Source organism: Pseudoalteromonas sp. SG44-17 (assembly GCF_014164235.1).
Taxonomy (GTDB): domain Bacteria; phylum Pseudomonadota; class Gammaproteobacteria; order Enterobacterales; family Alteromonadaceae; genus Pseudoalteromonas; species Pseudoalteromonas rhizosphaerae.
Genome location: NZ_JACJEV010000004.1, coordinates 1 through 115,343 on the forward strand (window position 1 = coordinate 1; position 115,343 = coordinate 115,343).

Genomic DNA, 115,343 nt, shown 5'->3' on the forward strand with positions numbered 1-115,343 from the left:
CTCGCTAAGCGTTGCTGTCTGCCGTCTCAGTGGGGTCGCATTATAGGGCGCGGCGAATTTTACGCAAGCGTTTTTTAAAGAAAACTTGAAATAAAGTGCTGTTCGTTCAATTTACGCGCTAAACACACTAAAACCCCTAGTCAACTGTACAAAATAACAACGACTTTTCCCTGAAAGGATCTTCAGTATTATCTATTATCGATATTTCGCAAGTTTTTGGCATAAAAAAAGCGCCATTAACTTCGGCGCTTTCCATAAAACAAAATAAAAACTTGTTAATAGAGGATACTGTAAAGCTTTCTTCTATATTTAGCCGCTAAACTATCACCATCCGGTAAAGAGGCAATAATAGCTAAATAACTTACCTTGGCATCGGCAAAATTCAAATCTTTTTTCAACACTGTAAATAGTAACTCTAACGCTTGCTCTTTTTTGCCTGCTTGGTCGTATGCTGCACTTAGTTCAACTTTTAATTCAAGATCGTTAGGATACTTTTCAACTTTCGCTTGTAATGCTTTTAGCTCTGGCGATTCTTGTGCTTGAAGTGCTTGTGCGCACTTTGCTTGAATATTTGTAAAGTATGCATCTTGCTCATTTTCATTTACTGAAGCTAACAAAGCTTGCGCGTCATCCAGTTTATGAATTTGAATGCATATATCTGCCAATACTAATTTTATACGCGCATTTGTATTGTCTAATTCGTAAGCCTGCTTGGCAAAATTAAACGCTTGATTTAAATCCTGAGCGATCAGTGCTTGCTTGGCTTGTTCTAACAACATTTCATGAGGCTGCGGTAAATGTTTACTTAACGCTTCTCTGATTTGAGTTTCAGCTTGTGCACCGGCTAATACATCAACAGGTGCTGAATCTTTTAATAGCACTAAGGTTGGTAATGTTTGTAGTCCAACTTGCTGTGCTAGTTGTGCTGCGAGTGCTTGCTCTAAATCACAATCTAATGTGGCAACTAATATATAGTCACCATAATCTTTGGCTATTGTCTGTAAAATAGCTGCTTGGGATTGACACTCTGGACTTTGTGCTGAAAAGAAACTTAACAGGACTAGTTTTTGTTGTGATGTTTCACCCAGCACTTGTTGAAGATTTTGCGGATTAACATTTACCATATTATTCATTGCTATTGATTGCCATATCAGACTATTTAGGGTTTTATATGGAGGCAAACATAATAATTACAAGCCCAGAATCACAAGCCATAAATCAAAAAGGTCTTTTATGAAATTTCATAGTCTATACGCTGCACTTATACTGCTTAGTCCATTAGCAAGCTCAACAACCTTGGAGCTGAAGTTAGATAAAACGATGCCTGCCATTGAAAAGTTTTACTTAGATTTACACCAGTCCCCAGAACTTTCATACCATGAGCAAGAAACGGGAGAAAAGCTTGCCACCAAATTACGTGCGCTTGGCTATGAGGTGACCGACAATGTGGGTGGCTTTGGTGTAGTAGGCTTATATAAAAATGGTGATGGCCCGACAATAATGATCCGTACTGATACAGACGGCTTACCAATCATAGAACAAACTGGTAAATCATATGCTTCAACAGTCACTGTTATGAATGATGAAGGAGCAAACGTTGGTGTGATGCACGGATGTGGTCATGATATTCATATGAGTTCATTTATTGGTACTGCGCAACAATTAATGCTACATAAAGATGCATGGCAAGGAACCTTAATGATGGTGGCACAACCTGCAGAAGAGGTGGGAGGCGGTGCAAAAGCGATGCTCAAAGAAGGTTTATTTAGTAAATATCCGACTCCTGATCACGTTATCGCTTTGCATGTTAGTGCGAGTGTTCCTGCAGGACAAGTCAGTATGAAAAATGAGTACACCATGGCCAGTGTGGATTCAGTAGATATTACGGTTAAAGGTAAAGGTGGTCATGGTGCTTACCCACATATGACTATTGACCCTGTTGTTATCGCATCACGGATCGTGTTGGCACTGCAAACAATTACCAGTCGCGAATTATCACCTCTTGAACCCTCAGTAATCACAGTGGGTTCAATTCACGGTGGAGCTAAACATAATGTAATTTCGAATGAAGTAAAGCTACAGCTGACACTTAGAAGTTATAATCCTAAAATTCGCGAGCAACAAATTGCAGCTATAAAACGTATAACTAAAGGCATTGCATTAAGTGCAGGATTGGATGAAAGCTTAATACCAGTGGTTTATGTACATGAAGATGAGTCAATCCCATCTACATATAACGACCCTGCACAAACTAATATTGTACGTAGTGCGATTAGCTCGGCGATTGGACAAAGTAATGTGCTTGAAACCGAAGCGGTTATGGCAGGGGAAGATTTTGGTTTATATGGCCGCACAGATAAAAACATCCCTATCACCTTATTTTGGTTAGGTGGTGTAGAGCAAGCTCAATATCAAGCGGCACAAACATCAGGGGCAACTTTACCTTCACTACATTCAAGTAAATTTGCACCTGACTATAAAGTTGCAATCCCCACAGGTATCACTGCGATGAGTAACGCTGCGGTGGCTTTGTTTAATCAATAATCTTAGCAATGGATGACTAAGCCGATTTTGTTTTTGGTTTAGTTTTTCTTGTAAAACGCCGCTTTTGCGGCGTTTTTGGTAATTGTGCAAATACGTTGCTATCACAATTTTTGGCAAGTTCCACAAAAGCCGCTAAATCCACTAATAAAGGATTTAAAAATTGTTGATAACTCATTTGTTGTTCTGCTATGTCGCCCAACGATGCTTCCCATTTTGCGGTTAAGTCTGGGCTGGCTAAACCATGCGGTAACGCACTGATCAATGCTTTACCTGTATCGGTTGCTAAAATGAGTTTACCTTGACGTCTTAAAAATTGTCTTCTAAATAATAACTCTAAAATACCCGCTCTGGTTGCTTCGGTTCCTAAGCCGTCTGTTTCTTTGAGTATTTTTTTGATTTCTGGATCTTTAACGTACCGACTAATACCTGTCATTGCACTAAGCAGCGTTGCATCATTGAAATGAGCTGGCGGGCTGGTCATTTTATCAATTACTTCACCGCGTTCACACTGCAACTGTTGCCCTTTAATTAATGGCGGCAATATCTGCTCATCTTTTAATGCGGTTTTTCCCATTAACGCTTTAAAGCCTAAACTTACATCTTGTTTTGCGTTGGCTTTAAAGATACCACCATTAATTGTTATTTCAGCCTTTGTTTCATTGTAAATGTAGTCTGGATAAAACTGGATCAGATAATGACGGCTAATAAGACCATACACTTTACCTTCTTCAACGCTCAAACTTGCTGACTTTTGCTGCTTAGCGGTAGGAATAATGGCGTGATGCGCAGCCACCTTAGCATCGTTAAAACACTTACTGCGTTTACTCACATCTGCGCCTTGGCAATGAGTGTCATTTTGCCCGCCATTGATGGCAATTGCCTTTATTATACTGGCTGCTTCTTGGTGATGATCTTTGGGCAAGTAACGATTGTCTGAACGTGGATAGGTAATTAGCTTGTGACGCTCATATAAATTTTGACAAATATCCAATACCTTTTGTGCAGGCATTGAAAAAGCTTTCGCAGCATCAATTTGTAACGCTGACAAATTATACGGCAAAGGTGCTTGTTGCTTTTTCTGCTTTTGTTCAAGCGCAGTAACTTCACCTGATTGATTAGAAATTCGCGACGCAACATTCTCAGCAAGGCCTCGATGGAGCACTCGCCCCTCTTCATCTTGATAAGGTTCACACGCTTTGCTTGGTTGCCACTTTGCTGTAAACGGCTCTTTATTTTCGGTACTTAAATGAGCTAATACTTCATAAAAAGGTTTTGGCACAAAATTAGCAATCTCGTTATCACGCTGGACAACCAATCCTAATATCGGTGTTTGTACACGCCCTACTGATAATACATTACCAAACCCTGCTTTTTGACCTGCAAGCGTATAGGCGCGCGTTAAATTCATACCAAACAGCCAATCAGCTCGCGAACGCGCCAAAGCAGATACACTAAGTGGAATAAATTCACGGTTAGAGCGAACGTTTTGCAGCGACTTTTTAACCGCGCTAACATTCAAATCACTGATCAATAAACGTTGAATTTGCTGTTTTTTGGCTTGGCTAAGTTTAACTTGCTCAATCACCTCATCAACAAGTAATTGCCCTTCTCTGTCTGGATCACCAGCATGAACAAGTTGATCAGCTTGTTTGATTAACTTTTTAAGTACCGTAAGTTGCTTACGAGTTTTAGATTTTGCTTTTAACTGCCATTGCTGTGGGATAATCGGTAAGTCATCAAAGCGCCATTTTTTATATTGCTCATTATAATCATCAGGCTCTGCTTGCTCGAGCAAGTGGCCTATACACCAAGAAACACAATCGCCATTAGCCACTTCAATATAGCCATCATGTTTTTTATGAGGCTTTGGTAGCGCATCAGCAATGGCACGACCTAAAGATGGCTTCTCGGCTATATAAAGTTTCATAGGGCACTATCAACAACTGGTTATTTACACAGTAGTTTAGCACACGTAATTTAATCTACAAATAGTTAATGATTAGCTCTTTAGACTGCGATTTTTTCGCATAAATAAATACAACAGAGGAAGGTAGCACACTACGACAGTGCCAATATTGATTAACGGTAATAACGTTTTATATAGCATAGTGCTATACGATAAATCCCAAAGGTGGCGATCCACTAATCTAAATAATTGTAAGATAGGCGCACTAATTACAACCAACTGACCAATCACACTTTGCCAAAGATACACTTTATCTTTAATAGCCCAGTAAGCAATCAAAGCCATCCAAGCAATATCATTAAAAGCCCAAACTACATAACGCCAAATATAAGGGTCATCTAACTCTCTAAGGCTATTATGTATCAAGGTTCCATATAAAAAAAATAATGCAGTCGTTAAGGTAAAACGCAAAGCAAGCCAATCTTTGCGAAGATAAAAAACAAAAATAGCTGGGCTTAAAATAAACACCCAGCTTTTAGTTAGTATTGATATAGCACTTATAAACCAATCAGGCATTAGCTAGTCTGGCTTTTTATCATCGTCACCATCACCATTGCCCGGCATATAGCTATATTTATCAACGTTTTTCATCAGACACTCCGTTACACTTGTTAAAAAACTACTTTAAGCTAAATTAGGTACTTTGCCAAGCATCTTAACGCACATCTATCGGATCTGATTCCTTAGCCTTGCCTTGCATTATTGAAATTTCCACGCGGCGATTACGTCGTCTATCCGCATCAGAATCATTTGGAACAAGTGGTCGAGTTTCGGCATGACCGACAACAACCATTCTGGTTTTATCAAAGCCTTGTGCTTTTTGCATTTCAGTTGCAACCGCAACTGCACGCTTCGATGATAAATCCCAGTTATTGGTATACAGCTCATTCGAAACTTGAAAATCATCAGTATGACCAGACACCGTAATTTCACCTGGCACATCTTTTAGTAACGCAGCTATATCACGAATAATTGGTTTAAACTTAGGTTGTAAAAATGCACTCCCAGATGGAAATGAACCATTTTCACGAATACGAATAATAATTTGCTGACCTAATGATTCCAACTCAACAGCACCATCCATGATTTGTTGTTCCAATTGCTGGGCTATCTTTTTAACTAACTCATTAACCTGCTCTTGATCAGCTGCAGAAATAGATTGTTCTGATGCTTGTTGTTGCGCCGTACTTTGTGACTCACCGCCACGCTTATTACCGCGTTGCTCTTGACGACCGCCAGCTGAGCTTTCATCACCAGCCTGAAACTCAAGCATTTGCTGGGTCATTTCGACAGTTTGCTGTTGAATGGTTTCGATTGGAGTAGGTTCAGGTTTACCTGGGGTGAACTCCATCGCGATAACGGATGTTCCTTTGGGAATATCTTTTACTTCTATTTTATTTTGTACACCAAAGGCAAACTTCATTGAGCCTGCGATTTGTTTAAATTTAAGTACATCCATTTCTGAAAACGCGAGTAAAAGTACAAAGAAGCACATCAATAGTGACATCAAATCCGCGAAGGTACCCATCCATGCTGGTAACCCGGGTGGTGGACACTTGCACTCTTGATCTGACATGCTTACTCCTCAGTATCCACTTTTCGTTTTGATTCAGCTAGGTAGTTTTTCAAAATACCTTCGATGACTTTTGGGTTTTGGCCATCTTGTATACCTAATACCGCATCTAAAATTAGCCGCTGATTCATTGCTTCTTCGTCTTTACGCAATTCCAATTTTACTTGGATAGGAATTGCCACCACGTTTGCTAAAAACGCACCATATAATGTTGTTAAAAGCGCTACCGCCATCGCAGGACCAATCGCTTTAGGGTCATCCATATTCGACAACATCGCAACTAGACCAATCAAAGTACCGATCATACCCATCGCAGGCGCAATATCGGCAAGCGCTTTAAACAAACCGGCCCCAGATTCATGACGAGTAGAAGTAAGAGAAATATCTTTTTGCAAGGTGGCACGAACAACATCAGCGTCATGACCGTCAACAAGCATATCAACCCCTTTACGCATAAACGCATTGGGTATTTCTGCTTCCTCTAGTGCTAAAAATCCGCCTTTACGGGCCGAGTCTGCAAGTTCAACTGCTTTTTCGATAAGCTCTTCAGGTGACTCTATTTTGAACATGAAGGCTTTAGCTGCGACTTTACCGATACCGAGGAATTGACTCATCGTATAGTTTGATAACACTATAAAAATCGAACCACCGAAAACAATAACCACCGATGGCGTGTTATAAAACATAGCCACTTCGCCGCCACTACTTAGTACCATTGACATAGCAATAAGACCAATAGCTCCGAGAATACCTATAATGGTTGCTAAATCCACTTACCCCTCCAGAGGAATCGATGCTTTGTTGCTACCAGCAACAAATTTTTATTATTAACAGCTTATCGGCAATCTATTGAATTACTTAAACCATTTAATGAAAAAAATGAAATGAAAGTTTTCAACCCTATTTGGCATTTTAAGCTACCATTGATAACCTGCAAGGTTTAAGCAAAGGTATAAATAATTAAAAGTGGCAAGAAAACAATTAATTATTCAAAAAAAATGCATCACCCTTTGACCTAGTTTAGCATTCCCCCTAAAATTGGCCTCACATTTCTATCATCTAAGTTAAATCAGTATGGCGACGAAAAAACCAGAGAACCTAAGCTTCGAGCAAGCGCTTGATGAATTATCCTTAATCGTCACAGAAATGGAGCAAGGAGAGCTTTCCCTTGAGCAATCGTTAAAACAGTTTGAACGCGGTATTGCTTTAGCTGGCGCATCTTCAAGTAAGTTACAACAAGCTGAACAAAAAGTGGCGATTTTAATGGGTAGTGATAGTCAGTCACCACTTACTAACTTTGATAATGATTTGGAATAACGGGTGTTAATAACAGAGCAAATAAAATGTGCTCAACAAGATGTTGAAGCCACTCTCAATCGGTATTTTGAGCAACCGCTCGATACCGAGCAAAGCATCAAACAAGCCACCCACTACAGCGTTTTAAATGGCGGTAAACGATTACGGCCATTTTTAGTGTATGCCACGGGAAAAATGCTTGGCGCAAATAAACAAGATTTAGACGTGTTGGCTGCTGCTATTGAATGTATTCATAGTTATTCGTTAGTTCATGATGATTTACCCGCGATGGATGACGACGACCTGCGACGTGGTAGACCGACTTGCCATATTGTCTATGGCGAAGCTCATGCTATTTTAGCTGGTGATGCGCTGCAAACATTAGCGTTTGATTTAATTGCTAACCATTCATTTAACGTTCCTGCACAGCAACAGTTAAAAATGATTGCAGCACTTGCCAAAGCATCGGGTATTGAAGGTATGGTCGGTGGTCAAGCACTGGATATTGCAGCGACTGACAAATTAGTCAATTTAGCTGAGCTCGAACGTATCCATAAATTAAAAACAGGTGCTTTGTTAAATTGTGCAATTACTTTAGGTGCATTATGCGCAGCTGATACAAATCAACAAACATTATTACAATTAAAACAGTTTGGTGATGCAATTGGACTGGCTTTTCAGGTGCAAGACGATATTCTTGACATCGAAGGTGATACCCAAGTCTTAGGTAAACCACAAGGCTCCGATGTTGCAGCAAATAAAGCGACCTACCCTGCTCTACTTGGGCTTACAGGTGCAAAACAAAAAGCACAATCATTACTAAAATGCGCACTCGATGCGTTAGCAGCAATAGATGCTGACACTTCTGAGCTAGAAAACTTGGCAAAATACATTGTTGAACGCGATTATTAATTCTAGGCTCTAGCTTGAGCAAGTAATGATGTACAAAATAACTAAAGAATCAGAGTAATATTACGCTATAATGACCTCTGGTTAGCGAAGGATGTATTAAAAATCATGACACTTGATAGTAGCAAGTATCCATTATTAGGTTTGGTTGACGAACCAGCCCAGTTGCGTGATTTAGCGCAAGACAAATTACCTGCTTTTAGTAATGAGTTACGTGATTACTTACTAAACTCAGTCTCGCAAAGTAGTGGTCACTTAGCATCAGGTTTAGGCACAGTTGAGCTTACTGTAGCGCTTCATTATGTATATAACACCCCTGAAGATCGCTTAGTATGGGATGTAGGCCATCAAGCATACCCACATAAAATTCTCACAGGGCGCCGTGATCAAATGCACACGATCCGCCAAAAAGACGGTTTACATCCGTTTCCATTTCGTGAAGAAAGCCACTACGACACTTTTAGTGTTGGCCATTCAAGCACCTCGATCTCTGCTGCTTTAGGCATGTCAATTGCGGCGCAAAAAGAAGGCAAAGGACGAAAAACAGTAGCGGTTATTGGTGATGGTGCGATTACCGCGGGTATGGCGTTTGAAGCAATGAATCACTTAGGTGATGTTAAATCTGACATGCTGATCATATTAAACGATAACGAAATGTCGATTTCTGAAAATGTCGGTGCACTAACTAATCATTTCGCTCGTATCTTATCAGGCAGTTTTTACACTAACATTCGTGAAGGTAGTAAAAAGCTGCTATCTGGCGTGCCACCAGTAAAAGAATTAGCCAGCCGCATGGAAGAGCACTTAAAAGGCATGGTTATCCCAGGCACCTTTTTTGAAGAGTTAGGCTTAAATTACATTGGCCCAATTGATGGTCATGATGTAAACATGTTGGTTGATACACTGCGCAATATGCGTAACCTAAAAGGGCCGCAGTTACTGCATATCAAAACCCAGAAAGGTAAAGGCTATAAACCAGCAGAAGCAGATCCAATAGGCTATCACGGCGTACCTAAGTTCGACCCTGCGATTTCCAGCCTACCAAAATCAAAACCAGGCGCTGCGACTTTTTCTAAAGTATTTGGCGATTGGTTGTGTGACATGGCAAGTCAAGATGAAAAGCTTATGGCAATCACCCCGGCTATGCGTGAAGGCTCAGGCATGGTGCGTTTTTCAAAAGAATACCCTGAGCAATATTTTGATGTTGCCATTGCCGAGCAACACGCGGTTACTTTAGCCGCAGGTTTTGCCTGCGAAGGCTTAAAACCAGTTGTCGCTATTTATTCAAGCTTTTTACAACGTGCCTACGATCAGCTTATTCACGATGTTGCTCTGCAAAACTTACCCGTGTTATTTGCAATTGACCGTGCTGGTATTGTTGGTGCTGATGGCGAAACTCATCAAGGCGCATACGATTTAAGCTTTATCCGTTGTATCCCCAATATGATTATCATGGCACCGAGTGATACTAATGAATGTCGTCAAATGCTGTACACTGGTTATCGTTGTAACAGCCCTGTTGCAGTTCGTTATCCTCGTGGTAGTGCTGGCACAACTGAAATCTGCGAGCAAATGACCGAGCTTGAAATTGGTAAAGGTCGTGTGATTAAACAAGGCGCTAAAATCGCAGTTTTATCCTTTGGTACTTTACTTGAAAACGCTCAACTGGCAGTCAATGAATTAAATGCCAGCCTCGTTGATATGCGTTTTGTTAAACCTCTTGATAGCGCACTAATCGACACTTTATTAGCCGATCATGACGTCATTGTAACCCTTGAAGATAACGCGATTGTTGGTGGTGCAGGCTCTGCTGTTAATGAATATTTAGCAGCTATAAAAGCAAAAGTAAGCATCCTTAATTTAGGTATTCCTGATGAGTTCATCAAGCATGGAACACAAGAACAAATGCATGATGAAATGGGCTTAGGTGAACAAGGTATCTTAACCTCAATCAAAGCCTTTATAAGCTAACATCCTATTTAATAAAAAAAGGAGCCGCTGGCTCCTTTTTTATTCTCACGTGATTAGAGCTAGCGCATCCACACTTTGATATCTGCTAAACCATTGGCTTGTAATACGCTCAGTTGTTGCTCAACATTATTGGTTTGCTCAAATTCAAAGGCATCTAACTGTTCATCAAAGGTGATGTTTGCAATACCATCGCCACCGCGCTTTTTAACTTGATGTAGCGCGATATCCGCTAAGTTGACAGAGGTTTCCCAACCAATAACCTGACCACCTAATAATGGTAATGGGTAAAATGAAAAGCCAATCGATGCAGTCAAGTTTATACTGTCACCACTGGGCAACTTAAATGTGTGATCAGCAATTACTTTACACAGCTGTGCAACATAACTGTCGATTGCAGTGCGTTTAAAGTCACGTAGCAGTAACAAGAATTCATCACCACTCCAACGGGCAACATAATCGGATCCTTGCGTACGAGAGTTAAGCAATGCAGCCATTTGCTGCAAACAACTATCACCACCAATCGGTCCATAAGCGTCATTAATGCGGCTAAAATTATCAAAATTAATGATTAGCAACACCAAGGATTTCCCCTGCGCTTGTAATGATTGTGAGTTACGCTGGAAGTGCTCTATATCTTTTGGTAGTTGATCAAATAAGAAGCGGCGGCTTCTCAGCCCAGTAAGTTCATCAGAGTGACTCATAAGCTTTAGCTGAGAGTTAACTTGATTAAGCTTATCATTAGCTTGGCGCAGCTCCCCGGTGCGTTCTGTGATTAAACTTTCAAGCGCGGTTTGCTTACGGCGTTCTTGCTTTCTAAATACCCAAAACACTAAATAAAATAATAAAATAAAACTACCAGTGATCAACAGCCGAAAATAAATTGTTTCATCAAACCGTCTTGGTACTACAAATGAATATTCCGTACTTTGCGCTTTTTGCCAACCTTCACCTTGTCGTTTAGCCTCAAGTTGAAACAAAAATGCACCAGGCGGTAAATTGGTATAAATAGCTTCACGGCGGGTATTAGCATAACGCCAATCGCTGTCTAAACCAGTTAAACGATAGCGAAACTCAATACTGGTCGGTGCATAATAGTCTATCGCAGTGTATTTAAGGGTGATATCACGCTCATCGATTTCTAATTCAGGATTACGCCCTAATGCAGCTGTTGCAAGTTTACGTATCCCAGTATTTAAACTCTCAACCTTTGGCTGTAATGGTTTAACGCCAAACAGCTCAATATCTTTAGGGATCTCCACGACCCCCTGTAGGCTCGGATACCACATTGAATTGCCTAACTCCGCCACAGCATCATGGCCAAGGCCGGTACAACACTGGCTGGCCTTACCGTCTAGTTGACGATCGTATGACGAAATAACCTGCTCTACTTTTAAGCTTTCAATATCGTTACTAAACTGCTCAACCGGCATTCGGTAGACACCTTTCATGGTACTAACCCATATGCGCTTGAGCTTTTCATCATAACGTAAACTAAAAATAGAACCGTAAGGTAAGCCATTGGTAGCATCTAACTGACGCCAATGCCCTTGTGTGCTTCGATAAAATAAACCATCATTTAATGAGCCGATTAATATACCAACTCCATCAATGTTTAAGATGCTTGTAACATAAGCACTTTCAAGACTCGTTTGATCGCCAATTTTTTCAATACCACGATCAGTAAAGTAGTAAGCGCCTTTGCTAGTGCCAATTAAACCAAAATTAGCTTCATCAACGACATAAGTAATAAACTTACTGCCTAAAAATGCGTTATAAGCAAATGGGGTTAAACCACCGTAACTAAGCCGATACATACCCCGGCCAGTACCAAGCCAAAAGCCTCCTTTGCTGGAGCGACTAATCGCAAACACCGGGTTATCTTTTAAAGCGCGTCCAGGGACAGTGAACAAGGTGTTGTTTTCATAAATATACACACCACGCCCAGTGGCGATATATAACCGTGAGCCATCAAACTGTAAATCATGCACGGCTGCACGTCCGTATTGATTACTTGGGATTTGATTGATAAAGTTTTTATCTAAATCAAAGTAGCCTACACCACTGCGGTTAGCGACCCACAATCTCCCATCGGGCGCTTGGCTAATGGCCATAACCGCTTCGGTCATTTGTGATATAGCTGAGTGACGTTCTATTCTGCCTTCGTGCGCAAGCCATAATCCTTCACTAAAACTCGCAAGCCAAATATTATTATCATTATCGCGATATAAATCAGCAAACCAAATACTTTGGTCAAGTTGGCTCGGTTCAACCCATTGCCAATCGCCGGAGTTGTCTCGAAACAGTAAGCGCCCATAGGTCGAAATCCACAGTGCTCCATTTGAGTCACTCATAAATTTATAAACCGCTGAGTTATTCGCATTGGGAAGTGGAAAAGGCCTTAACTCGTCATCTAAATCTAAAAAGTAAGCACCGAGCTCTGACGCTAAATATAAGTTTCCTTCCAGCCATGCTAAATCGTGAATAATCGTTTGTGCTAAACGCTCAGGTATCGATACCTTAGCAGTTAGTTCTAAGCGTAACTTTGCAAAATCAGAGGAGGAATTAGTTAACCGTAGCAAGTATCGTTCATTCACCAGCCAGATCCCTTCTGGCGATAATGCCAGCTGACTGACAGTACCAACAATCTGCTTTACTGAACTGGCACTCATCACAGGGACTAGTAAGTCATGCACTGCGCTGACATTGATCTGATTGCGAGATACAAAGTACAGGCCATTCGCTGCTATCCAAATACTGCCTTTCGCATCTTCGATAACATCGCGTACAGGGCCTTTTACACTAAACTCTTGCGCTGCCATAGTGGTGGGATCGATGACCACAATACCATCTTTAGTACCAATCCATAAATAGCCTTCGCTATCGACAAGTAATTTATTAATGCCGTTACTGGGTAAAAAATTACTATTTAAGGTGTTGTAATTAGTGAATGTATTGCCATCAAAGCGACTGAGGCCAAACTGAGTTCCCAGCCACATATAGCCTTGCTTATCTTGCACGACACTTTTAAGTGACTGCGATGGTAAGCCATTTTGCATATTCCATTGTTTTACAACATAGTCGGTAATTGACGCCTTACTTGGCATACTGCAGAACAGCACAATAATAACCAATAAAAATCGCATCATAACGTCAATACCTCGTTGCAAAACTAAGGTTAAAAGGGCAAATAACCCATTTTAAACAATGCCTGAACACAAATTAAAGAAAATATACCAGCTAAAACATCATCCGCCATAATACCTACACCACCATGAACCCGCTTATCAAGAAAGCGAATAGGACCTGGTTTAGCGATATCAAAAAAACGAAATAACAAAAAACCCACTAACAAAGACTGCCAACTTAATGCAGCTCCGATCATGGTAATGTAAAATCCGGCAACTTCATCCCATACAATCGCGGGATGATCATGTACTCCCAGATCATCAGCGGTTTTGCCACATGCCCATATACCAAAAATACTAATAACCACCGCAAATACAATTTGTAACCACAACGGGAAATACATAGTAGTAAAAATAAACGGTAGCGCAGCAAAGGTACCAAACGTACCCGGCGCTTTAGGCGCTAACCCTAAACCAAAGCCCAAACCAAAAAATTGATGAGGGCGCTTTAAATTAAATAATGCAGGTTTATTCAAACCGACTCCTTGGTGAAGTGTTCAAAACCAGCATCATCATATGCTAATTTTTCGCCATCGAGCATCAGCTCAACTTCGCCTTCACCACTTTTTATTTGTCCAATGCAGGCTGCATCTACACCATACTGGCGCAATTTCATTTCCAGCATACTTTTATTGCTATCAGGTACCGTAAATAACAACTCATAGTCATCGCCATAATTGAGGATAAACGGCAGTTGTTGATCTCGTTCTAAAGTAGCACGCAATGCATCCGAGGTTGGTATTTTATTCACATCAATACAAGCGCTAACTTGCGACAGAGCTAAAATATGTCCAAGATCTGCCAATAGACCATCTGAGATATCAATCGCTGATGATGCTAAACCGCGTAATACTTGCCCCGCAGCAACACGCGGAGTTGGGTAATCAAATCGTTGATTAACGTACCTTAAGTGCTCTGGAGCAATCTTAATATCTTGCTTACGAGCTTCAATCGCAAGCCCGGCATCACCTAGCGGCCCTGTAACATAAACCCAGTCACCTACTTTAGCACCGCTTCGGCGCAGTGCTTTACCTGCAGGCACTGTACCTTTAGCACAAATAGTAATTGTTAACGGCCCTTGCGTGGTATCGCCACCAATGATTTGAACATTAAAATACTCTGCGATTTCATGCATGCCTTCGGTGAATTCTTCCAGCCACTCAACATCAATATTTGGCAACGTTAAAGCAACCGAAACCCACGTAGGCTCAGCCCCCATAGCAGCTAAATCACTTAAGTTTACGGCAAGAGCACGATGGCCTAATGCACGCGGATCGATGTCATCAAAAAAATGTACGCCTGCTACCAGTGTATCGGTGGTAATCGCTAACTGACAATTTTCAGGAACAGTAACCAATGCACAATCGTCACCAATCCCTAAATTAACATCGCGACGAGTTATGCCACGACCTTTAAAGTAGCGATTTATTAATTCAAATTCCTTCATACACAAAAAAGCCGGCCTATGCCGGCTCTCCTTTTACGGTCGCATTACTTACGTAAATGCTTTACCGCTTTATCAAGTACACCATTAACAAATTTATGGCTGTCTTCAGCGCCAAATATCTTAGCAAGCTCAATACCTTCGTTGATAGCAACCTTATAAGGTACATCTTCACGGAATTTCAGCTCATAGCTGCTTAAACGTAAAATAGCGCGTTCAACTTGGTCTAACTCGTTAAATGGACGAGTTAAATGTGGCGATACTGCTTCGTCTAGTTGCTTATGATTTATAGCAACACCACGCGAAAGATCTTTAAAGTATTCAACATCAATTTTAGTCACATCGTTTTCGATCAACATTTGTTGTTCGATATCGGCAATGGCATTGCCACTTAATTGCCAAGAATAAACGGCTTGAAGTGCTAAGATACGTGCTTTACGTCTTGCTGCTGGTTTCACAAAAATTCCTTAAACTTAAATTTTATCTAACACATTAACCATTTCAAGTGCGCCTAAAGCAGCTTCGCCGCCTTTGTTGCCCATCTTAGTGCCAGCGCGTTCAATCGCTTGCTCAATGCTTTCAGTGGTTAATACGCCAAATGCAATCGGGATATCATACTCAAGCGACACTTGCGCTAAGCCTTTATTTGATTCGCCAGCGACAAGATCAAAATGTGGTGTACCACCTCTGATCACAACGCCTAAAGCGATGATTGCATCATACTCTTTTTTTGCTGCAACGCGTTTCGCCGCTAAAGGTAATTCTACCGCACCTGGTACATAAACTACGGTAATATCATCATCAGATACACCACCAGTACGTTTTAATTCATCAACAGCACCAGCTAATAGGCTGCTACCAATAAAGTCATTAAAACGAGAAATAACGATAGCGAATTTCTTGCCAGGAGCGTATTTATTACCTTCAATAATTTTCATTCGATAACCCTAAAAAATAAGTTCAAGCGGTTGCGATTGCGCAAAAATTGCTGCGCATCATACCATATAAATAAAATAATAGCCTAGTTTAAGCGTTGTGCTTATTGTGGCTCTACGTAGTCAACCACTTCTAAGTGAAAGCCCGATAACGCATGGTACTTTTTAGGTAAGCTCATCAAACGCATTTTTTCAATGCCCAAGTCAGCTAAAATTTGTGACCCTACGCCTACGGTGCGTGAAGTACCTTGGAATTTACGATGCGCTACCGTCTCACCAGCATCTTCTGCAGCAAACGCTTTGACTGTCGCTTCTAGTTCTTCGGTGCATTCTTGCTTACCTAGAATAACTAACACACCTTGATGCTTTGCAATATAAGCCATGGCATCTGACAAGCCCCAGCTTCTATCGGCACTGCGATCAGATAACAAAATATCATTGAAGGTACTTTTTAAATGAACCCGTACTAAGGTTGGTTCATTAGTTTTAACCTCACCATTTAACAGCGCATAATGTAACTGGCCGTCAATGGTATCTTTATAAGTAACTAAATCAAACTCACCATGTACGGTTGGCAACTTACATTTTGCCACTTGCTCAATGGTGGTTTCATTCATGTTACGGTATTCAATTAAATCAGCAATAGTGCCAATTTTGATATTATGTTGCTCAGCAAATACTTCTAAATCAGGACGACGCGCCATGGTGCCATCAGCATTAAGAATTTCCACAATTACTGATGAAGGCTCTAAACCGGCTAAGCGGGCTAAATCACAACCGGCTTCAGTGTGACCGGCACGCGTTAATACGCCACCTGGTTGTGCCATAATAGGAAAGATATGCCCAGGTTGAACGATATCACTTGGTACAGCACCTTTGGCAATCGCAGCTTGCACAGTACGAGCGCGATCAGCAGCAGAAATCCCCGTAGTCACACCTTTCGATGCTTCAATCGACATCGTAAAGTTAGTCGAAAATGCCGCACCATTGTTTTTTACCATTAATGGTAAATCAAGTTGCTCACAGCGCTCTTGAGTCATTGTTAGGCAAATTAAACCACGACCATGAGTGGCCATAAAATTGATCGCTTCAGCACTAATGTGCTCGGCTGCGATAATTAAATCGCCTTCATTTTCTCTGTCTTCATCATCCATTAAAATAACCATTTTACCGGCTTTAATGTCATCAATAATTTCTTGTGCGCTGTGTAAATTCATAATCTGCTCGTGTAAGTTGTGGAGTGCGTTTATTTAATAAAACCGGCTTGGGCGAGTAAACTCATTGAAATATCTGAACTAGCTGGCTGCTCTGCCCCTTTGATCAAACGCTCTAAATAACGCGCGATTTGATCTACTTCTAAGTTCACTTGCGTGCCTACTTTAAAATCAGCAATAGTTGTTTGCTCACTAGTGTGCGGCACAATTGTCAGTTTAAATTTATTATCTGCTACTGCATTTACTGTTAGGCTAATACCATCAATGCATACCGAGCCTTTATAAGGAATATATTTCATTAGTTGTACATCGGTGCTTAACCAGTACTCAACGGCACGCGCATTAGGCGTAATTGCGGTAATAGTCGCGATGCCATCAACATGTCCTGAAACTAAGTGACCACCTAAACGAGATACTGGCTGCATGGCTTTCTCAAGGTTTACAGTTTGCCCTTGTTTATAGTGAGCAAATCCCGTTAAACTAATAGTCTCATTTGATAAGTCAGCGCTAAATCCATCACTGTGCTTGGCCACAACCGTTAAGCAAACCCCATTAGTTGCAATGCTATCGCCTAAATTTACATCGGCCATATCAAGGTTATTACTTTTAATGCGGATAGCTAAATCGCCTTGCTTTTGTTGTAACTCGCTAATAGTGCCCGTTGCTTCGATGATCCCAGTAAACATAGTGGTTACTCTTTAGTTATTTGGTTTAGATGAGGCTTTGCGTGGTGTCGCCGTGATACGAATATCGTCACCGATACACACACACTCATTAATTGATAAATTAACAACGTCCTGCATACTTGTCAGCTCTGTAAAGTTTAGTAAGCTTTTGCCGTCATTCCCTAACAATTTCGGCGCCAGATAAACAATATATTCATCAATTAAATTACATTCAGTCATTTGGCCCGCTAAGGTTGCCCCTGCCTCTAACCAAATATGATTAAACTGTTGCTGCGCTAAAAGTTTCATGGCAGCCACTAAATCAACTTTATTATTTTTTTCTGGTACTACAATATGGCTTACGTAATGAGGCCATTGCTGTGATTTATCAAGTTCAGTGGTAAGAATAATTACTTCACTGGCAATGCTAAATAATGCTAGCTCAGGTGTTAAACGATTTTGTGAATCAATAATAATACGTACAGGTTGGCGTACAGGTAATTGCGTTGGTAACGGCTCTGGCAGCTCATCAACACGAACATTGAGTTTTGCATTATCAACTAATACTGTGTCCGCGCCGGTTAAAATAGCGCAGCTTTGTGCGCGCTGTAGTTGCACATCTTGGCGAGCCTTAGGGCCCGATATCCACTTACTTTGACCGTTTTTAAGTGCCGTTTTACCATCAAGGCTTGCGGCCATTTTGCAGGTAATAAATGGCATACCTTGCTCCATGCGCTTTAAAAAGCCACGGTTTAACAGCCTTGCTTGTTGTTCTAACAAACCTGACGCAACCTCAATGCCCGCGTCCGCTAAAATAGCTAAACCTTTACCGGCTACCTGCGGGTTTGGATCAACCATAGCAGCAATTACTTTTACCACGCCAGCAGCTTTTAAACCTTCGGCACACGGCGGTGTGCGACCAAAATGGCTACAAGGTTCAAGCGTGACATAAGCAGTTGCACCAAAGGCTTGGCTACCCGCCATTGCTAATGCATTCACTTCAGCATGGCCTTGGCCGGCAACTTGATGAAAACCTTCACCAACAATAACGTCATTTTTTACTAATACACAGCCAACGTTTGGGTTTGGGGTGGTAGTAAAGCGTCCTTGTTTGGCAAGCTCAATCGCTCGGGTCATATAAGAGAAATCTTGTTCGCTAAACTGATATTGGTTCATATCACTCTCCCAAACGGGCAATTTCTTCACCAAATTCACGAATATCTTCGAATGAACGGTATACCGATGCAAATCTGACGTAAGCGACTTTATCGAGTTTTTTCAACGCTTCCATAATGCATTCGCCAATCAGGTGACTGGAAATCTCACGCTCGCCGGTGGCACGTAATTGCGATTTAATAATATTGACCACTTCATCAACTTGCTCGGTACTGACGGGGCGTTTTTCTAATGCGCGGTGTAGACCATTAAGAAGTTTATCTTCATTGAAAGGTTCACGGCTACCGTCTTGTTTGATCACCCGAGGCATTACAAGTTCTGCGCCTTCAAAGGTAGTAAAGCGTTCATGACATTCATTGCATTCACGGCGTCGCCTTACTTGGTGGCCACCTCCCACTAAACGCGAGTCAATCACTTTGGTATCTTTTGCGGTGCAAAATGGACAATGCATAGGTATCAGCTTCCGTTAAAAACAAAAAAGGCCGCTTTTAGGCGGCCTTTATAATAGCAAAAAACTAAGCTATTGTGATCTAAATTACTGTTTGTAACTCAATTAAGCGTAAACAGGTAATTTTTTACAGATTGCTTTAACTTTCTCTTTTACTTGTGCTTGTACTGACTCATCGTTGATGTTGTCTAGTACGTCACAGATCCAGCCAGCAAGCTCTTTAGACTCAGCTTCTTTAAAACCACGGCGTGTGATTGCCGGTGAACCAATACGTAAACCAGACGTTACAAACGGTGAACGTGGGTCATTTGGTACTGAGTTTTTATTTACGGTGATATTAGCATTACCTAAAGCCGCATCTGCGTCTTTACCAGTGATGTCTTTATCAATTAGATCAAGTAAGAACAAGTGGTTTTCTGTTTTATCAGATACGATCTTATAACCGCGCTCTTGCATTACTGCAACCATAGCTTTAGCATTTTTCACAACTTGAGTTTGGTATACTTTAAACTCTGGTTGTAATGCTTCTTTAAATGCCACTGCTTTGGCAGCGATAATGTGACATAAAGGACCACCTTGACCACCAGGGAATACTGCACTGTTAAGCTTTTTATAAATAGCTTCGTCGCCACAAGCAGAAATAATCAAACCACCACGAGGGCCGGCTAATGTCTTATGCGTAGTTGTAGTAACAACGTGTGCATGTGGTACTGGGCTTGGGTAAACACCAGCAGCAATAAGACCTGCAACGTGAGCCATATCAACAAACAAGTAAGCGCCTACTTTGTCAGCGATTTCACGGAATTTAGCCCAATCAACAATACCTGAGTATGCTGAGAAACCACCGATGATCATTTTTGGTTTGTGCTCAAGTGCAAGTGCTTCAACTTGTGCGTAATCAATCTCGCCAGTCGCTTCGTCAAGTCCGTATTGGATTGCGTTATAAAGCTTACCAGAGAAGCTTACATGTGATCCATGCGTTAAGTGACCACCATGAGCTAAGCTCATACCTAACACTGTATCGCCAGCATCTAATAAAGCTAAGAACACAGCAGCATTTGCTTGTGAACCTGCGTGAGGCTGAACGTTAGCATAATCTGAACCAAACAATTCGTTGGCACGGTCAATCGCTAGTTGTTCAACCACGTCAACATGCTCACAACCACCGTAGTAACGCTTGCCCGGATAACCTTCAGCATATTTGTTTGTTAGCTGTGAACCCTGCGCTTCTAGTACGCGTGGGCTACAGTAGTTCTCAGATGCGATAAGCTCGATGTGTTCTTCTTGGCGAGCAGTCTCTTTAGTGATTGCTTCAAATAACTCTGGATCGAAATCCGAAATATTCATGCTACGTTCTAACATGGGGGCTCCTAGGGCAACGTGTATGGTATTTTGAAGGCTGAATTATACGCTGAAAACGTCAATTTGCCTATGGTGTAAAGATGAACATATTTAAACAGGGATTGAATTTAATTCACAGTGTTTTTGTAATGATATTTTTTTATTAAAGCATCAGAAATTTTAATGAATAAAAGCAAATAACATTTACATTATTTATACCTTAATCTGTTGCATTCGCGATTGTTTACACTATTATGATACCAATGTAATCATGGATGATGAACTAATTTACTATGCTAGCTAAACCTATCTACGAATCAATTCCTTATTGTTATGTCATTGTTGGCGGACTTTGCATTTTACTTTTCAGCACTGTTTTACCAACAGCCATTGGTATTTTTTTATTCTTCAATGGTGCCAACATTTGGCGATTACGCTCAAATTCACGGCGTAAAGATCATAAAGTAAATCGCATTAAAGTTAACAAACACTTTTATTATTATGAATTTAAACCATTTATTTTATTTATGTGCGGATTACTCCTAATCCATTGGGTAGCGAATGAATTAGTTATACTTGCAGGGATTATGATCTGCCTTATAGCCATTTTAATTTTTTGTTTACGAGTGCTAAACCGCCGTTCACGTTCAATAGTTTAATTTTCCATTACTGCTATTAAGTACAATTTAAAGCAATAAAAAACGACATTGCTTTCACATATGCCGTTTATTTTTAGTTTTACTGAGCGGGTAAAAACTAACCTAGTTTAGCTAATAATATTTCACGCAGGATGTCGTAATCATCTGCGATATCCTCGGCTAAGCATGGTTTAGCTAATGCATCAGCTAGTGGTTTTGGCATTTCAAGTTCAATATTTAAAATCTCTTCAACACTTTCTTTAAACTTAGCCGGATGCGCTGTTGCCAGAAAAATACCAGCAGAATCAGTTGCTAAGTTAGCTTTTAGGCCCTGGTAAGCAATCGCTGTATGTGGTTCTGCAACATAGCCTGTTTGATGAATTTTTTTCATCACTGCTTGGGTATCATTTTCATCAACACTAGTTGAATAAAAATCATCATAACTAAACCATTTGTTATCAAGCATGGTTTGTACACGTGGCCAATTATTAGGTTTACTCACATCCATGGCATTAGACAATGACTCGATTGTGGCATTAGGCGCCCAGTTTTTATCAAGGATAAAGCGCGGTACAGTGTCATTTTGATTGGTTGTAGCGCTAAGTTTAGCGACCGGTAAACCAATCACCGCACCGATCATCGCCGCACATACATTACCAAAGTTACCACTAGGTATTGAGATATGTGCTTTGGCGCGCTGCTCTTTTGGTAATTGCGCTATTGCTTCAAAGTAATAACATACTTGTGCAACAAGGCGACTTATATTGATAGAATTAGCTGAATTTAAACCTAAACGAGATTTAACTTCATCATCTAAAAAGGCATTTTTAACCATCGCTTGGCAATCATCAAAGCTACCATCTACAGCGTAGCAATGGATATTATTACCCAAAGTAGTAAACAATTTTTGCTGTGCTAATGAGATTTTACCTTTTGGATACAGGATAACCACATCAATATTTGGCTTGTTATAGAACGCATGCGCAACAGCTGCCCCAGTGTCCCCTGAGGTTGCTGTGAGTATTGTGGTTTTTTCACCTTGGCTAAATTGTGCCAAGCACTCAGCCATAAAGCGACCGCCAAAGTCTTTGAATGCAAGCGTTGGCCCATGGAACAACTCTAAACAATAAATATTGTCTTCAACTTCAACTAATTTAACAGGAAAGTTAAAGGCATTTTGCACCATTTGTGCAACCGTATCAGCAGGTAATTCATCACCAATCAAATGCGATAAAATCTTACTGCTACGAGTAACAAAGTCCATATCGAGTAAACTATCAACATCAGCTAAAGGCGCGAGCGATTCAGGGAAAAATACTCCTTGATTACGTCCTAAACCTGTTTTAACCGCTTCAACAAACGACACTTTTTGAGAATCATCTTTTAAATTATGTAATTGCATTATTAGTTCCTTAAATTCTTATAGCTGACGCGTGCCGGCGTTATCGAGTTTACAAATGTGGCAGAAGCCTTGCTCATTAATATAGTTTTGTTCAAGCCACTGTGCGCATTGCTGTGCAGCTTCAAGCGTTTTGCACACGGTAAATAATGTAGGACCAGCACCTGAGATACTGACAATCTCAGCACCAAACTCTGGCAGCGACGCTTTAGCTTCACTAAAACCGTTGATCAGTGGCGCACGATGCGGCTCCGCTATTTCATCACTCATGATGGAGAGTGCTTCATCAAATCGGCTAGTTAACAATAAAGTACTAAACGCTGATAAGCGCTGCGCAAATTCAACGCTCGCATGCATACTTAGCTGTTTTGGTAACACTGAACGCGCTTTAGCGGTATTAAGTGAAAAACCAGGAAAAGCCGCTACGTAATACCAACGCTCATCAACCGGTAAAGCAATTGATTTATTTGGAATTAAATCACCAGTAAGCTGCAAACCACCCAAGTAACACGGAGTGATATTGTCGTAATGACGACCGCCACTGACAATCGCTTCAAAATCAGCCATTAATTCAATTAACTGCACTTGGCTCAGTGCAGTACCTGCAAACTGATCCAGCGCCGCAAATGTGGCTACTACAGAGCAAGCACTTGAACCAAGACCCGAGCCAATTGGTAAGTTCTTTTTTAATTCCAGTTTAACGCTTGGCATTGTTGGCGCTACATGTTCACGAAAATGCACTAAACACTGATACGCTAAATTTTCACTGGCATCGCTTGGTAGTTTATCTGCGTAATCGCCAGAGCATATAAATTCGTCAAGCTCGCTAGGACTTACCGCAACAACATCACCTAATAACGTGCCATCAATAGGAGCAAGCGCAGCACCTAAGGCATCAAAACCAACTGCAAAATTACCGATTGAGGCTGGAGCATATACTTCGATCATTATACTCTCCTAGCGCGATAACGTTTTTAAAATGTCAGCAAATACCCCGGCCGCAGTCACTGCTGAGCCGGCACCATAACCACGAATAACAAATGGACGTGGTTGATAGTATGCACTCAAAATTGCTAAGGCATTTTCGCCATCACGAATAACAGCCAGAGCATGCTTTTCATCTACCGCTTCAATACCTACTTTGCAGTGGCCTTGTTTGATAGTACCGACATAACGCAACACTTTGCCTTCACTTGCGGCACTTTGAATACGGTCATTAAACGCAGCATCTAAACTTGGCAATTTAGCCATAAATTCGTCAACGTTATCACCTTGGGCAAAACCCAAAGGAAGCACTGATTCAACTTCGATATCGCTCAACTCTAATTTCATACCTGCTTCTCGGGCAATAATTAATAACTTACGCGCGACATCAGTGCCCGATAAATCATCACGTGGATCTGGCTCAGTAAAACCACTCTCTTTTGCTTTAATGGTTGCCTCAGACAGTGATAAACCATCTTGCAATGCGCCAAACATATATGACAATGAACCGGATAAAATTCCGCTAAATTCAAGTAACTCATCGCCAGCACCAAACAGTGACTGTAAGTTATCGATTACTGGAAGACCTGCACCGACATTTGTTTCGTATAAAAACTTACGATTATTTTTTTGCGTTGCTGTAATTAAATCTTGGTAATAAGCATATGAACTTGTATTGGCTTTTTTATTTGCAGCCACAACGTGGAAACCGGCATTCAAAAAGCCTACATACTGAGCCGCTAAAGCATCTGAAGACGTACAATCAACCAGCACTGGATTGATTAAATGATTTTGCCTAACAAATTGTTCAACCAGTTTGAGGTCAAACGGTTGTTCTGATGCTGCCAACTTTTGCTGCCAATCGTCAAAAGCAATTCCTTCGCTATCAAGATGTAATTGACGTGAATTAGCAACACCATACAAGTTTAGTTTGATATTACGTTTTTCAAGCCATGCTTGCTGACGCTCTAACTGCTTAATAAGTTCTTGGCCAACTAAACCACAGCCTAATAAAAATACATCAATTGATGGGATATGAGTGAAGAAGTTTTCGTGACACACTTTTACAGCATCATTACACAGCTCGCCGTCAATCACTGCTGAAATTGCACTTTCAGTTGAATCCTGGGCAATAGCGACAATGTTAACTTGTGCTTGGGCAAGTGATGCGAAAAATTTAGCAGCTAAGCCTTTATGAGCGCGCATATTATCACCCACTAAAGTAACGATTGCTAAATTACGCTGCACTTGTACAGGTTCAATTAGTCCCGCCTGTGATTCAAGCTCAAACGCAGTTTGCAATGCCTCAAGAGCCAATGGCAAATCTGATTCATGGACACAGAAGCTGATACTAAATTCACATGACGATTGAGTGATCAGTACAATCGAAACATTATCGTGAGCAAGGGCATTAAAAACTTTTGATGCCATGCCTACTTTACCTTTCATGCCGGGGCCTGAAACCGTTAGCATCGCAAGATTTTGTAAACTAGATAACGCTTTTACCGGCTCCGATGACACATTATCATTACTGATCAGTGATCCTTGTGCATCCGGATTATGGGTATTTTTAATTTCACACGGCACGCCAGCTTTAGCGCACGGTAGAATTGTTTTAGGATGGAGAACTTTGGCACCAAAGTAAGAAAGCTCCATAGCTTCTTTATATGATAAAAAATCAACTTTAGTGGCTTTTTTGATATAACGCGGATCAGCACTGTACACACCATCAACGTCAGTCCAAATTTGACATACTTCAGCTTCTAAACACGCTGCGGCAATTGCGGCTGAATAATCTGAGCCATTACGTCCCAGTGTAGTTAGCTGGCCTTGTTCGTTGCTAGCTGTAAAGCCAGGCATAATATAAATAGTCGCAGGATTAGCTTTTAAAGCCGTTTGAAAACGAATTTTACTCGCCACTAGATCAGCTTCTGCATCAATATGACCATTAGTTGATGCAATACAATCGGTTGCTTCGAGGTAGTGGGCGTTATGTGAGCTTAATAGACACTGCATCAGTGATACACTGATGCGCTCACCAAAACTAATAACATAAGCACGCACTTGATCTGGACAACATTGGATGAGTTTGACACCCGCTAGCTTATTTTGCAGTTCGTTTAAATCAGGCCAGTTTTGAACACTACCATATTCAGCTTCAACGGCTGCTTTTAAGCTTTGGCAACGCTCAATTAATGCGTGCCACTGTGTATCATAATCAAGTCCTTGTTCAGCAGCGCTTGCCAGTGCAACCAATGAATCGGTCATGCCACCTGGAGCCGATAGCACCAATAACATTTCGTCTTTTAATTGTGCTTTAACTAACTGTGCTACCTGTTGTAGGCAGGCAAAGTCAGCAAGTGACGACCCACCAAATTTTAATACTCGCATTTTTTATGTTTCCTCATCCCATAAAACGAAAAAAGGCCTGTGTTCGTTGTGAACACAGGCCTTTAAATTTGTTGCACCGACCTATGCCACTATCCAGTAAGAATGGTGGTTGTAATAATAATGGTCAATGCGTGATTATTTGTTTTCATAGCCCTTAGACTGCCTTAAACAGGGCTATTCTGTCAACCCCAAATAAAAAGATAAATTATGCCTTTTGATTATAAAGAAATCTAATGAATGCCAAATTTATGCAGTATTTCATTTAATCTTGTTTTATCTATCGGCTTATCAACGAAGGCTATAGCTCCCAACTTAGCGACGCGTTGTTTCATTTCAAGTTGAATATCTGCCGAAATTACCAGCACAAAGCATTCAATTTTTTGTGCTTTAATACCTTCAAGAACTTGTACTCCATCAACTTCGGGCATAGTTAAGTCAAGACACAGTAAATCGAAGTTATGTATATGCATTAACTCTAACGCTTCACGGCCATTTTTTGCTTGCATAATATCTGCTGAGATACACTCATTTAAACAGCGTATAACTTGTTTGCGTGCTACTGTTGAATCATCACACACCAGTACGGAAAAATTCATAATATAGACAACTAAAAATACGGATAATAGATTACTGAGCAGACAACTTATCACTCAATAAATAACGATGTTGTAGTAATGTTGTGATTTTATAACACAAAAATTTAACAGCGATAAGCTTAAGTTTTTGCTAAAAAAAGAAAAATTAACAATGTTTGTACTGTTAAATAAGATTATTTTATTTATTTTTAAACATTTATTAGCTAACTTTAATACTGAGTGTACTCGTTGCTAGGGTATTAATTAAGCTTTGTAAAAAAAATAAAGGAGCTATAGGCCACCGATGCTACAAAAAAGCCTATCAAAAAAGCTACTTACCAGCGTGTTATCCGTCTACTTTTTATTAACTTTTGTAGTCACGTGCGGGCAAGTTATTGCAGAATATGTAAACACGAAAGATTATATACGTGACGAACTGACGACCTTACAAAAAACATTTAGTCGTAGTTTAACCCGTGCTATTTGGGAGCTAAACACTAAACAAACCATCACCACAGCAGAAGGCTTATTAGCAATTCCAATGATTGAAGGTATTATTGTACGTGATGATAGCGGCGAGATAATCTCACAATTAGGTCGCTCACTCGATATTCGCGAGCTATATAGCCAACAATTAGTACAAGAAGAAGCGATTATCGAAGATACTCCATCTGGCTTATTCGGTTATACCTTTCCATTGATCTTTGAATTTTCTGGCCGCGCCACCCAAGTTGGTGATGTCACGCTATTTTCGAGCCGAGAAGTGGTATTTAGTCGCATTATGATCTCAATTTATTTTTTAATTGGCAATGCGATGATCAAAACTACATTTTTAATCATCTTATTCTTAATGGCATTTAGAAAACTACTCACTGAACCTCTAGCACAACTAACAGAGCAAATTGAAGATCTTCAATTAGATGACCTCGAAGGTCAACATATCGAAATTGAAACAACTGAGCACAACGAATTAAAAGTAATGGAACAATCATTCAATAAGTTGATCGATAAAGTTGTGCAATACCGCAAAGAGCTTGAACAAACTCAAAAAGCATTGATAATAAGTAACGAAAAGCTCGATCAGCAAAATCTACAACTTGAACAAGAAGTGGCACGTAAAACATCAAATTTAAGTCAAGCTATGATGGATTTACAGCAACAAAAATACGAGTTGGAAAAACAAAAACTAACGCTCACCGAAGAAGTTGATTTGCGTCGCCATACTGAGCAAGAGCTACTAACTAAACAAACTGAAATGCAACGTTATGTTGATGAACTCAATATGGCGCAAGAGCGTTTAGTCAGCTCAGAAAAAATGGCCGCTTTGGGTGGTTTAGTTGCCGGTATTACCCACGATATCAATACCCCGGTCGGTATAGGGGTTACTGCCACATCCTTTTTGCAAGAGCGTTTAATACAAATTGAAAACGCTTACAAAGAGAAAACACTCTCGCCTAAAGCACTTGAGGAGTTTATTAATGATGCCAAACAAAGTACTAGCCTATTAACCACTAACCTAGACCGTGCTTCAGAGCTGGTTGCCAGCTTTAAGCAAATTGCGGTTGATCAAGCCAGTGAAGCTGTGCGAACTATCAACCTAAAAGAATATCTAGGTGAAATTATTCGCTCATTACACCCTAAGATAAAAAATACCAGTCATCATATTAATTTAGATTGCCCGGTAGATTTAACCTTAAATCTACCTGCTGGTGCTATCAGTCAAATTTTTACCAATTTGATTATGAATTCATTGATCCACGGATTCGATGGTGTCAGCAATGGCATTATAGACATTGCTATTAAAGATGAAGATGACCAAGTGATTATCGACTTTAAAGATAATGGCAATGGCGTTACCGAACAGCAACTTGAAAAACTGTTTGATCCGTTTTTTACGACTAAACGCGATCAAGGCGGCAGTGGTCTGGGCACACACATTACTTTCAATTTGGTCAAGCAAACCTTGAGCGGCGAAATCGATGCGACAAGCTCACCGGGGAACGGCTTGCATTATCATATTAGTTTCCCTAAAGACATGCCAAAACCTTTGTCTATATTTAATAACTAATGCGCCGAGACTGTTTGCCTAACACTTTGCTTAATTGCTAAACGTTTGGCCAATCAGTCATTTGCGCATCAGCTTTTTATTGTTATGATTGGGTAAATTTACCGAATGGATCAATCTCCCTATGTGGTTTAGTAACCTTATTTGTTACCGCTTTAAGCAAGACGTGTCGTACACCCAAGAAGACTTTGAGAAAGCCTTAGAGCAAGATTTATTTCGCCCTTGCGGTAGTCAAGATTTAAGTACATTTGGCTGGACCAAAGCCTTTGGTAAACATGGTGATACCCTTTCCCATTTCTCGCAAAAGAGTATTTTGGTTTGTGCTAAACGTGAAGAAAAAGTACTTCCTGCATCCGTTATCAACGATATGGTTGCTGAAAAAATAGAACTTATCGAAGCAGAAGAAAATCGCCCTGTTAAGAAAAAAGAAAAAGACGAGCTCAAAGAAAATATCCTCCATAGCTTATTACCGCAAGCCTTTAAAAAGTCGAGTTTACAGTTTGCCTTTATTGACCAAGAAAATGGCTGGGTAGTCGTCAACAGTGGTAGCTTTAATAAAGCAGAAGAGTTACTAGCACTACTTCGCAAATCACTAGGTACATTGCCGGTAGTTCCTGCATTTGCAAACTATGACTTAGATGTGTTTTTAACGGACTGGTTAACTAACTTCAGTACACCTGAGGGCTTTGCTATTGGCTCTGACGCAGAGCTTGAAGAAGCAGACGATAGCTGTGCTCAAGTTAAGCTTAAAGGCCATGATTTAGCCTGTGATGAAGTTAAATCGCACCTTGAAAGCGGTAAGCGAGTAACAAAACTTGCACTAGATTGGCAAGAGCGCCTGAAGTTCATGCTGCAAAATGATGGCTCTATTAAGCGCTTAAGCTACTCTGAAACATTAAAAGAAGAAAACGCCGACATCCCTAAAGAAGATATGTTGGTCAAACTTGATGCTGACTTTATTCTCGCCTCTGAAGAAATTAAACTAATGCTAGAAGAACTTACGGCTGGTTTAGGTGACGTGGAAGATTTAGCCTAAATTTTGACTAAGTTTTAAATACTAAAAAAGCGCCCTATTGGCGCTTTTTTTAACTGACGAATTAACTTAACTAAATACCGATTTCACATCATCGAGCATATCGTTATATTCATCACTTGAGAAGATATCAAGTGATGGGATCACACCTTTATCAATATAAGTTTGTAATGCTGCAGACTTATCTGAAACTTGTAAAATACCTTCCATAATCGCGCCAATACGAATGAAATCAACATAGCTAATATGCTCTGGGCGATAGTTAGGATTGGCCCAGCTTTCTGCTACTTCAACAAATTCATCAGTAAACTCCCAAGCACGCATGATGGCTCCCCCTACTTTACCGCTAAGCTTTTGAATCGCATGCGCTAAAAAGCTTGGATTGGCAAATACTTCCGGGTGACGTTCCGCTTCAGTCAAAATAGGCAATACACCAATATTATAAACTAGTGATGCCAGTGTAATGGTGTCACGATTCAATGAGGTCTGCTTGTTTTTCTTAAGGAAAAACTCCATCACAGTAATTGAGTGACATGCTACTTTTAAGGTCTTCTGCCATGCCTTATCCATGTAACCTTTGATCAGCTCATTATTTGAAACAAACAGTTGCTCCATCGCCATTGCTGTTGCGATATTTTTGATTTGACGCAGACCAATACGCGTTACCGCTTGATTTATATTAGAAACTTTAACTGTTCGCCCCATAAAAGCACTATTTGCGACTTTTATCATCCGTGCTGCTAATGCCGGATCATGAGAGATCACATCAGCCATTTGCGCTAAGTTTACATCTGGATTATCGGCAGCTTGACGTACACGAACCGCAACCTCAGGCAAGGTGGGTAAAACTAACGTGTCATTATTTATACGATCAACCAAAATGGTCAGTAGTGCGTTTTCTGTTGACATAAATGTGCCATCCTTTTGTATTGATTTGTTAATACACCCAAACCATGGAATGTTTATTTTTTATAAATACAGTATTGTCTAAGTTACCGCTAAAGTTAAGAAAATTACAGAAATTATATTAGTTTATTTTTCTACTACACTTTATATCCCTTCGCTAAGACCATCACAACACAGGAAACTTGCTATTTACGCATAAGATTTGCTTTAATGCTGGCATAACAAGGAAGCGAAATACCCTCTCAAGGGTATCTATAATTAAACTTACTTTTTAACAGGCAATATAATGACTCTCAATAAAATTAGCCAAGCACTTATTCTCACCGGTGCCGTTTTTCTTAGTGCATGTTCAGATCAAGCCAGCGCACCTAAAGCGTCAACTGACGCAGCAGCCTCAATTAAGCAAGTACAAGATAGCGGCCCACAACTTGTTAACGCTGACACTAGTCGCCTTGATATCTATACCGATTTTAGTTTAACGACTGATTTATCACATTTAAGCGACAACCAAAAAGCGTTAATAGCAAAACTTATTGATGCGTCTAAAATTATGGATGATCTATTCTGGCGCCAAGCATTTGGTGAAGATAAAGCGGCATTTTTAGCCAAAATCAATGATCCTAAAGTACAAAAATTTGCCGATATTAACTATGGACCATGGGATAGATTAAATGGCGATCAAGTCTTTTTGTCAGGCTATGAAGATAAAACAGCCGGAGCTCAATTTTATCCAGCCGATATCACTAAAGAAGAGCTAAACAAGGCTGACGTAGCAGATAAAAATGGCCTGTATTCAGTCATTAAGCGAGATGAGCAAGGCAAGCTATATAGCGTTGCCTATTCGGTTGAATATGCTCAAGCCCTTGAAAAAGCGGCTAACTTATTACGTGAGGCGAGCAAGCTTGCCGATGATAAAGAGTTTGCTAGTTACCTGAATTTACGTGCAGATGCACTACAAAACGATGATTATCAAGCATCAGACTTTGCTTGGATGGACATGAAGAACAACCCCATCGATATCGTTATTGGTCCAATCGAAACCTATGAAGATCAATTGTTCGGCTCTCGCGCAGCCTTCGAATCGTATGTATTAGTGAAAGATTTAGCATGGTCAGAGCGCCTTGCTAAATTTGCAGCATTTTTACCAGAGCTACAAAAAGGCCTCCCTGTTGATGGCAAATACAAACAAGAAGTGCCAGGCTCTGATGCGGACTTAAATGCATATGATGTTGTTTACTACGCAGGCCATTCTAATGCTGGCAGTAAAACTATTGCTATTAACTTACCAAATGACGAACAAGTACAACTTGAAAAAGGCACTCGCCGTTTACAACTGAAAAATGCTATGCGCGCTAAGTTTGATAAAATATTGGTGCCAATCGCTGAGCAGTTAATTGTTCCTGAGCAACGTAAACACATTACTTTCGATGCATTTTTTGCCAATACCATGTTCCATGAAGTCGCTCATGGTTTAGGGATAAAAAATACTATCACAGGTAAAGGCACTGTTCGTCAGTCTTTACAAGAACATGCCAGTGCTTTAGAAGAAGGCAAAGCCGATATCTTAGGCTTGTACATGGTTGAGCAGTTACTCAAAAAAGGTGAGATCACAGAGGGAACACTTGAAGATTATTACATCACTTTTATGGCCGGTATTTTCCGCTCAGTGCGTTTTGGCGCATCAAGTGCCCATGGTAAAGCAAATATGATCCGCTTTAACTTTTTCGCAGAAGAAGGTGCATTCTCTAAAAATGAGCAAGGCCTTTACAGCGTAAATATGGAAAAAATGGGCCAAGCAATGGCCAAGCTATCTGGTTTGATCTTAACCTTACAAGGTGATGGTGATTATGAGAAAGTTGATCAACTGATTGCCACACATGGTGATATCAAAGTGGAACTTGCTAAAGATTTAGAAAAACTAAGCCAAGCTAATATCCCTGTAGATGTCACATTTAAACAAGGTAAGAAAGAGTTAGGTTTAGAATAATATAATTAATACTAAAAAGGCGTTTTAGGGGCTCACCTAAAACGCCTTTTTTAATTCAATATTGCTATTACGGGAATGCTAAACCATATTTTTCACTCATTTTTTTTACTTCACCATTAGCAATCATATTATTTAATTCTTTATCGAATAAGGTAATAAACTCATTTAAATTACGTTTTTTTGAAAAACCAAAATAGCCTTTATTAACAATTAATGGCGGTTGTAACTGTTTAACTTGATTAGCTAAACTTAACTGCTTAATAACGGGCTGTGCGGCTCTTGGATGAGTCACTATAATATCGACACGGTCATGAATTAATTGCAAAAAACTGGCTTCTACAGTACCCACTTCAGAAACTTCCAACTGACTTTTATATTGCTCAAAATCGTCACCATAGTTCCAACCTCTTGTTAATCCTACCGATAACTCTTTTAATGTTTCTAAATTATTATGCCACTGGAATTCATTACTATTTTTGACATAAAAAACCAGCGGATCTTGATAGAAAGCAGCCTCACTATAAACCATATATTGCTCTCTAATAGCCGACTTATAAGGGCCTATAAATGCATCAGCTTTGCCAAGTTCAATCATTTTTAGCGCCCGTTTAAATGGCAAAATATCAATTTTAATTTGGCAACCTAAACGCAGGCAAATCTCACCTGCGATGTCGGCGCCTAAGCCTTCTATTTGACCTTGTTCATTTTTTTCAAGTACCGACGGAAAGGTGGTACCAACAAAGTAAAATGTATTTGCTGCACTGTGATGCGAAAATACAATTAACAAGGTAAACAATACAAAAGCTTTCATCCGTTAGTTTGCAATCCTTATATACTGAATGTAATAAACAGCCACGACTTAGTGACCCTAAGCATAGTCTATTTTCACCCAACTAAAAGTCATAATTCCATGATAAAATTCTGTTATATAAACACTCAACCACGATTAAAAATGTGTTTTTAAACGTGCCAATTGCTCTTCACTGTAAGGCACGGCGGGATACTTCCCCCATACTGGCGCAGGCCATGCGACATCGGTTTTATAGCGGGCAATATGATGAATATGTAACTGTGGAACCATGTTACCAAGCGCTGCGACATTAAGTTTATCTGGGTTAAGTACCTCCTTGAGGAGCCGACTTAACTTCGCTGACTCTTGCATTAGCAATAGCTGTTCAGACTCGCTTAGATCAATGCTCTCTTTTAAATTCGCTTTACGAGGCACTAAAATAAACCACGGGTATTGACTATCATTCATAAGTAACACTTTGCATAATGGCCAATCGGCCAGTTCAATACAATCACGTGCAAGTTCTGGGGCTAAAGAGAATTCAACGGTCATTTTTATTCCTTACAAATTAAGTGCATTACATTTTCGCTACTTTATAGCATTTAGTTGCAGTTGCCCACGCTTGGCTTTACCATCGTTGCAGTTTTTATTCGAGCGAAGGTAAACACGTGTTAAAAAAAATTAAACACCTCTCATACTTGCTACCTTTGGTGGCAACAGCCATCACAGTGCAAGCTAAGCCTCTTACTTTAGAACGTATTTTTGATGATCCAAGTTTAGCGGGTAAAGCACCTGTACAGCTTAAGTTTTCACCAGACGGTAGCCGAGTTACCTACCTGCAAGGTAAAAGCGACGATTACAACCGTTATGATTTGTGGGAATATAATTTAAAAGATAACAAAAATCGTATTTTAGTCGACTCTGCCAAACTTTTTTCAGGCCCCGAAAACCTCTCAGACGAAGAAAAAGCACGCCGTGAGCGCCAACGTATTTTTGGTAAAGGTATTTTAGAATACAAATGGTCTAAAGACGGTAAAGCCTTGTTATTTCCACTTAATGGTGACCTCTATTATTACGAGCTAGGAGCAGGAAAAAGCCGTAAACTGACCGATACTGAGGCATTTGAAACCGACGCACGCTTTTCACCAAAAGGAAACTTTGTCTCGTTTGTCCGTGAACAAAATCTTTATGCGCTAAATCTTAAATCAGGTAAAGAAATTCAGCTGAGTAAAGATGGCGGCGGTGTGATCAAAAACGCCATGGCGGAGTTTGTCGCGCAAGAAGAAATGGGCCGAATGACAGGTTATTGGTGGTCTGGTGATGAATCAAAAATAGCCTTCACTCGCATTGACGAAAGCCCAGTTAAAGAAGCTATCCGCAATGAAATTTACGCTGATGAAGTGAAACTGTTTAACCAACGCTACCCATTTACCGGCACTAATAATGTAAAAATTCAACTTGGTGTGGTTAAGCTCGATAATCAAAAAACTGATTGGGTTGATTTAGGTAAAGACGAAGACATTTACATTGCCCGTGCAAAATGGTTAGAAGATGACAAAACCCTATCATATCAGTGGCAAAACCGCTCACAGCACAACTTAGAATTGCGCTTTTATAACAGCGAAACAACAGAGCAAAAAGTCGCCTTAACAGAAACTAGTGATACCTGGATCAACTTACATTTTGATCTACAGTTTTTGAAAGACAAAAAACATTTTGTTTGGGCCTCTGAGCGCAATGGCTTTAAGCATTTATATCTATATCGTACCAATGGTAAGTTAGTGCGTCAGATCACCGATGGTGACTGGGTGGTTGATAGCTTAAAAGGTATTGATGAGAAAAAAGGCATTGTCTACTTTGCCGGACGCAAAGACACGCCTTTGGAAAGCCAGCTATACAGTGTTCCACTGTTTAAAAAGGGCGATATTAAACGTATCACTGAGCAAGGTGCTTATCACAATGTGGTAATGGCAAAAGACAGTAAAACTTTTATTGATAACAGTTCATCGGTCAACAAGCCAAACTCAGCTGCACTGCGTAAAGTAAACGGTGAATTTGTTACTTGGTTAGAACAAAATAAGCTTGATGAAAACCATCCACTAACTCCTTATCTTACTGATCTAGCTGAGCCTGAATATGGCACTTTGACTGCTGATGATGGTCAAGAGATGCACTATCGTTTATTTAAACCTGCAACGGTAAATGATGGTAAAAAACACCCTGTTCTTGTCAATGTCTATGGCGGCCCACACGCACAACGCGTAACCAATAGTTGGCGCAGCAAGAACTTATATTTCCAATATATGGCACAGCAAGGTTATGTAGTGTTCCAATTAGATAACCGTGGTTCGTATAATCGTGGTAAAAAGTTTGAAGATGCCATTTACAAACATTTAGGTGTGGTTGAAGTGGCTGATCAAATAAAAGGCGTCGAATTTTTACGTACGCTTGATTATGTTGACCCACAACGTATTGGTATTTATGGTCACAGTTACGGTGGCTATATGGCATTAATGACCATGTTTAAAGCTGGTGATTATTTTCAAGCAGGCGTATCTGGAGCGCCAGTGACTGATTGGGCACTGTATGATACTCACTATACCGAGCGTTATTTAGGACATCCTGATACAAATGCCAAAGGCTATGCAGACAGTGCGGTATTTCCATACGCAGATGGCTTGAAAGGGCCATTAATGATCTACCATGGTATGGCCGACGATAACGTATTGTTTACCCATGCCACTAAGTTATTTAAACAATTGCAAGATAACGAAAAGCAATTTGAAATGATGACTTATCCTGGTTCCAAGCACAGCTTACGGGGTAAACAAGTGCAAACTCACTTGCATCAAACAATCACTAACTTCTTTAATCGTCATTTTGATGTAGAGTAAATCAGTAATGACCGCATAAAGGCTGATTGAAAAATCAGCCTTTTTTTTGACTTAATGATAATCCTATTTATTTAAAAACTTTAGACCAAAACAAGGAACAGTTAACTAGATTTTAAAGTAATATTTACTACGCTTAATATATGCGCGCCTTCTGCGAGCACTTCTAAAGGATTTTTTATGTCGTACCTACGCCGTTTTACTATTTTTCAGCGCTTAGCTATTTTGGTAAGTTTGGTCGTTGTTGGTTTACTTTTTTTAAGTATTACTAGTTTAACTCAGCAATATGGTTCACTCAAAGCAGGCCAATATACGAAAACTAAAAATCTGGTTGAAGCTGCTTATAGCGTTATTACCCATTATCATTCATTACAACAAAGCGGCGAACTCACCGAGCAACAAGCCCAACAAGGTGCACTAGCTACAATAGCTAGTATTCGCTATGACAATGACAATTACTTCTGGATCAATAATTTTCAGCCAGCCATGGTTATGCATCCTTTTAAACCAGAATTAAACGGTAAATCACTCAGCAACAGTAAAGACCCAGATGGCGTACCGTTATTTGTTGAAATGGTTAAAATAGTTAAGCAAAGTGGTGAAGGTTTTATCCCTTACAAATGGCCTAAACCAGGTAAAGATCAACCAGTTGATAAAATAGCCTATGTGAAAGGTTTTACCCCGTGGCAATGGATAGTCGGTTCAGGTGTTTATATTGATACTATTGATAACGCTTTTGCCAGCTTACGGAATTTAGTTATTCTCAATGCCGCAGTGATTATTTTGCTATTAATTAGTTTAAGTTACTTAATCGCCAGAAGTATTTTACTGCCAACTCGGCTTGCTGCAAATATGATGAAAAGTATCTCTCAAGGTGAAGGGGATTTAACCCAAACCTTAGATGAAAATGGTAATGATGAGGTATCACGATTATCTCGCCACTTTAATTTATTTACTACCAAAATGCGTGAGTCACTTAAACAAGTGGCAAATAATGCCAATGATGTTAACCAGCATGCCCAAACAGTGGATGATGCGAGTAAAACCAATCATTCTTTTATTGAACTGCAAAACGATAGCTCAACGCAAGTCGCTGCAGCAATGGAGCAAATGACCCACCAAATTCATGATGTAAGTCGCAATGCCGAAGCGGCTGAACAAGCCGCTAACCAAGCCGCGGTGAATGCATCTGAAGGTAAAGAAGTCGTTGCTAAAACAATTCAATCCATAGAAACACTGTCCAAAAACATTGAAACTGTGAGTCAAGTTACCGCTGATTTAGCTCAAGAAAGTAATAATATAGGATCGGTACTAGACGTGATCCGCGGTATTGCGGAGCAAACCAATTTACTGGCACTCAATGCTGCAATCGAAGCGGCACGTGCTGGCGAACAAGGCCGAGGGTTTGCCGTTGTAGCTGATGAAGTACGCACTCTTGCAAGTCGCACAGGCAAGAGCACAGACGAAATTCAGGCGATGATAGCCAAATTACAAAAAGGCGCACAGGCGGCTGTAGAGGCGGTAACAGCTAGCCAACAATTATCCACCAGCACAGTACAACAAGCTGGCTCTGCCAATACCTCATTAACTGAAATTGAACGTCTGGTGTCGGTTATCACCGATATGAATGGTCAAATAGCCCGTGCGACTGAGCAACAATCAAGTGCTGCGGATGAAGTCAATTTGCGAATTAATGAACTATCGCAATCAACCGAACAATCTCTGGCCAATACATCACAACTTTCTGGTGCAAGCGATAATCTTAAACACAGTAGCCAACAGCTAACTGATGTGGTTAATCGCTTTAAATTAGATTAATTAACAAAAACAAATTACAAAAAAGCCCCGTCATTTTATATGACGGGGCTGTTGTATTTAATACTGCTTATTATAAGCAGTAACGAGCAAATAAACTGCTTAAGCCTGCTGCAGTTGGTTTACCGTGCTGCCAATCACCACCTTCAACACCACTACCGGCAATATCCATATGCACATAAGGTAAAGGCTGTGCTGACTCACAACCATGCTTATCAAGGCCACCAACAATAGCTAAAAATGCCATAGGGAACTGATGACCACGTGCGGTAACTGCTGATGCTGCATTGTTACTTGATAATACGTCATCAGCTAAAGTACGCGGTTTAATAAAATCATAGTCTTCGCGACGGCTGCGAGAAACTTCTGCACCATCAGCCCATAAGTCACCACTGTCAGCCAGCTTACGAGAAATATTAGCCGCACGTGCAGGGCCATTTTCAACGTATGCACTGTAAGGTCCCATTGCACGAGCTGCATGTCCGGTTAACGTTGCGACCGTAAAGATTTCAGGATTAACTTCTCCTTTTGCTAAATCTTTCATCTCGCTGAGTAAATCCCCCATAGCTAAGCGCCCTTCTGCATCCGTATTACCGATGCGAACACGTACGCCCTCACGGCTAGTAATAATTTCATCTGGTACAAAACAATCAGAACCAATTGAATTACGAACTACCGCTAAGTAAGCAATAACTTTAACGCCTTGTGGTTGAAAGTCTGCCACTGATTTCATAAAACCAGCAACAGAGGCTGCGCCGCCTTTATCACGGCTCATACCGGCCATATGCCCGCCCACTTTTAAATCGGCACCACCGGTGTCATATACTAAGCCTTTACCGACAAACATTAAGGTACGTGTTACTTCGCCCTCTGGTACATATTCAAGTTTTACAACACGAGGGTGATGACGCTCAACCGCATATGAAGCGCGAGCCACGGTACTCATCATCGGGTACTCTTTATCAATCGTGGCAATATCTGCAATCACTGCAACATTGACCTTGCTGCCTTTAAATAAATCTACACAGTAATCAGCAAAACGTGGTGGCGCCATACGCTCAGGCTCAGTGCCACATAAATCACGAGCAGCATACTGCCCTGCGGCAATGGCATTTACTGCTTTAATTGTTTGCTCATTAGCACCAAACAAGGCTATTTGAGTGATCGGTTCAATGCTTTCACCATGAAACTCGCGCGCCTCAAGCGGCTGCCACAACGCTTGGCAAGCACCAAGATAAGCAACTTCTAAGGCATACTGATAACGGCTATCTTGGCTTGCTTGTGGTAAGTAAATAGCAGGTTTTGTACTGCCTGATGCTTTAGCTTCATTGATAGCCAATTTAGCTGCATCAAAATAACGACGTACATCGTCATAATCACGATTTAATGGACCTGTCGGCGCTAAAATTACCCTTTTAGAATCAACAACAAGCAGCGTGACTTGCTTACCAATACGTGCATCAACCGCCATTTGCGCTTTAATAGCTTGGCTTAGATTCGGGTCGTCTAACTCAGAAAAGTTATCGGCAATAATAATAAGCGCATCATGTTTTGCGTTATCTAATTGCGGGGCTGCAACTGCGTGAGGATATGCCATAAAAAAAGGTCCTGTTGTCAAAATACGTAGGAGCTTATTATCATTGATTTAAATAGCTATTGCCAGCAATGTACGACGAGCTAACATAACGCTGGCAACTTGGAGTTACAGTGTAAAATACAGCAGTTACTCACTGCCCACTTATCATTTATTGAAGCAAATAGCGCGCAGTATCTTAATCTAATATACTCAGCTGTACATGTTGCTGCGGTTCATTTTTAACACCGACTCCTACACCGAGTAACCGCACTGGCTGCTGCAAGCCACGTTGATATGCTTTGCTCAGAAGCTCAGCCAAGATAGTTTCATCAAGTCGGTGGCAAGTTTGATCGGCCGATGTCACCACAAAATTAGCAAACTTGACTTTGACACTGAGTTTATTTATGCGTTGCTCTAATTGCTGTTTTGTTAATCGACGTTGAAGCTCAGCCAATAATATTGGCAATTGATCTAAACACGCTTGTAAGCTGGTTTTATTATATTCATAGGTATGCTCAACACTGAGCGATTTACGGGTACGTTCTGTGGATACTTTACCAATATGTAAACCGGCACATTTTTGATACAGCGAGACCCCAAAGTTACCAACGTGTTGCTGCATCCAATTAACCCCTTTAGCGCGCACATCAGCACCGGTGTATAAGCCTTTTAAATTGAGTTTTTCAAGGGTAACCTTACCGACCCCGGGTATTTTACCCAAAGGTAATTGCGCTAAAAAGTCATCCACTTGCTCAGGCAATACTACAAATTGACCATTCGGTTTATTTTCATCACTGGCAATTTTGGCAATAAATTTTATCGGCGCAATTCCAGCCGAAGCAGTTAAACCGGTGGCTGCAAAAATATCGGCGCGGATCTGCTCTGCCATTAAGGTCGCACTACCATGGCATGCATTACTTTCAGTCACATCAAGGTAAGCTTCATCTAAAGAAAGAGGCTCTATAAGGTCGGTATAGCGCTGGAATACAGCACGAATTTGCGAAGAGGCTTGTTTATAAACTTGCATACGCCCTGGTACAATCACTAAATCTGGGCATAATTGTTTAGCACGGTAGTTAGACATCGCAGAGCGCACACCGTATTCGCGGGCGATGTAATTTGCTGTAGAGAGCACTCCACGGCGACTATTGCCACCAATTGCCAAAGGTACATTAGCAAGCGCGGGGTTATCGCGCATTTCGACCGCTGCGTAAAAGCAATCCATGTCAATATGAATAAACTTTTTCATTCCTCAAACCAAGCACTGTACAAATGAACAGTTATTATTCATTAAGTTTGATTTATTAGCAAGTCATCAGCTCGATGATTCTTGCTGTGAAGACTTTTTACGATTAAATAACCTCGCACCGAATAACCAAAAAGCACCTTCTAAAATAAAACCAACTACGATTAGTATCACCATCCCAGAAGCATTGCCCATCGCATAACAAACGAATGCCAAACAGATCACCACCAGTAGCGCTAAGCGTTTCATTATTTTTGCTGTCACTGTATTCATAATTAGCTCCTTTAAATCAGATTAAAGTATTCATTTACGTAACCGTGAACTACTAAAACTAGCACATTTTCACTGTTTTCCTAATTTTCTTGAGCTAAACAGCACCAATTGCTAATCTACGTTTTTACTTTAAAGAGCTGTAGAATATGCAATCATTTATAGAACAACATCCTATCCATACAGCAATTAATGTTGCTTGGGGAGAAATGGATGCCTTACAACATGTCAATAATGTGGTGTATTTTCGTTATTTCGAAACTGCTCGAATTGATTTTTTTAATCAAATAAATTTACTCGAAGATTTACAAACAACAGGTATTGGTCCTGTGATTAGTGAAAATAACGCGCGTTATAAACGTCCAGTCACATTTCCTGATACAGTGTTGGTAGGCGTTACCATCAGTGATATTCAAAAAGACCGTTTTATGATGCACTACAGCGTATTTAGCCAAGCGCAAAATGCCTTGACTACATTAGGGTCATCGCAAGTGGTGATGTTTAATTTTAAAACGGGTAAGAAAGCACAATTAAGTGAGCCATTATTGGCTGCATTACATAAGTACAGCCGAGAATCATAAAAGTAAGGAATCATTATGCGTTACAACCCACTTGGTAGCAGTGGTCTAAATGTGTCTCGTGTATGCTTAGGCAGCATGACGTGGGGCGTACAAAATAATCAAGCAGATGCTGATGAGCAAATTGCTTATGCCTTAGAGCATGGCGTAAACTTCATTGATACTGCAGAAATGTATGCCATACCTCCCACTCCTGATACCTACGGAAAGACAGAGCAAATTATCGGTAATTGGTTAGCGCGTAATCCAGGTAAGCGAGACGATATTGTGCTCGCCACTAAAATTGCTGGCAATGGCCTAGCTTGGATACGCGATGGCGGCGATATTACTCGTCAAGCAGTCGTTCATGCAGTTGACGAGTCATTAAAACGCCTACAAACCGATGTAATTGATTTATACCAACTGCATTGGCCGAATCGTCAATCACCGCACTTTAGCAAACATTGGCCAGGTATGATCCGTTTTAGTGACGCTAATACAGAGCAACACACAGCGGGTATGCTCGATATTCTTGAAGGTTTAAACGACTGTGTTAAAGCTGGTAAAATTAAACATTGTGGTCTCTCTGACGACACGCCATGGGGTATTAGCCAATTTTTACGGTTAAGTGAACAACACAATTTACCGCGCATGGTCTCTATTCAAAATGAATTTAGTTTATTACACGCTAAAGATTGGCCTTATCTAATAGAGCAATGTATTCACGAAGATATTGCTTATTTACCTTGGTCACCCTTAGCAGGCGGTATGTTAAGTGGTAAATATTTAAATAGCGCACGTCCCGATGGTAGCCGCTGGACACTGGTGCAGCGTAATGGTTTATTCCGTGACACAGCGCAATCTCAACAAGCAATCAGCCACTATGTTGAAATTGCCCAGCAATACCAAATAACCCCAGCACAATTAGCGCTTGCATGGTGTGACCAAGTTGATGGCGTTACTTCTTCAATTATTGGTGCAACCAGCTTGGTACAACTAAAAGATGACATTGCCGCGTTCAACATCGAATTAAGTGAACAAGCTCTAACTGATATCGGTAATGTATTTAAGCAATACCCAATGCCATTTTAATCAATAAAGCCCAATCATTATCAATGCTTGGGCTTTCCACCGGATTAAAATACTTGAAAAACGACTTCTCACAAATAGTGAATCAAAAAAACACCACTAAAGTATTAAAAAATTAACTTACCGTAATAACTTACCAGTCTTTAGTAGCGCAAAATATTAGTTATTGTATACTCGATTTAAATTATTAGCGGATAAAGTAAATATAGCTATGCGTATTGTCTATTACATCGTTGCATTATTCTCTTTTTTTTCAAGCGTCTATGTACTTGCTAATACTACCGATGAAGTAACCCATATAACTTGGCTACAAAGCAATACAGCGCCTTTTCATCTGGCCAAAACAGCACAAACTCCCGATGGTGGCTTATGTGATTACTTAGTCGAACAGCTCATCAGTGAATTACCCGATATAAAGCATACCCGCCTCATGTTGCCGCAAAAACGTATAGGTAAGTACCTCGATGAAGGTCAACAAGCATGTTTCCCTTGTATGATCCATCGTAAAGTTAACACCCCGCGAGTGTTCTACTCGGTGCCAACTACGGTGTACCCACCATTTGCTATCATTGCCTCAGCTAAAACAGCGAAAGTAATTAGCCAACAACACAGTTCACCGATAAATTTAGTTAAACTACTGACAGATAATAAATTTATTTTTGGTCAATCCGCTGCGCGTAAATTTACTCCAGAGTTAAATACCATCGCTCGAAATACTAAAAGCGACCAACATACATCATTAAGTTGGAACAGTGAAAACGAAAGCAGCTCGGTGATCAATCGGCTCAATCATGGGTATATTGATTACACTATCGACTATCCTTTTTTAGCCGATTACTACAACCGCTTCAGCGAATTTGATAATGTAGTAACCTTACCTATTGCCGATCACGCCGATAAGCTGGTTTTAGGTGCGATTGGCTGCTCAACCAATGCCCCTAATAATTTTGCTAATAATGCTTTAAAAAAAATAAATCGAGTGCTAACAAATAGCATACTGCCGTCTGCAAAGTACCAGCAAACACAGCGTGTATTGCTTGAAAATACCTTTGCAGAGTTTGATCAACAATATCAACAACAGATATTAAAACTTACTCAGCCAACCACTCTTGCTGAACCAATAAGTCTGAGCCCAAGTGTAACTGAGCAATAAATTTACTTCCTGCGTTCACAGCTCCTACCCCTGCAGGTGTGCCAGTCATAATAATATCGCCATCAATTAAAGTCATAAACTCACTAACTTGGGCTGAAATAACCGCAGGTTTATAAAGCATTAACTCAACGCCGCCTTGTTGTCGCACCTTATTATCTATCAGTAAGGTTAAGCTTAAATGCTCAATAGCTTGTTCGTCTATTTGTACAAACTCACTAAACAATGCAGAGCCATCAAAGGCTTTCGCGCGTTCCCACGGTAAACCGCTGGCTTTTAATTTACTCTGTAAATCTCGCTTAGTTAAATCCAGTCCCACCGCCACAGCAGCTAAACAGCCATTGTTAACTTGAAAACAAATTTCAGTCTCAAAATGTAATTGCTCATCCTTATGAGTACACATTAAGGTATTTGTTATCGCGCTTGGCGGCTTTAAAAACACCACCATTTCGTCTGCCTCTTGATTACCAAGCTCAGCAATATGCGCAGCATAGTTACGACCAATACAAATGACTTTTGATGGATTCACTGGTTTCATTTCGATCTTTCCTATTCAATAAAAAGCAGCCTAGACTACTTTTTATGACGTTTATTGGCAATTAACTTCGTATTGCTATTTATCTAGATCGATGTCACTGGTATTAAGATCAACAAAGGCATTACTGGCATGAAATAACCTCAGTAGATACATGCTCGCTGGTGATGTTGAGTTTCGCAATCGATACCTGCCATGGCGCAGCTGTACTTAACTGCCAAGGTGAAAATACTTGACCTAAATTAACACCTTGCTGTGCAAAACACCGTAAATCAATGTTTAAAGTCTGCCATTCGTTGGTTGCATTTAGCTGCTTAGCAATATCCAATTTACCTTGGCAATCATCACCACATTGCATACCAAGCCAAAGCGGGGCATCGGCACTTTGCTCAACCTTAATTTGCATTTGTAATTGCCCTGCTTTTTCAACAAACGAACGTAAATCAGATGGGAATGCCGCACTTAAACGCACTGCTGCTAGTTCATCGCCGCTGAAGGTAATTGCACGCGCATCTTCTTGAACGTCTTTATCAAAGGTTTTAACGCTAACAGCTCCGATTGATTCGCGACTACTTGCCATCACTTTTTGCTGCTCACCACTTTGTAAATGCAGACTCCATGGCGCTTTAACCGCGCGCTCAAACAATACTAAATCATCAAGCTGCTGTGATATTCCTGTTTGCTTAACAAGATCATCTTGCAAGGTGTTTTTATCTGAATAAGTTAAGCCAAAACCATACGGTAATAATGGCGAATAATCTTTATCACCACGATTTTCGTTATCAACTGGGTTATTCGGCCAAGAAAACGACAGCTTGCCTTTAAAATCATGATTTACTGAGCCATCTACATTTGCAAATAACACATCGCTAATTGCATCCCCTTCGCTACCTGGCAACCACGTCGCGACAAACGCATCACTGGCATTAAGTTCTGCGTTTACCCACATTGGGCGGCCGCTAATAAATAATGATACAACGGGAATACCGGCTTGCTTTAATTTTCGCAGTAGCGCTAAATCCGTTTTATTACCCCGCTGATATTCAAGATTATCTAAATCCCCATTGCCTTCTGCGTAAGGTTGCTCACCAAATACTACAATAGCGACATCTGGACGAGTATTGAACTCACCGTTTAAGTCATGCTGAACTTGCCCGCCCGCTTGCTTAACAGTGTGTTCAATACCATCCAAAATCGACGTGCCACCTGGGAAATCGCTATTTTGATTCCCCGTACCTTGCCAAGTAATGCTCCAACCGCCAGATTGCATACCGATATTATCAGCACCTAGACCGGCTACTAACACATTTGCTTTTGGCGAAAGCGGCAGTAACTGTTGTTTGTTTTTTAGGAGTACTAAAGATTCGCGAACTGCTTGTTTTGCGATTTTACGATGTTCAGCACTACCAATGACCTCTGTTTTTCCTGAAAGTGGACGATTTGCAGGACTTGGTTTATCAAATAAACCCGCACGCATTTTTACTCTCAGAATACGCGTTACCGCATCATCAATTCGTGATTGCGCAATTGTGCCATTGTTAACTTGTGCGATAAGGTTTTCATAAAGTGGCTTCCATGCATCAGTAGGCACCATGTATACATCAAGGCCGGCATTAGCGGCTTGTGCACAGTTTCCATTGGTACAACCAGGAATTTGTCCATGGCCATTCCAATCACCCACAACAAAGCCATCAAAACCCATTTTGCCTTTTAGCACATCAGTTAAGAGATATTTACTGCCATGGATTTTTTCGCCATGCCAGCTATTAAACGACGCCATAACTGTTTGTGCTCCAGCACCTAAGCCTCCCACATAACCTTGCGCATGAATGGTAAATAACTCTGCTTCGCTGGTAATATTATTACCTTGGTCATCACCGCCTTGTGTACCACCATCACCAATAAAATGCTTAACCGTACTGATCACCCGTCTATCTGATAAAAAGTCTTGATCAACTGCGCCTTGTAAGCCTTTTACTATTGCGGCTGAATAATCTCTAACAATTTGTGGATCTTCTGAATACCCTTCATAAGTGCGGCCCCAGCGGTCATCTCGTACCACAGCAACGGTAGGTGCAAACACCCAATCTATACCGGTTACCATCACTTCTTGCGCGGTCGCTGCAGCAATTTTTTCAATCAATTGTGGATTGTTAGCCGCACCTAAACCGATATTGTGTGGAAATAACGTCGCACCAATAACATTATTATGACCATGAACTGCATCGGTTCCCCACATAGTTGGGATACGGCTACCATCAAGGGAATCATCTACTGATGCTTGGTACATTTTTTCGGCTAGTTCAATCCAATCAGCAGCCGTGGCATGTTTATTATTATTAGGAAAAGCCCCACCGCCATTAAGGTAAGAACCAAAACCATATTGACGCATATCTTCCACTGTAATATCGCGAATTTCAGGTTGGATCATCTGTGCTATTTTTTGTTCTAAGCTCATTGAGCCGAGCAAGTCAGCAATTTTTTTCTCCATATTGGCATCGTCTTTAACACCGCTTTTGATCATCGGCCAAATATCATTGGTCGCTGCTGTTTGTTCTGATTGCGAACAGCCATTCATCGCCATTGCTGCAATCATCATTACCAAAAGAGTACGTGGTTTTGTTATTGTCATGTTGTCCACCTAGTTATCAATGACGAGTTGAGGTTGTTACTTTTGAGCCAAATAGCGCAAAGTAAGTAATATATAAATAGCAGCCGATCGGCAGTAATAGTGCTAATTGCACACCAAAATTGTCAGCTAGGACGCCTTGTAATAATGGAATAATTGCACCACCGACAATAGCTAAGCATAAAATACCTGAACCCTGAGAGGTATATTTGCCAAGGCCTTGTAGGGCTAAACTGAAGATGGTTGGGAACATAATTGAGTTACATAATCCGACCAACAAAATAGCCCACATTGCTAATGCCCCTTGTCCTGTCATCGCCATTAACACCAGTACCATGGCAAGTAGTGCATGACATGCCAATACCTTACCTGCATTGAGTTTTTGCATGATGGCAGCACCAATAAAGCGACCTATCATGGCGCCAGCGAAGTAATAACTAATATAATGTGCTGCTTGCTGCTCAGTAAAACCCGCAATATGATCTAAGGTTAAAAAGCCTACTAAAAAGCTGCCGATTGCGACTTCAGCACCGACATAAACAAAAATGCCAATGGCTCCTAAAATTAAATGGCGATACTGCCAAACACTACCTAAATCAATAAAGTTCTCAACATATTGATTTTCACTCTCAGCATCTGCTGCTTTGCCAAGTTTAGGTAATTTTAAAAAAGCAAAAATAACCGCAAGTACCAGCAAGCTTGCTGAAAGCATTAGATAAGGAAGTTTAACTTGCTCTGCGGTTGCTTGGCTGACTTCGGTTAGAATAAGCCAGCCACCAAAGATTGGCGCAACCGTAGTACCTAACGAATTAAATGCTTGGGTCATGGTTAAACGCGACGACGCTGTTTTTGCAGCGCCAAGTACGCTTACGTATGGATTGGCTGACACTTGTAAGATGGTAATCCCCGAGGCCAGTACAAATAGCGCCAATAAAAACAGCTCATAAACATGCGCTACGGCTGCGGGATAGAATAATGCACAACCAACCGCTGCCACCACCAAGCCCACCACAATACCAAATTGATAACCTATTTTACTCACCAACTTACCAGCGGGTATCGACATCACAAAATAAGCCCCAAAGAAACAAAATTGGATTAACATCGCTTGGGTATAATTGAGTGAAAACATCCCTTTTAAATAGGGGATCAGAATATCGTTTAGACACGTAATAAACCCCCACATAAAAAATAAGGTGGTCAACGACGTTAAAGCAAACGTTTGTTTGCCCATTGGTTGTAGGCTATGTTCATTCGTTGCCAAATTGTGTGTGACGTTTGCCATATTAAACTCTCTAATTATTTTAATTATCAGTTCGTTACGTTTATTAAAGTACTTTTTCATTACTTAAAAAAAGCAAATAATAGTTGCAACATAAAATGTAAGCGCTTACATTTATATCATATAAATCGAAATTAGCAATTTATTTACAAACATTCTGTAAGCGCTTCCATTTTAATAACTATGCTGCGCTTAATGTAAAAGTAATTGCCAAAACTGAATGTTAAAGGATGCACCTAATCGTGTTTAAAACTATTTCTCTGCCGCCTAGCTCTGCGCTACTTAAACCTCAGTTTACCTTTGGTGTAGCCACAGCCTCATTTCAAATTGAGGGAGCTCGCAACGCACGCCTGACATCTATTTGGGATACTTTTTGTGACCAACCAGGGGCTATCACCGACAATAGCAATGGCGATACAGCCTGTAACCATGTTGAACTATGGCAACAAGATATCGCAATGATTGCTGACTTAGCCGTTGATGCGTACCGATTATCTATTTCATGGCCGCGCGTATTGCATCAAGATGGCAGTATTAATCAGCAAGGCATTGGCTTTTATCGTGATTTATTAACGGCTTTAAAAGCACGCAACATCAAGACCTATGTCACCTTATATCACTGGGATCTACCCCAACACTTGGAAGATAACGGTGGCTGGTTAAACCGTGACACCGCCTATGCATTTGCTCACTATACTGATTTAGTTACCAAGCAGTTGACAGGTTTAGTTGACTCTTATGCGACTTTAAATGAACCTTTTTGCAGTGCCTATTTAGGCTATGAAGTGGGTGTACATGCACCCGGTATTAAAAGCCAACAAGCAGGTCGTCAGGCGGCTCATCATTTATTGTTAGCCCATGGTCTTGCCATGCAAGTACTGCGCGCCAATTGCCCTAATATAGAAGCTGGTATTGTTCTTAACTTCAGCCCAGCTTATCCAATGACAGAAAACGATACACAAGCAGCATTATTAGCCGATCAATATCACAATCAGTGGTATATCAAAGCAGTTTTAGAAGGTCAGTATCCGGCGCTTTTAAATAGCCTCAGTAGTGAAGTGCAACCCCATATAGCTGCTAATGATATGGCGATAATCAGTCAAAAAATCGACTTTATTGGCGTTAATTACTATACCCGCATACACTACAAAAACACTGATGATAACTGGTTTGCCGAAGCACAAATCAACAACATAGCTGTGACTGACATGGGCTGGGAAGTCTATCCACAAGGTTTAACTGAGTTGTTAGTATCATTAAATGAGCTATACCAACTACCTAAAGTTTATGTAACTGAAAATGGTGCGGCCATGGCAGATACACTACGAGATGGCCAAGTACTCGATACAGAGCGCGTTAGTTATTATCATACCCACCTCAATGCAGTGCATGACGCAGTTGAGCAAGGGGTTGATATACAAGGCTATTTTGCATGGAGCTTAATGGATAACTTTGAATGGGCATACGGCTATGAAAAACGCTTTGGTCTCGTTTATGTTGATTATGAAAACCAGCAACGCATACTAAAAGAGAGCGCAATACAATATCGCGCATTGCTCACACAGCGCAAAAAATAATAACAACATGAGTACCAATTATGCTAACTAGAAAAGAAAAAATAGCCTATGGCTTAGGTGATACTGCAAGTAACATCATTTTTCAAACCGTGATGCTATTTTTAACTTTTTTCTATACCGATATATTTGGTATTTCTCCGGCCATCGTTGGTACTCTGTTCCTAGTGGTGCGAGTTATTGATGCAATCACCGATCCGTTAATGGGGGCGCTCACCGATGCAACCCGAACCAAATATGGTAGCTACCGGCCTTACCTATTGTGGCTCGCGATCCCGTTTGGGCTGGTTAGTGTAATTACTTTTACCACACCAGATTTAAACGCGACAGGAAAAGTCATCTACGCGTTTGTCACCTATACGCTATTAATGCTGGTTTATACCGCAATTAATATCCCTTATTCAGCTTTGGGTGGAGTACTAAGTCGCGATCCGAGTGAACGCGTATCCATTCAATCTTATCGTTTTGTATTTGGTATGCTCGGTGGCTTACTCGTCAGTGCTTGCACATTGCCATTAGTAAGCTGGTTTGGTAAAGGCGATAATGCTCTTGGCTATCAGCTTACTATGATACTGATGAGCTGTTTCGGTGTGATATTATTTTTGACCTGCTTTCGCTTTACTAAAGAACGCGTGGTTGCACCACAGCAACAAACCCTTAGCCTCAAAGCACAAATGGCAACGTTGTGGCAAAACGGTCCTTTTAAAATACTCTGTGGTGCTGCCATTATGCTGCTCACGAGTATGGTGCTGCGTACGACTTTAGCAATTTATTACGTAAAATATGTTCTTGGTGAAGGCGACTTAGTTACGCAATTTGTTACCTTGGGAATGATCGGTAATATCCTTGGCTGCGCCTGCGCGCAACCACTGAGTAAACGGGTTGATAAAAAAGCAGCATATATATATCTCCAATACATCTCTGCGGCCATAAGCTGTTTTGCATTTTTCTTATCTGACGACCAATTAGTGCTCGCGTTTGCAGTCTATTTTTTATGGTGTTTTTTCACCCAAATGGCAACTCCATTGTTATGGGCAAAAATGGCAGATGCAATTGACTACGGACAATGGCAAAATGGCCATCGGCTAACTGGCTTGGTCTATGCAAGCGTGGTGTTCTTTATTAAACTAGGCCTTGCACTGGGCGGAGCTATTGCTGGTTGGTTACTGGCTTACTATGGCTATCAGGCTAACACTGAGCTTAATGAAGCAACTAAAGCCGGTATTTTAACCTCGTTTACACTGTTTCCTGCAATTGGTAGTGTACTTGTCGCGTTGATCATGAAAAGGTATATTCTTGATAATAATACCTTAGAGAAAATAAACGCTGATTTAGCCCAAAGAAGTAGTACTTAACAAGGAATATCATGGCGACCATTTATGAGGTGTCAAAACTTGCTGGGGTCTCATTAGCGACCGTTTCAAGGGTAATGAATAATAATACTAATGTCAGTGATGCAACGCGAAAAAAGGTAACCGTTGCGATGACACAGCTTGGTTACCGGCCTAATTCCATTGCACAATCTCTCGCATCTAACTGTTCAAATAGTGTTGGTTTATTAGTTTCCGAACTACAAGGCCCTTTCTATGGCCCAATGATGAGCGGCATTGAGACCGCTTTTCGTAAACAAAGCAAGCATGTGATCATTGCTGCAGGTCACAGTGACGAAGAACGTGAACAACAAGCAATCGAGTTTTTAATTAGTCGTAATTGTGATGGCTTAATTTTGCATGTTGAAGCAATTAGTGATGACTACTTAATAGAGTTGAGCAAAGGGAAAACTCCTTTTGTACTGATCAACCGATACATTCGCGAACTAGCATCGCGCTGCATTATTTTAAATAACGTAAAAGGCGGTTATTTAGCGGCTAAACACGTATTAGAGCAAGGCCATACGAATATCGCTTATATCAGCGGCCCACTGTGGAAACAAGATGCTCAAGATCGCCTTGCAGGGCACAAACAAGCTCTAGCAGAGCACAACATTAGTTTTAATGAGCAATTACTATATCAAGGTGATTTTATGGAAGACAGCGGCACTGCAGGCTTTCAGCATTTATATAACGGTAATTCAAAATTTACAGCGCTAATTTGTGCCAATGATGAAATGGCAACCGGCGCTATGGCCAGTGCCCGTGAGTCATCATTAATCTTGCCTGAGCAACTTTCTATTATGGGCTACGATAACGTATTTTTTACCCGTCATGTGTATCCACCACTTAGTACCGTCAATTACCCAATCAACGAAATGGGCCAAATGGCTGCTAACTGGATTTTAAGTGAGGTGTATAAAAAAACCACCCCAGCTTTACAAACTCTTTTTGAACCTGAATTAGTGGTGCGTCAATCAATTATTACTAACCCTCAATAAGTTGGGTTAGTAATGCTAAATTAATCGGTTTAAGTAATACTTGCTCTATCTCAAGGAGTTCAATTTGCTTCGGATCTGGCTGTATACCACTGACGATTACTCGCTTTAGATCTGGATAATACTGCTTTGTATAACGAGCTAAATCCAAGCCACTGCCATCAGGCAAATGCATATCTAATAACACTTTATCAAATTGAGAGTCATTTTTTAGAATTGCTAAAGTATGCTCATAACTAGTTGCAACAACGGTTTCAACCCCTAAACTTTCCAGTAATAACTGGGTGATTTGCGCCGCATCTGCATCATCTTCAACCAATAAAAAACGCGCACAACTTTTTACTCGCGCTGGTTGCGCTAATTTATCAACGGGCTTATTAGCCGCCATAGAGTAATTAGTTAAGCACTGATAAAGTAAGCTTGAATCAACAGGTTTGCCTATCACATCGTTAAAACCCAGCGCCAATAACTCGCTATGTATACCTTTCATCGTGGCAGCAGTAAGCGCTATTACCGCCCCCTTAAAACCCATTTTTCTAAGTTCAATCGTGGTTTCTTTGCCCCCCATCACCGGCATATGAATATCTAAAAATATAATGTCGTACGGATCACCTTGCTGTTGTGCTTTAGTTACTTTATCAAGTGCTTGCTTACCGTGTTCAGCATAATCAACCTTTGCACCAGCAGAAGAAATCATATGCCCAACTAACACCCGTAAATCTCGTAAATCATCCACCACCAATACTCGGCCACTGACTTTACAAGGGGCCATTTTTTGCTGCATATTAGGTGTCAAATCGAGCTTTAATACACTGCGCTCTACATATTGAATATTGCCCGGATACACTGAAATAGTAAATTCAGATCCATGACCGATAGCAGACTCTAATGTGATCCCGCCCTGCATACGACTCAACAATTCAGAGCAAATAGCTAAACCTAACCCCGCGCCGCCAACTGAGCGCGATTCTACATCGGCTATTTGTTCAAATGGTTTGAATATAAGTGCTTGTTTCTCAGGGGCAATACCCATTCCAGAATCTTTAATACTAAAAAACAGCATTTCACGGCCATCAATAACTTTTGTCCATGCGCGAACAATGATATCGCCTTGCTCGGTGAACTTAATCGCATTATTGATGATATTAATTAAAATTTGCCGAAACCGTGTCGCATCAATACTAATTACAAGGGGCAAAGGTTGTAATGACTCAAAACGCAGCGACAGCCCTTTATCCAGCGCAGATACTCGCATTAAGGTAAACACATCAGCCATTAAACTATCAAGGTTGACATCACTGCAGCTGAGCTCCAGTTTATCGGCAGCTATTTTTGATAAATCGAGAACATCATTTAACAAGCTAAGTAGATGCTTACCATTACGATAAATAACCCCTAACTCATTATTGGCATGATTGTTAAATTCACTTTGCATAAGCAACTCGGTATAGCCCAAGATTGACGATAACGGAGTGCGTAGCTCATGGCTTAAATGTGCTAAAAAGCGGTCTTTAGAACGATTTTCGGCTTCTGCTTTGAGTCGTTCAAGGCGTTCATCTTCAACATCGCGTCGGGCTAATGCGTAGCGAATAGAGCGGGCAAAGCGACTTGAACTCATTTCACTTTTTACGAGGTAATCAACAGCTCCGGCATCCAAAGCGGCTAAATCAAGGGCGTCGTTTGATTGCCCTGTGAGCATAATGATAGGGCCATTAAAACCATTTTCTACAGCTTGCTTTAAAACTGCTAAGCCGTCTGAAGCCCCTAAGCGGTAATCAAGCAGGCAAATATCGTGCTGATTTTTACTCAGTACCTTAACTGCCTGCTTGGGATCACTGATCCACTCTATATCAAATGTATGCGAACTCAGCTGCTCTAGATAATCACAGGTTAAAATATAATCATCTTCATCGTCTTCAACAAGTAACAGTCTGGTTGCCTTATCTAACATAGCGTCTCCAGTTTTTTATTTAGTCATTAAACGTACTAGGTAACTCTACAAACTCCACCCAGTACTTACCTAACGTTTTCATTAGTTCAACTAAGCCATCAAACGTAACTGGTTTAGTAATGTATGAAGCCGCGCCTAAATCGTAACCCTTAACCATGTCTTCCTCTTGCTTAGACGTGGTTAAAATAACTACAGGAATACCTTTTAAGTTTGAATTGCCTTTAATCGCTTGCAACGCTTCGCGTCCATCCATGCGTGGCATATTCAAATCCAATAAAATCAACCCAGGTCGTGGCGATGAGTTTTTGTCTTCAAACTTACCTTTACGCTCTAGGTACTCCAAAAGCTCCACACCATCTTCAACAAAGTATAACTCGTTTAATACACGGCTTTCAGCGAGTGCGTCTTGCGTTAATAAACGATCATCTTCATCATCATCAGCCATTAAAATGGTGATTGGCTTTACTTTAGAAAATGGCATTTAAGCCTCTCCTTGCAATGTGAAAAGCTCGCTTTCCACAGGTAGTTTTATGATGAAGGTTGCTCCCTCACCGGTTTCACTTTGTGCCGCTATCGTACCGCCGTGACGCTCTACAATACGTCGGCACACGGATAAACCAATCCCCGTGCCTTTATATTGCGAACGCCCATGCAGACGTTGAAACGGAACAAAAATTTTGTCGGTATATTCTGGCGCAAAACCAATACCGTTATCTTTCACTGTAATGATTTGCCATTCCAGCTCTGTATTATAATCATCATTAAATTCAGTATGATGCTGATACTCAATAGTGATAATTGGTGCCACATCTGGACGTCTAAATTTCACCGCATTTGAAATCAAATTCAAAAATAGCTGCTGCATTTGGCTCAGATCAGCTTGTATTACTGGCATTTCGCCCACGTTGACCTGCGCATTTGACTCTTTAATCGCAATTTCTAAATCGCTTAGCACATCATCAAGTACTTGCTTTAAATCCGTATCGGCAAAGTCTTTACCACGTGTTGTCACTCGCGAAAACTCTAACAAGTCATTAATTAAATTAGACATTCTTTGCGCTGCATTTTTCATACGCGCGATATAATCAACACCTTTTTCACCCAATTCGTCTTTAAACATGGTTTCTAAGCGATCACTAAATGCTTGAATTTTGCGCAGTGGCTCTTGCAAATCATGACTCGCTACAAAAGCAAACTCTTCAAGCTCACGGTTACTGCGACTTAGTTCATCAGAGTACAAAGTGAGCTCTTGTGTACGCTCGGTCACTTTACTAGCAAGTGTTTCGTTTTGATATTCAAGTTCCTGCTGATATTTTGCCGCTGTATGTAAGTTAATACGCGTGAGCATAAACATACCAAGGATCAATAAAGCACTGGTTACGGCAGTAATTGCAAAAGTGAGTTTGGCTTCTTTTTTAATTTGCCCTAACTTTCGAAACTGCACAGCTTTAAAAGCAGATTCCGCATCTTGAATTTCATCAGCGAGCTCTCTAATTTGCTCGTAAAGCTTACGGCCTTGATGCGTCTCTAGTAAATAATGGGCACGGCGTTCTTTATCTGCTAACGCTAAATCAACGGTTCTGGTTAATACCGCAACTTTATCATCAACCAAAAATAGTAAACGTGCTACTTTATCTGCTTGGCCTGCAATTTCAGTACGTAAATTTTTAACCAGTGTAGCTTGTGAGTTGAGCTGCATAATAGCGTCGTTGTAGGGTGCTAAATAATCTTTATCGCCCGTTAATAAGTAACCACGTTGTCCTGATTCTGCCTGCACAATTGAAAGATGAAGCTTCTCAATTGCGGTGTTTAACATATTAGTATCATCTAAACGCTGTTGGGTTTGAGTCAGGCTTTGAATGGTATTCATTGCCAAAATCGCATTCCCCACCACAATACACAGCAGCACCGCGATAAAACTGGCCCAGGTTACCTTGACCTTACCTTGTTGCTTTTGCAGCTTCATTTATAATCCTTTTATATTATCTTATTCAACGACGCCGAGATTCGATATTTGTTCCAAGCTGTCACTGCATTGCTGACAATTACTTATTATTTTATCAAGTGCTGCCAATGCTTTTTCTTTTGGCATATCATTTTCTAGCACTAATTTGATCAATTCTGCATTCATCGATATACGATTCAGTGGTCCGCGTGCATCATGAATCAACTTATTGATTTTATCGTTATTAGCCATGCTACCCCTTGGTTGATTACTTGAGTTTAATTTAGCTATATTCGCCAATGCCACCATAGGCATTTAGACGGTTGTATAAAGTTTTAGTACTTATACCTAGCATTTGTGCTGCAAGCGTTTTATTGCCTTGTACTTTCTCCAACGTAGCGTGGATCAGCTCTTTTTCAACTTCTTCAATAGTTTGCCCTGCAGTCACTTGATTTGCTTGAGTTTGCTTATTCACTCGTGAAAATGGTGACTCTAAGTTATCTGGCAAAGTAATCGCTTTACCTTTTGGATCACTCATAATAAAAGCACGATGAATGCCGTGGCGCAGTTCTCGAACATTGCCTGGCCAATCATAGCTTTCAAGTAACTTTAATTGTGCCGTCTGCCATTGAAAGTCAGTGTTGTTTTCTTCGTTTAATTGATTTAAAAAAGCATTGGCTAATAAGGCAATATCTTCTTTTCTTTCACGCAATGGTGGAATATCAATAGGAAATACCGCTAACCGAAAGTAGATATCTTCACGAATAACATTATTTTGCGCTAAATCTTCTAATGAGCGGTTAGTCGCAGAAATAACTCGGCAATCTACCGCACTTTCTTTACTGCCACCTACTCGGGTTACTTTTTTAGTTTCTAACACGCGCAATAGATTAGGCTGCATATCTATTGGCATTTCAGTCACTTCGTCTAGAAATAATGTTCCGCCGGTTGCTTGTTCAAACACCCCATCTTTACGGACAATAGCGCCAGTAAACGCGCCTTTCTCATGGCCAAATAATTCGCTACCAATAAGTTCTTTCGATAACGCACCGCAGTTAGTAGCCACCAAAGGTCCTGTACATGCGCTAGCATTATGAATCGCTTGTGCGACAACTTCTTTACCAGCACCACTTTCACCCATTAACATTACGTTGGCGTTGGTGTTAGCGACGCGCTCAATCATGGTATACAAGTGCTGCATTTGCGGCGACTCACCTATTAAGGTACCAAAATGCTTTTTAATACTTGGCTCGGCTTTTTTCTTAGCCGTGGTTTTTTTAGGGTTGAGAAGGCGCTCAATATCTTCGCGCTGCAAGGGCTTAACTAGATGACCAACGTTAGGCTCACACATTTCAGCCAACTTACCTTTGACTGAAGGATGACCTGAAATAAGGGTTATTTTTGGTTTTTGACCAATACTTTTAAGGTGCTCAACCAAGTGTAAACCACTTCCATCAGGCAGCATAAAGTCTAACAATACATGGTCAAAGGTATTATTTACAAACCACTGCTCAGCCTCTGCTAAATTAGCAGCAGTATTAATGTTATGTCCTAAAAACTCTACGATATGACAAACGACATCACTAAACTCGCTATCATCATCAACTAACAGTATGTTTAACATGATAAATCCCTATGCTTATTATCATTGCCCAGCCTAACATCTTAACTGCCTTATTCTACAAAATCGATGCTTAACTGGAAATTTACGCTATCTAAATAGATTTAGATCTTTTTTGAGATATAATTTTTAAATTAAATTTTAAGGAACATTCTGATGCGCTTACTTAAAAGCACCGTTCATCCCAGTGTGAGTGCCAGCGAGCCACGTCAATTTACTCGCCTAACGAGCCGTGCTATTGCCTTAAAAGGCACTGATATTTTATTAATGTACACTGCCCGCTATGAAGATTTCAGCTTGCCTGGCGGCGGCATTGATGAAGGTGAAAGCATAGAGCAAGGATTAATCCGCGAGCTACAAGAAGAAACTGGCGCACAAAACATCAAAGTACTCGGTGAATTTGGGCTTTATGAAGAATACCGCCCTTGGTATAAAGACGATTTTGCAGTGATCCATATAAAGTCTTATTGCTATTTTTGTAGTCTTGATACGCAATTAGGGCAAGCCCAACTAGAGCATTATGAGCAACAAAATGGCATGGTTGCTAAATGGGTTAACATTCATGATGCCATTGCTCATAATGAGCGAACGCTGGCAACCAGTGATAAACAAGGCCTATCAATCCTGCGCGAAACCTATTTACTAAAAGAGATTGCCAAACATATTACTAATTATTGATAACTATCAACCTGTAATAAGTTAGGGCTTTGACTCATTTAAACCAATCACTTTTTCATAAGTAAATGAGTGATCTCTACCGCCGACATATCAACACGAGGCACATGCTTTTGGCCACACCAAAGTGGTGAAAAATCATCGCGCCCTGCTTTTTCAGCGCTTGTTCTAAGTGCCGTTATCGCGGTACTGGCATGAGGGAATTCAGGCACACCTATAGCCAAAGCGCCTAACTCATTCATTACACGATTTTGAATGCCCCGTGCCGCCCGACCAGAAAATAACGTAGTAAGCGCAGTATTATCCGTTTTCTGATTTAAAATTGCTTGCTTATGAGGCACTGACGTTTGCGCCTCGCGACATAATAAGTAAGCACTCCCAACTTGCACAGCGGCTGCACCTAAAGCTTGCATTTGCTCTACATCATCAGCGGTTGCAATACCGCCTGCGGCAACAATAGGCAAAGAAAGACGTGCCACACAGTTTTGAACTAACTGCACAGTTGATTGCTGCAAACTTAAATCCATTGATAAAAAATGCCCTCGATGGCCACCTGCTTCTAAACCCTGCGCAATAATAGCATCAGCGCCATTTTCACTCAGCCAAATAGCTTCATCTAAAGTGGTAGCAGTTGAAATCACTTTAGTGCCCCAGCTTTTGATTTGCGCCATAATCGTTTGCTCGGGTAAACCAAAATGAAAACTCACCACTGCGGGTTTATAAGGGGCAATAATATCAACAACCGATTGACTAATAGGTTGACGAGAAGCCCCTGCAGTTAAGCTTTCAGCATCAATACCATACTCATCAAAATAAGGCGCTAGCAAATTATGCCATTGCTGCTTTTGTTGGCTGGTGTAATCACCGACCGTATGACAAAAAAAGTTAAGGTTATAGGGATTACTTGTCGCTTGAGTCAGTTTATCAAGCTCGCTCACTAACTGTTGTTTTGAGAGCATTGCACAGGGTAATGATCCTAAACCACCTGCGTTACTCACCGCAGCAGCTAAACGAAAATCTTGCACACCCGCCATCGGCGCTTGAATAAGCGCTAAATGCGTATTAAAAAAAGATAACGCCACAACATACTCCTTGTAACTTTTTCAGTCGCCTGCACTTTTTACCGACATAAAACTAAATGATCACTAAAAATAATAATAGAATGAATCAAAAATTATAAAAAAACCAATAATTACAGCACATTAAAAATATAAAACAAATTAATACATAGTTGGTGTTAGCTTTGCACACTCCCTACATACTATTCGTAAGGAGATTATGATGACTAATACAGTAACAACGATCAATCCAAGTACTGAACAACCCATTGCAGAATATACGCTGCTTACTTTAGCACAAGCAAAAACCGAGATAGATAAAAGTCATGAGGCTTTCTTAGATTGGCGTCATATTTCACTCACTGATCGTGCCAAGTATTTAAACCAGCTAGCCTATCTGTTTGAACAACACAAAAAATCATTAGCCACACTTATGACTAATGAAATGGGTAAGTTGTATCAGCAAGGTTTGCAAGAGGTCAAGCTCTGCGCAGCAATTTGCCGCTACACCGCCGAGCACGGTCAAGTTCAATTGGCTGATGAAGAACGCCCAATGGAAAATGGTCACGCCGTTATTAGCTACCAGCCAACAGGCGTTTTATTAGGCATTCAACCTTGGAACTTTCCGCTATATCAAGTTGTACGTTATGCCGTTACTAATATCATGGCAGGCAATACCACTGTACTAAAACACGCTAGTAACGTGTTTGGTATGGCTGAAAAAATCGAAGCATTGTTTATTGAAGCAGGCTTTCCAAGCCATGTGTTTAAAAACTTATTAATCGATGGCAAAACTGCCAGCGAGCTAATAAGCCACAGCGCAATTCGTGGAGTGACATTCACAGGCAGTGATGGCACTGGTAAAAAAGTAGCTGAACACGCTGGTAAACACGTTAAAAAAACCGTATTAGAACTTGGCAGTAACGATGCCTATTTAGTGCTTGATGATGCAGATTTAGAGCTTGCGATTAAAACCTGTGTGCAAGGGCGGATGATTAATAACGGGCAAACCTGCGTATCAGCAAAACGTTTTGTGGTAGTAGAAGCCTTATACGATGAGTTTAAAAAAGGCATAACAGAGCAATTTAACGCCTTAATAGTTGGCGATCCTATGGATGAAAACACCGATCTTGGTCCAATGGCACGCGAGGATTTAAGAGACAAAATTCATAAACAAGTAATGCAATCAGTTGAGGCTGGTGCGTCTATTGTGACTGGTGGCGAAATACCTAAGCAAACGGGTTATTTCTATCCAGCCACATTACTTGAGAACCTCTCTCCCGGCATGCCGGCCTACGACGATGAACTATTTGGCCCGGTCGCTTCACTTATCAAAGCTAAGAATAATGGAGATGCAATGCGTATCGCTAATGACTCACGTTATGGCTTGGGCGGCGGTATTTTTTCTAAAGATGAAAAGAAAGCCATTGAGCTTGCTAAAAAGCATTTTGATACCGGTATGGTTAACATAAATGGTTATGGGCTGGCCCAGCCAAACTTACCATTTGGTGGTGTTAAAGACAGTGGTTATGGTCGTGAGCATGGCGGCTTTGGCATTCGTGAATTTGTTAACATCAAAACCATTATGATCAATAGCTAATAACTCTCAATAAAAAATACTCTAAAGGGCCTTAATTGGCCCTTTTTTTATGACTAAATAAGTTAAGTGTACAATAACGGCTATTAGCTATATTTTACTTACTTCATCATTAAAGGTAGGCACTTCTCGGCTAGAAGTATTCTCCATTTGCAATTCATTAACCGCCTTTTGAATATCCATGTCGTCATCTAGTTGCTGGTTACTATTATCAGGCTTATGCACTAACTCAGTTAAAAGAGCAAAATGATCCGAGCCATATTTTTCTAGCCTTTTTATACGTTTAACAGTAAAGCCATGGCTATGGAATAAGTGGTCAAGCGGCCAGCGCATAAAGAAATACCCAGCATGAAAGGTATTAAAAAAACCTCGGCCTTTGCGTGGGTCTAAAAAGTCACTGATTTCCATAAATAAACGGGTACTTCTTGACCAAGCAACGTCATTTAAATCGCCAGCAACAATTGTTGGACGTTTGTTGTTCTTTAAAGCCTTAGCAAGCAAAATAAGTTCGGTATCTCGTGGCCTAGAGGTATCTTCTTCAGTAGGACTTGGAGGAGCAGGATGAATAAAATGACCTTGTACTTCAAGACCTTCTACAGTCTCAAATAGAACGTGAATTGAGGGAATATCGTTTTCTACAAGCTCACATACTTGTTGTTTTTTTATCTTATATTTACTGTATAAATGCATGCCGTAGCGATTATCTTTCGGGCAAAATATTTTGTATGGATAATCTTCTTCAATGGCTGCAAGTTGCTGTTGCCATTTAGTATCTGACTCAAGCGTAATAAGTAAATCTGGCTGGTGTTCATGGACTAAATCTATTAAGTCTTGGTAGCGAGTGTTCGACATCAACACATTAGCCGACATAATACGAATACTATGCCCACTGCCTGCGGGACTTTGCGCCACTTCTTTTTTAGCAAGCCAAGTATAAGGATATATCCATTTACCTTGAATAAGCAAAATTACAGTTGCCATGATTAGCGACGATACAACCAAAGGCGATAGTCCACTTAATGCAAAATAAACACCTAAAAGCAACCCAGCCAATGCAAGATAAAAAACCTGTAAACGAACAAAGTCGCAACTACGAATTAAATAATGCTGGCTGAAAGACATAGGTAAAAGTGTCACAACTAATAACACACTTAATATACTTACCAGCACAATTAGCATTCAATAATCCTTTATTAATAACGACTTAAAATTGACAAAATTTCGCGAGTATCATGCACCATATGAATGATGGTATCGTCTATTTCAATCGTAATACGACCATCACGGTCTATCGGTTTTACTACTCGACCATGGCGATAGATATCGTAATCTAATCTGTCACCTTTGTGGTATTTTTTTTGCCAACCAGGAGGCAATTGACCACCATTATCAACTTTTTTTTGTAATCCTGGCGGTAAACTCCCTTTACCTTTATTTTTGTCTTTGTCATGGTTATCATTTTTTGCAAAAGCTGCGCCGCTGCAAAGTACTAAGCCAAGCAAAGCAGTAGATAGAAGTGCTTTCATATTTTACTCCCTATTTAGTTCATTTAAAGAATAGCAATAATTCATGAACTCGTTATGAAGTAAATTAAATAACCCTACATCAAGTTGTGACTTGGTAAAAATTTAGTGACGAGTAACAATAGAGAGAATCTCTCGAGTGTCATGCACTAAATGAATTAGCTGATCATCAACTTCCAGTAAAATTATCCCCTTTCGGTCATGACGCTCAACAACTCGACCACGGCGGTAAATATCTCTATCAAGGCGATCGCCGCGATGATATTTTTTATACCAACCCGGCGGTAAGCCATGCCCGTAGCCTACTTTCTTGTATAAACCCGGCGGCAACTTTTTATAATCTGCTGACTTATGGTGTTTTTTATAATATTTTTTATGGTACTTTTTACTGTGCTTTTTATGCTCATGATGATGCTCATGGCGATGTTCATAACGATCATGTTCGCGCTCGTGCTTAGCATTTACTGCAAACGGTAATAGGCTCAAACCAAGTACAGCCAAAGACAGGGGGATTAATTTATTCATAGCTACTTCCTAGCATAATCTGTGTGAATAATTAAAGCCTAACAAGTCAGCCTGAATGAAAGATGAAATGAATTGTAAACTTTGTAAAGGTAGTGAGTGCTTACAGTTTTGTGTTTTAACAAACAATTAGTTAGCTATATTAAAGAGAATAAATAATAAAAACTGGCTGACAGCTCACAACATATTCGTATATTATTAACTCACTTACCTTACTGGAGTTTGCGCATTAATGAATAACTAACACCTGTTGAAATTCGTTTTATTTTTTGAATTTACAGGGTTAGTGGGCGCAAAATTCGTCATATATCTTGCTATCGACTTAACGATACCTAGTTAATTTTAATTGCTTTGCGCGCCATGCCCTGAACACTCCAGAGGCATTATGCATACATTACACATCCACAATTTAAGCTATCAACACCCTGATGGCCAAACTCAATTTAAACAACTTAGTTTTTCAATAAATGAAAAGCTCACCGCGATCATTGGTGCTAATGGCAGCGGTAAATCAATATTGTTGAGTATATTGGCAAACCAACAACAACCTAGTACGGGACATGTTGAATTTAGTGGTACTCGCGTGCTTATTTCACAACAACAATTAAGTGAGCAGCACCTTCAAACATCGTCATCCACAATTGCACAACTATTAGGAGTTGATAAAAAGTTAGCCGCCCTTAATCGTATTGAACAAGGAAGCTGCCATGAGGCTGACTTTAACCTAATCAATGATGATTGGTTATGCGAGCAATATTACAAACAACAACTTTTAGCCCTTGCTATTGATACCTCATTAAACCAGCCAATTAAGCATTTAAGCGGCGGTCAACAGCGGCGTTTAATGCTATTTTGCGCGTTGCAAACAAAGCCTGATTTACTGATTTTAGATGAGCCAAGTAACCATTTAGACCAATCAGCAAAGCAATGGCTAATTGACCAATTACATGCGTTTAAAGGGCAAGTAATTGTAGTAAGTCATGACCGCCAATTACTTAATCAATGCGATGCTATTATTGAGCTCAGCAGCCAAGGTGTTCATTATGAAACGGGTAACTATCAGCATTTTAGCCAACAGAAATCGCTGCAACAAACTGCGCTTACAAAGCAAATTAATAATCTTGACAAGGAGCGACAAAAACACCTTCAGCAAACCCAGCTTAATCGTGAAAAAGCCCAACAAAGAGCAGCACAAGGTAATAAAAAACGTAACACCACCAGCCAACCAAAAGTGATGTTAGACTTTAAGAAAAACAGTGCCCAAGCAAGTAAAGGCGCTTCTGAGCGGCTAGCCTCAGCCAAACGCAAAGCCCTAACCGAAAAACGCCAAACACTTCAACAGCAGTTACCAAATAGTAAAGCTAAAACAGTAAAGTTTACGCAACCGACTAGCAATAAACGCCTACTATTTATTGAAAAACTTACTTTGCCATTTTCAAGCGCTAATAAAGCAATCACCCTGCAAATTTTTAGTGGTGATAAGTTACACCTAAAAGGAGCCAATGGCAGCGGTAAGTCAACATTACTCCGGATGATTAATGACTCGGCAAATTCACCAGTATCAACAGCGCTTCAATTAAATAGTAAAGTGCTTTATATCGATCAACACAGCTCTTTTTTAGGAGCAACAGACACTTTATGCAATGCATTAGAAAAACACTGTCAGCTAAAACAACAAACAGTACGCCATTTGCTTGCGAATATTGGCTTTAAGGGAGAGAATATTTATCGGCCAATTAGTCAATTAAGCGGCGGCGAGAAAATGCAATTAGCCATGCTTATAGCGGCGCAAAATGCGCAGCACTATTTATTGTTACTCGATGAACCCGATAACCACTTAGACTTGGCTAACAAGCAACATCTTGCGCAAAATCTGGCTGATTTTACTGGCAGCTTTATATTGGTGAGCCACGATGAGGAGTTTATTAAGCAATCTAATGTACTAACTAACATTATCTTAAAATAGCACAGTGAGAACTTTTTCATCGTTCAAGGTTCAAACTCATCGGATCACTTAATTATAAAAAGGAATAATATGAAAACTCTAAAATTGGTTTTGGTGATTGTAATTACTTCGTTAGCTGGCTGCAGCACTATGCTCAGCCAAAATGCGAATCAAAAAACGCGCTCAAGTAGCTTGGTGGATTTTCTATACCCTGATGAACAAAGTCGCCAAGCCCATCAACCAAGCGTGCCAACACTCAACTTACCTGCCACTGTAGGTATTGCATTTATTCCTAACCAATATGACTCTGGCATTCGCAGTAACGACGAAATCGCCTTGCTTGAGAAAGTAAAAAAACAGTTTATGCAATATGACTACATTGACCGTATTGAAGTTATTCCTAGTAGTTATTTAAAAGGAGGTCAAGGATTTACCACTCTTGAGCAAGTATCTAGATTATATGACGTTGATATTATTGCGCTGGTATCATATGACCAAGTATCACAAACTCTCGAAAATAATGCTGCATTCTTATATTTAACAATTGTGGGGTTATACGTTATTCCTGGCAACGAAAACACCGTACAAACTTTTGTTGATACAGCTGTTTTCGATGTGAAAAGTAGAAAAATGCTGTTTCGAGCTCCGGGAATTAACAAAGTAGAGCAACGCAGTACAGCCGTCGGTATTGATGAAACCTTAAACGAGCAGTCGCAAGGCAGCTTTAGCTTAGCTGTTGATGACATGATCACAAACTTAGATGCTGAACTTGGTTCATTTAAAACCCGTGTCAAAGAAGACAAAATAGCCAATGTTAATCATAAAGACGGCAGCAGTGGTGGCAGTTTATATTTCTTATTAATGTTACTAACTGCTATGTTAATTTTAAAACAACACGAGCAAATAACTAAACAGCTCTACATTAAACTAACAAGCGTTTATCGCTAAAGCTTTAGAATTCCTAAAAAAGGTTATATCCTGCCCTTTTGAAATATCTTAGATAAAGGGCTTTCATGCTTTCTCGATTATTATCTCTGGCGCTGATCACACCTACAGCCTTTAATTCTTTCGCCGCGCAAAACGACATTGAACGCATTACCACTACAGCATCTCGTGCTGAGGTACGCGCCGATCCTCTTCCTTTAGTAATAAGCAGCATCACTAAAGCACAGTTAGATTTAATCGCACCGACCCATATCGAGCAAGTGTTAAAGCAAGTTGCAGGTGCCAATGTGCAACATGGTAACGGTCAAGAATATTTGCCCGCACTGCGCTCTCCGGTGCTTTCTGGCGCTGGCGCCTGTGGCGGTATTTTAACAGCCGAAGATGGCATCCCCCTGCGTGCGGCAGGCTTTTGCAATATTAACGAATTGTTTGAAGCGCACACCGAAATGGCGCAGCGTATTGAAGTTTTAAAAGGCCCAGGCTCTGCCCTTTACGGCTCAAATGCTGTGCATGGCGTAATTAATGTGATCACCCCAGATACCACTTATGATGAACATTTGCTCGGCGTTGATTTAGGCTCTTACGGTTACAACCGATTCAAACTGCGCAGCGGAAAAGATTTAGGCAATCAAGGATTTGGTATCAATGCCAGTATCACTCGCGATACCGGATACCGTGATGATGAAAGCGTAGACCAAGAAAAGCTCAATCTGCGCCATCGCTATACAAGTGATGATCTATCCGTCACAACAGGATTGAGCTATACCCACTTAGATCAAAAAACTGCCGGATTTATTGAAGGCTTTGAAAGCTATAAAAACGATGAAATAGCCCAGCAAAACTTTGATCCTGATGCATTTAGAAAAGCCCGCTCATTTCGGCTTTGGTCAAAAACACAATGGCAAACAGCAAAAGATACGCTAACCATTACCCCGTATGTGCGCAATCAAAGTATGACCTTCTTTAAGCATTTTTTACCGGGCACACCGCTTGAAGAAAACAGCCAAAATGGCGTTGGCGTGCAATCACTTTGGCAGCATGCGTATTCAAACGAATTAACTGTTAATTTAGGGCTAGACAGCGAATACACCCGTGCAGATTTTTTGCAATATCAAGACGAGCCAACTCAAGGTTCAGCATTTTTAGTAGCAACTGTGCCACAAGGTAAGCATTACGATTACGATGTAACCAGCACCCTACTCGCCCCTTTTATTAGCCTTGATTGGCAATGGCAGCAACTCGCTATCAGTTTAGGCGCACGCTTTGAGCAGCTTGATTACGACTACACCAATAATATGCTGGCTGGTCGCACTGACGAGAATGGCAGCGAATGTGGATTTGGCGGTTGTCGTTACTCGCGCCCGCCAAGTAGTAAGAATACCTTTACCAATACATCGCCTAAACTTGGCTTGAGTTATCAATTAAGTGCTGATAATTATTTATATGCAAACCTATCTCGCGGTTACCGTGCGCCGCAAGCGGCTGAACTTTATCAGCTACAGCGCGAACAACAAGTGGCTGATCTCGAATCTGAAACAGCAGACAATCTAGAAGTGGGCCTCAAAGGGCAATATCAACAACTGCACTATGTAGTCTCTGCGTATACGATGAATAAACAAAACGTGATTTTTCGCGACAGCAATTTTTTCACCATTAATGATGGCCAAACTCAGCACCGTGGTATTGAACTGGAGCTGGATTATCAACTTACTCAGTCGATTCAACTTGCCCTAGCAGCAAGCCATGCAATACACACATACGACTATGACCAAGTTTTATCTGAAGTAAACATTAACGGTAACGACATAGACACAGCACCGCGTAATATCGCCAACCTACAAGCTAACTGGCAAGTCACCAATAACACCTTAATTGCTATTGAGTGGCATCATGTCAGTGACTATTTTACCGATCCTGAAAACCAACACAGTTACGCAGGCCATGACTTACTAAATTTACGCGCAGCATGGCAACTGACTGAACAATTGAAACTAACCGCGCGCATTAACAATCTATTTGATACCGCCTATGCAGAGCGTGCCGATTACACCAGCTTTACTGGCGACCGTTATTTTCCTGGGCGACCACGTAATATAATGTTCTCAGCAAGTTACGCTTGGTAAATATTGAATTAAGTGATTTCTGCTATTACTCAAACTTTTTCTTTTTATCATGGCGATATGATTTTGAGTTGTAAGTTGCAGTCATCACTTTATCAACTCCAGCTAAAATCGACTCTTTTAAACCACTAAAGAGCAAGACTTCTTGTGACCTTGAAACATACTCTATAACCCCTTGAGCTAACGATTCAACAATCTCTTGCGCATTCCTAATTACGATATGACCTTGATTAGCCAGCTTAATTAAGTGATCACAGTCTGGAAACTCTTTGCTCTTACAAATATTAAGTGCCATTTTATTATTGATGGTTGGATAAATTAATGTATGAGTAATATCAAAAGGTGGAGAAACAAAAATATTGCTCATATCTGGCGTGTACTGCAGCGCAAAATTTTTAAGATGGGCGTCACCGTTACCAATTAAACAACTGAAAACGATGTACTTATACATTTTTTCAACTTCGAGCAGATTATTCGTGTACAAATAGGTTGCTTTCAGTAGGGTTTCGTAACTTCCCCGATATTTTTCATCGGGATCTGAAGAGCGCTTCATCAAAGTTGTAAAGTCTTCATAACCTAGCAACTGAGTGCCACTTTCACCACGATCAAAGCGTTCAATCACAAATGTTTCAAGGTTATCAGATAAATACGTATTTGGCGGTGCTAGACCGCAATATTTAGCTGCTTGCATGCACACATATTCATTAACAGTAAGCAGCTCAAACTCTTCATCAAATGATTTTACGATCAGATCTTTTTGATGAACTGTTCGCTCAACACTTGGAATACTTACTTTGGGTTGCATTCCTGACAAGGTATTCCTGAGATAGTATTTTTCTAATAACTGCGGAAATAAAGGCTGTGCATGCGAATACGTAAGAATATCGTTAAGTGACACGCTATCAACTTGCGGTAATTTAAAGTCACCTTGGTAAGATAACATGCCAATACCATCACTTCCTTGCAAAGCTAATAAGTACATGTCGTTAACTTTGGCGTAACGAGCAAGCCTTTGTGCAATGTATCTACGGTTATGCCCTTCAGGCAAATTTTGCGCAAAAATAGGATGCAATGCACCAGATCGATAACTATCATCCATGCCTTTTTCAGTCATAGTTAATGATAGATTAAACTCATTTTGCGTTTGCTTATAATCGTGTATTGCATCATGAGTTAGCACACCCAGCTCTTTGTCATCTATACACACTGTCAACTTTTGTACTTTTTCAGGTAGGTTAAAAGCCATCACTAGCTATCCTCACTAAAAAGCTCGTTTAATTCATCCCAACGAGGTAACCGTGATTTAGACAAAGTTCTTGGTACTACAGCTAGCTCATAATCTAAATAATGAGTATAACGCTCAAGGATATCCAATGATCCTGTAAATTTACCGTTTTCAATTTCAGATAGTGTGCTTTTATTAATGTTCGTCAATTTTTGCACTTCTCGTTGTGTTAGTTGTTTTTCTTTTCGCGCCTGAGCAAGCGCTTTTCCTATTTCTATTCTATTCATCGCAGCCACCAAAAACTCGCCATATAGCGAACATGGTAGTATAAAACAAAAAATATAGCTATATAGCGAACATAACTAGATTACCTTTTACTGTAATAGCTGTTTATACTGCTCAGTTAAGTGCACCTTGAGTTCTGGGTGCGCTACTAATAACTCAGCAAGCTGAGCTTTAGCGGCGGTTGTTTCACCATCAGCAATAAGTGTATCTATACGTTTAAATTTATTTGCTACCTCTGCGGTGATAATTTCAAGCTCTAATAATACTTCGCTTTTAGCGGTCATGCTTTGCGACTCAAATTGCCGTCCTGCCATGTAAGATTGTGTACTGCGTTGAAGCCTTTGAGTTTGCTTTAATTGCTCTAGCTGCTTTTGTTCTAGCACTTCGCTTTGCATCATTTCAGACGAGGCTGCAGGTGCTAAAGCAGTCTGTTCATCGGCTAAAATTTGTAGATCATTCATTGCCTCTGACGGCTTAAGATACTGAGTAGTATTTTGCATATATAAAACCGCGACTAACACCAGTGATGCCGCAGTAGATAATTGCCCATACCAAGTTTGGTAAAAGCGTTTGCGCTTATTAATATTGGTTACTTTGTTAGCATTAGCGGCTTCAGCTGCATGTTGTAATATTTGCTCATCAAGTTGTAAGCTTGGTTGCTCCGTTGCACCTCGTTTATAAAGTGAAGCAATATCATGATCGGTTAACTTATCGCTCATTGTTAGTCTCCATTTTATACTTGATACATTGCTTTAGCTTGGCTAGCGCGTAACGGATGCGGCTTTTGATATTTTCAGTTGTTTCTACCGCTAGTTCGGCAATTTCTTTGAGGGTAAAATCAGCTTCGTGTTTAAGTAAAAACGCCTCTTTTTGCTCACGTGGCAATTGTGCTAGGCACACTTTTAACTGCGCTGCTTGCTGAGCCTGCTCGAGCTTTTCAGCATCTGGTCGACTGTTATGATCAGCAAATTCGGCAATTTCAATGTCTTGATTATCACCGTCTAGCCATTTGTTTTGCGTACCAGTGCGGCGGTAATGATCAATCAATTCATTGTGCGCAATACGATACAACCAAGTGGTAAACTTAGCGCTCACTTGATACTGTGAGCGCGCTTTTATCAGCTTATTCCAGACTTCTTGATAAAGCTCTTCGGCCACTTGCGGGTTTGCGCACTGGCGTAAAAAATAACGATATAAGCTATTTTTATGGCGTAGGTACAGCTGGGTAAAAGCCTGTACATCACCTTGTCCATAACTCAACATTAATTGCTCATCAGCTAGTTCTGTCATAACATCCTTTACTTAAATCATACCAATCGTGTTAAGTTATTAGTCATTTATAGCGACATATAAATAGAGTGATAACAAGGCATAAACTTTGACATATAGTTGTTCTATTTGAGAAATTTATAACACAGTTAGCGCTTTATTTAGCGCGCTAGAATGACTAAATATTTAAGTTGATTGGTATCACAGTGCCGCAGCATTATTAACGAGTTGCACAAACTCACTACGATAGCCAAATGTGTCTATGCCTTTGTTAGCGGTTGCCAATTTAGCGCAATCTTCATACTGCCAGTCTCCGATATATTTTGCACCTTTTAATAACTGCGCAAAACCAGCCACTGCGGCGGCAAATTTAAAGTCTTGGCTGGCTTGCGATAAAGGCAGCTCACCTTTAGGTGTTGCAACAGCTTGAGTGATCAACTTACTTTGCTCAGCGTCAGGCTGTTTATAACGCACTTTTACAAAGGCGAGTTCATTGCTGGTAGCCAGTTTTTTGTCTTCTTTAGATTGGTAACGCAGCTCATAAATTTGTTTATGAGCTGCGTTGGCTAAGGTTATTTCATACAGCGCAGTCACGCTATGCCCTGCCCCTAACTCTGCGGCATCGACCTTATCGTTATTAAAATCTTCATTAGCGAGTACGCGATTTTGATAACCAATTAAACGATATTCAGCCACCTGCTGTGGATTGAATTCCACTTGAATTTTTACGTCTTTGGCAATAATTTGCATGGTACTGCTGAGTTCATCGACCAGTACTTTGCGTGCTTCGTTTATGTTATCTATGTAAGCATGCTGGCCGTTACCTATATTTGCCAGTTGCTCCATTAGGCCATCATTATAATTACCTTGGCCAAATCCCAAAGTAGTTAAGGCAATCCCCGTCTTGCGCTTAGATGCCACCAGCTCTTTGAGTTTATCGATTGATTGGGTGCCCACATTAAAGTCGCCATCAGTGGCTAAAATCACCCGATTAATACCTCCTTTTTTAAAATTTTCGGCCGCAATTTGATAAGCCAGTTCAATACCTTGCTCGCCATTAGTTGAGCCGCCTGCTGCCAGTTTATCTAACGCGGCGCTGATAGTTTGTTGATCATTGCCTTTCGTTGCTGGCAAAACCACGCCTGCGGCACCGGCATACACGACAATGGCAACTGAATCATTTTCATCTAATTGTTTAGTTAACATGGTTAAACTGGTTTTTAATAAGGGTAACTTATTTGGTGCATTCATAGAGCCAGATACATCCAGTAAAAACACTAAATTCGCTGCCTTTAAATCGGCTTTTTCAATCTCAAAACCTTTAATGCCAATTTTTAACAGTTGCCGATGCTCATTCCAAGGAGCTGTTGCCATCTCGGTATGAACATTAAAAGGTGTAGCTATGCTATTGGGTGCACTGTAATCGTAGTCAAAATAATTAATAAAAGCTTCTTCACGCACTGCGTCATTAGGTGGTAATTTCCCCATATTGAGCATACGCCGAGTATTGCTGTAACTGCCCGTATCAACATCAATTGAAAAGGTTGAAACCGGTTCAGTACCAACTTGTTTTACTGGGTTTTGCTGGGATTTCAAATAGTTTTCACGTTCTTGTTCAGTAGCAAATACCACATCATCAATAGGCATTGGTTGTGGCATTTGCGGCATTAACATAACACTTGCATGCGTTAAACCTTGAGGGCTTGCTGCGTAGCTTACCGGGTGCAATCGTTGTCGTTTTTGCAGCTGAACTTGCTGCTCAAGCCCCTGTTGACTATCTACTTCAGTTTGCGTTACTTCGATCGCATCTGTTTGTTGCTCTTGCTCTTTAACAGAGCTACGTGATGTGTGATCACAGCCAGCTAAACCAGCCAAAACCGCGATACTTAATAGCGTCAAACGCAGATTATTTTTACCATAGTGGTAACATGTCGTGTGGTTCATAAACTCACCTTGTTATTAATTAGGATTACTAAACCTATTAACGGATGACTTTAAAAAGTAGGGTTAATTATTTTTAAAATACTCTGCTGAACAAGGAATTTTTAAGAATAAGTTATTCAAATTTAAAGAGTAATCAGCTGGCAATTTAATATCAACGTCAGTTGCGTTGGGGTATAATTACGCTACCTGCCATCTACTTGGTGACTTTAGTTTTGTATTCAACTCCAATTAAACGGACTTTATTTTCCACTGCGATTTTAATTTTAGGCATTATTTTTATTGCCGCTAACTTACGCGCACCCGTTACAGGGCTTGCTCCTGTGCTTGAGCAAATAATTTTGACCTTTAACTTAAGCCCTTCGCAAGCCGGTATGCTCACAACACTGCCGTTAATTGCCTTTGCTTTAGCCAGCCCGATGGCGGCAAGTCTTGCTAAAAAACAAGGGCTAGAAATATCATTGTTTATTGCGCTTATTCTGATTGGTTTGGGCCTGGCTTCACGACTGATTGACTCTATGCCAATGCTTTACTTAGGCACAGCAGTCATTGGCATCGGTATCGCAATTGGTAACGTACTGTTACCGAGTTTAATTAAACGCGACTTCCCACATAAAGTTGCAGTGATGACCTCTACTTACGTACTAGCAATGGGAATTTTTGGTGGTAGTTATGCCGCGCTTATTATTCCGCTGGCTGAATATAAAAGTATCGGCTGGCAATTAGCCCTTGCTTGTTATGGCTTACTTACCCTAGTGAGTATTGTTATTTGGCTACCACAGTTAAAACTTCATACTAAGCCAACAAAAGATCTACTGGCGAGTGTCAACACCAACAAAGTATGGCACGAGGCGCTTGCGTGGCAAATTACCTTATTGCTGGGGTTAAATTCATTTTTTACCTATATTATGATTAGTTGGTTGCCGAGCATTTTGATTGAAGCAGGTCATACAGCACAACACGCGGGAGCTTTGCAAGGCGCATTTCAGGTAGCCTCAGCAACCCCTGGCATCATCTTAATACCACTGCTGGCAAAGCTTAAAGATCAACGCATACTAACTAGCTTATTAGCACTGGTAGCCGCATTTTGCTCATTAGGATTACTGTTTATCCCTGAGTTTGCAGCAATGTGGGCTATTACCTTAGGATTTTGTTCAGGAGCATGTTTTATTCTAGGGTTATCGTTTATTAGCTTACGTACTCATGACACCCGTCAGGCTACATCACTTTCAGGCATGGCACAGTGTTTGGGTTATTTGCTTGCAGCCTCTGGGCCTATTATCGCAGGCTCATTACATAGCTACTTTGGCAATTGGACAACCACCTTATGGTTATGTGCCTTCGCCAGCGCTTTATGTGCTGTATTTGGTTATCTAGGTGGGCGTAATATCACTATGAGAAGTGCTCATTAAACCAATTAAATAATGAGCAAAGATAAAATTAAAAATACGCTATATGGGTAACCACATAGCGCATTTTTTAACTCTATATAATGTATTAGCGAACGGCTAAAACAATTAGACCAGGTAGAACAAAGAACGACCCCAACACATAACCCAATGCAGCCGATTTATTCTTCGTACCAATTTCAGCCAGCTTTTCAGCCAATTTAATTGGGATTTCGCGTAAGACCGGAATGCCATATATAAGTGCCACAGCAAACACATTAAACATTACATGTACTAGCGCGATTGTTAGCGCTACTTCAGCCATAGGCCCAGTGATAGAAGTTGCTGCTAATAATGCAGTTATAGTTGTACCAATATTAGCACCTAATGTGAATGGGTAAATTTGGCGCGTTGTAAATACACCACTACCTGCAAGCGGAATCATTAAACTTGTTGTTGTTGACGACGATTGCACCATAATCGTTACAGCGGCACCAGATGTAATACCAGCCACCGGACCACGGCCTATTGCACCGTGCAGTATGTCTTTCGCCTTACCAACAAGTGCCTTTTTAAGGAGCTTACCAAGTGTTGTTACAGCGAATAAAATTAAGCAAATACCGGCAATAACCATCGCTGCCCCCAACATTTTTGTATCTAAAAAGCTAAATGCATCTTTGATTACACCTACCACAGGCTTAACCAATGGCTTAATAAAGTTGTAGCTATTTAATGATAAGTCAGCATCACCTACAAATAAGTGCGACAACATGGCGGAGAGTTTCTGTAGTAAACCAAACATGATTTCAAGCGGTAAAAATATCGCTACAGCAAATAAGTTAAAAAAGTCATGAACCGTAGAGGCTGCGAATGCACGCTGAAACTCTTCTTTTGAGCGAATATGGCCAATAGATACCAACGTATTTGTAATAGTTGTGCCAATATTTGCCCCCATCACCATAGGGATAGCAATACTTAAAGGCAGACCACCAGCAACAAGCCCAACAATTACTGACGTTACCGTAGAAGATGATTGTACTAAAGCGGTTGCTAAAGCCCCCAGTAGTAAAGCAATAAACGGATTTGTTGCAAACGCAAAAATTTCTTGTGCGCCCTCGGTACCACCGGACGCTAGCTTGAAACCACCACTGACAGTGCCCACGGCAACCAATACTAAATAAACTAAAAAGGCAATGGCAGCCCAGTTAAGTGTTTTAATTAATAGCGTGCTCTGCTTTGATTCACTCATGTTTAAATCTCAATTTTTGTCTTGCCGATTGTGGCATTTTGATGACGTTTTTGTTTCAAAGCACATTAGAACATCCGAATATTACAGAAATATTTCACTCAAATTAACGCGTGTTCGAAATTGGTTAAATTACGAAATAAAAGTAACTTACATTTCGCGCTAGTTTTTTAAAAAATAAAAATAAACAATATATTCAAAAACTTAAATATAGAGCAACCCTTTACATTGATTTACAGAGCAGCCAAAAGAGCTACTGTCTACTGTTAATTAAACACTTAAATACTCTTTTAAAATGATGGAAAAATTAATAACTAATTTTAAAAATTGTAATATGACACATAAGACAACTAGCTCATAAAGCAATCGTACATTTTACCTTATTGACTGTTAGGTTAAACTTCACTCAACCACACAAACTAATCTTAAAGCATTGCCTTTAATAAAATAGCAGGCAAAGTACTTGATCCCTTTAATGAGAGTAAGTATTTAGCATCTTTTAATGCTAAATAACGGCATAAGAAAAGTACTAACGGTTTTTATACTGGGTTTTACAGTGGCTGCGCATAATAGCGGGATTGCGTAACTTTAAATGTTTTGTTGTACGGCCAGCATGGCGCTTGCGCCAAACTTTAAACGAACCCGATGAGATATTGTCGCGCATAAAATTAACTAACTGGGAATGATTTAAACCATAAAGGTTTTCAATGGCTTCAAATGGCGTGCGATCTTCCCATGCCATCTCGATAATTCTAGACACTTGGCTACTATCAAACATAACAGACTCTTCTACAAAATATCTTTATACCCGACATAGCAAGAATAAGATCAATCTGTAATTTCAACTCGCCATGGTGGATTCAGCCGATTACACCCCGCCCAATAAAGTTTAATTTTATTGCCTGATGGGTCTTTTAACACAGCTTCTCGCCATAAATAACGCTGCTCGGTGATCACTGATTCAAACTCAAAGCCCTTAGCTTTTAAGGAGGCGACCCACTTTTCTAGTTCTGCGCTTTCAAAATATATAACCGCGCCATTACTAAACACATCATCGGTTAATAATAAAGAAAATGTAGCTTTATTAGGGCACTCAAAGCGTGAATAATGATCCATTTTTACAATTTGTGTAAAGCCCATGGCCAGGTAAAATTGATTTGCTTTTTCGATGTCAGAGACAGGTAAAGTGATTTGATTAAGGTTCATAGTCGTTACCTAAATATTGAGTTAGATAACGACTTTAAAACCTTAACTTAACTTGAGGTCAATTAGTAATTGGTATCTTGATATTAAGAAGCTTGATAGCGATTTGCTTGTTTGATGCTAGCAAAATCGTTAAAGCGAACACCGTGTTTTTTCATTACCTCAAGCACTTTCTTGCTGATCATTTGGCGTAAATAAAACGGTTGATTCGGCACAAAGTGATGAATTGTATGGGTATGGCCAAAGTTAAAACAAAACAAGTTAAACGGTGCAAACAAGCGACTCGTTATAACATGCGTTTGCTCCAGCATGTTATTAACGCCGCCATAGTAATGCATTGATGAAGTCACAAAATTTAATGAGCTTGAACGCACAATATTAGGCACAATCAACACCACCATTAAAAACTCAAACACCGCCATAGTGTCCAGCAACAACGCCGGCGAATTAGCCGCAAGTGGGGTAAATAAATCAACTAAATGGAACACAATTACGCTGTATAAAATAGCAAAGTACGCTGTGGTAACCGGAAACCCTGCGTTAAATACCTTAAAAAAGCTAAACCCTTTGATTTCTTTACTAAAACGTTTAGCGTTAATTAACAAGCCGAGTAAGCCATCAACAATTACCAACGCCCGTAACAATGGCTTTTTAATGCCATTACCCACTAAGCGCTCTTCTAAGTCTTGCTCAGTACCCGACACTTTATGATGATGTAAATGCATTTTACGGCGATACCATGGGCTAATAGTATTTGGGCGCATTAGCCACACTGTTAGCATCATAAAGTTATGTAGAAAAGGCTGGTTACTAAAGTACTGTTTATGGATCAGGTCGTGTTCAAGCTCGTGGGAAATTGACGCTGCAATGGCTGCTAAAATAATACATAGCCACGCAGGGATAATAGCGAAGTAATAAAGTGCACCAACCCCAATTAACGCACTGAGTGATAATAATAAAATAGCCATCCCGATAGTATTTTGATGGGCTAATAACGGGTGCTTTTGACGAAGCTTAGCTTCTTCAGCTTTAATCGCCTTAACAATGGCTTGAATATTTTCCTTAGCACTTAACGTGGTCATAAATAGCAACTGATAATCAAAGTTGCGCAAATGATACCCGAATAAATAAAAAGCTGCTAGAGCAACGAGCAACGAGCAACGAGCAACGAAAAAATAAAAGTGCCGTTAATTTAAGTCAAGCATGTTTTTTTAATATAACTACAATTGGTTAAGTTAGCCGTAGCTAAATCGACTTAAATTAAAATAGCAGTCTTTTGACCTGTAAGAATTATTATCGCGACAGAGTGCCATGAACGGACGTTGCCGATCCTAATTGCTTGTTATAAGCATTTTAATTCTGGGATCCTGTTATATAAAGCTTCTCTTACTCTATCTTCTAGTTCAAACGCTTCAGCTTCCCACGGTTGATATTTAGAGCATGAGTAATTTGAATCACTAGCTGACAAGTTGGGATAGCTTTTGCCTTTTCAGAGACTATAACCTTCGCATGGTTCCGTCGGCAGGTCTTTCTTTTTGACTTTTATAATAAAATGCAAGATGCAAGACCTGATGCTGTTTTTCTTCGATATGGCGCGCGGGTTTGCAGTCTCAGCCCAAATTGTTGGGCGAACATAATCGACTTGTTAGAGTTTTTTTGCCAACTTATTATGAATTGCACTGTATGACGTCTCTAGTCTTTTTAAATGCTTACTGACATTTTTCCATTCCCAAACTAAAAAAGACCCAAACTCTGGATAAGTATCCTGCCACTCTTTTGCTTCCTTTTTATCTCTTGCATGAAGCGAAAACAACACGAAGTAATCTCCTTCAATAAAAATATTGAAATTGATTGTGCCCCAGCCATCTGCTGTATATCTATAGGTAGCACCATCACACTTATCTGGAACCAAATCATGTTTCTCAATGTAAACCTCCCCACCAGTGTCAGAGTAGTGGAGAGTCAAGTTGATATCTTTACACCTAAAGTCATTCTCAGAGAGTTTGAAATTAGCATATTCATTCAAATCCTTCCGATTAGAAAAAAATTGTATTTCTTTATCGAAATCTGAATAAGCTTCGTAAATAAGAACATCATCTTCAAAGATAAGATTAAGAACCTTTGGTAGTTCTGAAATTGGAATTCCGTTTACAATAGACATACAGAAAACTCTAACGAGCCTGTAGAATAACTCGTTTTTAATTTATTTTTATTGATGCATTAACCATAGCCCAGTTGCTATTTTGATTCAATCGACAACTGGCTTTCACGTAAAATATAAAAAGAGGGCTTGGTGTTGTTTTAATTGGCATTTTTGCAGGTGTTTGAGTGGCTTATTTTAGGTGGTAAGTGCCTAGCCTTATCAGTACATCGTGATTACAGGAGGTGAACCGCCCACTGCACTTACTGTAAATAAAAAGCGCATATGGGTGATGTTGAAAGAGCTCAGGCTACCCGATTAGTGTAAGCTACATTTGCAACAAGAACTTACGTAAATCACGCTCTTGTCTCATTATGTGTAAAATAAAAACCTTATCATTGTCTATTTTGTAAAATATACGACAAGGATTAACTATCACTTCACGGTAATTCAGATTTGATAGTTCAATCGGTGTTTTCCCTGATTCAGGGAACTCTTCAAGGCGTTCAACTTTAGCAAAGATTTTCGCCACCAACTTTTTAGCTGACAGCAAGTTACTCAATGCAATATATTCAGCGATATCGTTTAGATCTTCCAGAGCAGGATTTGTCCAGATTATTTCAGCCATTTATTCATTTTCTCTTTAGCTTCAATATTAGACGTAGTTTCTCCTCTACTTATTGCCTGCTCGCCTTTAGCTAACGCCTCAAGGATTTGCATACGTTTTTGCATGAATTCGAAGTCATCAACATCAACAAGATACGCTGACGGTTGCCCATGTTCGGTGATTAATACGGGCTCTTTAGTTAAATGCAGCTCAGATAATATTTTCGTCGCTTGGCGTTTCAATGTTGTTACTAACTCTACTCTCATAATAACCTCCACAAAAATGTATCACTATAGTAGCACTGAGTAAGCAATTTAGGAAACACAGCTAACGAGCCTGTAGATTAAAATTAGACTAAACTAGACTGACATATTCGATTGATGAAACCAGCCCTCTTGAGTAGTGCCATGATGAAGTTAACCGATGAATGTCTCGGCTCTGGCATACTGCTTCGCTCTACCTTCTAAATCCATTTGGTCGTAGTGCCCCAGTGACCCCAAAAGGATATGGGAAAAACCTGGCTGCGATAAAAGCGCCTCTATATGTGTTTGCCGTAAGCTACTTGCTTAACAGCCGCATCGACAGACGAAGTAAACGAATTTGCTTATCGAATTAGAGTTGATTTAGAATTGACCGTCGCTGTATAAAAACTGTCAAATAGAACACAAGTGCCTATGAAATGAGTTCAGGCTCATATGTGTTAAATTTTTACTTGGCATATTGTTCAATATATTTTGTGGTAGTTTCTTTTGCTTGGTTTAACTCTGCCTCAGACATTGCTTTGGTTAGCCGAGCCAAACCCTCTTTTGCGAACTCTGTGTCAGTACCTGCTCGCGCAATAACCACTTTGTACCAAGCATAAGACTCAACACTATTTTGTACTGAGACAGGGCTAGACTCTAGCAAATATGCATACTCAACTTGTGCTGTGTAAAATCCTAGTTTTGCACTCTGATCTAGGTATTTTTGAGCTGATGCAAAATCACCTTTCGATGCTGCCTCCACACCTTTGTGGCGAAGTTCAACTGCCTCACTTGCTAAAGTGCTAGCAGAAAATACTAGCGAAAGGATTGTTACTAGAATGAGCTTCATTGTTTCTCCTGAAATTTAACACACCCGCATAAACTGCAGAACATGTTGGATGCTTTTTTGCGTCATTTTCTCTTAAGCAAAAAACCGGAAAATATGAGATGTCAGATTTAATACGATTGTTAGGTTTTATCTCTACAAACTTGCTAAGAAGCTTTGTATTTCAGGAGCTCTTTTAGATGCATATTGATATCCATCTAATAACTTTTTTAGCTGCTGTTTTGAGTTGATTGGCATATGATAAGAATTAATACACACTCCTTGTGCGAAATTTCCGATACGAATATACATATTCATCTTACCTTGCTTTGAAAAATCACCACCACTAGGAATAGTTGCTTTTAGTTTCTCAAACTCTTCCCAGTTTTCATTAAACGCTGCAATATATTTATTGATTTCCCTTCCTAGAACAGAAACAAATGTACCGTTGTATCTCATATCAGGACCAGAGAAATAATAAGAAATTTCCCATGAAGACTTTGTGACCTTCAATTTACCTCCACATGGAAGAGGCTCCTCGTATGTTCCTGTACTCATCACACCTCCGTTGATAAATTGATACCAATGCCCAATTAACAGGCTAAAAATAGTTGGCTAAAATAAGCGACGAAGGAGCAAAAGCCAACTGTTTTTTGTCCTTGTTAAATTGTTTGTTATAAGCTGTCACCTAATATTTTTTATAGCTTCATTGATGTCTTCACCTAATTTATGGACTTGCATAAATAAGTCTGAAACTGATTCAACTGAAAGATCAATTTTATTGCCTTCTTTGTCATAACCCGCCCGATGAACACAGTGATGACGTAATTCAACAGCTTTAAACAACCATGATAGATTTGACAATTCATATCCAAGAACCGACTTATACATCGGTTTAATTTTTTTCAAATCATGAAATATTAAGTCTTTTAAATAACTTGCTACCGTAACTTTTAAAGCGTCCTGCTCTTGATATATTTCTCTTAATGTAAATTTTCGTTTAGAAAATTCAGGATCACTTTCAATTAACTTCCTAGTGAGTACTTCAGAATTACATACTTGATGAATAAATACCCCAGCGAGATAACCCTCTATAGCTGATACAACATGCGCATGAATCATTACGAGGAAACTAAACTTTGCATCGTCAGGAACAGTTAAATTCAAAATTTGATCTACACTGTCTAGTTGTTCCGTTAATAAATCATGATGATCCTTATTCTCATTTTCTTCATACCATTCATAGTCATCTTCATCTAAATTAGAATCTCTTGAAACCTCATCAACCAAATCATCTATAAAATCAGGATCACTTGCTTCTCTTCCATACATTTCACATAAATCTTGATAATCACTCATCGTATCACTCTAAAGTTGGATAAAGCTTATAACATTTTAGTATTTATGCGACACGCACATCTTTCTACTCCGACCACACTCACATTAATACTTTACACAGTTTTAACAAATTAGCTAAGGTATTACTATCACTAAGTTTTCTATTATCTTTAAGCAAAGCTAAATGAAACAATATACGCGCGCCGCTCATATCCTTGAATATGTGCGCAAACAATAGTTTGAGCACTTAATTAGCTATTATATTTAGTCAATTTCAATGTCTGGCTATCACTATTAGCCGAACTTCGTCAAAGTGGCAATAGCGTTAAGTCAAACAGAAAGTAGCAAAATTAAAAAAGGGAGACTGAATCTCCCTTTTTTAAATTTTTATTCGCTGTTATTTTTTCGGCAAACGCATTCGTGCAACCGTATTATCAGATAAAACATAATGGTGGAATAAGGCGGCGGCGGCATGTAATCCAATCAAGTAATAGCCAACTTCCCCAGCGGTTTCATGCAGCTCTTTGATGGTTTTAGCCAAGTCTAAATCTTTACTGGCCAATGGCGGCAGCTCTAGACCAAAAAACGGAATTGGTTTGCCTGCCGTGCTCAAAATTAACCATCCCGCAATAGGCATAGCAAACATGAAACCATACAAAATAACATGCACTAGTTTGGCCAGGTTATTTTGCCACTTAGCTGGTTCTGGTTTTATATCAGGAGCCGAGCCACCCACTACGCGAGCAATTAGCCTAACGCTTACTAAAGCTAAAACCGATAAACCAAGCATAAAATGCCACATTTTAAAGGCATCTCGGGTTGTAGTCCCTTTGTCGAATAATTCGCGCAGTTCAATGCTTGCGTAAACAGCTACAATCAATATGAACATAAGCCAATGCAAAGCAATGGAGAGCGTATTGTAATGAGTTGTCGTGTTTTTTAAATTCATAATGCCTCTCGAAAAATGAAATTATACCAATCGTGTTAAGTTACTGACCATTTATAGCGACAGATAAATACAGTGATAACAAGGCATAAATTTTGACATGTAGTTGTTCTACTTGAAAAAATCATAACGCAGTTAGCGCTTTATTTAGCTCGCTAGAATGGTTAAATATTTAAGTCGATCGGTATTACATGGCTACTCATCAACCTACCTCTTATGTTTTGAGAGCTTGAAGAGGTAACCTCTACCCTTGTACGTATTAAATACTCCACATACAGTAACCTATCGTTACTAAGTATTTAGTGATCTAAAACATAAAATTTGTATTTCAAAAATCATGTTTAAATATGGTTGGTTAAGCGTAAACAGTAAAACTTAAAATAAACTTAAGTGATTGGCATAACAAAATAACAACCGTTGGTTACCTTTCGATAAGTATTTGCTAGTTAAACTAATAATTGAAAAGAAATTGAATTTACAACGTTTTTTACACTGTGGCTTTTGAATCAAACAATGCCAGTTCGAATCATGGCTAGCTTTTCAATACCGTGATCGGGCGTCCATCTTTTAAACTCAACAAAGTCATGCTTTTTATATAACTTAATAGCGGGCTCGTTAACTACTGCGGTTTCAACTATCGCTGTTGATGCTGTTTCAATAAAGTTAGTTAACGCATAGCGGATTAACTTTTCGGCGATGCCTTTTCTAAAATGCTTTGGGTCAACCGTTAAGCTATTAATTTCTAATCGCTCATTGATAATTACCAGTTCAATAACCCCTCCAAGCTGAGTATCGTCATAAAATCCATAAAAAAGCGTTTGCGAATTGTGTATATCATTAACAGTGCGCGATAAAGGCGGAAAATTCTGCGTACCTATTAATTCAGCTTCTATTTTATAAGAGCGTTGAAAGGTGGTGTAAATTTGCTTTGCGACTGCCTCATTTGCATTATCTAACTTTGCAATCATTGACTGAAATCCCTGTTGTAGCATTTTTAGTTGTATAGATTGCAGATAATAACATTCAGCCCATACCATATTTATAATTATTATTAACTTATCAACGTGCCAAATTTTATAAAGTGTTTTTTAAAAGAGCTAGTTGAAGGAGCTGATTTAAGCCTTTTACTCAATCAGTCCCTCCTAAACTACACACTTTACTGTTGTGATCCTTGTACACCGTAAATTGCAGGGCGCTTTAGCTGGGCACTTAAAGGTAAATAACACGCCAGTGCGCCAAGGCTAATTACAAACAATAAAGTCATGAATAACATACCAAGCTGCATAATTTGCGGTACTCCATCCGCAATCAGTTGTAGTGGTTGTTGTAAAGCCAGCAATAACGCAATACTGAGTATTATACCCGTTACGATTGCGCTGCCATTTTGCTTAAATACTAACAAAAACAATGCCAGTGGCTTTGCGCCAACACACAAATGAATACCAATTTCAGCACGCCTTAATAACACTGAGTAGCGCATAATACCTATCAAACCAATACTGGTTAAGGCAATAGTGGCAGCAATGATCATCAGCGTTGTCGCCGATACTACATATTGACGAAACAGTGCTGTATCGCGCTGTGCATTTAATGGCGCTAATTGATGAACTGATAAGCCTGAATCAATAGATTGTAATAAGGTGTTAAGCGTATTTTTTGTTAAGTGCTGAGCACTTTTAAACTCGATAATAAATGAATTATAACCAGCACGAGTCAAATAAGCTTTAGGCTCAAGCGACGTTTTCCCCGGTATAAGCATTGTTTTAACTATGCCTATTATTACTAAATCATTTTCGCGCCCTGAAGTTATATCAAAACTCAAATGCATGCCCAATGCATTACCATCATTTGATAATTTTTCTGCTAGTACATCATTAATAATAATAACATTCGCATTACTTTTAGTATCCTCGTTTGTAAAACCACGTCCTTGTAATACGGGTTGTTTAAGTAATGAAAAATACTGCTCATCAACTGATTTACCATAAGGTAATACGTTTTGATTGCTTGCTACCTCAACCAATGACCAAGTAATTAAATTATCGTTTATAGGTGATGATGAACGACTTACTTGCCTAACCTCTGGCAGTAAAGCAAGCTCGTTAGCTACTTGCTCTAATAGCTGATTTGCTTTGTCTCTATCAGCCGCTACATGGCTTGCTACATTAACCTTTAAACTCGTTAATTGCTCAAGTGGCAGTGTGAAAGCCTCGTCAATATTACTTTTATTAACGCTAAAAACTAAAAAGTTAATAAACAATAATGTACACGCTACAGCTACTTGAAAAGCGACCAAGCCTTGCCATACGCGCTTGCCCACCTGCACTGTCGTCCCTTTTCCTGCTGACTTTAAACTACTTATCAGTTGTTGGTAATTTACTATTCGCGTACATAAAAAAGCGAACAGCGTCGTTAATATTAAGCCGCTAACCAGTGTGATAAGGAATGATACTGCATTAATAGAAAGCTCATTGGCGCGCGGTAATATTGCCATGGCAAAATCGCTTAAGGTTGCTAAAAAAATCGCCGCTAACGCAAGGCCTATTATACTTGCTAAGCCTATTAGCAAGGCAATCTCCAGCCAAAACTGTTTAAACAAAGTAAACCGTGTTGCGCCCAGCGCCGCACTCAGTGCTAATGTGTGTTTACGCGCTGCAGTTCTTACAATAAACACGTTACTAATGTTTACACAGGCAATAATAACCAACCCCGTTACAGCTAAAATGAGCCAATAAATATTCTGCGGTGTCTCTTTTAATATTACTGTTTGCAAGGTGTTTAGCTCAAGTTCGATATGCCAACCTGCAAAGAATGCTTCGGTCGTAATATGCTGTTGCCATACATCATCCACATACTGCGATAACCTTTTACTCGCCTGCTCAATGCTTACATCGCTTGGTAATTTAGCCACAAAATGGCTGCGCGAGTAACGGTTCCACCAAAATGGTTTAGCCTCTGCAGAGGTTAAATTATAATCCCACGGCAACCATACGTCAGTGACCTGCCCTGTTTTGATAAGTGCAGGCGATTTAAAGTTGGCTGCAGCCACACCTATAATTTTGAATTGCTGAGCGCCCACACTAAGTGTTTGACCTATTATGTTTTCTTTACTGGCAAAGTCATTTTGCCATGTTCGATAACTTATAACGGCAACGGGGTTAAAACTATCAAGAGCTTCGGTTTGCGTAAAACCTCGTCCTAAATGTAGCTTAATTGCAAACATTTCAAACCACTGAGGGGTAACAAATGAGGTGTTTACTATGGGTAAGCCCGCTACATCATCAAGGCGTTGTTCACCGTAATACACCAACGCAGCTTGCTCAAATAAGTTATGATTTTTATATAAATCAATCAGTGCAGGGTAATTAAAAGCGCGGGTATTAAGCGCCCCGGTTTGGTCTATTTGAGCATATTCAGCTTTTACTAACCGCATTTGCTCAGGGTATGGCAATGGTTTTAACAGCATAATATAGGCAAGTGTTAATACAGTAATTAATGCAGCTAAAACAATACTTAACGTCGCTACAACACTTAAACTGTAAACTTTATGATTAGTTATATTAAGTAATGCATTTTTTAAATTATAAGTCATTATGGCACTCCGTTAAGTTATCCCTTAATAGCCATTGACGTTTTATTATTTTTGGATATTCCATTTTACTCTCACTAAACAGGTTATTTAAGCACTTAGCTGATCTTTTATACCCACAGCCCCTAGCATCTCACCATCCAATAGCTTTAGTTGCCTTGTAGCCATATCACAGTAACGCGGGTCATGTGTCACCATGCAAATAGTGGTGCCGGCTGCATGTAGCTCACTTAATACGTGCATAACTTGATCTCCCGATTTTGAGTCTAAATTACCCGTTGGCTCATCAACTAATAATATTGCCGGTTCAGTCACCAGCGCTCGGGCTATCGCCACGCGTTGTTGCTGTCCACCAGATAATTGGTTAGGTTTATGACTCATACGATGCCCAAGCCCTACTTTTTCAAGGCACGCTTTTACTTTTTCAGCAATCATTTGCTTGTTTGGTTTACAGTGGTGATAACGCAGTGGTAATGCCACGTTGTCGAACACACTTAACTCATCAATTAAATTAAATGATTGAAAAATAAATCCTATTTTTGCATTGCGAATTTCAGCAGCCTGATTTAGCGAAAGTGCAGAGACGTCTTTACCGTCAATTAAATATTCACCGCTGGTTGGCATATCAAGTAAACCCAATAATGAAAGTAATGTTGATTTACCACAGCCAGATGGCCCCGATATCGACAAGTATTCACCGCGATAAATACACAAATCAATACTACGCAGTGCATAGGTTTGTAACTCTTGGGTTTCAAATACCTTACTAATTCCTTTCATTGCTAATACGACATCGGCTTGGGTGTTCGTTATTTTTTGCTCTGTCATTATTTTTGTCCTGTTCATTAGTTAATTAGAATTTCGCTATTGCTGCGAGTAAGGTTGGTTAAATCTGAAATAATTAATTGCTGATCTAACTGTGCGCCGCTTAGTATTTCGATAAAGCGCCCAGCCTCGCGACCAAATTTGATATCAACCAAGTGTGCGCTTTGCTGCTGTGAGTTTACCTGATACAGATCTCTTACACTGTGCGGTTTTACGTTTGCTGGGCGCTCGATATAAGTAACATCTTTTAGCTGTGCGACCTTAATATTGGCATCGACGGTTAATTGCGGCCGAACATTTTCAGGGAGCTCTTTAGGCAACGATAACTCTACCTCTACTGTATTATTACTCACCACAGGGCTGATGCGTGACACCTTTGCCATAACAACACCGCGGCGTGTATCTACTTCTGCGAGCTGCCCTAACCGAATATCATCTACTTGATTTTGTGGTACTTGAATAATTGCAATTAATGAATCAACCGAGCCGATAAGCGCAATTTCTTGCCCTGCATTTACGCTTTGCCCAAGCTCAATCGGTAAACGCTGTAATACCCCATCCATTCCCGCTACTACAGATAGATTGGCCAATTGTGTTTGTGCCATAACTACTAACCCTTGTTGCTGTTTAATTTGCTCAAGCTGAATGTTTTCAGATTCTATGTGTACGGCTTTTAGTTGCTCTGAACGTTGCTTAGCTATTGCTAATTGCTGGCGAAGTTGTTGCTCGTCTAACACGCTACGCTGATAATTAAGCGTTGAGACTATGCCCTGTTCAACCAAACTGGTTTCAGCTTTTAATTTTAGTTTGGCATTTTCGTAAGCGGCATGGCTTTGCGCCACATGAGAGCGCTCGTTTAATAACTCGCGAGTATTGTTTAATCTTAACTGGCGTAAGTTAGCATTGAGTTTATTAAGTTCTTGCTGCGCATTTTCGAGCTGTTGCTCAAGCGCTGGATTGGCTAACTGCACAATCACTGAGTCACTGGTCACTATTGCGCCTGGTTTTAATAAAATAGCCTGCACAGTGGCCAACGTTTTTGCCGTAAGCAATTGCTGCTGCGCAGATTTAAGTTCACCATAACCTGTAACCGTAATCGCAAGCGCGCCTTGGCGTACATCACTAATAATAATATTACTGCGCGATACTGACACACCTACTTGACTGCTGCGCTGATAAATCACTGCCACAATTAAAATAACAGCCAGTAATAAAATTAGCTTATGCCAAAGCGATAACTGCTTGACTACTTTTGTTTTTACTATGTCCATATTGCACCGCATTATGCTTTGTATATCTAAGCTATAGCGAAACACGTGCCAACATTAAAAATCAATAAATACAAACAATTACAAGTATGTACTATTTAAAAATTCTTATTGAGCGGCGATACCGGACTCCTCAGTATCAATTTGAGACTGGCCCTAGTTAAAGGCTTTCACTTCGACAGACACGCTAACCCAAAATCGGACGCAAGCAGTCCGCAATCGGACTGGAACACCTACTGAAATCACCTTTAAATAGCTAACAAGCTGAAATACAAAAATAAAATCACTGGCATAGAAATCGCTATACGCTACAATCAACCTGTGCTTATTCACCTATTTGGAAGTTTATGCCTGCCACTATTTTGATCATTGAAGATAGCCCCGAAATCCGCCTAAGCGCGCGCTTTATTTTAGAAGATAACGGCTACCAAGTGCTCGAATGCGACTCACCTTTTAGCGCGCAAGCAGTAGTTAAAGATAGCCAAGCGATTGACCTTATTTTGCTCGATATGAATTTTACCCGCGACACCACATCAGGTGACGAAGGTTTGGCGTTTTTACAGCACTTACATAAACAACAGTTAGATATCCCTGTCATCGCAATGACTGCGTGGTCGAGCGTAGATCTAGCGGTTCGCGCTATGCAACACGGTGCGTGTGACTTTATTGAAAAGCCATGGCAAAACCAGCGCTTATTAAAATTGCTCGATCAGCAACTCACACTTAAAAAGTTAAACAAACAAAATCAAAAGTTGCTGCAACAGCTTAACGATCGTGCCTCGCCTGCATTTGTGTATCAGTCACACGCTATGCAACAACTGATAAGTCAGTTAGCTAAGGTGGCTAAAACCGATGCTAACATTTTACTAACCGGTGAAAATGGTACGGGTAAGAGCCAATTAGCACAATGGCTTCATCAGCAGTCAACGCGCCATACACAACCGTTTATTGCAGTGAATATGGGGGCTATTGTTGAATCGTTATTTGAAAGCGAAATGTTTGGTCATAAAAAAGGTGCGTTTACTGATGCTAAAAATGAGCGCATTGGCCGCTTTGAACTGGCCGATAACGGCAGTTTATTTTTAGACGAAATAGCCAATATACCACTACCACAACAAGCAAAATTATTACGGGTACTCGAAAGCCAAGAGTTTGAGATGGTTGGCGCGAGTCACACTAAAAAAACCAATGTACGCTTGATCAGTGCCACCAATGGCGATATTGCCACACTGATAAAACAAGGCCAGTTTAGAGAAGATTTATACTATCGGATAAACACTTTGGAGTTTGTAATACCGCCACTACGCGAACGCATTGAAGATATAGTGCCTTTGTGCGAGCACTTTATAAATTTACATGCTAAAAAATACTCAAGCACCATACTTACATTGAGTGAATGCGCTAAACAGGAATTAAACCACTATACTTGGCCGGGCAATGTACGCGAGCTAAGCCATGTGATTGAACGGGCAATATTGTTAGCAACAACCGACACATTGACCGCCGATGACTTAAACCTGCACAGCAGTCAAATCAATAACACATTACCACTAATGACACTAGAGCACGCAGAGCGCCAATTAATTGATTTAGCCCTCAAGCAGACCCAAGGCCATATTCCTAACGCCGCTAAATTATTAGGTTTAGGTAAATCTTCTATGTATCGTCGCCTTGAAAAATACGGGATTACCGTATGAAAAGCAGTATGAAACTTAGTTGTCTTTATCACTCATCGCTGGAACGCAGTTTAATTGGCTTTGCATTTTTTAGTAGCACTTTAGCAGCGTTGGGGTGCTATTTTATTGGCCAATATTTTGCTTTATCTGTTGTTACTTCTGCCGTTATCTCAATCCTATTTTTAGCTATTTATCTTAAGCTGTTTATTCGTACCTATAAAAAAGTGATCAACAGCTTTAACCGCAATTACGCCCACCTAGATGCCATTTTAAACGAAGATTATAACCAGCTCGTTAAGCCCAGCTATCAGGCGGGGAGTATTCACCAATTACAACAAAGCTTGATTGAGTTAAGTGAAGAGTTATTTAAAAAGAAGTCGCGATACGATCAGCATGTTTTTTTGGTGTACCAATTAATTGAGCATTTTAATGTGCCGATCATGGTGCTCGATCAACATAATAAGCTCAGTTATGCCAATAATGCGTTTAGCGAATTTAAACAGACTCAATGGCAAACCTTACGCTATGCAAGCGCTGAACAATTAGGGCTTACAAAGCAAGACGCACATTGGCAATTTAGCGATGTTATTACAGCCCAGCAATGGCAAATACGCCACAGTGAATTTATAGAGCAAGGCAGCTGTCATCAACTTATTGTTATGATCGACATCACCTCAGCCCTTCGCGAAAGCCAACTGCAAGCATGGCAGCAAATTATTCGCGTACTCGGTCACGAAATTCGCAACTCACTCACACCAGTTACTGCAATGGCTGAAAATCTCGCCGTGAAGCTCACCGAGCCACGACAAATACAAGCACTTAATGTTATAAGTGAGCGCTGTAATTATCTTAATGAATTTGTCACGCGCTATGGCGATATAAATAAACCACTGGCACTTAATATAGTAGCAATAGACACCGACACATTTTTAAAACAAGTGTGCGCAATATACCCTGACGTTGCATTTAGCTGCGTAACAGACACCGCAACTTTTAAGGCCGACCGCACGTTTATTCATCAAGTCATGATCAATCTAATAAAAAATGCCATCGAAGCAAGCACCCCGCCCGTTAAAATAACATTAGGTGTGCATAAGCAAGGAAAAGTAAGCTGCATCACCATTGATGATAACGGCCAAGGCCTTGCCAACCCCGATAACATATTCGTGCCGTTTTACACCACTAAACAACAAGGTCAAGGGATTGGTCTAAGCTTTTGTCGCAACGTGATAGAGCAGCATCATGGTAGTTTGAGCTTAGCGAATAAAGAAAAACACCAAGGTGCAGTCGCAACAATACTATTGCCAGTGTAGCTAGCTTCGAAAAGAAATACTAAAAAGAACATTTAGTTTAATCAGCGAATACTTTGTAAAAGCAGCCCCTATTCTAAAAAACAACGATAAAAAAACCTGTACGCCCTCAAACTCAACTTCATGTAATACGCTGTAATATGTCTTTTGTGGTGGTCATTCTACAATTTCACTCGGTTACTGAGTAACCATATAACAGTGCGAATGCAATCTACAAAAGGAACAAGAAAATGTCTGATGAAAGCTTATATCTCGTTAAATTACAATTTCAATCTGGTGTTGTTGGTGGTGGCTCTATGGAAATTCAGTTTGCTGTAGATCCAAAAACAGGTTCATTAAATGGTCGAGCGAATGGCAGCATCCAAGAAGGAACGCAGCATTCACCTCATTTCACCGCTAGCGCATCAGGCCATATGCATGCAACTGGCTATAATGATGTAACTAAAGTTGGCGCGCTAACAGGTCAAGCAGTGGTGTCTTTTCCACCACCTGCAATTGGTAGTTACCAGTCACCTTTTACGGCAAGCTTTGGCGTTGATAATCAATGGAATGGCAAAGGCAGTTTTTCAGTGGGTGATAATACCTACCAATGCAAAGTGACTCTAATTGACTAAATAGAACATAGTTTGCTCTACTAGATTAAATTAAGCGGCGTATAGTAACTTTGAACGTCGCTTAGCTCTCACCTGTTTAGGTTTTCTTGGCTCACGTTTTAACTAAAGCTGAAGGTAAACAAGTCCGCACGACTAAAACTATATTTAAAGTATCTGTTGATTTAATACTGAGCAACTTGCTTCTATTTGATAAGTGCGCTGAAGAACAGTGTGAATTTGCTTTACGACTGTCCTTGTATGCATTACCTAGATTTTTAATCAATAAGTTAAGTTCTCTGCCAACTTGTTTTATGGCTCAACTTATCATGTATCGCGTTTTTAAAAGGCTTATTACCGTAACTCATAAACACTAGATAAATTTACACTTATATAATATAGAGCTTATTAACCATGCACTTCTGTGATGCAAGTAAATGCTGCGATGCTCTAAACATAGAACAACACAGCTTACTGGTTAAATGCTATTGTACTAATCCGCCATCAGCAATATTCCATTCATGTATGTTAGTGAGAATATCGCGTCCAGTTTTTCCAGCTTCAGAATACTGGCTATTACCAGCATGAAAACCAATTTTTAGCGGTGGAGTCGATAACTTACTCCAGCCATTGAGTAGAGCATCGTAGTTTTCAACCGACAATGCAATCCCTTCAAACATGCTACGCATATCACTGAGGTTAGAAATATCCCAATCACTTAAGTTCTGATCAAATGAAACCGCATTGCGAAACATACTGTTCATATAGGCAACGTCGGACACATTCCAGCGGCCAATGTCTTGATTAAATGCTGATGCACCATCAAACATATTGCCCATATAAAATACAAACCCAACTTTCCAATCACCTAAGTCTTGATTAAATGACACTGCATTAGCAAATAGTCCTGTCATCCTATAAACACCGCCAACTGTCCATCTGCCTATTGGTTGGTTGAATTGACTGGCATTATTAAACATGCGTATCATGTCTTTTAAGCTCGCTGTATCCCAATTGCTAATATCTTGATTAAAGTTCGTTGCACCATCAAACATATGCCCCATTCTTACGACACGAGACACATCCCAGCTTTCAAGAGCTTGATCAAATAAAATAGCACCTTGAAACATACCGGTCATATCAGTAATAGTAGAAACATCCCAATCGTTTATGTCTTGATTGAACGATTGCGCATACGAAAACATGTAAGAAAGATTCGTGACGTTTGATAAGTCAGGTGTATCTAAGGCATTAATAACAAGGTTAGAGCAGTTTATAAATGCACGCTCCATTGATGACCAACGAATATCACCCCACTGCTCTACGGTTAATAATTTGCTCCAATCAGCTTGCATTTCATCAAAGTAAAAACGTGGGAAATCACCACTTATTTTAATGGTATAGGTTCCGCTAGTTTCGTATGTGTGGGTAATTGTATTAACAACATTGCGGTCGATAGTGCCATCGCCCCACTCTATCTGGAAATTATAACCCTCGCCTTTAGTTGTAATTTTAATTGTATTAGCATCTGTTGAGAGCAGTTGTGTATTATCCGTTTTCCAGGTTGTGATAAATTCACGAGGTATAACCACCTCAACAGTGCGCTCAATACTTGCCGTGTTTCCTGCTTTATCTGTTGCAGTATAGGTAACTATGTATACACCTACGTTATTAACGTCAACCTCACCAAATACTGTCGCACTGATTGCACCATCAAAGTCATCAAGTGCCGACGCCCCTTGCTCTGAGTACTCTTCATTTAAGAATAACTTAATATACTCTTTACCAATGAGAGTAAGCAGCGGTGGCGAGATGTCTTTAGCCTCAAGTACTGTCACTTTTCGGGTAATTGAACCCGTATTACCAGCGGAATCGACTGCAGTATATGTAATTGTGTAGTCGCCGGGCGTACTTTCGTCCACTGAGCCTGAAATAGCGACACTGACTGTTCCATCCACATTGTCTTGTGCTTGCGCCCCTAGTTCTTGGTATGATTCGCCCAGCTCAAGAGAAATAGACTTTTCACCATTCAACGTTATAGTTGGCGCTTGTGTATCGTCGGGTGCAACCACTGTAATTGTTCTAATTACACTTGAAGAGTTTCCCGCGCTGTCAGTAGCAGTGTATGTAAACGTATATACACCAGCTTGATTAAGGTTCAAAGAGCCTGACACGCTAACACTTACGCTACCGTCTTTATCGTCTGAAGCAGATGCACCTAACTCTTGGTAGCTATTGCCTATATTGAGCGTAATAGCTTGCGAACCGTTTAAAGTAATAACAGGCGCTGTTATATCTAGGTTTGAATTAGTTCCTGTGTCAGATTTTTCTGCACTACCAGAGCCACCGCCACAAGCAGATAATGTAAACAGAATGCACAAAATAAAAATATGCTTAAAGATAAATAAGCGATTAGTCGTCATTTTTTTTCCTTTAAAATGCCTCAATGTACGAACTTTGAGTAAGGGTAAGTAATAAAGTAAAAATATATTTAGGGCGCGCATTCTACTATACCCACAATAGGTAATCTGTATTTATTTACCAATAGACTATTGTTGATAAGTTTTTTAATCAGCATGAGGGAAAGTTAAAACGATACGGATTGGCTAAAAAAGCTATGGTTCATCGTCAAATATTGGTTTGAGTGGCGCTCGAGTCCGCATTTCACTTTTCTATAGGCATAAAAAAACCCTTGCTAAAAAGCAAGGGCTATCAAAAGTGGTACCAGCGGCCGGACTTGAACCGGCACGCCTTGCGGCAGGGGATTTTGAATCCCCCATGTATACCAATTTCATCACGCTGGCATCATTTTTCTTTAACCTTCTAACATGAGAAGATAAAGAAAAACCACTTTAGAGCTAGGACTTATCAAGCTGTCTTTGTCTCTATGCCATGCATTATACAAACAATAAGAGGAGCAGCAAGCGTTTTTTACAAAACCACGATCAACCGCTTAACAATTGAGCAACCATTAACATTCACTCATAAAAGCGACTAGCTAGTATTTGTCTCGCTATTTGCTAAACTAGCGCACATATTAACTTTGTGAGTTTATTTATGTCTGCTGAATTTCCGCGTGCGAGCTTTTGGCGTCGCTTTGCGTCGTTAGTTTACGATACGTTAGCTATTATTGCATTTGCTATGCTAAGCGTTGTTTTGTATTTGTTTGCCGTACAAGGGCTTATTTCACTTGAGGTTATTAGTTTAAATGGTGCTGAGGATGTGTCTGCGCTAATTCAAAATTCACTATTGTTATCAGGTCTTCGCAGTACACTTTTAGTCGTTGTAGCGTTAGTGTTTTTTGGCTATTTTTGGACTAAGAGTGGCCAAACGATTGGTATGCGCGCATGGCGTTTAAAAGTACAAACTCGCGATGGTAAGCTAATTAGTTGGTCACAAGCCGTTATTCGTAGCGTAACCGCATTACTTGGCTTGGGTAATTTAGTGGTATTAGTTGATTTTAAAAACAAACGAGCGCTGCAAGATTACCTGTCTAAAACCGAGGTTGTTGCGCTAACAAAAGAAGAAAACAAACGAATTTATCGTTCTTTAGATTAGCAATAAGGAGCTAGGCTGCTAGCTCCCCATTATCAATTTCGCTTATTAAGCAAGTAAGTCGCAAAACCTATAAATATTATGCTTGGTAAAGTCGCCCCGATTATCGCAGGGATTTGATACACCATCACCACAGGACCAAATATTTCATTGGTTAGGTGAAATGCAATACCGGTTACTACGCCCATTACAATCCGCGCGCCCATCGTCACTGTACGCAGTGGGCCAAATATAAACGACAGCGCCACTAATAACATCACCGCTATCGATACTGGCTGCATAATTTTACGCCATAAAGCCAGCTCATAGGTGCTGGTATCTTGCTCATTTTGTTTTAAATAACCTAAATACGACCAAAGTCCTGTGAAAGAAAGCGCCTCTGGTTTTACCGATACTACACCCAGCTTTTCAGCTGTAAGTTGTGATTCGTAAAACTCTTCATCTTGTTGCTGTGTACTGATCAACTCTTCACTGAGTTGCAGTTTACTTACATCACGAAGTAACCAACCATCTTTACGGCCTACTGCTTCGCGAGCTTTAGTAATTTGTGTAAGTTGTAGTGATTTATCAAAATGATACATGTTCACACCGTGTAATACGCCGTTTTGGTCAACATCTTCTATATTAATAAAGTTATTACCATCTTTAGCCCATACACCTTGCTGAGCGTTAAATACATCGCCACCGTGTATAGCTTGATTACGCATTTCTTTCGCTTTGAGCTGTGCGGCCGGTGCGCCCCACTCGCCTAATACCATCATACAAAGCGCCATAAATATTGCAGTTTTCATCACTGAGACAATAATTTGCAAACGCGACATACCAGCAGCTTGCATAACCACCAGTTCACTATTTGACGCAAGTGCTCCAAGACCTGTTAAGCCACCAATTAAAGCGGCCATTGGGAAGAACACCACAAGATCGCCAGGCATGCTATATAATGTATATAACAATGCAGTTGCAATATCATAGCTACCGCGACCGACTGATTTAAGCTGCTCAATAAATTTAATCAGGGTACTGATCCCCACCAAGACCATCAAAGCAAAACCAGTGGTTTGCAAGATGCTACGGCCTAAGTACCAATCAAGCATTTTCATCATGCGCCATACTCCCGCTTAGTCAACACAGCTTTTAGCCAAGCACCGAGTGGCCGCCCTTTAATGATCAAAAAGCCGCCGATAAATAACGCCGTAAAGTGGATCCACCATAGGCCAATTGAAGGCGGAATTTTACCATCCTCAACTGCAAATTTTGCTGCATTCAATAAGATGAAATAACCTAAATACAAGCTTATGGCAGGTACTAACTTGGCAAACTTACCTTGGCGCGGATTAACGACACTCAGCGGTACTGCTAATAAAGTAAGTAGCGGAATAGAAAGCGGAATAGCAAGACGCCACTGCCACTGAGCAATCGCATCAGTCGTTTTCATCGCAAACAAATCAATGGTCGGCACAGCTTCAAGTTTGCGGCGTTGATGTTCTATCTCTTGCTCACGGATTTGTACACTATAGCCATCAAATTCGGTTAAATTGAGCGCTGGCGTTTCACCGTCAGTTTCGTAACGCTTACCGTCACTGAGCACCAATTCCTGCTCACCGCTTTCTTGCTCGACCACCACACCCCGCTGCGCATATACTAACCGTGCGAGATTGTCTTTTTCACTATCGGGTAGTTGTGCTACAAATACTTTGTGTAATTCTTTGCCGCCGTTTTCGATATTGTGAATAAACACCACCGCTTTTTCGTTCCCTGTTTGTTGAAAGCGCCCAGCACGCAGCGCTGATAACCCGGCATCCGCTTTGGCTTGTTCTTTCAATTGATATTCTTGTTCACTCGCCCATGGGGCTATATATAAAGTCAGTACTCCCGCCAATAGCGCTAGTACCACACTAGAAACTAAGGTTACACGCACTACGTACCATTCACTAACGCCACAGGCTTTGAGAACAGTCATTTCACTGTCGGCATAAATGCGACTGTAGGCGAGAATAATCCCTAAAAAGATACTTAGCGGTAGTATTAATGATGCCAATTGCGGTAACTTTAGTGCAATCATCGACAGTACTAACTTAGCAGGAATACCGCCTTCAGAGGCGTCGCTTAGAATAACAACAAACTTTTGCGACAAAAAAATTGTCATCAAAGTTAAAAATACGGCGACCTGAGACTTTAAAACTTCAGTGGTCAAATAACGGAAAATTAGCAATGATCGCCCCTGTTAAACATGATGTTTTACTTCAAGAGTAAGAAAATTTGAGTAAACTTAGGGTTTTATTATATGTCATCAACATTAAATATCATACCTAGCAACTCGATATATTGTCGCATTAGTGGTATTGATGGCTACAAAAGTATAAAGTTCAAATACACATAATGAGTCAGCGTTTATAAGCTAATATTAAGCTAGTATCTGGATTTTTATTTTATTACCCTTATTTAAGGGTTAAATGACTCAAAATTAGGAGTGACAATGGAATTTAGCGTAAAAAGTGGTAGTCCTGAAAAGCAACGTAGCGCATGTATTGTAGTTGGCGTTTATGAGCCACGTCGTTTATCCCCCATTGGTGAACAACTCGATAAAATCAGTGATGGTTATATCTCTAATTTATTGCGTCGCGGCGACCTTGAAGGCAAGCCGGGACAAGTGCTGTTATTGCATCATGTACCCAATGTGTTAAGTGAACGCATACTATTGGTCGGCTGTGGTAAAGAGCGCGAGCTAGACGACAAACAATACAAACAAATTATTTCAAAAACTATCAATACCCTAAATGAAACTGGGTCGATGGAAGCGGTATGCTTTTTAACTGAGCAACATGTTAAAAGTCGCGACACCTACTGGAAAGTCCGCCAAGCGGTCGAAACCACCCAAGACTGCTTGTACACATTTAACCAATTAAAAAGCAAAAAAAGTGACCCGCGTCGCCCGCTGCGTAAAATTGTGTTTAACGTGCCAACTCGCCGCGAACTTACCATTGGTGAAAGCGCCATTGAACATGGTCTAGCGATCGCTGCAGGTAGTAAGTTATGTAAAGACGTAGCGAACATGCCGCCAAACATCTGTAATCCTGCATATTTAGGTGAACAAGCGCAAGAACTTGCAGCTAACTTTGACAACGTTACAGTTGATATAATTGGCGAAGATAAAATGGCAGAGTTAGGTATGAATTCATACTTAGCAGTTGGTCGTGGTAGTGATAACGAATCTATTATGTCGGTAATTAACTACCAAGGCGGCGCGAAAGATCAAGCCCCAATCGTGCTAGTTGGTAAAGGTTTAACCTTTGACTCAGGTGGTATTTCACTCAAACCAGGCGAAGCCATGGATGAAATGAAATACGACATGGGCGGTGCAGCCGGTGTTATTGGCGCAATGCGTGCTTTGGTGCAAATGCAATTACCGATTAACGTAATTGGTGTACTCGCAGGTTGTGAAAACATGCCAAGCTCGAATGCTTATCGTCCGGGTGATATTTTGACCACTATGTCAGGGCAAACAGTTGAAGTACTAAATACCGACGCTGAAGGCCGCTTAGTATTATGTGATGCACTCACTTATGTTGAGCGCTTTGAACCTGAAACCGTGATTGATGTCGCTACTTTAACTGGCGCTTGTATTGTTGCCCTTGGCGCTCATGCAACGGGGTTATTATCTAACCACAACCCACTGGCACATGACTTGTTAAAAGCATCTGAGCAAAGTGGCGACCGTGCGTGGCAGTTGCCACTGTGGGATGATTATCAAGATCAACTAGAAAGCCCATTTGCTGATTTTACTAACTTAGGCGGCCGCTCTGCGGGAACGATAACAGCAGCATGCTTCTTATCTAAGTTTACTAAAAAGTATAACTGGGCCCATTTAGATATCGCAGGCACTGCTTGGCGCAGTGGTAAAAACAAAGGCGCAACAGGTCGACCGGTGCCAATGCTTACGCAATATTTACTCAACCGTGCCGGTGTAAGCGAAACCAGCCAAGATTAAACCCCGCGTTTAACAATACATTGTAAATTTAAATAAGGCGCTTTTTAGCGCCTTATTTATTCCCCACTTATTAACGTATAAATTAGCGTATTAATTGAAGCAAAACGCGTTATATGGCAAAATCCCTGCTTTGATTTAAGTATTATTTTCAATACTGTGGGAAGCCCCGATACAATGAGCATGAACGCCCAGTTTTTCGTTCTAAAGCAACAAGATGAGTCATTAGCCAAGGCTGATGATCACTTTAGCTTAGCGGCTGATATTGCTGCTGAACAGTATCGTCTTGGTCATCGTATCTTTATTTACGTTGATGATCTTGAAATTGCCCATGCCATTGATGAAACTATTTGGTCATTCGACCCCGACAGTTTTGTGCCTCACAATCTCCAAGGTGAAGGTCCAAAAGGTGGTGCGCCCGTTGAAATAGGTACTACCCCGCCAGTCGGTAATCGTAAAGTTTTAATTAACTTGGCTGCACAATTGCCGGACTTTATTCGTCGGTTTAACCAAGTTTTTGATTTTGTGCCCGTTGAAGCCACTGCTAAACAAGCTGCCCGTGAGCGCTTTAAAAAGCTACGCCAACTCGGTGCTAATATCACCACGCAAGATATTAATAGCTAACATACCTTTTGTATAAATAGCTAACTAACTCATTTAAGTACTTATTTAAGGTTCTGTGTAATGGATAAAACCTACAATCCGCAAGATATTGAACAGTCGTTATACCAAGACTGGGAACAAAAAGGCTACTTCAAACCATCGGGTAAAGGCGATGCATATTCAATTATGATCCCGCCACCCAATGTCACTGGTAGCTTACACATGGGCCACGCTTTCCAAGACACCATTATGGATACCTTAACGCGTTTTAAACGTATGCAAGGTAATAACACATTATGGCAAGTAGGTACTGACCACGCAGGTATTGCTACGCAAATGCTGGTTGAACGTAAACTCTCTGCTGAAGAAGGTAAAACACGCCACGACTTAGGCCGTGAAGCTTTCATCGACAAAATTTGGCAGTGGAAAGAACAATCTGGCGGGACTATCACAAAACAACTTCGTCGCCTTGGCGCATCGGTTGATTGGGATCGTGAACGTTTCACAATGGATGAAGGCTTATCAGAAGCAGTTAAAGAAGTGTTTGTACGCTTACACAAAGAAGATTTAATTTATCGTGGTAAGCGCCTAGTAAACTGGGATCCAAAGCTACACACGGCTATCTCTGATCTTGAAGTTGAAAACAAAGACAAACAAGGCCACATGTGGCACCTACGTTACCCATTGGCTGATGGTGTTACAACCCAAGACGGTAAAAACTACATTGTAGTGGCAACGACTCGCCCAGAGACCATGCTTGGTGACTCAGGTGTTGCAGTAAACCCAGATGACGAACGCTATCAAGACTTGATCGGTAAAGAGATTTTACTGCCGATTGTTAATCGTCGAATTAAAATTGTTGCTGATGAACATGCCGATAAAGACAAAGGCACTGGTTGTGTAAAAATCACGCCAGCACACGACTTTAACGATAACGAAGTTGGTAAGCGTCATCAAATGCCGTTGATCAATATCTTCGATAAAGATGCCGCAATTCTAAGCCAAGGCGAAACCTACACCTTTGATGGTAAAGAGCTTGAGTTTGATGCACCAATTCCTGAGCGCCTGCATGGTCTTGACCGCTTCGATGCACGTAAAGCAATTGTGGCTGAATTTGAACAGTTAGGCTTACTTGAAAAGATTGAAGATCACGCTCTAACCGTACCTTACGGCGACCGCTCAGGTGTGGTTATTGAACCGCTACTTACTGACCAATGGTATGTACGTGTTGCACCACTGGCTGAGCCTGCAAAAGACGCAGTAAAAAATGGCGATATTCAATTTGTACCTAAGCAATACGAGAACATGTATTTCTCGTGGATGAACGACGTACAAGATTGGTGTATTTCGCGCCAGTTGTGGTGGGGTCACCGCATTCCAGCTTGGTACGACAGCGAAGGCAACGTTTTTGTTGGCCGTGATGAAGCAGAAGTACGTCGTGAAAACAACATTGCTGATAGCGTAACACTTAGCCAAGACGAAGATGTACTCGATACCTGGTTCTCATCAGCACTTTGGACTTTTTCAACCCAAGGCTGGCCTGCGAACACAGATGATTTGAAAACTTTCCACCCGTCTGACGTATTGGTAACTGGTTTTGATATTATCTTCTTCTGGGTAGCGCGCATGATCATGATGACCATGCATTTCATCAAAGATGATAACGGCAAGCCACAAGTGCCCTTTAAAACGGTTTACGTTACGGGTCTTATTCGCGATGAAAATGGCGATAAAATGTCAAAATCAAAAGGTAACGTACTTGATCCAATCGATATGATTGACGGTATCGACCTTGAAAGCTTAGTAACAAAACGCACCAGTAACCTGATGCAAGAAAAAGTCGCTAAGAAAATCGAAAAAGATACTCGTAAAACCTTTGATAACGGCATTGAAGCTCACGGTACAGATGCACTGCGCTTTACTTTAGCGGCAATGGCATCGACTGGTCGTGACATCAACTGGGATATGAACCGCCTTGAAGGTTACCGCAACTTCTGTAATAAGTTATGGAACGCCAGCCGTTATGTACTAATGAACACCGAAGAGCAAGATTGTGGCTTTACAAATGATGCAGTTAAAGAGTATTCACTTGCTGATCGTTGGATCTTAGGCCAATTTGAAGCAACTGTTAAAACCTATACTGAGCACTTAGATAACTACCGTTTTGACCTTGCAGCAAATACGCTTTATGAGTTCACTTGGAACCAATTTTGCGATTGGTACTTAGAGCTGACAAAGCCTGTATTATTCAAAGGCAATGAAGCACAACAACGTGGTACGCGTCATACACTGATCACTGTGCTTGAAAGCCTACTGCGCTTAATGCACCCAATGATGCCATACATTACCGAAACGATTTGGCAACGTGTTGCGCCACTGGCAGGTCTTGAAACAGCGAACACTAGTATCATGGTACAAGCCTTCCCTGTTTACAATGAAGCTAACGTTGATGCAAAAGCAATGGATGATTTAGAGTGGGTTAAGCAATTCATTTTAGCCATTCGTAACATTCGTGGTGAAATGGATATTAGCCCAAGCAAGCCGTTATCAGTATTACTAGCAAATGCATCTGCGGATGATGTACGTCGTATTGAAGAAAATAAATCTTTCTTAGCATCACTTGCTAAAATTGAAGAATTTACGCTGCTTGATAACAAAGATGACGCACCTGCATGTGCAACATCTTATGTTGGTAACCTTGAGATCATGATCCCAATGGCAGGTCTAATCGATGTTGACGCCGAACTTGCACGTATTGCTAAGCAGCTTGAAAAAGCCGAAAAAGGCCTAGCTCAAGTGCAAAATAAACTAGCAAACGAAAAGTTTGTTAACAATGCACCTGAAGCAGTCCTTGCTAAAGAAAATGAGAAACTTGCAGAGTTCTCAGATGCGAAAGCAAAACTACTTGAGCAAAAAGCCAAGATCGAAAGCTTGTAACTAGATGCGGGGAACCCCGCACAGCTAGACACAAAAAAAGCCGCGTTAATAAATAACGCGGCTTTTTATTTGCGCGGGATAAACCCGCGCCTACAAATTAAAACGTGTAGTTATACTGCGCACCAAATAAGTATGCATGGCCTTTTGATTCAAAGCCCCACTGCTGACCTAAGCCATCAGATTCAGTAAAGTTTTGTGTTTTACCACGGAGAATACTCATACCAATATCTAGGTTTGCTTGTTCGCTCATGGTGTAGTTAACACCAAACGAGTACCAAAAACGGTCAGTATCAGGGATAGAAATCGACAGGTGTTTTTGATCGGCTGGTGATTCATCATAAGCAATACCAGCACGTAATAGTACAGCATCGTTAAACTGATAATCGCCACCGATTGAGTAACGCATTGAGTTTGAGAAGTGCTCATCTTTAGAGAATACAGGTGTATCTTTGCCTGGAACATAAGCTTCTAGCTTTTGGAAACTATCCCAACCAGTCCATAATACACTGTAGTGTAAGCCTGTTTTCTCATCTAACTGGTGTGTACCAGAGAACTCAGCAATCGCAGGGAGAGTGATTTCAACACTTCCAGGTACACTTACGCCAGCTAGGCCACCGATTTGTGCAGGTAATTGGTTAGAAAACTCGCCATCAAATGTGATATCTGTCTCGCTACGATAGTTAAAACCAAAGCGACTATTTTCATCAATCTGATAGCTAGCTCCTAAGTTCCAACCAAAGCCAGTATCATCGCCTTCTAAATGTACTGCTTGAGTTTGTGCTGGTAAACCTAATGGATTAGCACCAAAGTTACGAATGATTTTCGCATCTGCATAAACATAGTTTAAGCCAAGGCCAACACTAAATTGCTCATTGATTTTGTATGAACCACTTACGTTCATATTTACAGTAACAATCTCTGTTTCACCAGCAAGCTGGCCTGCAGGGTAATCTGCTTCAAATTCAGTTGATAAACCAAAATTTGAAAACGCACCAAAACCAACAGCAAACTTGTCATCGATAGGCATTACAAAATAACCTGCAGGAACAAAAGCGGCTGGCGCAATACTGCTGTCGTTTAGTTGACCAGGGTTAACTGATTGATTACTAGCTTCAGTGCCACGAAGGCTGACATCTGGAATGACAGCAATACCTGCAATACTTAGCTGCTGCTCTTTAAATACAGACATAAGAGCTGGATTACGCGCAACTACAGAGGCATCATCAGCCACTGCTGCTTCACCAGCATATGCACGCCCTAAGCCAGAGGCATTTTGCTCTGCAAGCTGGAAAGCCGCTGCAAACGTATCTGCAGACATAACAGCAAGTGATGCTGCAATTAAAGTTTTTGTAAATTTCATTGTGTTTCCTTAACCAAACAAAATGCTTGGGTTCCCATGTGTTGTCTCTAATTATTAGGAGTAAGTTACTTCAAAACCTTTGCACAGTACCTTACTTTTAAATAAAAAACTGTAACAAAGCGTTAAAAAACCCCATAAAAACCATTTTTTAACAGCAAAGTAACAGTTTTTTAAAACTCATCGGATAAGCTGCTGCTAAAAACTCATTTGCAATTAATTATCATTTAGATTGACTTGTTTGATAAGCACTATTAGACTGCCAAACAGGACTAGCAAAGGAGATGAAGCGGTGGAAATAGGATTAATTATTGCTGCGTTGGCTTTTTGTGGGGTAAGTGTATATTGCTTTTGCAAAGCTAATTTTTGTGCCTGCACTAGAGCTGGTGAATGCGATAACCCTGTTAACCATTATTGGTTAGGTGCTATTGTTTGTGCTTTAGTCGCACTAGTGTGCTGCTGCAGTGCGTTACATTCAGAGAATGGGACTTTATTGTGGCTATCATTAATGGTGAGTTGCTTCAGTGGTGCGCTATTATCGGCTAAGCAATCAACTAAAAAACACTGTAACAAAGCAATAACCAAAAAACCGCTTAAACCAACAGATGCTCTTTTAACAAACGAGCCAAATTAAGCTGATAATCTAATGGTTTAATACTCGCTAAAATCTTTAAGTCATGATCTGCTGAAGTTAAATCAACATCTTTTGCCGTAATATGATGACTATGCTTAGCATTATAGAAAACTTTAACTTTAGGTTGAATGGGGTTCTGATGATTACCTTCAGTTACTAATGCCAATCGTTCATTGGTTAATTTAACAATCGTACCGACCGGATGCACACCTAAACACTTAATAAACCGCTGTACTAACTCACCATCAAACATGTGTTTATTAGCTAATAAATAGCGCAATGCGTTGATCGGTTCATCACCAATTTGATGGGGTCTATCTGCGGTCATTGCATCATAAACGTCAACTATCGCCATAATTCGCGCTGGTCGACTAAGTTTTTCGCCCTGCAGACCTCGAGGATAACCACTGCCATCTAAGCGCTCATGGTGATTAACTATCATATCAAGCATTAATGGGGTAATGCCTTTTTCGCCTTTTACCAAGCCTAAACTTTGCGCTACATGCTTTTTAATCGCTTGCATCTCAAGCTTATTTACTTTCTCAGGTTTAGAAAAAATCCCTTGTGGTAATTTAGCTTGGCCTAAGTCATGTAGCAAGGCCCCCATAGCCAGCTCTTGTACAACACTTTCTTTGTAACCTAAGTACTTGGCAAATACAGTGACAAAAATGGCGCAGTTAGTCATATGTCGCCAATTGTACATATGCTTATCTTTAATACGAGTTAAAATAGTCATTGCATTATGATTACGAAATACCGATGCCACGATATCTTTGGCAATGCCATCAAGCAATGCGATATTCATCTTTAAGCCTGAAGTAACATCGCCATATAAACTTTGTAAATTACGATTATGTTGCTCATAGCTCACACTCGCTTTGGCAAACTCTTGCTCAACTGTAATAACCTTTTTTATTTTTGATTTTTTAGGCTTGTCGGCTGCCACAGTCGCGACTTCAGGTTTAAGCTGATATTTGGCAGGAACACTCACGTCACTTTGCGTAAAATCTATCAGCAGCTCTTGCACTCCTTCTGATACCAAGCGCTTGATGATCGATTTATCGCGAACTAGGCCGCGAGTTTTGATTTTTATACTATCAACCCCCTCAAACTGCTTGCTAACACTGTCAACAAACATTCCTGGTACGAGTTCAGAAATTGGAAGGGTAATAAGCATATAAAGTGATTAATTCATTTCAAACAATAATAATTACTGATTATCAACGATCCACTACAAATGTCTATAACAAAAGTAACGAATACGAAATAAGCACTAGGAAATGGCGAGTTGGCGAGTCAATAATAGGTATGAATTACACTAGGTCCTAGTGGTTAGGACCTAGTGGATAACATATTACTCTTGAAAGTAAGTGCCCCAGCCGTCGTATTCTACGTCGGTGTCGATCGCAAGTTGTGCTAGTTTATCAACATCTTCCATTATTACGTCAACATCTAACTCAGCTTCAACAACGATGTCAAAGCCCCAAATCTTACTGCCGTCTTCAAGCTCAAGTTCTGCAGGCTCTTCAACATCATAGCCTAGTTTAAACGCAGCTAGTGCAGCTTGCTCAAGCTTGACAAAGTCTTCGCAAACAAAGTGATGTTCTACTTCGTATAAGATCTCAGGATCAGAACCATCTTCTAATAACGAAGTTACAATGTCTTCACTAATTTCACGCCAATTTTCCATTACTTTTCTCTCACTTGAGCATCTAATTCAGTTATTCTAGCAGCCATTTTGCTATGAATACGCTTTGCGTGTTCACGTGCTCCAATCGTTTTATCAAGTGGCTCTGGCGCTAACATGTCTATGTAGATTATACCATTGTCCCAGCGATTTAGCTTAATGGTTTTATATGTTGTGCTCATACATACAGGTACTACAGGTACATCCGCATTTAAAGCCGTGTGAAATGCACCTGTTTTAAATGGTAATAAGCCACGTCCGTAACTGCGGGTTCCCTCTGGGAAAATCCACACTGACAAGCCTTTTTGTTTGATTTTATCGGCCGATTTAGTGATCGTGCTAGCCGCTTTAGAACGATTTCCCCGATCAATTAAAATATTGCCCGAAAGCCAATATAGCTGTCCAAAAAATGGGATCCACTTAAGACTTTTTTTACCTAAACTGACACAGTTTTTTGGTACCGCCGCCGGTAAAGTGAAAATATCGTAATTATTTTGATGGTTTGCAACATACACTGCAGGGCCACAATTTTGCGCGTCAGGATGGCGTGTAATAACCACGTTTACACCAAGCATTTTAGCCACTGTGCCAAACCAACTTGAAATAATATGTACATTATTTATATGAAAAGGTTTTACTAAACAAAGGAGTAAACCAAATACACAGCTTAATAAAATAAACAATGCCATAATAACAATACGAATAATAGCTAACAAAGAAAACGCTCCAAAAATAATAACGCCAGCATTATAGCGTTATTTTTGCCGCTAAACGAGTGTTTAGCGAACACATGTAAGCTTAAAATAATTTTCTGCTTTAAAAACAAACGACCTGCAATAGCAGGCCGTTTTATTCATAGATATAAAAAAAATACTTACTCGGTTTCTGTCGGCTCAATATCATCATCAATCGCCGTCAGCTCTACAACCGCTTCATCGACACGCTGTAAACCACGCGGTAGTTTGTTACCTCGACGGCCACGCTCGCCATGATAGTGCTCCAAATCAGTAGGTTTAAGAGTCAGTTTACGCTTACCTGCATGCAAGGTAACACTGGTACCTTCAGGCACCACTGCCAGCACTTTAACAAACTCTTCACGCGCTTGTACTTTGGCACTTGGGATAGAGATTATCTTGTTACCCTTACCTTTACCTAGTTTTGGTAAATCACGTAATGGGAATAACAACATCCGGCCCTCATTAGATATCGCCATACAGTAATCGTTAGCAACATCATTAACCCGAATTGGCGCTAATAATTGCCCACCTTTAGGCACACTGACCAGGGCTTTACCGTTTTTGTTTTTACTTACTAGATCTACAAAATCAGTAATAAAACCATAACCTGCATCTGATGCCATTAACAACACTTGTTTGTCTTCGCCCATCACTACATGCTCAAAATTAGCACCTGCAGTAAGGTTAAACCGACCTGTCATTGGTTCACCTTGGCTTCGTGCCGACGGTAACCCATGCGCATCAGTGGCAAATGCACGCCCAGCAGAATCTAAGAACACCGCAGGTTGGTTACTCTTACCACGCGCAGAGGCTTTATATGCATCGCCAGCCCGGTAACTGAGCCCTTCAACATCTAAATCATGGCCTTTACCAACACGCGCCCAACCTTTTTCAGACAACACAACGGTTACTGATTCTGATGGGATTAAATCTTTTTCGCTTAATGCTTTAGCTTCAAGACGTTCGACAATCGGTGAACGGCGCTCATCACCATACAGCTCTGCTGCTTCTTGAATCTCTTTTTTTAGTAACGTCGACATACGACGTTCAGAGCCTAAAGTCAGCTGTAATTTATCGCGTTCTTTGGCAAGCTCATCTTGCTCACCTCGAATTTTAAACTCTTCAAGTTTCGCTAAATGACGTAGTTTTAATTCAAGGATTGCTTCGGCTTGGATGTCTGTAATACCAAAGCGTTCCATTAACACAGGCTTTGGCTTGTCTTCGCTACGAATAATCTCAATAACTTCATCAATATTTAAAAAGGCTGCAAGTAAACCTTCTAAAATATGTAAACGAGCCAATACTTTATCTAAACGATATTGCAGGCGACGGCGCACTGTTTCACGACGGAACACCAGCCACTCAGTTAAAATGGTTCGTAAATCTTTTACCTGCGGACGGCCATCAAGGCCAAGCATATTGATATTAACGCGGTAATTTTTTTCCAAGTCCGTAGTGGCAAATAAATGAGCCATTAACGGCTCCACTTTAATGCGATTAGAACGCGGAATGATGACAATCCGGGTTGGATTTTCATGATCTGATTCGTCACGTAAATCAGCGACCATAGGCAGCTTTTTGGCATTCATTTGCGCTGCGATTTGCTCAAGTACTTTACCACCAGAACATTGATGTGGCAGTGCAGTAATGACAATATCGCCGTGCTCCTCTGTATAAATAGCGCGCATTTTTATCGAACCACGGCCGGTTTGATAAATTTTACGAATATCCGCTTTTGAAGTGATTATTTCAGCTTCAGTTGGGTAATCGGGAGCTTGTACATGCTCAAGCAATTGATCTAACTCAGCTTTAGGGTTATCCAACAGCAAACAACAGGCACTGGCTACTTCGCGCACGTTGTGTGGAGGAATGTCAGTTGCCATACCGACTGCAATACCCGTAATACCATTGAGTAAAATATGTGGTAAGCGTGATGGTAATACTTGTGGTTCATCCATTGTGCCATCAAAGTTTGGCGTCCAATCAACAGTTCCTTGGCCAAGTTCTTTTAACAGTACTTCTGAGAACTTAGATAAACGCGCTTCGGTATAACGCATTGCCGCAAATGACTTTGGATCATCTGCAGCACCCCAGTTCCCTTGCCCATCAACTAATGGGTAACGATAAGAAAATGGTTGTGCCATTAACACCATCGCTTCATAACAGGCGCTATCACCATGAGGATGATACTTACCGAGTACATCTCCAACGGTACGGGCTGACTTTTTATACTTAGCCGTTGCCGATAAACCCAGTTCACTCATGGCGTAAATAATACGACGTTGTACTGGTTTTAGACCATCGCCAATATGTGGCAATGCCCTATCCATGATCACATACATGGAATAATTCAAATAGGCGTCTTCAGTAAAACGCCCCATTGTTTGTTGCTCAATTCCTTGCAATAGCAAGGTATCTGTATCACTCATCAAAGCCTACCTAATTTTTTTTATAGCTTACACGGTAGATCACATTGGCATAATCATCGGAGATCAATAAGCTGCCATCGGCAAGTTCTGCAAAAGCAACCGGACGACCCAATGTTTCTTCGTTTTTCATAAAGCCCGTAATAAACGGCGTGTATTTTATCACACGTCCTTGCTCAATAGTGGCAACTGCCACTTTATATCCAGATTTTTTACTGCGGTTCCACGAGCCATGTTCAGCAACAAATAATTGCTGCTTATAAGTAGCAGGAAATTGTTTACCTTGATAAAAATGAATCCCTAATGGAGCAACATGCGCACCCAAAGCTAAAGCTGGGGCACTGTAATCGGCAATATTTTTACCTTTACCAAATTCAGGATCTAAGATGGCACCTGCATGCACATAGGGAAAACCAAAATGTTCACCTTCGGTTGTTAAGCGGTTTAGTTCATCCGGTGGAAGATCATCCCCCATCATATCTCGGCCATTATCACTAAACCACATAGCCTGGGTGCTAGGATGAAAGTCAAAACCAACAGAGTTACGCACACCTTGTGCTAACGTGGTCATTTGTTTGGTGTTTACATCCAATGAAAATATTCGCCCATAGCGCTCATCTTCGCCGCAAATATTACAAGGTACACCCACAGGAATGATTAACTCGCCAGTTGGTGAAAAGCGTAAGAACTTCCAACCGTGGTGACTTTCTGTCGGTAATGCGTCGTATACCACTTCATATTTAGGTGCTTTTAATTGTGTATCAATATTCTTGAAGCGGATAATACGTTGTACTTCAGCAACATACAGGTCGCCATCTTTGATTGCTAAACCCGATGGCATAGTTAAACCACTGGCCACCAGTATTTGTTTATCAGCAACCCCATCACTATTGTGATCAATAAGTGCATATACGTTTCCCGCTCTGCGCGAGCCAACATAGACAATACCTTTTTTAGATACTGCTAATTGCCGTGCATTTTCCACATCACTGGCAAATATGCTTACAGTAAAACCATTAGGAACACTGAGTTCTTTAAGGATTTCTTTTGCTGCTAAGGACGGGCTTAGCAAGCCTAAAGTTAGTAGAGAAACTAGTAATTTATTCATCGATTTTACCCTATTTGGCCATGCTGCTTCGCTGCATATAACGCTTAATCTGCTTTCTATTAAAAATCTTTGAGCGACGTTTTTTCATCACAGCAAACTTGCCATGACTTAGAACTCACCGCGAACACTGATTATACGAGCTTTAATTAAGTAATCAGGACTTTGATTACATAGTCGTTTGTCAGCAAATACCAATTGCATTAAATTAGTGAGTTATTTTACCTTAGGGGGATATAACTCACTAAATAATCATGTTTTTAATAAATTGGTATAAATCGAGTTACAGCTTTATACGATACAAGTACAAACAACTTTAAAAATCACACTTGAGCACGATTACCATGATCTTCTAACCATTGACGACGATCTGATGAGCGCTTTTTCGCCAGCAACATATCCATCATTTCCATGGTTTCCACTTCATCCTCTAAGGTTAGCTGGACTAAGCGGCGAGTATTAGGATCCATGGTCGTTTCGCGTAGTTGCAGTGGGTTCATTTCACCCAAGCCTTTGAAACGCTGTACGTTTACTTTACCGCGTTTTTTCTCTGCTTCAATACGCGCTAGGATGCCGGATTTTTCATCTTCATCAAGGGCATAATAAACATCTTTACCAATGTCGATTCTAAACAACGGTGGCATAGCTACATATACGTGACCCGTTTTCACCAACGTTGGGAAATGACGAACAAATAGTGCACACAACAAAGTCGCAATATGCAGTCCATCGGAGTCAGCATCCGCTAAGATACAAATTTTATTATAGCGTAACGAAGAGATATCAGTTGAGTCAGGGTCGATACCCAGCGCCACAGAAATATCGTGCACCTCTTGTGACGCTAAAATTTGCCCTGATTCAACTTCCCACGTATTCAAAATTTTACCACGTAGTGGCATTATTGCCTGAAACTCACGATCACGTGCTTGTTTAGCTGAGCCACCAGCTGAGTCACCTTCTACTAAAAACAGCTCAGTACGGTCGTTATCTGCAGCGCTACAGTCGGTTAATTTGCCCGGTAATGCGGGGCCTGCGGTAACACGCTTACGCACCACTTTTTTGGCTGCGCGAAGACGTTTTTGTGCATTAGAAATACATAACTCTGACAGTAACTCAGCAGTATCGGTGTGCTCATTTAACCATAAACTGAATGCATCTTTTACCACCCCAGATACAAATGCCGAGCACGAACGAGAAGATAATTTCTCTTTGGTTTGACCAGCAAATTGTGGATCTTGCATTTTCACTGATAAAACGTAGCTACACCGTTCCCAAATGTCATCGGGGGTGAGCTTAACGCCACGCGGCAGTAAGTTTCTAAATTCACAAAACTCACGCATAGCCTCAAGTAAACCTTGTCGCAAACCATTTACGTGAGTCCCGCCTTGCGCAGTTGGTATTAAGTTAACGTAACTTTCAGCTATCGATTCACCGCCTTCAGGTAACCAAACAACCGCCCAATCAGCACCTTCCGTTGAACTTGAAAACTCACCGGTAAATGGGTCTTTTGGCAGTACTTCGTAACCTTTAACAGCTTCGTTTAAGTAGTCTTTAAGGCCTGTTTCGTAATACCACTCTTGGGTTTCTTTGGTTTGTTTATTAACAAACTTAATACGTAAGCCTGGGCAAAGTACGGCTTTAGCTTTTAATAAATGATGTAATTTAGTCAACGAGAAATTAGCTGAGTCAAAGTAGCTTACATCAGGCCAAAAACGTACAGTTGTACCTGTATTACGTTTACCTACGGTGCCTATAACATGAAGATCTTCAACTTTATCACCGCTTTCAAACGCCATCATGTATTGTTGTGCATCGCGGCGCACAACCACTTCAACGCGCGTTGATAATGCATTAACCACGGAGATCCCTACCCCGTGCAAACCACCTGAAAATTGGTAGTTTTTATTAGAGAACTTGCCACCAGCATGCAGCTTGGTAAAAATCAATTCGACCCCTGGAATACCTTCTTCTGGGTGAATATCGATAGGCATACCACGGCCATCATCGCTAACTTCTAGCGAATTATCTTCATGCAAAATGACATCAATTCTAGTGGCATGTCCGGCCATGGCTTCATCGACACTGTTATCAATAACCTCTTGTCCTAAGTGATTAGGACGGGTGGTGTCGGTGTACATACCAGGACGGCGTTTAACAGGTTCTAACCCATTTAATACTTCAATGGCTTCGGCGTTATAATTTTGCTGACTCATAGTTTTTATCTTTTATGCGCTTAGCTATGTTTTACGTGATTTTAAGAAAATCTACAATACTAGCAATGGAGTCTTCAAAGCCAACAAAGCTATGATCACCACCAAATTCTATCTGTTGCTTGCATTGTGAATAATATTTAACGGCCTGCTGATAATCCAGTACTTCATCACCCGTTTGCTGTAATAAATACAGTAATGATGGGCGCTCTAAGCTAGGTATCGACAGTGATTTTAACGCGTTAATATGACTATTGTTGAGCTCGTAATGGCTATCCTGATAGGGATTATAGTTCGGCCCTAACAAAGAACTCAATAATAAATAAGGCTTAACTGCAGGGTTTATAACCACTGCTGGTAACTGATATTTTTGCGATAAATAAGTGGCGTAAAAACCACCTAAAGAACTGCCAAGTAATACAGTATTTGGCGTTAATAATTGTTCAATTTGAATTATCGCATGAAACGGTTCATGGCTTAGCCGTGGCACACAATAATCAACGTCATAGTGTGCCATATACTCACCAAAGCGGACAGCTTTAAATGAATGTTCGCTGCTATTAAAACCATGAATATAAATTACTCGTTGGGCCACATCAGTTCCGAGTTAATTAATAGTTTTGCACTGTTTGTTGGCTTTGATATTGTCAACAATCGATAACCAGGCCCCGCATTATGTTGCTGCCAGTCATCGGTGTATTTAGTAAACTGCACTGAGCTTGCTGGCGTAGCAAAAATCTCAATACTTCTGAATTTAAATTGATAGTCATTGTGAACATGACCATGAAATAACTGCCTTACTAGCGCGCTATTATGCAATACATTAAGTAATTGCGGGCCATTTTCGAGCATATGCTTGTCTAGGTAACCATTAATAGGTAATGGATTATGGTGGCAAAAAGCCACGCTTGGCGACTGTGAAGTCGCTAATAAATCAGCGAGTTCATTTAAATCGGCTTCGCTTACCCAACCTGCTGGTGTTGGCCCTTTAGAGCTAATTAATAACACTTCAAACCCATCGGCAATTAACCGTTTTGCGCTATTGATTTGACCACCAGAAATACGCTGCATCGCACTGATATCATCATGATTACCTGGCAGCCAAAAGACTGGGCAAGTAAGCGCTGAATCGGCAATCAACTGAGCAAACAATAAATATGATGCAAAACTGTGATCTTGGGTTAAATCGCCACCAAAGATCACGGCGTCTAGTGACTGTTTTGCCATATCTGCAAGCGCGCGAGAAAAATGCTCAGCGGTATTGACCGCAAAATACTCCCCTTGTGGGTCTGCAAATAAGTGACAATCGGTAATATGCGCTAAGCGCAGCTGAGTATTATTGAACTGCACCGACTCATCAAACCAGGCCATCATTTATATCCCAGTTAAGTACTGCTCGACCACTTTCAACACACGCCACTAACCAATCATACAAAAACGCATTGAGTTGATATTTTTCATCTTTTTGATGCATTTGCGGATTAGGGTAACCATATGAAGGTTTGATCCTTTGATGGTAATCATGGTGAATTATTTCAGCAACTTTTGCATCGTGATATAAACGCACAGTTAAAAACAGCGGATTAAACCCTTTTAACATACCGGTTAATTGCGTTATTGAAATATCCATCGTGTATTTAGCACAGCCATCAACCTTAATTACAAACTGGTTATTACCCAATTGTACTTGACGTGTATTGCCTTCTTTGCGCTCATTGGGCAACAATTTTAAAGCACGTAAGTAATTATGCTCACATAACGTCAAGTATTTAGGAAGACTCTGAATATATCGTTGTTTCACTGCAAGTGCTGTCACATTACCGCCATAAAGTTAGAGGTTAAGGGTAGTCTATTACTATTTTAGCTGCGCTGAT

100 protein-coding genes and 1 tRNA gene (1 of these 101 running past the window's edge) are annotated in these 115,343 nt (G+C 40.4%); 29 read left to right on the top strand and 72 right to left on the bottom strand.

Annotated elements, in window-relative coordinates; genetic code table 11:
• Nucleotides 1–275: 275 nt before the first annotated feature.
• Nucleotides 276–1,133: a tetratricopeptide repeat protein gene (locus tag H5182_RS04150; RefSeq protein WP_145241107.1), complete on the bottom strand. Its 858-nt coding sequence runs from the start codon at nucleotides 1,131–1,133 to the stop codon at nucleotides 276–278.
• A 100-nt stretch (nucleotides 1,134–1,233) separates the two neighbouring features.
• Here H5182_RS04150 and H5182_RS04155 point away from each other — a divergent pair, with 100 nt between their 5' ends.
• On the top strand, nucleotides 1,234–2,544 hold the full coding sequence (locus H5182_RS04155) for a M20 family metallopeptidase (RefSeq protein WP_182718320.1): 1,311 nt from the start codon (nucleotides 1,234–1,236) through the stop codon (nucleotides 2,542–2,544).
• Between the two features lie 16 nt (nucleotides 2,545–2,560).
• On the opposite strand, the gene H5182_RS04160 is transcribed toward H5182_RS04155, so the two are convergent.
• The 4 genes from H5182_RS04160 to pomA form a co-directional block, all read right to left on the bottom strand.
• Nucleotides 2,561–4,471 (bottom strand): DNA topoisomerase III, encoded by a 1,911-nt coding sequence (locus tag H5182_RS04160; RefSeq protein WP_145241111.1) that lies wholly within the window; start codon nucleotides 4,469–4,471, stop codon nucleotides 2,561–2,563.
• 72 nt (nucleotides 4,472–4,543) lie between these two features.
• Nucleotides 4,544–5,026 carry a hypothetical protein gene (locus H5182_RS04165; RefSeq protein WP_182734635.1) on the bottom strand — a complete coding sequence of 161 codons (483 nt, stop codon included), beginning with the start codon at nucleotides 5,024–5,026 and terminating at the stop codon, nucleotides 4,544–4,546.
• A gap of 139 nt (nucleotides 5,027–5,165) precedes the next feature.
• Nucleotides 5,166–6,086 carry a flagellar motor protein MotB gene (locus H5182_RS04170; protein WP_145241115.1) on the bottom strand — a complete coding sequence of 307 codons (921 nt, stop codon included), beginning with the start codon at nucleotides 6,084–6,086 and terminating at the stop codon, nucleotides 5,166–5,168.
• 2 nt (nucleotides 6,087–6,088) lie between these two features.
• The gene (gene pomA, locus H5182_RS04175) at nucleotides 6,089–6,856 is read right to left on the bottom strand and encodes a flagellar motor protein PomA (protein WP_145241117.1); all 768 of its coding nucleotides are present in this window, start codon (nucleotides 6,854–6,856) and stop codon (nucleotides 6,089–6,091) included.
• A 301-nt stretch (nucleotides 6,857–7,157) separates the two neighbouring features.
• Here pomA and H5182_RS04180 point away from each other — a divergent pair, with 301 nt between their 5' ends.
• From H5182_RS04180 to dxs, 3 genes are all read left to right on the top strand, one after another.
• Nucleotides 7,158–7,400: an exodeoxyribonuclease VII small subunit gene (locus H5182_RS04180; RefSeq protein WP_145241119.1), complete on the top strand. Its 243-nt coding sequence runs from the start codon at nucleotides 7,158–7,160 to the stop codon at nucleotides 7,398–7,400.
• A 3-nt stretch (nucleotides 7,401–7,403) separates the two neighbouring features.
• A complete protein-coding gene (gene ispA, locus H5182_RS04185) occupies nucleotides 7,404–8,291 on the top strand; it encodes a (2E,6E)-farnesyl diphosphate synthase (protein ID WP_145241121.1) in 888 nt (295 codons plus the stop codon).
• Nucleotides 8,292–8,396: 105 nt separating this feature from the next.
• A complete protein-coding gene (dxs, locus tag H5182_RS04190) occupies nucleotides 8,397–10,259 on the top strand; it encodes a 1-deoxy-D-xylulose-5-phosphate synthase (protein WP_182759586.1) in 1,863 nt (620 codons plus the stop codon).
• Between the two features lie 59 nt (nucleotides 10,260–10,318).
• On the opposite strand, the gene H5182_RS04195 is transcribed toward dxs, so the two are convergent.
• From H5182_RS04195 to H5182_RS04260, 14 genes are all read right to left on the bottom strand, one after another.
• Nucleotides 10,319–13,405 (bottom strand): ligand-binding sensor domain-containing diguanylate cyclase, encoded by a 3,087-nt coding sequence (locus H5182_RS04195; RefSeq protein WP_182731835.1) that lies wholly within the window; start codon nucleotides 13,403–13,405, stop codon nucleotides 10,319–10,321.
• Nucleotides 13,406–13,434: 29 nt separating this feature from the next.
• Nucleotides 13,435–13,920: a phosphatidylglycerophosphatase A gene (locus H5182_RS04200; RefSeq protein ID WP_145241127.1), complete on the bottom strand. Its 486-nt coding sequence runs from the start codon at nucleotides 13,918–13,920 to the stop codon at nucleotides 13,435–13,437.
• Nucleotides 13,917–14,891 carry a thiamine-phosphate kinase gene (gene thiL, locus H5182_RS04205; protein WP_145241129.1) on the bottom strand — a complete coding sequence of 325 codons (975 nt, stop codon included), beginning with the start codon at nucleotides 14,889–14,891 and terminating at the stop codon, nucleotides 13,917–13,919. Before thiL ends, H5182_RS04200 begins: the two co-directional genes overlap by 4 nt.
• Before the next feature lie 44 nt (nucleotides 14,892–14,935).
• Complete coding sequence (gene nusB, locus H5182_RS04210; protein WP_145241131.1) at nucleotides 14,936–15,346, bottom strand: transcription antitermination factor NusB; 411 nt, start codon at nucleotides 15,344–15,346, stop codon at nucleotides 14,936–14,938.
• Between the two features lie 15 nt (nucleotides 15,347–15,361).
• Entirely contained in the window at nucleotides 15,362–15,826 is a 465-nt protein-coding gene (gene ribE, locus H5182_RS04215) for a 6,7-dimethyl-8-ribityllumazine synthase (RefSeq protein ID WP_145241133.1), read from the bottom strand.
• Nucleotides 15,827–15,927: 101 nt separating this feature from the next.
• Nucleotides 15,928–17,040 carry a bifunctional 3,4-dihydroxy-2-butanone-4-phosphate synthase/GTP cyclohydrolase II gene (gene ribBA / locus H5182_RS04220; RefSeq protein WP_145241135.1) on the bottom strand — a complete coding sequence of 371 codons (1,113 nt, stop codon included), beginning with the start codon at nucleotides 17,038–17,040 and terminating at the stop codon, nucleotides 15,928–15,930.
• A gap of 29 nt (nucleotides 17,041–17,069) precedes the next feature.
• The gene (locus H5182_RS04225; protein ID WP_145241136.1) at nucleotides 17,070–17,723 is read right to left on the bottom strand and encodes a riboflavin synthase; all 654 of its coding nucleotides are present in this window, start codon (nucleotides 17,721–17,723) and stop codon (nucleotides 17,070–17,072) included.
• A 12-nt stretch (nucleotides 17,724–17,735) separates the two neighbouring features.
• Nucleotides 17,736–18,878, bottom strand: coding sequence for a bifunctional diaminohydroxyphosphoribosylaminopyrimidine deaminase/5-amino-6-(5-phosphoribosylamino)uracil reductase RibD (ribD, locus tag H5182_RS04230; RefSeq protein ID WP_182759587.1), 1,143 nt, complete (start codon nucleotides 18,876–18,878; stop codon nucleotides 17,736–17,738).
• 1 nt (nucleotide 18,879) lies between these two features.
• A complete protein-coding gene (gene nrdR, locus H5182_RS04235) occupies nucleotides 18,880–19,329 on the bottom strand; it encodes a transcriptional regulator NrdR (RefSeq protein WP_016708083.1) in 450 nt (149 codons plus the stop codon).
• Between the two features lie 102 nt (nucleotides 19,330–19,431).
• Entirely contained in the window at nucleotides 19,432–20,688 is a 1,257-nt protein-coding gene (gene glyA, locus H5182_RS04240; protein ID WP_145241140.1) for a serine hydroxymethyltransferase, read from the bottom strand.
• 735 nt (nucleotides 20,689–21,423) lie between these two features.
• Nucleotides 21,424–22,707, bottom strand: coding sequence for a threonine synthase (thrC, locus tag H5182_RS04245; RefSeq protein WP_182718314.1), 1,284 nt, complete (start codon nucleotides 22,705–22,707; stop codon nucleotides 21,424–21,426).
• An 18-nt stretch (nucleotides 22,708–22,725) separates the two neighbouring features.
• Nucleotides 22,726–23,652, bottom strand: coding sequence for a homoserine kinase (gene thrB / locus H5182_RS04250; RefSeq protein WP_182759588.1), 927 nt, complete (start codon nucleotides 23,650–23,652; stop codon nucleotides 22,726–22,728).
• Nucleotides 23,653–23,661: 9 nt separating this feature from the next.
• The gene (gene thrA, locus H5182_RS04255; RefSeq protein ID WP_182759589.1) at nucleotides 23,662–26,079 is read right to left on the bottom strand and encodes a bifunctional aspartate kinase/homoserine dehydrogenase I; all 2,418 of its coding nucleotides are present in this window, start codon (nucleotides 26,077–26,079) and stop codon (nucleotides 23,662–23,664) included.
• Nucleotides 26,080–26,309: 230 nt separating this feature from the next.
• A complete protein-coding gene (locus H5182_RS04260) occupies nucleotides 26,310–26,675 on the bottom strand; it encodes a response regulator (RefSeq protein WP_182731831.1) in 366 nt (121 codons plus the stop codon).
• Nucleotides 26,676–26,958: 283 nt separating this feature from the next.
• Between H5182_RS04260 and H5182_RS04265 the strand changes: the two genes are divergently transcribed.
• Together H5182_RS04265 and rdgC are read left to right on the top strand one after the other, a co-directional pair.
• On the top strand, nucleotides 26,959–28,722 hold the full coding sequence (locus tag H5182_RS04265) for a HAMP domain-containing sensor histidine kinase (protein ID WP_145241149.1): 1,764 nt from the start codon (nucleotides 26,959–26,961) through the stop codon (nucleotides 28,720–28,722).
• A gap of 121 nt (nucleotides 28,723–28,843) precedes the next feature.
• Entirely contained in the window at nucleotides 28,844–29,755 is a 912-nt protein-coding gene (rdgC, locus tag H5182_RS04270) for a recombination-associated protein RdgC (protein ID WP_182759590.1), read from the top strand.
• Nucleotides 29,756–29,821: 66 nt separating this feature from the next.
• On the opposite strand, the gene H5182_RS04275 is transcribed toward rdgC, so the two are convergent.
• Nucleotides 29,822–30,661, bottom strand: a complete 840-nt coding sequence (locus H5182_RS04275; protein ID WP_145241153.1) for an HDOD domain-containing protein — start codon at nucleotides 30,659–30,661, stop codon at nucleotides 29,822–29,824.
• 283 nt (nucleotides 30,662–30,944) lie between these two features.
• Here H5182_RS04275 and H5182_RS04280 point away from each other — a divergent pair, with 283 nt between their 5' ends.
• On the top strand, nucleotides 30,945–32,645 hold the full coding sequence (locus tag H5182_RS04280; RefSeq protein WP_145241155.1) for a dipeptidyl-peptidase 3 family protein: 1,701 nt from the start codon (nucleotides 30,945–30,947) through the stop codon (nucleotides 32,643–32,645).
• Nucleotides 32,646–32,712: 67 nt separating this feature from the next.
• On the opposite strand, the gene H5182_RS04285 is transcribed toward H5182_RS04280, so the two are convergent.
• Both H5182_RS04285 and H5182_RS04290 read right to left on the bottom strand, forming a co-directional pair.
• Complete coding sequence (locus H5182_RS04285; protein WP_145241158.1) at nucleotides 32,713–33,456, bottom strand: ABC transporter substrate-binding protein; 744 nt, start codon at nucleotides 33,454–33,456, stop codon at nucleotides 32,713–32,715.
• A 135-nt stretch (nucleotides 33,457–33,591) separates the two neighbouring features.
• Nucleotides 33,592–33,987, bottom strand: a complete 396-nt coding sequence (locus H5182_RS04290) for an HIT domain-containing protein (protein WP_145241160.1) — start codon at nucleotides 33,985–33,987, stop codon at nucleotides 33,592–33,594.
• A 116-nt stretch (nucleotides 33,988–34,103) separates the two neighbouring features.
• Here H5182_RS04290 and H5182_RS04295 point away from each other — a divergent pair, with 116 nt between their 5' ends.
• Nucleotides 34,104–36,329 (top strand): S9 family peptidase, encoded by a 2,226-nt coding sequence (locus H5182_RS04295; RefSeq protein WP_182759591.1) that lies wholly within the window; start codon nucleotides 34,104–34,106, stop codon nucleotides 36,327–36,329.
• A gap of 177 nt (nucleotides 36,330–36,506) precedes the next feature.
• A complete protein-coding gene (locus H5182_RS04300; protein ID WP_182734626.1) occupies nucleotides 36,507–38,144 on the top strand; it encodes a methyl-accepting chemotaxis protein in 1,638 nt (545 codons plus the stop codon).
• A gap of 70 nt (nucleotides 38,145–38,214) precedes the next feature.
• Here the strand turns inward: H5182_RS04300 and H5182_RS04305 are convergent, their stop codons facing one another.
• The 3 genes from H5182_RS04305 to H5182_RS04315 form a co-directional block, all read right to left on the bottom strand.
• Nucleotides 38,215–39,738: a leucyl aminopeptidase family protein gene (locus H5182_RS04305; RefSeq protein WP_182718306.1), complete on the bottom strand. Its 1,524-nt coding sequence runs from the start codon at nucleotides 39,736–39,738 to the stop codon at nucleotides 38,215–38,217.
• Nucleotides 39,739–39,913: 175 nt separating this feature from the next.
• The gene (gene dinB, locus H5182_RS04310; protein ID WP_145241168.1) at nucleotides 39,914–40,966 is read right to left on the bottom strand and encodes a DNA polymerase IV; all 1,053 of its coding nucleotides are present in this window, start codon (nucleotides 40,964–40,966) and stop codon (nucleotides 39,914–39,916) included.
• Between the two features lie 66 nt (nucleotides 40,967–41,032).
• A complete protein-coding gene (locus tag H5182_RS04315) occupies nucleotides 41,033–41,236 on the bottom strand; it encodes a hypothetical protein (RefSeq protein WP_145241170.1) in 204 nt (67 codons plus the stop codon).
• Between the two features lie 146 nt (nucleotides 41,237–41,382).
• On the opposite strand from H5182_RS04315, the gene H5182_RS04320 reads away from it, so the two are divergent.
• The 3 genes from H5182_RS04320 to H5182_RS04330 all read left to right on the top strand — a co-directional run bounded on the left by H5182_RS04320 (nucleotide 41,383) and on the right by H5182_RS04330 (nucleotide 44,032).
• Nucleotides 41,383–41,814, top strand: coding sequence for a thioesterase family protein (locus tag H5182_RS04320; RefSeq protein WP_145241172.1), 432 nt, complete (start codon nucleotides 41,383–41,385; stop codon nucleotides 41,812–41,814).
• Nucleotides 41,815–41,829: 15 nt separating this feature from the next.
• Nucleotides 41,830–42,882 carry an aldo/keto reductase gene (locus H5182_RS04325; RefSeq protein WP_145241174.1) on the top strand — a complete coding sequence of 351 codons (1,053 nt, stop codon included), beginning with the start codon at nucleotides 41,830–41,832 and terminating at the stop codon, nucleotides 42,880–42,882.
• A 208-nt stretch (nucleotides 42,883–43,090) separates the two neighbouring features.
• A complete protein-coding gene (locus H5182_RS04330; RefSeq protein ID WP_182734622.1) occupies nucleotides 43,091–44,032 on the top strand; it encodes an ABC transporter substrate-binding protein in 942 nt (313 codons plus the stop codon).
• On the opposite strand, the gene H5182_RS04335 is transcribed toward H5182_RS04330, so the two are convergent.
• The 3 genes from H5182_RS04335 to H5182_RS04345 all read right to left on the bottom strand — a co-directional run bounded on the left by H5182_RS04335 (nucleotide 43,971) and on the right by H5182_RS04345 (nucleotide 48,427).
• A complete protein-coding gene (locus H5182_RS04335) occupies nucleotides 43,971–44,567 on the bottom strand; it encodes a fumarylacetoacetate hydrolase family protein (protein WP_149981213.1) in 597 nt (198 codons plus the stop codon). The two genes, H5182_RS04330 and H5182_RS04335, sit on opposite strands and share 62 nt — an antisense overlap.
• 121 nt (nucleotides 44,568–44,688) lie before the next feature.
• Complete coding sequence (locus H5182_RS04340; protein WP_182759592.1) at nucleotides 44,689–47,196, bottom strand: exo 1,3/1,4-beta-D-glucan glucohydrolase; 2,508 nt, start codon at nucleotides 47,194–47,196, stop codon at nucleotides 44,689–44,691.
• Nucleotides 47,197–47,212: 16 nt separating this feature from the next.
• Nucleotides 47,213–48,427, bottom strand: a complete 1,215-nt coding sequence (locus H5182_RS04345) for a sugar MFS transporter (protein ID WP_259397251.1) — start codon at nucleotides 48,425–48,427, stop codon at nucleotides 47,213–47,215.
• Between the two features lie 278 nt (nucleotides 48,428–48,705).
• Here H5182_RS04345 and H5182_RS04350 point away from each other — a divergent pair, with 278 nt between their 5' ends.
• The 3 genes from H5182_RS04350 to H5182_RS04360 are packed head-to-tail and all read left to right on the top strand — an operon-like array spanning nucleotide 48,706 to nucleotide 52,420.
• Nucleotides 48,706–50,052, top strand: a complete 1,347-nt coding sequence (locus tag H5182_RS04350) for a GH1 family beta-glucosidase (RefSeq protein WP_182731823.1) — start codon at nucleotides 48,706–48,708, stop codon at nucleotides 50,050–50,052.
• Between the two features lie 20 nt (nucleotides 50,053–50,072).
• Nucleotides 50,073–51,404 carry a glycoside-pentoside-hexuronide (GPH):cation symporter gene (locus tag H5182_RS04355; RefSeq protein WP_182734619.1) on the top strand — a complete coding sequence of 444 codons (1,332 nt, stop codon included), beginning with the start codon at nucleotides 50,073–50,075 and terminating at the stop codon, nucleotides 51,402–51,404.
• Between the two features lie 11 nt (nucleotides 51,405–51,415).
• Nucleotides 51,416–52,420: a LacI family DNA-binding transcriptional regulator gene (locus H5182_RS04360; protein ID WP_149981218.1), complete on the top strand. Its 1,005-nt coding sequence runs from the start codon at nucleotides 51,416–51,418 to the stop codon at nucleotides 52,418–52,420.
• Here the strand turns inward: H5182_RS04360 and H5182_RS04365 are convergent.
• The 5 genes from H5182_RS04365 to H5182_RS04385 are packed head-to-tail and all read right to left on the bottom strand — an operon-like array spanning nucleotide 52,407 to nucleotide 57,937.
• Nucleotides 52,407–54,368: a hybrid sensor histidine kinase/response regulator gene (locus H5182_RS04365; protein ID WP_182731821.1), complete on the bottom strand. Its 1,962-nt coding sequence runs from the start codon at nucleotides 54,366–54,368 to the stop codon at nucleotides 52,407–52,409. The genes H5182_RS04360 and H5182_RS04365 overlap by 14 nt on opposite strands.
• A gap of 19 nt (nucleotides 54,369–54,387) precedes the next feature.
• A complete protein-coding gene (locus tag H5182_RS04370) occupies nucleotides 54,388–54,849 on the bottom strand; it encodes a response regulator (protein WP_145241192.1) in 462 nt (153 codons plus the stop codon).
• Nucleotides 54,850–56,334, bottom strand: a complete 1,485-nt coding sequence (locus tag H5182_RS04375) for an ATP-binding protein (RefSeq protein ID WP_182759593.1) — start codon at nucleotides 56,332–56,334, stop codon at nucleotides 54,850–54,852. It abuts the gene before it with no gap.
• A gap of 21 nt (nucleotides 56,335–56,355) precedes the next feature.
• Nucleotides 56,356–56,565, bottom strand: a complete 210-nt coding sequence (locus tag H5182_RS04380) for a histidine kinase (protein WP_145241196.1) — start codon at nucleotides 56,563–56,565, stop codon at nucleotides 56,356–56,358.
• A 31-nt stretch (nucleotides 56,566–56,596) separates the two neighbouring features.
• Entirely contained in the window at nucleotides 56,597–57,937 is a 1,341-nt protein-coding gene (locus H5182_RS04385; RefSeq protein WP_182759594.1) for a sigma-54 dependent transcriptional regulator, read from the bottom strand.
• 153 nt (nucleotides 57,938–58,090) lie between these two features.
• Here H5182_RS04385 and H5182_RS04390 point away from each other — a divergent pair, with 153 nt between their 5' ends.
• Nucleotides 58,091–58,612, top strand: coding sequence for an NUDIX hydrolase (locus H5182_RS04390; protein WP_182734614.1), 522 nt, complete (start codon nucleotides 58,091–58,093; stop codon nucleotides 58,610–58,612).
• A gap of 47 nt (nucleotides 58,613–58,659) precedes the next feature.
• Here H5182_RS04390 and H5182_RS04395 read toward each other — a convergent pair whose 3' ends face one another.
• Nucleotides 58,660–59,691, bottom strand: coding sequence for a nitronate monooxygenase family protein (locus tag H5182_RS04395; protein WP_182759595.1), 1,032 nt, complete (start codon nucleotides 59,689–59,691; stop codon nucleotides 58,660–58,662).
• Between the two features lie 199 nt (nucleotides 59,692–59,890).
• Between H5182_RS04395 and H5182_RS04400 the strand changes: the two genes are divergently transcribed.
• Nucleotides 59,891–61,267, top strand: coding sequence for an NAD-dependent succinate-semialdehyde dehydrogenase (locus H5182_RS04400; RefSeq protein ID WP_182759653.1), 1,377 nt, complete (start codon nucleotides 59,891–59,893; stop codon nucleotides 61,265–61,267).
• Between the two features lie 87 nt (nucleotides 61,268–61,354).
• Here the strand turns inward: H5182_RS04400 and H5182_RS04405 are convergent, their stop codons facing one another.
• From H5182_RS04405 to H5182_RS04415, 3 genes are all read right to left on the bottom strand, one after another.
• Nucleotides 61,355–62,443 carry an endonuclease/exonuclease/phosphatase family protein gene (locus H5182_RS04405; RefSeq protein WP_145241206.1) on the bottom strand — a complete coding sequence of 363 codons (1,089 nt, stop codon included), beginning with the start codon at nucleotides 62,441–62,443 and terminating at the stop codon, nucleotides 61,355–61,357.
• 14 nt (nucleotides 62,444–62,457) lie between these two features.
• On the bottom strand, nucleotides 62,458–62,790 hold the full coding sequence (locus H5182_RS04410) for a hypothetical protein (protein ID WP_145241208.1): 333 nt from the start codon (nucleotides 62,788–62,790) through the stop codon (nucleotides 62,458–62,460).
• Nucleotides 62,791–62,892: 102 nt separating this feature from the next.
• Complete coding sequence (locus H5182_RS04415; protein ID WP_182759596.1) at nucleotides 62,893–63,312, bottom strand: hypothetical protein; 420 nt, start codon at nucleotides 63,310–63,312, stop codon at nucleotides 62,893–62,895.
• A 382-nt stretch (nucleotides 63,313–63,694) separates the two neighbouring features.
• On the opposite strand from H5182_RS04415, the gene H5182_RS04420 reads away from it, so the two are divergent.
• From H5182_RS04420 to H5182_RS04430, 3 genes are all read left to right on the top strand, one after another.
• Nucleotides 63,695–65,275: an ATP-binding cassette domain-containing protein gene (locus H5182_RS04420; RefSeq protein ID WP_182759597.1), complete on the top strand. Its 1,581-nt coding sequence runs from the start codon at nucleotides 63,695–63,697 to the stop codon at nucleotides 65,273–65,275.
• A 69-nt stretch (nucleotides 65,276–65,344) separates the two neighbouring features.
• Nucleotides 65,345–66,202, top strand: a complete 858-nt coding sequence (gene rhlP / locus H5182_RS04425) for a rhombotarget lipoprotein (RefSeq protein WP_182731815.1) — start codon at nucleotides 65,345–65,347, stop codon at nucleotides 66,200–66,202.
• Between the two features lie 65 nt (nucleotides 66,203–66,267).
• Nucleotides 66,268–68,322 (top strand): TonB-dependent receptor, encoded by a 2,055-nt coding sequence (locus H5182_RS04430; protein WP_182759598.1) that lies wholly within the window; start codon nucleotides 66,268–66,270, stop codon nucleotides 68,320–68,322.
• Nucleotides 68,323–68,347: 25 nt separating this feature from the next.
• On the opposite strand, the gene H5182_RS04435 is transcribed toward H5182_RS04430, so the two are convergent.
• The 5 genes from H5182_RS04435 to H5182_RS04455 form a co-directional block, all read right to left on the bottom strand.
• The gene (locus H5182_RS04435) at nucleotides 68,348–69,565 is read right to left on the bottom strand and encodes a type II toxin-antitoxin system HipA family toxin (protein ID WP_182759599.1); all 1,218 of its coding nucleotides are present in this window, start codon (nucleotides 69,563–69,565) and stop codon (nucleotides 68,348–68,350) included.
• Between the two features lie 2 nt (nucleotides 69,566–69,567).
• Nucleotides 69,568–69,831 carry a helix-turn-helix domain-containing protein gene (locus H5182_RS04440; RefSeq protein WP_182731812.1) on the bottom strand — a complete coding sequence of 88 codons (264 nt, stop codon included), beginning with the start codon at nucleotides 69,829–69,831 and terminating at the stop codon, nucleotides 69,568–69,570.
• Between the two features lie 87 nt (nucleotides 69,832–69,918).
• On the bottom strand, nucleotides 69,919–70,548 hold the full coding sequence (locus H5182_RS04445) for a hypothetical protein (protein ID WP_145241221.1): 630 nt from the start codon (nucleotides 70,546–70,548) through the stop codon (nucleotides 69,919–69,921).
• Complete coding sequence (locus tag H5182_RS04450) at nucleotides 70,538–71,119, bottom strand: sigma-70 family RNA polymerase sigma factor (RefSeq protein WP_145241223.1); 582 nt, start codon at nucleotides 71,117–71,119, stop codon at nucleotides 70,538–70,540. The genes H5182_RS04445 and H5182_RS04450 overlap by 11 nt, the downstream gene beginning before the upstream one ends.
• Nucleotides 71,120–71,299: 180 nt before the next feature.
• Complete coding sequence (locus H5182_RS04455) at nucleotides 71,300–73,042, bottom strand: VWA domain-containing protein (protein ID WP_182759600.1); 1,743 nt, start codon at nucleotides 73,040–73,042, stop codon at nucleotides 71,300–71,302.
• Nucleotides 73,043–73,254: 212 nt separating this feature from the next.
• On the opposite strand from H5182_RS04455, the gene H5182_RS04460 reads away from it, so the two are divergent.
• The gene (locus H5182_RS04460) at nucleotides 73,255–74,451 is read left to right on the top strand and encodes an MFS transporter (protein ID WP_259398236.1); all 1,197 of its coding nucleotides are present in this window, start codon (nucleotides 73,255–73,257) and stop codon (nucleotides 74,449–74,451) included.
• 85 nt (nucleotides 74,452–74,536) lie between these two features.
• On the opposite strand, the gene H5182_RS04465 is transcribed toward H5182_RS04460, so the two are convergent.
• The 15 genes from H5182_RS04465 to H5182_RS04535 all read right to left on the bottom strand — a co-directional run bounded on the left by H5182_RS04465 (nucleotide 74,537) and on the right by H5182_RS04535 (nucleotide 88,660).
• Nucleotides 74,537–75,676 (bottom strand): Na/Pi symporter, encoded by a 1,140-nt coding sequence (locus H5182_RS04465; RefSeq protein ID WP_182734601.1) that lies wholly within the window; start codon nucleotides 75,674–75,676, stop codon nucleotides 74,537–74,539.
• A gap of 526 nt (nucleotides 75,677–76,202) precedes the next feature.
• Nucleotides 76,203–76,451, bottom strand: coding sequence for a TIGR03643 family protein (locus H5182_RS04470; protein ID WP_182734599.1), 249 nt, complete (start codon nucleotides 76,449–76,451; stop codon nucleotides 76,203–76,205).
• 50 nt (nucleotides 76,452–76,501) lie between these two features.
• Nucleotides 76,502–76,879, bottom strand: a complete 378-nt coding sequence (locus H5182_RS04475; protein WP_182759601.1) for a VOC family protein — start codon at nucleotides 76,877–76,879, stop codon at nucleotides 76,502–76,504.
• Between the two features lie 83 nt (nucleotides 76,880–76,962).
• Nucleotides 76,963–77,958: a fatty acid desaturase gene (locus H5182_RS04480; protein WP_145241236.1), complete on the bottom strand. Its 996-nt coding sequence runs from the start codon at nucleotides 77,956–77,958 to the stop codon at nucleotides 76,963–76,965.
• A gap of 563 nt (nucleotides 77,959–78,521) precedes the next feature.
• On the bottom strand, nucleotides 78,522–79,037 hold the full coding sequence (locus H5182_RS04485) for a hypothetical protein (RefSeq protein ID WP_182734596.1): 516 nt from the start codon (nucleotides 79,035–79,037) through the stop codon (nucleotides 78,522–78,524).
• A 307-nt stretch (nucleotides 79,038–79,344) separates the two neighbouring features.
• A complete protein-coding gene (locus H5182_RS04490; protein ID WP_145241241.1) occupies nucleotides 79,345–79,644 on the bottom strand; it encodes a type II toxin-antitoxin system RelE/ParE family toxin in 300 nt (99 codons plus the stop codon).
• Complete coding sequence (locus H5182_RS04495) at nucleotides 79,632–79,889, bottom strand: type II toxin-antitoxin system Phd/YefM family antitoxin (protein WP_149981240.1); 258 nt, start codon at nucleotides 79,887–79,889, stop codon at nucleotides 79,632–79,634. The genes H5182_RS04490 and H5182_RS04495 overlap by 13 nt, the downstream gene beginning before the upstream one ends.
• 442 nt (nucleotides 79,890–80,331) lie before the next feature.
• Entirely contained in the window at nucleotides 80,332–80,715 is a 384-nt protein-coding gene (locus H5182_RS04500; RefSeq protein WP_182734594.1) for a hypothetical protein, read from the bottom strand.
• Nucleotides 80,716–80,847: 132 nt separating this feature from the next.
• Nucleotides 80,848–81,249 carry a hypothetical protein gene (locus H5182_RS04505; RefSeq protein WP_182734592.1) on the bottom strand — a complete coding sequence of 134 codons (402 nt, stop codon included), beginning with the start codon at nucleotides 81,247–81,249 and terminating at the stop codon, nucleotides 80,848–80,850.
• 126 nt (nucleotides 81,250–81,375) lie between these two features.
• Nucleotides 81,376–82,050: a hypothetical protein gene (locus tag H5182_RS04510; RefSeq protein WP_182734591.1), complete on the bottom strand. Its 675-nt coding sequence runs from the start codon at nucleotides 82,048–82,050 to the stop codon at nucleotides 81,376–81,378.
• Between the two features lie 376 nt (nucleotides 82,051–82,426).
• A complete protein-coding gene (locus tag H5182_RS04515; RefSeq protein ID WP_145235009.1) occupies nucleotides 82,427–82,978 on the bottom strand; it encodes a cytochrome b in 552 nt (183 codons plus the stop codon).
• A 503-nt stretch (nucleotides 82,979–83,481) separates the two neighbouring features.
• A complete protein-coding gene (locus tag H5182_RS04520) occupies nucleotides 83,482–83,943 on the bottom strand; it encodes a GNAT family N-acetyltransferase (RefSeq protein WP_182734589.1) in 462 nt (153 codons plus the stop codon).
• Nucleotides 83,944–84,131: 188 nt separating this feature from the next.
• Nucleotides 84,132–86,567 carry an ABC transporter permease gene (locus H5182_RS04525; protein ID WP_182759602.1) on the bottom strand — a complete coding sequence of 812 codons (2,436 nt, stop codon included), beginning with the start codon at nucleotides 86,565–86,567 and terminating at the stop codon, nucleotides 84,132–84,134.
• A gap of 87 nt (nucleotides 86,568–86,654) precedes the next feature.
• Nucleotides 86,655–87,392, bottom strand: coding sequence for an ABC transporter ATP-binding protein (locus H5182_RS04530; protein ID WP_182732533.1), 738 nt, complete (start codon nucleotides 87,390–87,392; stop codon nucleotides 86,655–86,657).
• Between the two features lie 17 nt (nucleotides 87,393–87,409).
• Complete coding sequence (locus tag H5182_RS04535; RefSeq protein ID WP_145235000.1) at nucleotides 87,410–88,660, bottom strand: HlyD family secretion protein; 1,251 nt, start codon at nucleotides 88,658–88,660, stop codon at nucleotides 87,410–87,412.
• Between the two features lie 344 nt (nucleotides 88,661–89,004).
• Here H5182_RS04535 and H5182_RS04540 point away from each other — a divergent pair, with 344 nt between their 5' ends.
• From H5182_RS04540 to H5182_RS04550, 3 genes are all read left to right on the top strand, one after another.
• On the top strand, nucleotides 89,005–90,354 hold the full coding sequence (locus H5182_RS04540; protein WP_145234997.1) for a sigma-54 dependent transcriptional regulator: 1,350 nt from the start codon (nucleotides 89,005–89,007) through the stop codon (nucleotides 90,352–90,354).
• 8 nt (nucleotides 90,355–90,362) lie between these two features.
• Nucleotides 90,363–91,646, top strand: a complete 1,284-nt coding sequence (locus H5182_RS04545; RefSeq protein WP_182759603.1) for a PAS domain-containing sensor histidine kinase — start codon at nucleotides 90,363–90,365, stop codon at nucleotides 91,644–91,646.
• A gap of 227 nt (nucleotides 91,647–91,873) precedes the next feature.
• Entirely contained in the window at nucleotides 91,874–92,257 is a 384-nt protein-coding gene (locus tag H5182_RS04550) for a DUF1842 domain-containing protein (RefSeq protein ID WP_145234995.1), read from the top strand.
• 461 nt (nucleotides 92,258–92,718) lie between these two features.
• Here H5182_RS04550 and H5182_RS04555 read toward each other — a convergent pair whose 3' ends face one another.
• Both H5182_RS04555 and H5182_RS04560 read right to left on the bottom strand, forming a co-directional pair.
• Complete coding sequence (locus H5182_RS04555; protein ID WP_182759604.1) at nucleotides 92,719–94,656, bottom strand: BspA family leucine-rich repeat surface protein; 1,938 nt, start codon at nucleotides 94,654–94,656, stop codon at nucleotides 92,719–92,721.
• Between the two features lie 296 nt (nucleotides 94,657–94,952).
• A tRNA-Leu gene (locus tag H5182_RS04560) sits at nucleotides 94,953–95,037 on the bottom strand.
• A 253-nt stretch (nucleotides 95,038–95,290) separates the two neighbouring features.
• Between H5182_RS04560 and H5182_RS04565 the strand changes: the two genes are divergently transcribed.
• Nucleotides 95,291–95,791 (top strand): RDD family protein, encoded by a 501-nt coding sequence (locus tag H5182_RS04565; RefSeq protein ID WP_145234991.1) that lies wholly within the window; start codon nucleotides 95,291–95,293, stop codon nucleotides 95,789–95,791.
• Between the two features lie 32 nt (nucleotides 95,792–95,823).
• Here H5182_RS04565 and lptG read toward each other — a convergent pair whose 3' ends face one another.
• Nucleotides 95,824–96,891 carry an LPS export ABC transporter permease LptG gene (gene lptG / locus H5182_RS04570; protein WP_145234989.1) on the bottom strand — a complete coding sequence of 356 codons (1,068 nt, stop codon included), beginning with the start codon at nucleotides 96,889–96,891 and terminating at the stop codon, nucleotides 95,824–95,826.
• Nucleotides 96,888–98,000 carry an LPS export ABC transporter permease LptF gene (lptF, locus tag H5182_RS04575; protein ID WP_145234987.1) on the bottom strand — a complete coding sequence of 371 codons (1,113 nt, stop codon included), beginning with the start codon at nucleotides 97,998–98,000 and terminating at the stop codon, nucleotides 96,888–96,890. Before lptF ends, lptG begins: the two co-directional genes overlap by 4 nt.
• Nucleotides 98,001–98,264: 264 nt before the next feature.
• Between lptF and pepA the strand changes: the two genes are divergently transcribed.
• The 3 genes from pepA (at nucleotide 98,265) to H5182_RS04590 (ending at nucleotide 103,313) form a co-directional block, all read left to right on the top strand.
• On the top strand, nucleotides 98,265–99,776 hold the full coding sequence (gene pepA / locus H5182_RS04580) for a leucyl aminopeptidase (RefSeq protein ID WP_145234985.1): 1,512 nt from the start codon (nucleotides 98,265–98,267) through the stop codon (nucleotides 99,774–99,776).
• A gap of 174 nt (nucleotides 99,777–99,950) precedes the next feature.
• Complete coding sequence (locus H5182_RS04585; protein ID WP_145234983.1) at nucleotides 99,951–100,397, top strand: DNA polymerase III subunit chi; 447 nt, start codon at nucleotides 99,951–99,953, stop codon at nucleotides 100,395–100,397.
• A 60-nt stretch (nucleotides 100,398–100,457) separates the two neighbouring features.
• Complete coding sequence (locus tag H5182_RS04590) at nucleotides 100,458–103,313, top strand: valine--tRNA ligase (protein ID WP_145234981.1); 2,856 nt, start codon at nucleotides 100,458–100,460, stop codon at nucleotides 103,311–103,313.
• A gap of 97 nt (nucleotides 103,314–103,410) precedes the next feature.
• Here the strand turns inward: H5182_RS04590 and H5182_RS04595 are convergent, their stop codons facing one another.
• Entirely contained in the window at nucleotides 103,411–104,673 is a 1,263-nt protein-coding gene (locus H5182_RS04595) for an outer membrane protein transport protein (protein WP_145234979.1), read from the bottom strand.
• 289 nt (nucleotides 104,674–104,962) lie between these two features.
• Here H5182_RS04595 and H5182_RS22265 point away from each other — a divergent pair, with 289 nt between their 5' ends.
• Nucleotides 104,963–105,304 (top strand): hypothetical protein, encoded by a 342-nt coding sequence (locus H5182_RS22265; RefSeq protein ID WP_310741265.1) that lies wholly within the window; start codon nucleotides 104,963–104,965, stop codon nucleotides 105,302–105,304.
• On the opposite strand, the gene H5182_RS04605 is transcribed toward H5182_RS22265, so the two are convergent.
• From H5182_RS04605 to H5182_RS04650, 10 genes are all read right to left on the bottom strand, one after another.
• Nucleotides 105,264–106,481, bottom strand: a complete 1,218-nt coding sequence (locus tag H5182_RS04605; protein ID WP_182759606.1) for an HD-GYP domain-containing protein — start codon at nucleotides 106,479–106,481, stop codon at nucleotides 105,264–105,266. The genes H5182_RS22265 and H5182_RS04605 overlap by 41 nt on opposite strands.
• A 177-nt stretch (nucleotides 106,482–106,658) precedes the next feature.
• On the bottom strand, nucleotides 106,659–106,994 hold the full coding sequence (gene rraB / locus H5182_RS04610) for a ribonuclease E inhibitor RraB (protein ID WP_064667208.1): 336 nt from the start codon (nucleotides 106,992–106,994) through the stop codon (nucleotides 106,659–106,661).
• On the bottom strand, nucleotides 106,994–107,707 hold the full coding sequence (locus tag H5182_RS04615; RefSeq protein ID WP_145234973.1) for a 1-acylglycerol-3-phosphate O-acyltransferase: 714 nt from the start codon (nucleotides 107,705–107,707) through the stop codon (nucleotides 106,994–106,996). Before H5182_RS04615 ends, rraB begins: the two co-directional genes overlap by 1 nt.
• Nucleotides 107,708–107,865: 158 nt before the next feature.
• On the bottom strand, nucleotides 107,866–110,157 hold the full coding sequence (gene parC / locus H5182_RS04620) for a DNA topoisomerase IV subunit A (RefSeq protein WP_145234971.1): 2,292 nt from the start codon (nucleotides 110,155–110,157) through the stop codon (nucleotides 107,866–107,868).
• Between the two features lie 10 nt (nucleotides 110,158–110,167).
• Nucleotides 110,168–111,262, bottom strand: a complete 1,095-nt coding sequence (locus H5182_RS04625) for a sorbosone dehydrogenase family protein (protein WP_182731349.1) — start codon at nucleotides 111,260–111,262, stop codon at nucleotides 110,168–110,170.
• Nucleotides 111,263–111,582: 320 nt separating this feature from the next.
• Complete coding sequence (gene parE, locus H5182_RS04630) at nucleotides 111,583–113,472, bottom strand: DNA topoisomerase IV subunit B (RefSeq protein ID WP_145234966.1); 1,890 nt, start codon at nucleotides 113,470–113,472, stop codon at nucleotides 111,583–111,585.
• Between the two features lie 31 nt (nucleotides 113,473–113,503).
• Entirely contained in the window at nucleotides 113,504–114,064 is a 561-nt protein-coding gene (locus H5182_RS04635; RefSeq protein ID WP_145234964.1) for a YqiA/YcfP family alpha/beta fold hydrolase, read from the bottom strand.
• On the bottom strand, nucleotides 114,049–114,840 hold the full coding sequence (locus H5182_RS04640; protein ID WP_182759654.1) for a metallophosphoesterase: 792 nt from the start codon (nucleotides 114,838–114,840) through the stop codon (nucleotides 114,049–114,051). Before H5182_RS04640 ends, H5182_RS04635 begins: the two co-directional genes overlap by 16 nt.
• Entirely contained in the window at nucleotides 114,827–115,285 is a 459-nt protein-coding gene (locus H5182_RS04645; protein WP_145234962.1) for a DUF1249 domain-containing protein, read from the bottom strand. Before H5182_RS04645 ends, H5182_RS04640 begins: the two co-directional genes overlap by 14 nt.
• 44 nt (nucleotides 115,286–115,329) lie before the next feature.
• A protein-coding gene (locus H5182_RS04650) for an NUDIX domain-containing protein (RefSeq protein ID WP_182759607.1) crosses the window boundary here: on the bottom strand, nucleotides 115,330–115,343 show its 3' end. Its footprint extends 616 nt past the window's final position; 14 of the gene's 630 nt are visible here — the last part of the coding sequence; its start codon lies beyond the right edge, outside the window — the gene reads right to left on this strand; its stop codon occupies nucleotides 115,330–115,332.

Bases quoted from the DNA above. Each gene is read 5' to 3' on its own strand.
- H5182_RS04150 (WP_145241107.1), bottom strand. From the start codon at position 1,133: ATGAATAATATGGTAAATGTTAATCCGCAAAATCTTCAACAAGTGCTG.
- H5182_RS04155 (WP_182718320.1), top strand. From the start codon at position 1,234: ATGAAATTTCATAGTCTATACGCTGCACTTATACTGCTTAGTCCATTA.
- H5182_RS04160 (WP_145241111.1), bottom strand. From the start codon at position 4,471: ATGAAACTTTATATAGCCGAGAAGCCATCTTTAGGTCGTGCCATTGCT.
- H5182_RS04165 (WP_182734635.1), bottom strand. From the start codon at position 5,026: ATGCCTGATTGGTTTATAAGTGCTATATCAATACTAACTAAAAGCTGG.
- H5182_RS04170 (WP_145241115.1), bottom strand. From the start codon at position 6,086: ATGTCAGATCAAGAGTGCAAGTGTCCACCACCCGGGTTACCAGCATGG.
- H5182_RS04180 (WP_145241119.1), top strand. From the start codon at position 7,158: ATGGCGACGAAAAAACCAGAGAACCTAAGCTTCGAGCAAGCGCTTGAT.
- dxs (WP_182759586.1), top strand. From the start codon at position 8,397: ATGACACTTGATAGTAGCAAGTATCCATTATTAGGTTTGGTTGACGAA.
- H5182_RS04195 (WP_182731835.1), bottom strand. From the start codon at position 13,405: ATGATGCGATTTTTATTGGTTATTATTGTGCTGTTCTGCAGTATGCCA.
- thiL (WP_145241129.1), bottom strand. From the start codon at position 14,891: ATGAAGGAATTTGAATTAATAAATCGCTACTTTAAAGGTCGTGGCATA.
- ribE (WP_145241133.1), bottom strand. From the start codon at position 15,826: ATGAAAATTATTGAAGGTAATAAATACGCTCCTGGCAAGAAATTCGCT.
- ribBA (WP_145241135.1), bottom strand. From the start codon at position 17,040: ATGAATTTACACAGCGCACAAGAAATTATTGATGACATTAAAGCCGGT.
- H5182_RS04225 (WP_145241136.1), bottom strand. From the start codon at position 17,723: ATGTTTACTGGGATCATCGAAGCAACGGGCACTATTAGCGAGTTACAA.
- ribD (WP_182759587.1), bottom strand. From the start codon at position 18,878: ATGAACCAATATCAGTTTAGCGAACAAGATTTCTCTTATATGACCCGA.
- nrdR (WP_016708083.1), bottom strand. From the start codon at position 19,329: ATGCATTGTCCATTTTGCACCGCAAAAGATACCAAAGTGATTGACTCG.
- glyA (WP_145241140.1), bottom strand. From the start codon at position 20,688: ATGTTAGAACGTAGCATGAATATTTCGGATTTCGATCCAGAGTTATTT.
- thrC (WP_182718314.1), bottom strand. From the start codon at position 22,707: ATGCAATTACATAATTTAAAAGATGATTCTCAAAAAGTGTCGTTTGTT.
- thrB (WP_182759588.1), bottom strand. From the start codon at position 23,652: ATGATCGAAGTATATGCTCCAGCCTCAATCGGTAATTTTGCAGTTGGT.
- thrA (WP_182759589.1), bottom strand. From the start codon at position 26,079: ATGCGAGTATTAAAATTTGGTGGGTCGTCACTTGCTGACTTTGCCTGC.
- H5182_RS04260 (WP_182731831.1), bottom strand. From the start codon at position 26,675: ATGAATTTTTCCGTACTGGTGTGTGATGATTCAACAGTAGCACGCAAA.
- H5182_RS04265 (WP_145241149.1), top strand. From the start codon at position 26,959: ATGCTACAAAAAAGCCTATCAAAAAAGCTACTTACCAGCGTGTTATCC.
- rdgC (WP_182759590.1), top strand. From the start codon at position 28,844: ATGTGGTTTAGTAACCTTATTTGTTACCGCTTTAAGCAAGACGTGTCG.
- H5182_RS04275 (WP_145241153.1), bottom strand. From the start codon at position 30,661: ATGTCAACAGAAAACGCACTACTGACCATTTTGGTTGATCGTATAAAT.
- H5182_RS04280 (WP_145241155.1), top strand. From the start codon at position 30,945: ATGACTCTCAATAAAATTAGCCAAGCACTTATTCTCACCGGTGCCGTT.
- H5182_RS04285 (WP_145241158.1), bottom strand. From the start codon at position 33,456: ATGAAAGCTTTTGTATTGTTTACCTTGTTAATTGTATTTTCGCATCAC.
- H5182_RS04290 (WP_145241160.1), bottom strand. From the start codon at position 33,987: ATGACCGTTGAATTCTCTTTAGCCCCAGAACTTGCACGTGATTGTATT.
- H5182_RS04300 (WP_182734626.1), top strand. From the start codon at position 36,507: ATGTCGTACCTACGCCGTTTTACTATTTTTCAGCGCTTAGCTATTTTG.
- H5182_RS04305 (WP_182718306.1), bottom strand. From the start codon at position 39,738: ATGGCATATCCTCACGCAGTTGCAGCCCCGCAATTAGATAACGCAAAA.
- dinB (WP_145241168.1), bottom strand. From the start codon at position 40,966: ATGAAAAAGTTTATTCATATTGACATGGATTGCTTTTACGCAGCGGTC.
- H5182_RS04315 (WP_145241170.1), bottom strand. From the start codon at position 41,236: ATGAATACAGTGACAGCAAAAATAATGAAACGCTTAGCGCTACTGGTG.
- H5182_RS04320 (WP_145241172.1), top strand. From the start codon at position 41,383: ATGCAATCATTTATAGAACAACATCCTATCCATACAGCAATTAATGTT.
- H5182_RS04325 (WP_145241174.1), top strand. From the start codon at position 41,830: ATGCGTTACAACCCACTTGGTAGCAGTGGTCTAAATGTGTCTCGTGTA.
- H5182_RS04330 (WP_182734622.1), top strand. From the start codon at position 43,091: ATGCGTATTGTCTATTACATCGTTGCATTATTCTCTTTTTTTTCAAGC.
- H5182_RS04335 (WP_149981213.1), bottom strand. From the start codon at position 44,567: ATGAAACCAGTGAATCCATCAAAAGTCATTTGTATTGGTCGTAACTAT.
- H5182_RS04340 (WP_182759592.1), bottom strand. From the start codon at position 47,196: ATGACAATAACAAAACCACGTACTCTTTTGGTAATGATGATTGCAGCA.
- H5182_RS04345 (WP_259397251.1), bottom strand. From the start codon at position 48,427: ATGGGCAAACAAACGTTTGCTTTAACGTCGTTGACCACCTTATTTTTT.
- H5182_RS04350 (WP_182731823.1), top strand. From the start codon at position 48,706: ATGCACCTAATCGTGTTTAAAACTATTTCTCTGCCGCCTAGCTCTGCG.
- H5182_RS04355 (WP_182734619.1), top strand. From the start codon at position 50,073: ATGCTAACTAGAAAAGAAAAAATAGCCTATGGCTTAGGTGATACTGCA.
- H5182_RS04360 (WP_149981218.1), top strand. From the start codon at position 51,416: ATGGCGACCATTTATGAGGTGTCAAAACTTGCTGGGGTCTCATTAGCG.
- H5182_RS04365 (WP_182731821.1), bottom strand. From the start codon at position 54,368: ATGTTAGATAAGGCAACCAGACTGTTACTTGTTGAAGACGATGAAGAT.
- H5182_RS04370 (WP_145241192.1), bottom strand. From the start codon at position 54,849: ATGCCATTTTCTAAAGTAAAGCCAATCACCATTTTAATGGCTGATGAT.
- H5182_RS04375 (WP_182759593.1), bottom strand. From the start codon at position 56,334: ATGAAGCTGCAAAAGCAACAAGGTAAGGTCAAGGTAACCTGGGCCAGT.
- H5182_RS04380 (WP_145241196.1), bottom strand. From the start codon at position 56,565: ATGGCTAATAACGATAAAATCAATAAGTTGATTCATGATGCACGCGGA.
- H5182_RS04385 (WP_182759594.1), bottom strand. From the start codon at position 57,937: ATGTTAAACATACTGTTAGTTGATGATGATAGCGAGTTTAGTGATGTC.
- H5182_RS04390 (WP_182734614.1), top strand. From the start codon at position 58,091: ATGCGCTTACTTAAAAGCACCGTTCATCCCAGTGTGAGTGCCAGCGAG.
- H5182_RS04400 (WP_182759653.1), top strand. From the start codon at position 59,891: ATGACTAATACAGTAACAACGATCAATCCAAGTACTGAACAACCCATT.
- H5182_RS04405 (WP_145241206.1), bottom strand. From the start codon at position 62,443: ATGCTAATTGTGCTGGTAAGTATATTAAGTGTGTTATTAGTTGTGACA.
- H5182_RS04410 (WP_145241208.1), bottom strand. From the start codon at position 62,790: ATGAAAGCACTTCTATCTACTGCTTTGCTTGGCTTAGTACTTTGCAGC.
- H5182_RS04415 (WP_182759596.1), bottom strand. From the start codon at position 63,312: ATGAATAAATTAATCCCCCTGTCTTTGGCTGTACTTGGTTTGAGCCTA.
- H5182_RS04420 (WP_182759597.1), top strand. From the start codon at position 63,695: ATGCATACATTACACATCCACAATTTAAGCTATCAACACCCTGATGGC.
- rhlP (WP_182731815.1), top strand. From the start codon at position 65,345: ATGAAAACTCTAAAATTGGTTTTGGTGATTGTAATTACTTCGTTAGCT.
- H5182_RS04430 (WP_182759598.1), top strand. From the start codon at position 66,268: ATGCTTTCTCGATTATTATCTCTGGCGCTGATCACACCTACAGCCTTT.
- H5182_RS04435 (WP_182759599.1), bottom strand. From the start codon at position 69,565: ATGGCTTTTAACCTACCTGAAAAAGTACAAAAGTTGACAGTGTGTATA.
- H5182_RS04440 (WP_182731812.1), bottom strand. From the start codon at position 69,831: ATGAATAGAATAGAAATAGGAAAAGCGCTTGCTCAGGCGCGAAAAGAA.
- H5182_RS04445 (WP_145241221.1), bottom strand. From the start codon at position 70,548: ATGAGCGATAAGTTAACCGATCATGATATTGCTTCACTTTATAAACGA.
- H5182_RS04450 (WP_145241223.1), bottom strand. From the start codon at position 71,119: ATGACAGAACTAGCTGATGAGCAATTAATGTTGAGTTATGGACAAGGT.
- H5182_RS04455 (WP_182759600.1), bottom strand. From the start codon at position 73,042: ATGAACCACACGACATGTTACCACTATGGTAAAAATAATCTGCGTTTG.
- H5182_RS04465 (WP_182734601.1), bottom strand. From the start codon at position 75,676: ATGAGTGAATCAAAGCAGAGCACGCTATTAATTAAAACACTTAACTGG.
- H5182_RS04470 (WP_182734599.1), bottom strand. From the start codon at position 76,451: ATGTTTGATAGTAGCCAAGTGTCTAGAATTATCGAGATGGCATGGGAA.
- H5182_RS04475 (WP_182759601.1), bottom strand. From the start codon at position 76,879: ATGAACCTTAATCAAATCACTTTACCTGTCTCTGACATCGAAAAAGCA.
- H5182_RS04480 (WP_145241236.1), bottom strand. From the start codon at position 77,958: ATGACCACGTTAAGTGCTAAGGAAAATATTCAAGCCATTGTTAAGGCG.
- H5182_RS04485 (WP_182734596.1), bottom strand. From the start codon at position 79,037: ATGTCTATTGTAAACGGAATTCCAATTTCAGAACTACCAAAGGTTCTT.
- H5182_RS04490 (WP_145241241.1), bottom strand. From the start codon at position 79,644: ATGGCTGAAATAATCTGGACAAATCCTGCTCTGGAAGATCTAAACGAT.
- H5182_RS04495 (WP_149981240.1), bottom strand. From the start codon at position 79,889: ATGAGAGTAGAGTTAGTAACAACATTGAAACGCCAAGCGACGAAAATA.
- H5182_RS04500 (WP_182734594.1), bottom strand. From the start codon at position 80,715: ATGAAGCTCATTCTAGTAACAATCCTTTCGCTAGTATTTTCTGCTAGC.
- H5182_RS04505 (WP_182734592.1), bottom strand. From the start codon at position 81,249: ATGAGTACAGGAACATACGAGGAGCCTCTTCCATGTGGAGGTAAATTG.
- H5182_RS04510 (WP_182734591.1), bottom strand. From the start codon at position 82,050: ATGAGTGATTATCAAGATTTATGTGAAATGTATGGAAGAGAAGCAAGT.
- H5182_RS04515 (WP_145235009.1), bottom strand. From the start codon at position 82,978: ATGAATTTAAAAAACACGACAACTCATTACAATACGCTCTCCATTGCT.
- H5182_RS04520 (WP_182734589.1), bottom strand. From the start codon at position 83,943: ATGATTGCAAAGTTAGATAATGCAAATGAGGCAGTCGCAAAGCAAATT.
- H5182_RS04525 (WP_182759602.1), bottom strand. From the start codon at position 86,567: ATGACTTATAATTTAAAAAATGCATTACTTAATATAACTAATCATAAA.
- H5182_RS04530 (WP_182732533.1), bottom strand. From the start codon at position 87,392: ATGACAGAGCAAAAAATAACGAACACCCAAGCCGATGTCGTATTAGCA.
- H5182_RS04535 (WP_145235000.1), bottom strand. From the start codon at position 88,660: ATGGACATAGTAAAAACAAAAGTAGTCAAGCAGTTATCGCTTTGGCAT.
- H5182_RS04540 (WP_145234997.1), top strand. From the start codon at position 89,005: ATGCCTGCCACTATTTTGATCATTGAAGATAGCCCCGAAATCCGCCTA.
- H5182_RS04545 (WP_182759603.1), top strand. From the start codon at position 90,363: ATGAAACTTAGTTGTCTTTATCACTCATCGCTGGAACGCAGTTTAATT.
- H5182_RS04550 (WP_145234995.1), top strand. From the start codon at position 91,874: ATGTCTGATGAAAGCTTATATCTCGTTAAATTACAATTTCAATCTGGT.
- H5182_RS04555 (WP_182759604.1), bottom strand. From the start codon at position 94,656: ATGACGACTAATCGCTTATTTATCTTTAAGCATATTTTTATTTTGTGC.
- H5182_RS04565 (WP_145234991.1), top strand. From the start codon at position 95,291: ATGTCTGCTGAATTTCCGCGTGCGAGCTTTTGGCGTCGCTTTGCGTCG.
- lptG (WP_145234989.1), bottom strand. From the start codon at position 96,891: ATGATGAAAATGCTTGATTGGTACTTAGGCCGTAGCATCTTGCAAACC.
- pepA (WP_145234985.1), top strand. From the start codon at position 98,265: ATGGAATTTAGCGTAAAAAGTGGTAGTCCTGAAAAGCAACGTAGCGCA.
- H5182_RS04585 (WP_145234983.1), top strand. From the start codon at position 99,951: ATGAGCATGAACGCCCAGTTTTTCGTTCTAAAGCAACAAGATGAGTCA.
- H5182_RS04590 (WP_145234981.1), top strand. From the start codon at position 100,458: ATGGATAAAACCTACAATCCGCAAGATATTGAACAGTCGTTATACCAA.
- H5182_RS04595 (WP_145234979.1), bottom strand. From the start codon at position 104,673: ATGAAATTTACAAAAACTTTAATTGCAGCATCACTTGCTGTTATGTCT.
- H5182_RS04605 (WP_182759606.1), bottom strand. From the start codon at position 106,481: ATGCTTATTACCCTTCCAATTTCTGAACTCGTACCAGGAATGTTTGTT.
- rraB (WP_064667208.1), bottom strand. From the start codon at position 106,994: ATGGAAAATTGGCGTGAAATTAGTGAAGACATTGTAACTTCGTTATTA.
- parC (WP_145234971.1), bottom strand. From the start codon at position 110,157: ATGAGTGATACAGATACCTTGCTATTGCAAGGAATTGAGCAACAAACA.
- H5182_RS04625 (WP_182731349.1), bottom strand. From the start codon at position 111,262: ATGAATAAATTACTAGTTTCTCTACTAACTTTAGGCTTGCTAAGCCCG.
- parE (WP_145234966.1), bottom strand. From the start codon at position 113,472: ATGAGTCAGCAAAATTATAACGCCGAAGCCATTGAAGTATTAAATGGG.
- H5182_RS04640 (WP_182759654.1), bottom strand. From the start codon at position 114,840: ATGGCCTGGTTTGATGAGTCGGTGCAGTTCAATAATACTCAGCTGCGC.